This is a genomic window from Halomicrobium urmianum (assembly GCF_020217425.1).
Lineage (GTDB): Archaea > Halobacteriota > Halobacteria > Halobacteriales > Haloarculaceae > Halomicrobium > Halomicrobium urmianum.
On the sequence record NZ_CP084090.1, the window covers coordinates 1564559 to 1674568 of the forward strand.

The window sequence follows — 110010 nt, forward strand, 5'->3', positions numbered from 1 at the left end:
CCTCGAGCCAGTTGTGGACGTCCTCGATATCGACCGCCCGCTCGGGGTTGCCGGCGAGTTCGGGCATGTACTGGAGCAACTGGAGGCGCAGGCCCGGGCGCTCGGCGACGAAGTCGACCATGTCCGGGACCTGGTTGGCCGTCGCGCGCATGAGCACCATGTTGAGTTTCACGGGGTCGAGCCCCGCGTCGAGGGCGGCCTCAACGCCGTCCAGCACCGCGTCGAACGCACCGCTCTGGGTCACCTCGGTGAACTGCTCGGGGTCGAGCGCGTCCAGCGAGACGTTGACTCGCTCCAGCCCGGCGTCGACGAGGTCGGGGGCGCGACCCGGCAGGAAGGTCCCGTTGGTCGTCATCGAGACCTCTATCCCCTCCGGCGTCCGGCGGACGATCTCGGCGAGGTCCTCGCGGAGCATCGGCTCGCCCCCGGTGAACTTCACCGCGTCGACGTCGAACTCGCGGGCGACCTCGAGAAAGCGGACCACGTCGTCGGCGCTCATCTCGTGGTCTCGCGGCTCCATGGGACCGCGGGTGTCGCCCAGGCCCTCGTTGTGGCAGTAGACGCAGTCGAAGTTACACCGGTCGGTCAACGAGACGCGGACGCCGGTGACCTCGCGGCCGAAGTCGTCGACGAGCATCTCACCTGGCGAGCGCGGCGACGCCGGACGCTTCGTGGGGTGACGGTCGGTGCATTGCGATCAGTACCCGTTCACGTAGAACCAGTCTCGCCCGACCGAAAAGGGTTCCGTCGGGTGCGGACATCCGGGAGTCGGCGCCGGGTTTTTTGGTCGATCGGCGATCTCGCCCGAACGTATTCGGCGTGGAGAGAGCGCCGCGTCGCCGGGTCCGATAGGCTCTTTCCGCGCCGCCCGGAACCGGGACACATGAACCACGAGCAGTCGCGGTCGCTGTACGATCGGGCGCTGTCGGTGCTCGCGGGCGGCGTCAACTCGTCGGTGCGGGCCACGCAGCCGTACCCAGTCTTCGTCGAGCGCGGGGACGGCGGGCACGTCATCGACGCCGACGGCAATCGCTACGTCGACTACGTGATGGGCTACGGACCGCTCCTGCTGGGCCACGACGTGCCCGAGCGGGTCCAGGCGGCCGTCCAGCAGCGGACCGCCGAGGGGCCGATGTACGGCGCGCCCACCGAGGTCGAGGTCGAGCTGGCGGAGTTCGTCACGCGGCACGTCCCCAGCGTGGAGATGCTCCGGTTCGTCAACAGCGGCACCGAAGCGACCGTCTCGGCGGTCCGCCTGGCGCGGGCGACCACTGGCCGCGACAAGATCGTGGTCATGCAGGGCGGCTACCACGGCGCTCAGGAGTCGACGCTGGTCGAGGGCGAGGGCGACCACACCGCCCCCTCCAGCCCCGGCATCCCCGACTCCTTCGCCGAGCACACGCTGACGCTGCCGTTCAACGACGAGCAAGCGGCGCGGGAGCTGTTCGAGGAGCACGGCGACGAGATCGCCGCCGTCCTCACCGAGCCGATTCTGGGCAACTACGGCATCGTCCACCCCGTCGAGGGGTACCACGAGACGCTGCGGGAACTGTGCGACGACTACGGCTCGCTGCTGATCTTCGACGAGGTGATCACCGGCTTCCGCGTCGGCGGCCTCCAGTGCGCCCAGGGTAAGTTCGGCGTCGAACCGGACCTGACGACGTTCGCCAAGATCGTCGGCGGCGGCTTCCCCGTCGGCGCCGTCGGCGGCCGCTCGGAGCTGATCGAGCAGTTCACGCCCGCCGGCGACGTCTTCCAGTCGGGCACCTTCTCCGGCCACCCCGTGTCGATGGCCGCCGGCCTGGAGACGCTGCGCTTCGCCGCCGAGAACGACGTCTACGACCACGTCAACGAGCTGGGCGACGAGCTCCGCTCGGGCCTGAGCGACATCGTCGCCGACCAGGCCCCCGAGTACACCGTCGTCGGGACGGACTCGATGTTCAAGGTGATCTTCACCCGCGACTCCGGCGGCGCCCGCGGCGACGAGGACGACCACTGCGAGGCCGGCTGTCGCCAGCGCCCCGAGTGCCCGCGCTACGACGCTTGCCCGAAGAACGCGGCGGACGTCAAAAACGCCGAGACCCAGCGCTGGGTCCGGCTGTTCCGCCAGCAGATGAAAGACCAGGGCGTCCTCCTGCCGGCCAACCAGTTCGAGTCGCAGTTCGTCTCCTACGCCCACACCGAGGAGGACATCGAGGAGACGCTGGAGGCGTACAAGGAGGCGCTGTAGGCTATAGTGGAAATTGAACGCAATGACACACTCGAGGGGCACCCGGGTGCCACTCGATGTGTGAACAGTTTCAATTTCCACTACAGTCCTCCCCGTCCGGGTCGTCGGCCCCCGTCGGTCCGGCGGCCTCCCGGTCGGCGTCCGTCACGGGCGCGTCCCTGACCTGCGGGTTGCCGATGCTCGCGCCCGCTCCGTCGCGCGCCAGGAGTCGTTCCACGACCGCCCTGATCCGCCGCCAGCCCAGCACGAGGCCGATCCCGAACGCACCCAGCGGCAGCAGGGCCAGCCCGATGGGGATGGCGTAGCCGAAGAAGACGATGACGTACTTGGCCGCCGTCAGGCCGCCGTAGAACGCCTTCAGGAAGGCGTCCTCGAAGCCGAAGGCCGACCGGTAGTTCTCGGGCGGCCGCTCGCTCACCGGCTCGCGCATGTCGAGACTGATCGTCGACAGCGCCTCCCGGCGCTCCAGCGACTGCTGGTCGCTCCGGAGGCTTCGGATCTGCTCGCGGATCTCGGCCAGATCCCCACGGATCTGCCGGGCCTCGCTGACGTTGCTCGTCTCGTTCAGGAGGCGCTGGAGCTCTCGCTCCTCCCGTTCGAGCTGTTCGATGCGGGACTCGCGGTCCCGGTGCTGCTGCGTGAAGTCCCGGACGCTGACGTCTTCGTTCTCGACGTGGCCCAGCGCGGTCAGGTCGTCCCGCGCGGCCGAGAAGTTCTCCGCGGGCACCCGGACCGTCAGTGACCCCGCCTGCCAGTCGCCGCGAGCGTTCATCGATCGCTCGCCGACGTAGCCGCCGTGGCTGAGGGCGACGGCGCGGGCCCGCCGGAACGTGCGGGTGAAGTTGTCCACGCGCAGTCGCAGGTCCGCCTCGCGGATCAGCACGCGCTGGCCGTCCTCGGCGTAGAAGCTTCCGAGGGCGGCCCCGCCGCCGCTGCCGCCGCCGGGCCGAGCGCCGTCCGCACCGCCGGCGTCGCCTCCGGGCGGCGCCCCGACGTCGTTCGACGCGCCCGAACACCCGGCCAGCGCCACGAGTGCGATCAGTGCCACGGTCCCGAGCAACCGGATTCGTCGCCCGTCCATGCCACTACCACCCACGATATAGACTATCAAGACTGCGAACAGTCAAATCGGCGTTTGACCGACGAAGCGAACGCGTACGCCGCCAGACTCCCGACGGTCGACTCCCGAGCCCGGCCTGGGTCGGCTCGGCCGGATGGCGGTAGCCTTTCGAGGCGGCCCGCCGAAGGCCCGCGCATGCCGAGCGACGAGGACATCGCGCTGTCGGAGAAGCGGATGTACGGTGACCGCCGCGAAGAGACCCGCGCCTACGTCGCCGGGCGGATGGGCGTGACCTACGTCGCCGTCTCGGACGACCAGATCGGCCGCTTCGGCCTGGAGGAGCAGTGCACGGCCCGCGACGTAGCGGGCGCGGACGGCCGCCTCGTCGTCGCGACCGACGAGGACATCCTAGTCGGCGGCGAGGAGGGCCTCGAACCCACGGGCTTCGGCCCCGCCGTCGCCGTCGGCGCCGACCCGCTACTGGCCGCCGACGAGGACGGTCGCGTCGCCCGCTCGACCGACGGCGAGTGGGAGACCGCGGGGACCGTCGACGAGGTACGCTCGATCGACGGCGGTCTCGTGGCCGCGGCCGACGGCGTCTACCGCGTCGATCCGGACGGCCTGACTCCGCTCGGACGGCGGGACGCCCGTGACGTCGCGGCCGAAGGCCCCTTCGCCGCGACCGGTGCGGGCCTGTTCCGGGGGACAGAAGACGGCTGGGACCTGGAAGAGGGCGGCGACGCGACGGTCGTCGCCGCGGAGACCGGTGGGGGACGCGCCCACGCCGTCGTCGGCGGCGACCTGCTGGAACGGCCCGACGGCGGTGAGCGATCCGACGGATCGCGGTCCTCGTCAGAGCAGCGCTCGGACGGCGGTGAGTGGTGGCTCGCCGACGCGCCTCGCGAGGGCGTCGTCGACGTCGCCTACGACGAGGCCACGTTCGCAGTCACGGGCGACGGAGCGGTCCTCGTCGACCCCGTCACTGCCAAGGACGGCGAGCCCGAGTGGCGGACCCGCTCGCTCGGCCTGACCGACGTGGTCGGAATCGCCGTTCCCTGAAGCGCTGCTCAGACTGCAAAGGCAACCACTGGGTTTCTGCCGGTGTGTCAGCCGAAATCCTGGCGGACTGAAAGGGCGAGTCCGCGTGGCGGCGAAGCCGCCACGGCATGCGGAGGTCGGCTACGCCGACCTCCCGTTCCGGGGACCCGGACGAAGTAAGCGCCGCAGCGAAGCGAGGAGCACAGCGAGTGTCACGCGAGCGGAGCGAGCGTGACCTCGGAAGACGAGCGAAGCGAGTCTTCCGGTGCCCGGGACCGGAACTGACCGAGGGCTTTCGAGGTGCTGTCGGTTCCAGAGCAGCGAGTTCGTGTGATTACGATGGTCCCTAGCCCCGCGAATCGAAAAGCCCGTAACCACAGACGGCGAGCGGGCGAACATGATCCTCCCGGGCTCGGCATCGCAGTCGTTCGCGGCGGCGCTGGCGGCGGCGACCGGCCACGAACTCGGACGCGTCGAGTACGAGCGGTTCCCCGACGGCGAGCAGATGGCGCGCGTGCCCGCCGACCTCGACCGGGCCGTCGTCGTCGCGTCGACCGTCTCCGACGCGGCCCACGTCGAACTGCTCCAGCTACAGGACGCGGCCCGGGAGGCCGGGGCCGACGAGGTCGTCACCGTGATTCCCTACATGGGCTACGCCCGCCAGGACCGGGCCTTCAAGGATGGACAGCCGGTCTCCTCCCGGGCGGTGGCCCGGGCGATCTCGACGGGCACCGACCGCGTGCTGACGGTCACGCCCCACGAGGAGGCCGTCTGCGACTTCTTCGACGTGCCCGCGGAGCCCGTCGAGGCCGCCGCGCGCCTGGCCGAGCCTCTGCCCGCCGACCTCGCGGACCCCCTGTTCCTCTCGCCCGACGACGGGGCCATCGACATCGCCGAGTCGGTCCGGGACGCCTACGGCGACGGCGAGACCGACTACTTCGAGAAGGACCGGGACTACGACACGGGCGAGGTGTCCGTCACGCCCAGCGACGCCGCGGTCGATGGCCGGGACGTGGTCGTCACCGACGACATCATCGCCACGGGCTCGACCATGAGCGAGGCCGTCGGCGTGCTGAACGACCGCGACGCCGCGCGCGTGTACGTCTCCTGCGTCCACCCGATGCTGGCCGAGAACGCGCTGACGAAGCTCAACGCCGCCGGCGTCGAGCGGGTCTACGGCACCGACACCATCGAGCGGGCCGTCAGCGACGTCAGCGCCGCGCCCGCGGTGGCCGAACGGCTCTGACCTGATTGTCGGCCGGCGTGACCCCCGCCCACTCGCGGTCGACCCACGCCGGCGGCGAGACGGTCGTGGTCCCCACGTTCGTGTAGCGAAAGCGGTAGCTGACGCGCTGGCGGTCGTCGCCGTCGGCGGTGGTGTACGCAGCGTGCAGCGTCTGGACGAACCCGTCGGACGAGACGACCGCGCGGACGGTGTAGTTCTCGACCGTTCCGAGCGTCGGGATCGAATCCGCGCGTCCGACCACCCGATAGCGTCTCTCGCCGCCGGCGCGCACGGCCGTCACGGTCGCGTTCTCGACCGCGAGGTATCGCCGGATCGACGCCGCGGCACCCCCGCCGAACCGGTCAGTCGCGTTCGTGACTGACCCCCGCTGGTACCGGACGCCGCCGGCCCCTCTCGCGCGACTGTACCGGTATCGCCCGTCGGCGTACTCGGCGGCGTCGACCCGCGACCACTGCGAACGCGTCTCGTATCGATAGCGCCGTTCACTCTCGACCAGCAGGTGGCTCAGATCGACGAGTGAGCGGTTCTGTGCGGGCCAGGCGACGATCCGCCGCTGGGTCCACGTGTACGACCGGTTCTCGACGGCGTCGAGGTGCGTCTGCGCCAGCCGATCGGCGTCGGCGACCGACTGACCGGACAGTCCGGGCGCGACGGCGCTCTCCGGGTGGCGAGCCTCCGGTTCGGGCACGGGCGCCGGCGTCACCGTCTCGGTGGTCCGGGATTCGGCCGGCCCGAAGACCGCGCCACAGCCGGCCAGGAGCACGGCCAGCGCGACGAGTGTGGCACGCCATCTCATACCAGTGGTTCGGGGTGGACGGGGAAAAGGAAGCGCCCGTCCGACTCGACAGCGGGGAGATAGTCCGCGGCCGGACTCTCCCTCAGTCGCTCGCTTCGGCGGCCGCGACGGGAGCGATCGCGATCTCCACCTCCCGCCCTCGACGTCCCGACACCACCTTTTTCGCGCCGGGGTTTCCTCGCGCACTCCGTGCGCTGCGGGAACCGCGACGCCAAAAACGTGGGCGAAAAAGCGGGCCCGAGCGAAGCGAGGGCCCGTGATCGTCGTGAGCGTCAGCGAACGACTGCTCGTCAGAGCGAAGTTCTGACGGCGACCTGCGGCTTCGCCGCCGGATGCCAATTCAGTCCGACGCTTCCGCTGCCGCCATGGGTTCGATCGCGATGGTCATCTCGACGCCCTCGACATCCCACGTCTTCTCGTGGCCGTCAGAGACATCTGCAAGTTCGCTCGCCCTCACCTCTTCGCTGATCAATTCTTCATGCTCCCTGACGAGACCAGCGACTCGATCGTCATTGACCTCTAGATCCAGCCGGATCCGCTCCTCGATGTCCAGTTCGAGGTCCTTCCGCATCTCCTGGACGCGGCGGATCACCTCGCGGGCGTAGCCCTCGGCCTCGATGGCCTCGGTGAGGTCGGTATCGACGTAGACGACGCCGCCGCCGTCGAGCGCCTCGAACTCGGTGCTGGCGACGCCCTCGGGCGTCTCGCGGCGGAAGGTGACCATCTCGTCGGTCAGGTCGACTGCTCGCGGGCTCTGCCCGCTCGCTTCGTCCGCGGAGCGTTGCTCCGCGCTGTCCTCGCCGAGGTCGTCCGCGACGGCGTCGGCCAGCGCGTCGAGCGACGGCTCGTCGACGCGGGCGTCGTTGAGCGCCTGCATGACGCGGCCGGCGTCGTCGCCGAACTCGGGGCCGAGGACGGACATGTCGGCCTCGGCGGAGTAGGCGAGTTCGCCCCAGGCCTCGTCGGGGCCGACGACCTCGACCGTCCGGGAGTTGAGTCGGTCGGCGACGAGGTCCTCGTAGGCCTCGACGGCCTCGGCGACGTCGGCGCTGTCCGCGTCGACGACGACCCGCTGGACGGGCCAGCGGAGCTTGCGCTCGGCCTGCTGGCGGGCGTTGGAGCCGGCCTCCTCGACGGCGCGGACGACGCCGATGCCGTCCTCCAGTTCCGGGACCCGGAGGTCCTCGTCGGCGGTCGGCCAGTCGCACATGTGGACGGTGTCGTGCTCGGCGTCGCCGGTGAGGTGCTGGTAGATCTGCTCGGTGACGAAGGGGGTAAAGGGCGCCAGCAGCGCGACGACCTCCCGCAGCACGCGGTAGAGCGTGGCGTAGGCGGCCCGCTTGGACTCGCTGTCCTCCTCCTCCCACATGCGCTCGCGGACGAGCTGGACGTAGTAGCGGGAGACGTCCTCGACGACGAACTCCAGGACCGCGTCGACGGCGCGGTCCTGGCGGAACTCCTCCATGGCCTCGGTGGCCGCGGCCTCCACCGTTTGCAGCCGCGAGAGGACCCAGCGGTCCTCCAGTTCGAGGTCGACGTCGCCGACCGTCGTCGCCCCGGGATCGAAGCCGTCCATCCGCATGTACGGCAGCGGGAAGCGGAAGACGTTCCAGAGGATGTTGAGGCGGCGCTGCATCTCCTCGGTCTCGTCGTAGGAGAACTGCATGTCCTCGCCGCGCGCCGTCAGGGAGAGCAGGAACGCGCGCATCGGGTCGGCGCCGTAGTCGTCGATGACCTCGCCGGGGTCGACGCGGATGTCCTTCGACTTGGACATGGCGCGGCCGTCGGGCATCAGCGCGTGGCCGTGCATGAGGACGCGCTTGTATGGCGACTCGCCGACGGCGGCGGTGCCCATGCCCAGCTGCGACCAGAACCACCCGCGGGTCTGGTCGTGGGCCTCCATGATGAGGTCGGCGGGCCACAGCTCCTCGAAGTCCGCCTCGTTCTCGGGGTAGTCGAGGGTGCCCCACGTCGCCACCGAGGAGTCCAGCCAGACGTCGAAGACGTCCGGGACGCGCTCGTAGGTGATCCCGTCCTCGGTGATGGTGACGTCGTCGACGGTGTCCTTGTGGAGGTCCACAGTACTGGAGTCGAGGTCCTGATCGGCCCGCTCGGCGAGCTCCTCTCGGTCGCCGATCACGACGGCGTCGTCCATGTCGCCGGACCACTCGACCGGGTTCCCGTCCGCGTCCTCGCTGGGGAGCCAGATGGGGACGGGCGTCCCCCAGTATCGCTGGCGGGAGACGTTCCAGTCGGGGGCGTCCTCGACGAAGTTCCGGAAGCGGTTCTCCCGGGCGTCGTGGGGGTACCACTCCGCGTCGTCGATGTTGTCGAGCAGGTCCTCTTTGACGTCGGTGATCGTGATGAACCACTGGTCGGTGACGATCTGGACGATGCCGGTGTCACAGCGCCAGCAGTGGCCGTAGCTGTGGGTAGTCGTTCCCGCGGAGAGCATCAGGCCCTTCTCCTCCAGGTCGGCGACGACCTGGTCGTCGGCGTCCTTGACGTACTGGCCCGCGTACTCCCCGGCGCGCTCGTCGTAGACGCCGTCGCCCCCGACGGGACAGAAGATGTCCAGCCCGAGTTCGCGGCCGCGCTCGAAGTCCTCTTCACCGTGGCCCGGCGCGGAGTGGACCAGGCCCGTGCGGTCCGCCTCGACGTAGTCGGCGGTGTAGACCTGCAGCGCGCCCTCGAAATCCGGCGCGTCGGGCACCTCCTCGCGGAGCGGGTGCTCGTACTCCCAGCCGACCAGGTCCTCGCCGGAGAACTCCTCGACGACCTCGTAGTCGTCGTAGCGGCCCTTCTTGAGGACGTCCTCGACGACCGCTTCGGCGACGTAGAGGCGCTCGGTCTCGCCGTCTTTCTCCGCGTCCACCCCGACGTAGTCGAGGTCTTCGTCGACGGCGACGAAGGTGTTGGCGGGGATGGTCCAGGGCGTCGTGGTCCAGATGACGAGGTTGCCCTCGCGGCCCTCCAGGGGGAACTTGACGTAGATAGAGGGGTCCTCGACGTCCTCGTACTCGACCTCGTTGTTGGCGATGGCGGTCTCGCAGCGGGGACACTGAGTGATCGAGCGCATGCCCTGCTCGACGAGGTCGCGCTCGTGGGCCTGCGCGAACCCCCACCAGGCCGCCTCCATGTACTCGGGAGTGACCGTCTTGTAGGGGTCGTCCCAGTCCATCCAGACGCCGAAGTCGATGAAGTCGTTCTGGAGGCTCTGGAGGCTGTCCTCCGCGAACTCGCGGCAGGCGTCGATGAAGTTCTCGACGCCGAACTCCTCGATGTCCTTCTTGTTCCGGAAGTCCTTCTCCTCCTCGACCTTCGTCTCGATCGGCAGGCCGTGCATGTCGTAGCCCGGCCGGTCGGTGACGTCGTACCCCTGCATCCGCTTGTAACGGATGTAGACGTCCTTCAGGCTCTTGTTCCAGGCGTGGCCCATGTGGGCCGATCCGGACGTGTACGGCGGCCCGTCGACGAAGAAGTAGGGCTCCGCGTCGGCCCGGTGCTCCTTGGCCTTCTCGTAGGCGTCGACCTCGTCCCAGTACTCGAAGACCCGCTCCTCGACGGCCTCCGGGTCGTACTGGTCGTCGACCTCGGCGAATCGATCCATATGAGTTCGAATCCGCGCGGGGCCTAAAGGAGAATCGATTGTGTGCGTATCAGCACCGGTGTGGACGACGAGCGCGACCGCACCTGACGGCGGCGGCCGCTACACCTCGCGCTGCAACAGGAGACTGGCCGTTTCCCCGGTCTTGTCGGTGATGGGGGCCGCGACGTTCCAGCCCTCTGCACCCAGTTCGTTTAACTGTTCGATCGGTGGACTGACGTCGCCGCCGAGTCCGGCCACCATGACCTGACTGTCGACCTCGACCGTCCGATATTCGTAGGAGGGCATACGCGCTGAACGGCGGCGACCAGCGGCAAACGTCTTATGGTGACGCCGCCACCGCTACCGATTTGGCGCTCACGACCCTTCGCCGCGGTGTGCCCGAGTTCCCGAACGCCGACGACCGAAATGCCCTCGCCGCGGACTGCCGGCGCTGCCCGGAACTCTGTGACGCCCGCGAGGCGATCTCGTGGGGCAACGGTCCCCTCGACGCCGACCTCGTCGTGGTCGGCGAGGCCCCGGCGGCGGGCGACCCCGGCGCCGATCAGTGGCAGGGCGGGAACCTGACCGGCATGGCCTACACCTCGCGCCGCTCCGGCCGGAAGATCCGCGACCTGCTGGCCGACGCCGGGTTCGGCCGCGACGACTGCTACTTCACCAACGCCGTCAAGTGCCACCCGCCGGAGAACCGCGACCCCACCGCGGCGGAACTGGACAGCTGCCGGGCGTACCTGCTGGCGGAGATCGAGACCGTCGATCCCCTGGCCGTCGTCACGACGGGGAAGCACGCTACGAGGAGCGTTCTCTCACACGAGGGCATCGAACTGGACGGCTTTCTCGACGGCGTTCTCGACCCGAAACGATGCCCTTCCCTGGGGACGACGGTCGTGCCGCTGTTGCACCCCTCCTATCAGGAGGTGTGGATCTCGCGGCTGGGCTACGACCGCGACGAGTACGTCGCGGAGATCGAAGCGACCGTGACGGGCCTCTGAGAGCTACGTCTCGATTTCGTCGAGCCACTCCTCGACTGCCCCCTGGAGCGCTCCCGTCGTGCTGCCCATGTTGATCATCTGGTAGCCCGCGTCGGCCTTCGCGCTGACGTCGTCGGGTCCGAAGCCCAGGCCCCCGACGGGGACGCCGGCGTCCAGCGCCTGCTCCCTGATCTTCTCGATCGCCTCCTGCACTTCAGGGTGGTCCACCTCGCCGGGGTGGCCCAGCGACACCGACAGGTCGAGCGGCCCGAGGAAGACGAATCCCAGTTCCGGCACCGCCAAGATCTCGTCGATCGAGTCCAGCGCCGACTCGTTCTCGATGGTGACGCCGATCATGACCTCCTCGTCCTCGGTCTCGGGGTAGTCCTCGGCCATGCCCCAACGACGGGCGCGCGGGGCCGCCATGCCGCGCCGCCCCGGCTCGTCCTCAGCGTAGGTGAACTGGCTGGCCTCGATCGCCTCCCGGACGTCCTCCGGACCCTGGACCTGCGAGATGAACGCCGTCCGCACGCCCGCGTCCAGCGCCTTCCGGACGAGGCCCTGATCCGGCTCGGGCAGGCGGACGAGCAGTTCGGTCCCGGTCACCTCCGCCGCCCGCAGGAGGTTCTCCATCGCCGGCGCGTCCCAGGGGCTCGGCCCGCCGTGTTCCAGATCGATCCACACGAAGTCCGCCCCGAGGTCGCCGTACATCTCGACCAGGGACGGGCTGTAGGTGTTGTCCAGTACGCCCAGCGCCACGTCGCCGGCTTCGAGCGTCTCGCGGAGGTCGTTGGTTCGCTGGCTGTCTGCCATACCCGACGGTTGGGGCGACCGACGCAAAAGGATGTTCCAGTGACACGACGTGGACGGCCCCGGAGGCCGAGGCGACCGGCGGTCAGTCTGCCTCCCGCTCAGAACTCGTTGAAGACACCGTGATGGGCCCGCAGCGATCCGTCCGGCTCGACGAAGGCCATGTACCCGGCGTCGAACATCGGGCCGCACTCGGCGCGGTGGCCGTCCGCCACGGGCGTGTGATGCAGGAGGTGGGCGGTGAACCCCACGTCGCGCTCGGCCAGCGCCTCGAGTTCGACACGGAGGGTCTCGGCGCGCTTCTCGTCGTCCTGCGCGCCCCATCCGGTCTCGGTCCCCAGGAGGGGCTTGCCGACGTTGTTCGCGTACGCGACGGCGTCGTCGAGGAACGCCCGGACCTCGTCGGGCGTCCTGCCGCGAGTCCAGGTGTAGTAGGGGTGGGTCGACAGCACGTCGGCGACGGGTTCGAACAGTTCCAGCGCGGCCAGACTGTGGATCGTTCCGACGGTCGTGGGCGCCACCGGATCGTAGCCCTGGATCTGGTCGTAGACCCGCTCCAGGAACTCGTAGATCACCAGCGATCGGTCGGCCTCGAGGTCGGAGACAGCCGCCTGGGCCTGGAGGCTCAGCGTCGGCTCGTTGCAGAGGTCCCACAGCAGGACGCTGTCGTGGTCCGCGAACTCGCCGACGACGTCCTCGAGGTAGGGCTCGAACGCCTCCTCGTAGAGCTCCCCGTCGCGCCACTCCCGGAGCGACTGGGGGTGGAGGCCGCCGAGGTCGGGATAGCTGTGCCAGCCGTTGAACAGCGTGACGACGAAGTCCACGTCGTAGACGTCGCCCAGGTCGAGGACCTGCTCCAGTCGCTCCGGGACCCGGTCCGGATATCGGAGGTAGGCGTCGTGGGACAGCCAGAGCCGGATCGTGTTCATCCCCGGGAAGTGTTGCTTCCCGATCCACAGCTCCTTGCGCATCAGGTTCAGGTTGAAGTCGGTCCCCCAGATCTCGACCCCGTGACCCGCGTGACCGGGCTGGTAGTTGAAGCCGCGGACGTCGGCGTAGCGCGTGTCGTCGAGCGTGGTAACCATACGCAACCATCGATTCCAGGAAGGGTGATAAGCGCTGAACATCCGGCAATCGCGGGTGCCGTGGCGGGGCGCGGCACGGGCCCGAGACGCGGGCCGCCTGCCGGGTGACAGGAACTTTCATAGCGTCGCCGGACGCACCGCCGGGCATGAGCGAGGACTGCATCTTCTGTCAGATCGTCGCGGGAGAGATCCCCGGTCGCACCGTCTACGAAGACGACGACGTGCTGGCGTTCCTGGACGCGAACCCGCTCGCGGAGGGGCACACGCTGGTCGTCCCCAAGGAGCACCACGAGCGGCTCAACGACGTGCCCGCCGACGAGGCCGAGTCGCTGTATTCGACGCTGCACGAAATCGTCCCCGCCGTCGAGGCGGCCGTCGACGCGCCGGCGACGACGGTCGCGTTCAACAACGGCGAGGAGGCCGGCCAGGAGGTCCCGCACGTCCACGGCCACGTCGTCCCGCGGTTCGAGGGCGACGGTGGCGGCCCGATCCACGGCATCTTCGGCTCGCGGCCCGAGCTCTCCGACGACGAACTGGACGAGATCGAGGCGGCCATCGACGAGCGGGTCTGACATGGCGTCGGAAACGTGTGCGGTCTGCGGCGACAGCGTGCCCTTCGCCGCGGCCGCGCACGTCCTGCTGAACCCGCCCGACGACCCCGTCGTCGACGGCTACCTCTGTCCCTCGTGCTACGAGTCCCACTTCGAGGGCGTCCTCCAGCACGTCGCAGCGCCGGAGACGGGCGATGCCGACGGCGAGGCCGATTCCGACGGTGAGGGCGAGGCCGACGAGGAGACAGTCGAAGCTGGCGACGAGGCCGTTTCCGACGGGGAACCCGAAGCGGACGCCGGCGAAGGCGGAGACGACAGCGGCGACGGCAGCGACGAACCGGCGGACCCGGTCGACGCGGACCGCTAACGGACGACGAAGCTTTTTATCCGGTCGCGCAACAGTCGAACCAATATGACGGAGACGCTCGCGTTCGTCGGCGTCGCGGGTGGCGCGGGGACGACGAGGACGGCAGTCGAGGTGGCGGCGACGCTGGCCCGGGACGGCCGGTCGGTCGCCGTGGTCGACGGGGCACCAGAAACGCAGGGCCTGGCGCGATACGTCGACGGCCGGATCGACCCGGACGCGACGGCCGCCCTCGTGGACGAGGCGGGCTTCGAGGACGCTCTCGTCGAGGCGTGGGCTGATCTCGACGGCCGCGCGGCGCTGTGGCCGACCCACGCTCCCTTCGAACGGCTGGCCCGCGCCCAGACGCCCGACGCCGCCAGGTGCCTCGATCGGTGCGTCCGCCGGGCCGAGGAACAGTTCGACCACGTGCTGCTTGATGTGCCGCCGCTGGCGTCGAACGTGGCCGTCGCCGCGGCGACGACCGCCGATCGCCGGGCGCTCGTGGCGCCGGCGGCCCGCCGCGGGAACGACCACCTCCCGCGGATGCGCGGCCGCCTGGTCGACGTCGGCGCCGGCGCCGACGACGTGGTGGCCACTCGCGTCGACGGCTCCCACCCGCTGAGCGAGGCCGACCACGAGATTCCCGCGGGCGACCCCGACGCGGTCGTCCCGACCTGCGTCGAACCCGACACCGATCTGGCGCCGGCCGTGGCGGACGCGACGGAGGCGCTGCTGGAGACGTCGCTGGACCTGGAGTTCCCGTCGGAAGGGCTACTGGGATAGCGGCGAGACGTTCTCAGAGCAGGTCGTCCGGCGCTTCCAGCGCCTCGCCCAGCGACGCCTCCCTGTCGGCAGTTGCGTCGGTGTAGACGAGCACGCCCTCGGCGGCCTCGCGCGCTTCCGGAAGCGGGTCGTGGGTCTCGACGTAGGCGACCAGCGCGAACTCGCGGGGACCGACGCCGGCCAGCGTCGCCGCCTCGTCCCGGGAGAGCCGCCCCTCGATCCAGTCGCGGACGAGCTCGCGGCCGCACGGGCCGACGGGGCAGACCTGCTCGCCCAGCAGGTGGAGCGTCTTGGCCGCCGTCACCGGCGGGACCTCGGCGGCGTGGCCCGCGTCGCCGACCGAGCTCCCCTCCGCGTAGGTCTCCACGACCGTCGCGGCCGCCTCGGGTTCGTAGGGGAGGTCGGCGTCCAGTTTGGCGAACCGGTCTGCGAGGTCGGCGGCCGTCCGGTCGACGGTCGCGACGCCGCGGTCCCGCTGCTCGGTGGTGGCCTCGAGTCCCGCAGCGATGTCCGACAGCGCCATTGGTATCTCGTTCCTGATCCCGTAATTTAAGGCTGGCGGAGGGAGCGGACCGGCGTCGGACAGCGAGAGGGAAGCGAGACCGTCACCCGCCGGAGTATCTACCGGTAACCGGTCGGTAGATCGTGCCGAAGTCGTTCGTTTCGCCGCCGGATCGCTCGTTTTAAAAGTCCGATCGGGCCGCAGTTCCACACGTGATGAGCGCTACGACGCGGACCTGCCCCGAGTGCGAGGGGCGACTGGAAGCTGAGGGCTGCGAGACAGTCTGTGCCTCCTGCGGCCTCGTGGTGGCCGAGGACGCGATCGACCGCGGGCCGGAGTGGCGATCCTTCGAGGACGACGACACCGACCGCGCCAGGACCGGCGCGCCCCTGACCCGCTCCCGGCACGATCGCGGGCTCTCGACGGAGATCGGCCGGTCGACGCGGCTCAAGGGCCGCAAGCGCCGGCGGATGGCCCGGATGCGCCGCGAGCACAGCCGCGCGCAGACCGGTTCGAAGCGCGACCGCAACCGGATGGTCGGGTTCATCGAGGTGCGCCGGCTGGTCAGCGCGCTGGAGCTGTCGGAGACGATCCGGGACCGGGCGTGCGTCCTCTTCGAGTCGGCCCAGGAGGAGGACCTGCTGGTCGGCCGTTCCATCGAAGTGTTCGCTGCCGCGGGCGTGTACGCCACCTGCCGGACGGCGGGGCTGGCGCGTACCATCGACGAGATCGTCGACGCCGCCCAGGCCGACGGCGACGAACTGCGGGCCGCCTACGACGCGCTGAACCGCGATCTGGGGCTCCCGACCGGGCCGATCGATCCCCGCGAGTACCTGCCCCGCTTCGCCAGCGAGCTAGACGTGCCGCAGCGAGTCGAGCGGCGCGCGACGGAACTGATGGACCGCGCCGAGGAAGAGAACCTGATCGCCGGCAAGAACCCCGGCGGCGTCGCCGCGGCCTGCCTGTACACCGCCGCCCGCGAGGCGGGGCACGACCTCACCCAGCAGACCGCCGCCGACGTGGCCGACGTGAGCCCGGTGACGCTCCGGTCGACCTACCAGGAACTGACCGAGTGATATCGATTGTCGTACGCCAGGAGAGAATGCTCGGCGGGAGCTTGCCGAGTATCTCTCATCGGGTACGACAATCGCTATGAACGGCAGCAGCGAGCTTCCCGAATCTATCGCGAACGCGGCTCGACGGCGCCGTCGCGGCCAGCGGCCGTCCCGCGGCCTGCGCGCTGGCGACGACGTCGCTCTCCGGGACGGCGACGACCAGCGCTCCGAGGCGGTCGGCGACGGACTCCCGTGGCGGATCGGGGCCGGCGCGGTTCAGGACGACCCGCGCGAGGCCGGCGTCCAGCCGGCAGGCCAGCGCGCGGATCCGGACCGCGTCCGCAAGCGCCGCCCGGTCGGGCGTGGTGACGAGCACGCAGGCGTCGGCGACGTACAGCGGCAGCCCCGCGTCGGCGCGCATCCCCGCCAGCGAGTCGACGACGACGGTCCCGTACTCGCGCTCCATGCGGGCGACCGCGTCGGCCAGCCTCGCCGGGTCGGCCGCACGGGCGCCCGACAGCGAGCGGCCGCAGGGGAGGACGTCGACGGGCCCGTCCTCGCGGACCGCCTCGACCGGGTCCGCTCGCCCCGCGAGGACGTCGTGGAGGTCCGGACCGCGCGCCGACGGCAGGTCCGCCATCGCGAGGTCGGCGTCGACGGCGACGGCGCCGAGTTCGGCGGCGAGGTTGTACGCGACCGTCGACTTCCCGACGCCGCCCTTGCCGCCGGTGACGGCGAGGATCACGAGATCCGCTCCAGCGTCTCGACCGGCACCGCCGCGCCGGCCGCGCGGTCGGCCAGCCGTTCGGCCCGCTCCGCGACCGCCCGGAGCGCCGCTGCGTCCCGCTCGGTCGCCTCCGAAACGCGGGTCGCGCCGTCGAGGCCGCCAACGGACCGGAGCGCCCGCGTCGCCCCAGGGAGCGAGTCGGCCGCAGCCAGGGACTCGGCGCGGTCGATCCGGACCTCGACGTCGTCGAGCCACGCCGCGACCGGCTCCGGCGGGGCGGCGTCAGGAGCGGGAGCGCCTCCCTGTGCCCGTGTTTCGGCGAGAGCGGCGTCCGCAGCGTCCGCGTCGGATTCGGCGGTTCCGTCGCCATCGCCCGGCTCGTCGCGGTCGTCGGCTCCCCCGTCCGATCCGTCGCCGGCGGGCAGCGGCACGGCGTCGCGCGGCGGCGACGGATCGCCCAGGTCGCGAACGACGATGCCCGGGGAATCGGGCGCGTCGGGCGTGAGCTCGGGCACCTCGTCCGGTTCACTCGCGTCGTCGTCGGGCACCGACTCGACCAACTCCAGCGGCGGATCGGCGGGCGACGCCGGGGACGCGTACCCGACGGCGCGCCGGCCCGTCGCGGGCACGACGACGGAGACGCCGTGGTCGTCCCATCCGTCCTCGGGGACGCCCTGGCACCGCGGCGGCCAGATCGGCCCGTCGAGGCGGTTCGCCAGCCGGACCCGCCGGCGCTCTCCCCCGCCACGCACGACGGCGGTGACGAGCGTCACGTCGGCGCGGACGGTCGTCGAACACGAAAGCGAGACCATGGGGCGGGTGGCCCCGTCATCCGGCTTAAACTACCGCAACGGGGGCGCCGATCCAGTCGGCGGCCGCGGCCGGTTCGAGGCGATCGCTGGCGAGGACGACGGGCGCGCGGACGCGAGCGACCCGCAGGACCGCCAGCGCCTTCGTGACGGAATCGACCTCGTCCGGCGCGCTCGCGGGTGCCAGCGCGGCGAGCGCGACGCGGTACTGCTCGCGGACGGCGTCGGCCAGGTGGGCGCGGGCCGCCCGGTCGAGGTTCGCCAGGCGGTCCTCGAGGCGCATGCGCTCCTCGCGACGGTCGCGCCGCTCCCGGGCGAGCTCGCGGGCCTCGGTCGCCGCGGCGCGCTCGGTCTCGAGCTCCGAGAGCCGCGTCGCCGCCTCGCGGAGGCGCTGGCGGGCGTCGCCGGGGTCCTCGTCGCGGTCCTCGGCAGCCTGCACCCGGCCGCGGAGCTCCGCGACCCGTTCGCGCAGGCGAGTCACGTCCCCTTCGGACGGCGACTGTCGCAGTGCGTCGGCCGGCGATCCGAACGACGCCAGCCGCTCGCGGAGGCGGGCGCGCTCGTCGTCCTGGGGCGCCGCGAGGCCACGGGAGCGGGCCGCGACCGCCAGCGCCGCCCGCTCGGCCAGCGACGTTCCGGACCGGACGACGCCGACGCGGTCGTGGACCGGCCCCGGAGCCGGGCACTTGACCGAATACGGCAAGGAATCGCCGCGGATCGCTGCCGCGAGCGCGTCGGGGTCGACCGACCGCTCGCGGAGGTCGGCGACGGCGCCGCAGTGCGTCCGCCCGTCGATCCGGACGATCACACGTCCCGCCGGCGTAGCTCCTCGGGACCGGGGAGGTCCGTGCCGGCCGCGAACTGCCGGTACGGCGTCGCCGCGCTGTCCCGGTCCTCGTACTCCCGGGCCGCCCGGCAGACCGGGTCCGGGAGGTCGCTCTCCGCGAACGGCGTCACCCGCTCGATCTGGACGTCGAGTCCGTGCTTCTCCCGGAGCCGCAGCGCCTGGAACGCACCGAAGCCCGTCGCCTCGAACAGCGCTGCCCGCCCGAAGCGACGGACGACGTCGTCCTCGTGGGCGCGGCTGACGTTCCTGAGCGTCCGCCGGGCCGCCCGGGAGTAGGTGATCACGAGGAACACGGCGGACGTTACGGGATTAAGATGTTAAAATTAACTGTCTGAGACAGCGTCCGTCGACGGTCGAGCCCGGACCGCCGGCTCCGCATCGGATTCGACGAGCGCGTCGCACAGCGACGCGACAACGCCGGTGGTCTCCACGTGGTGGTCCGGCGCGAGGTGGAAGTGCGCGCGGGCGCCGGCCTCGCGGATCTGCGCCGTCAGCGTGTGCAGGAACCGACAGACGCCGTCCCGGTCGGCGTGCTCCAGCAGCGCGGTGATCGACTCGAAGCAGACTGTCAGGTCGCCGTCGTGCTCGGAGAGTTCGCGACTCAGCTTCAGCCCCAGCGCTGGCAGGTCGCCGGGCTTCGAGACAGTCTCGACGTGGACGTCGCCGACTGCGTCGGCCTCGCCGGGCAGGCCGCCCACCGACAGGACCCCCGCCGTGTCGGCCTCGTCGATCGCTCCGGCCACCGCGCAGGCCGACCGCTCGTGACACACCCATAGCACCTCGCGACCGGCGCTGACGTCCGCTTCGACCAGCTCCCGGCAGACCGACGACTCGTCGGGCGAGTGGATCACCAGGACTGTCGGCGCGTCCGCGACGCGCTCCGCGACTGTCATCGAGCTATGATGGTAGCTCGACCGACAAGTCAGTTGCCCTCCACCGGCTCGACCTCGAACCGGCCCGGGTCGTCGACCAGGGCCGCGACGCGCTCTCGGGCCTCGGGCCGCGACGCGGCGACCACGACGACGCCGTCCGCGCCGGCACTCCCGGTCTCTCCCGCCGCGCGGTAGGCCCGCAGGTCCCCCTCGAACTCCGTCGCGTAGGTCCGCAGGACGCCCCTGACCTCCCGCTCCAGTTCCGCGAGCGACAGTTCCCCCTCCTCGAAGTTGGCCAGCGCGTCCTCGACGTTGCGGAGGGCGGAGATGCGGTCCATCAGGTCGTCCGGAGGTGATCGGTGCGGGGCTCGTACACCTCGCCTTTCTGTTTGAGCTTCTCGATCTCGCTCTCGGCCTTGGGTTCGTCGATGCCGACCTCCTCGGCGCGCTCGATCACGACGTCGATGGGCGCGCCCTCGTCGTACTCGTCCTCGATGTCGGCGATGATCCCGCGGATGTTCTGGATGCGGTCCCGCTGGCTCTTGGAGGTGCCCGTCTCGACGACGTCGGCGTCGAACTCGCCGGTCTCGGGGTCGACGCCGATCTGCTCCATGCAGTACCGGGTGATCGAGGTCGCGCGCTCGGCGTCGTCCTCCTCGACGGTATCGGAGAGGCGCATCCGGGCGGACGCCTCCGCCAGGCGCACCATCGCCTCCAGCTTGCGGGCCGTGACGGGCACGGCGGCGTCCTCGTCGGTGCCCTGCAGGCGCAGGTCCACGTAGAAGTCCTCGATGACCTGCTTGGCCTCCTCCGTCATCGTCGGGAAGCAGTTGCGCTTGGCGTAGGCCACGTACTTGCGCAGCAGCTCCGGCTTGATGGTCGGCGCGACCTCGTCGGTGACGTTGTCGACCTCCTCCTGGGTGTAGTCCGAGGTCGCCGTCTCCTGACGGTGAGTGTGCAGCTCCCCGGCGTAGTTCGTCTGGATGATGTGCTCGGCCAGGTTGGCGTCCTCCTCCTCGTCGGGCTGGTCGGTGACCGTGAAGATCAGGTCGAACCGGGAGATCAGCGCGGGTTCGAGGTCGATCTGCTCGCCGATGGGCTCGAACTGGTCGAACCGGCCGTACTTGGGGTTCGCGGCGCCCAACAGCGAGCAGCGGGACTTCAGCGTCGCGTTGATCCCGGCCTTGGAGACACTGATCTTCTGCTGCTCCAGCGCCTCGTGCATGGCACTGCGATCGTCCGCGGCCATCTTGTCCAGCTCGTCCACCGCGGCGATGCCCTGGTCGGCGAGGACGAGCGCGCCGGCTTCGAGCGTCCACTGCTGGCCGTCGCCGAAGTCGTCCCTCACAGCAGCTGCGGTGAGCCCGGCGCTGCTGGACCCCTTCCCGGAGGTGTAGACGGAACGGGGAGCGATGTTTTGAATATATGACAGCATCTGAGATTTTCCTGTTCCAGGGTCCCCTATCAGGAGCATATGGAGGTCTCCACGTATACGAGATCCGTCGGGAAGGTCCTTGGTAACCCCGGAGAACAGCTGCATGATCATCGCGAGCTTCTCCTTCTCGTAGCCGTAGATGGAGGGCGCGATGGCGCCGACCATCTTGTCGTAGATGTCGGGCTCGTTGGACAGCTCGACGATCTCCTTCTTGTCCTCGTCGGTGATGTCCATGTCCTCGAACTGCTCGTCCTCGATGGTGACGTCGACGCCGTCCATGTAGACGTCGAACATCGGGGACTGGTCCTGCTCGGAGCCCTGCTGGTCGAGTTTGAGGACGCCGGTGACGGTGACGTGGTCGCCGGCGGTGACCTCGCCGGTGATGTCGTCCTCGATGTTGATGTCGATAGACTGGGGCGTCTCGCCGCCGCGCAGTCCCTCGGGAGACTCCTGGACGCGGATCTTCTGGGCGTCGACGAACTCCGACTGGTCCATGTTCAACCGGAAGGGACCCTGGCGTTCACAGCCCTGGCACTCGTGGGGTTCCTGGAAGTCGCCGGAGACCTGGGGGATGCGCGTGAGGGTGCCACAGCGCTGGCACTCGAAGGCGGCGGTGGTCACCTTCGGTCGGACGTTGGTGGCCTTGCGGACGATGCCGGTGACGGCGATGAGGCGGCCGTGGTGTTCGTGGCGGATCGCCCGGATGTCCGTGCTCTCGGGCAGGTTGTGAAAGCGGACGTGGGCCTGGCCGAGCTTGACGTCGATGGGGAGGTCGAACAGGCGCAGCGCCTCCTCGGCGTAGTCCTGCATCTGCTCGGGCTTGGTCCGCACGTCGTCGGCCAGGTCCGGATCGAAGCGATAGAGGTCCTGCCAGTCCACCCACAGGGACTTCTGGTCGCTGGGATACTTCTGGGCGAGCTCACCGATCTCGTTTCGGTAGTAGTTGCGATAGAACTCGTCGAAGGCGTCGGTGAGCTCCGTGTTCTCGACGCTGGCCATCTGGGCTTCCCCTACTGCCTCCTTTGCCAAGAACCTTCGCAAAGCCGGGCGGAAGTGGTCCGCGACGGTCAGTGAGCGGCCGGTGTGAGCGGTGCTGGCGGTCGCTCCCGACAGCTACACGTGGGATCTACTCGGTCGCGATCACGGTACCAACCGAAAGCACTTATTCCCGGTGTCGAGAGGGGCCACTGATGCCCTCCACTCGATCGATAGCGAGCGTCGGAGGCTCGCTCGCCCTGGGCCTCGCAGTCACGGGCGTCGCCGCGGCGCAGGCCCCCGGAACCGGCACCGGACTCGACCTTCACGTCGAACTGGCCGCCCGGTTCGTCGGTGCGTTCATCGGGAACCTGATCGTCGGCGGTCTGCTCGTCGCGCTGGGTCCCGGGTACGCGGCGGACAAGGTCGACGAGATAGCGGACGATCCGGTAGCGGCCTTCGTCTGGGGACTCCTCGTCGGCATCGGCGTGCCGATCGTCCTCGCCCTGTTCGCCATCACGATCCTCGGACTCGTCGTCACGATCCCCGGACTGATCGTCGTGGCCATCGTCGGCCTGGTCGGGCAGGCGGTCTCGGTGGTCTGGGTCGGCGACGCGATCGCCGGGAGCGGCAGCCGGGTCGGCGGCAAAGCGGCCCTCGTCGGGGCCGTCGCGCTGGCCGTCCCCGCGGCGATCCCGATACTCGGAAACCTGCTCACGACGCTCATCGGGTTCTTCGGAATCGGCGTCGTCGGGCGCGGACTCTACGAGTCCTGGCGCGACTGACCGCGCACCCGCGCCCTACTGCTCGTCGAGGATTTCGTCAGTCCACTGCTCGGGGACGACCAGCAGCATGGCGTCGTCGGCGAAGGCGTCGGACGTGGCGAACACGATGTCGGTCCCGCTCACGACGGCCACGCCCCCGTCAGTGAGGCTGTCCCAGTGGTCCAGAATCGCGTCGGGTACCCGCAGCGTCCGCTCGTCGTCGACCTCGCTGCTGGCGACGTACCGGAACGCCGGGCGCTCGTCGATGTGGTCGTACTCCCGCGAGACGGCGACGGCGCCGTCGGCGTCGCGGACGCCCCAGAACGCCTCGGCGTTCAGCGAGAGCTCCCCCTGGTTGAACGCGCGCTGGGGTGCGGGCACCTCGCTGGAGTGCTCGTCGAAGGCGGCCGCGCCGAGGCGCTCGTAGGTCTCGTCGTCGGGGATAGTCGGCTCGTCGTATTCCGGTTCGGTCGGGTCGGCTTCCGAGTCGGTAGCCTCAGCGCCGGCGGCCTCGGTGCCGGCGGGTGCGCCCCGGTCCTCGCTGGCCGCGGCGTCCATCGGTCGATCGGCGGACTCCCTCGCCGAGCGCCCCAGCCCGACGGCGAGCGCGGCGAGGAGAGCGCCCGCGGCGAGGGAGGCGATGCCGCGCCGACGTCGGCCGTCCCGAAACGCCCGGACGCCCCGGAGGACGGCGAACCCGACGCCGACGGCCGGGACGGCGCCCGACCGGAGGCCGCGCCGCGCGACTGACTTGACTCGACCTGCCGTGCTTCGGCCGCCGCCGGCCGCGCGATCCGTCTGACTCCCGGTGTCGCCGGACGCCTGCGGTGCTCGTTGCTGACTCATGTCGCTAGAACGTAAGGTTTCGGCGCATAAATCGGTGCGGGCACGCCGGCCGCGAGCGGTCGAAATTCGCCGCACCCGTGACGGCGACAGGTCTCAGTCCTCGGCGTCGTCGGCCGCTCCGGCGTCGTCGGTCGCTTCGGGCTCCTCGGTCGCGACGGTCTCGAGGAGGGTCTGCCGCTCGTCGAAGTAGGCGGGCGCGTTCTGGTCGGCTTCGAACTCGACGATCCGCTGGAGGGCGTCCTGCCCGTTGTCGACAGTCGATTCGATCTCGGCGCCGAGGTCGGCGTAGCCGGCGGCCAGCGCCTGGAAGGCCTCGATGCGGGTCTGCTTGGCCTCCACGAGGGCCTGCTTCGTCTCCAGGTTCGACTGGACGTCCTCGATGTCGTCGAGCTCGGCGTCCGCGGGGGTCTGCGTCGACGGCGGCGACTGCGGCCCCGTCACGCCCTCTGCGTGCTCGTCGAGGCGCTGCTGGATCTCGGTCATCTCGTCATCGATCTCGTCGAGCAGCGCCGCCGCCTCGTCGCTCATCGTCTCGACTCTCCCCGAGAGCAGCCCCGCCTGGGTCCGGCAGTACTCCACGAACTCGTCGACGGACAGATCCGGACCGTCGTCGCTCATGCCACCGGGTACTCACCCCCCGCCGAAGTCTCTTGGGGACGGGCGGGAACCGCGACTGACGCGGTGTTCGCGGGACCTGGATAGCTTCGTGGTATTAAATGTCTCTTTATGACTTCAAATGGCAATAAATTCCAGTAGATATCATCTCGAACCGGAGTCTGGCATCCGCGGTTTCGGGGGCGAGTTCCGGTCGGCACTCACGCTCCCGACGCGGCCAGCCCTGTCACGCGGCGGCCGCCGAGCAGGAGCACGAGGCAGGCGGCCAGGCCGAGCAGGACGAGCATGGCCTCGCCGATGGAGTAGACGTCGGCGAGGACGCCGACGGCGGCGGGGACGATCAGGAAGCCGAGCTGGCTGGAGACCATGGCGACGGCGTTGACGGGGCCGGTGTAGTCGGGGGCGACCTCGACCCCCCAGGTCAGCAGCAGGGGGAAGAACCCGGAGACGAAGAAGCCGATGCCGAAGGTGACGGCGAAGAACGGGAGGCGACCGAGGTCGCCGACGCCGAAGAGGACGGCGAGCAGGGCGACGAGGGCAGCCGCGGAGACGAGGACGACGTCGGGCGGCGAGGCGCGGTCGGCGAGGAAGCTGAAGCCCAGGCGGCCCGGGACGTAGGCGGCCAGGTAGACCGACAGCGCGAGGTTGGCCGCCGAGCGGGGGAGGAACTGGATCACGTAGTAGGGGTACCAGCTGAAGACGGTGCTCTCGATGCCGCCGACGAGGATCAGGGCCAGGCCCATGCCGAGGATGGTGGGCCGGGAGAGCAGCGGCCGGAAGTCCTCGCGGGAGAACGACCGCTCGCTGGTGACGTGGTCGGGGAAGCCGGACCGCCACGCGAGGACCGCGATGACGAGGTAGGGGAGCCCTAGGAGGTAGTAAGTCAGGCGCCACTCGCCGACAGTGAGGACCCAGGTGACCAGGAACGGGCCGAGCGTCGCGCCGACGGCCCAGGCCATCGTCTCGAGGCTGAACATCCGGCCGCGGTTCTCGGGGTGGAGGTGGCTGAGGATCGGTCGATCGAGGGCGCGGACGATGCCCAGCGCCGCGCTCTGGACGGCCACGAAGGCCAGCAGGGCGGCGAACGTCGGCGCGAGGCCGATGAGGACGAGGCCCGCGCTGGTCAGGACCAGACCGATCACGAGCGTCCGCTTGATGTCGAGGCGGCCGGCGAGCACGCCGATGATCACGACCGGGCCGACGAATCCGATCGTTCCGAGGGGCGTGATCAGCCCCAGTTGACTCTCGGAGACCTCGAAGGCGGTCTGGAAGCTCGGGACCAGTGCGCCGCGGGCCTGCAGCGCCGCGCCACCGGCGGCCACCGCCAGGAACACCACGGCCGTCCACACGCGTCGAGTACGGGTGTCAGTCGCTGCCACGGAAATAGCTGCCTGCAGGAGCGAAAAAGCCTACCGATCCTGTCCGACCGTATCGACCGCCTAACTGTTCTCGGCCGAACGCGGTGGCCGGGTTCGGGCAAAACCCGTCATAGGATTAACTGTTCCCGGGCAGGGTGACCTGCCCGATGGAACCGCCGGCAACGTGGGACTTTCCCGTGTCCCGGCCCTGTCGTCGGACGTGTTCGCTGGTCGACGCCGAGGCGGTGAGAGAGCGTGGTAGCGCGGCGCTACGCCAACGCCGTCCTGTTCGTCCTGCTGGCTGGCCTGTTCGGGATCTCGTTCGTCGCGATCAAGGCCGGCCTCGAGGCCATCCCGCCGCTGTTGTTCGCAGCGGTCCGGTTCGACGTGGCGGCGCCGTTCGTCCTCGCGTACGCGGCCTGGCGCTACGACGCCTGGCTCCCGCGGGACCGGTCGGACTCCCTCAGCGTCGCGGTCGGCGCCGTCGCGATGATCGCGGCGAACAACGGGCTGCTGTTCCTCGGCCAGCAGACGACGACGCCGGCGACGGCGTCCGTGATGTACGGGCTCAACCCGATCCTGGCACCGGCGTTCGCCTACCTGCTCCTCGACCAGCGGATCGATCGCCTGGGCTTCGCGGGCATCCTGCTGGGCCTGGCCGGCGTGGTGATCATCGTCCAGCCGTCGCCGGAGACGCTGACCGACGCGTCCGCGCTCGGGCAGCTCTACGTCCTCGGCGCGGCCGTCGTCGTCGCGCTCGGGAGCGTCCTCCTGCGGCGCTTCGAGTCGACCATCGGCAGCGTGCCGATGACGGCGTGGGCCATGGCGCTGGGCGCCGGGCTGCTCCACCTCGTGAGCGTCGCCGTCGGCGAGTCGCTCGCGCCGGGCACGTGGTCACCGACGGTCCTGCTGGCCGTCCTGTCGCTGGGCGTCCTCTCGACGGCGATGGCCTATCCGATCTACTTCGCGCTCATCCGCCGCGTCGGCCCGGTCCGGACGAACCTGGTCGCGTACGTCGTCCCTGTGGTCGCCGCGTTCACGGGCTGGATCCTGCTGGACGAGGCCGTCACGCTCGCGACGGTCGCGGGCTTCGTCGTCGTGGTCGCCGGCGTCGTCCTGCTGGAACGGCAGGTCGTCCGCGAGGAGGTCGCGCGGGCGTACGGCGCGATCGCCGGGGGCCGGCCCGCGTCCTCAGCCGACGACTGACCGGTGCCGCTTCCCCCGTCTCGAAACCGGCTCCCGGTCACCGGACGGCTTGCTCCGCCCGCTCGGACGCCGGACGGCTCGTTCCGCCCGCCGTCCGAGCCCGCGCTCACTGTGTTCGCGCGGACGCCGGCAGACTCCCACTGGTCGACTCCCGAGCCCGTGCTCACTGTGTTCGCGCGGACGCCGGTACCGATCGGAAGCGACTCGACCCAGTACCGTGGTCGAAGCGGGCCGGTCGCCGCTGATCACCCCCAGCAGCGGTGATCTCCTGTCTTCGACCGCCCGTCCCATTCACACCCCGACCGCATCGCCGATCATAGCCGTGTGCGACCGCGTTCCCGGTGCGGTCGGACTGTTGTCACTCCCGTAGTGAACGAACGCTTTTGACCCGGTCGAACGTGCGCCGATGCGATGGGTGATCAGGACGAAGACACGCGGCTCGTCGCCGTCTGTGCGGACTGCGGGGCCGCGTACGCGGCGAGAGTGCTGAAGGACGGTGGGATCAAACCGATCGGAACCAAGGGCGGCTGCAGCGAGTGCGGCGGCACGGAGTTCGAGCCCCGGTCCGAGGCGGACCACCCGGGCGACGACGGATCGAACGACCCGGATGCTGCCGAGGACTGACCGTCGACGTCCGACCCGAAGAAAGCCGGCGCGGTCCAGAACGCTCAATCCGACGGATCGGCGGCCGTCGCAAAACCGATCGAGAAGCGGTGTCGTCCGCAGTTTCGCCTGACTGGCGTCGATCGAATCACGCCGTCGACGGAGCGCACGTGTCGGCGGACGACAGTCTTAACACTGGCAGACTCATCAAGAGCTTAATGAGTGTTCTAGACATATTCGGCCACGTCCTCCTCGTGGAAGACAACCCGGGAGACGTCCGGCTGACGCGGGAGATGCTCCAGAACGGGGAACTGGAGCCGGCGATTCACGCCGTCTCCGACGGGCCCGAGGCGCTGGCGTTCCTCCAGCAGCGCGGCGAGTACGCCGACGCGCCCCGGCCGGATCTGATCCTCCTCGACCTGCACCTCTCGCGGATGGACGGCGACGAGGTGCTGGAGATGATGGCGGACGACGTGCGCGACATCCCGGTCGTCGCCGTCTCCGGGTCACAGGAGGGCGCAGCGCTCAAACTAGACGACATCGAGGACGACGTCGAAGCCTGTCTGGTGAAACCGATCGAGCCCGACGACCTGAAGGACGTCGCGAAGGCACTGTAGCCGCGTCGCTCGGTTCCGTCTCGCTGCTCCCGGACGTCGCCTTCTGCTTCCTTTCTCGCTACCGCTTCTCTCGCCGCCGCTTCCCTCGGGCGCTCCCTACCGCTTGACTGGCGGCAGTCGCGCCTGTCGCAGCCAGAACCGCTCGACCGCCCTGACCACGTCCTGGAAGTCGTCCATGCCCGTGGGCTTCGTCAGGTACGCGTTGGCGTCCGCCGCGTAGCACCGCTTGACGTCCTCCTCGGCCGTCGAACTCGTGAGGATCAGGACCGGCAGCGACTGGAGCCGCTCGTCCTCCCGGATCGCCTCGAGGACGTCGTAGCCGTCCTTCCGCGGGAGATTCAGGTCCAGCAGGACGATGTCCGGGAGCGACACCCCCTCGTAGTCGCCCCGTCCCTTCAGGAAGTCCTCGGCGTCCTCGCCGGTGTTGACGACCTGGAACGCCGTCTCGATCCGCGTTACCTCGAACGCTTCCCGGAGCAGTCGGACGTCGCCGGGATTGTCCTCAACGAGGAGTATCTCGACCGGTTCGTCGGATTGCTGCTGATGGGCTGTGGCAGACATAGTGAAGCGACGACGGACCCCATGATGCGCCCGAGTTCGCACCCGGCTCGTCTAATCACTCGGTCTCATCGCGGGCGACGAGACGCACAGTGCGAGAGCCCTCTCGTTGCCCTATCTAGTAAGTCAGGCAATATAAAGAGGCGGTTTTGCGCAGTGCGTCGAGAACCGGGTCGGCCGAGATCTGGTCCGACTGTGGCGCGCGAGCGCGCCGCGGTGCGGATAGCTGGATGAATGGAAAAGAAGTTGGGACGAATACTGGACTGTATCGCATGGATACTGAACGTTTCCTCAGCCGAATCGGAGTTATCTCGTACTAATCTGTATCTATCTCGCTAGTAACTCGTCCCCAACTCGACGGTATCGTTACGGGCGGTAATCGGAATCGTCCCACTGGAGGATGGAGCAACTTCGATCTGTACTCGGACGAATCGTCGGATCGATACGGGACGAGGAGCAGTCCGAGACGGGCGTCTCTATCGACCGCATCTACCGGTGTACCTACTGCCACTGTACGTACGCGAACCAGCTCGAGAAGTGCCCGGAGTGCCGCATCGGGCAGCTTGTACGAAGCGGGCCCGACGCCGAGGCGACGTCCGGCCTCAGGTGCCGGGACTGCCACGCGACTGTCGACCCCAGGTACGAACGCTGTCCGGACTGCGGCTGCCCGCGGCTCGAGGACGTCAGTTAACCCGACCCGCCTTCTCACCGCTTACCGCTGCTCCGCTTCGACAGCGTCGCCTCCCCACTTCGCTCTCGCTCGGCGTCTCCCGCTCAGGCGTCCTCCCGCTCGGCCCGGAGCACTGGGAGGTCGTCGTACTCGTCGACGACCGTCTCGGCCACGCGGTACTCGTCGGGCAGCGCGTCGCGGACGTCCGCCACCGGCGCGCCGAACGCCGGGTGGCACTCGACGACGAGCGAGCGCGGGCGCGGGCCGAGCGACTCCAGGATGCCGACCTCAGCCCCCTCGCAGTCCAGTTCGAGGACGTCGCAGTCCGGCAGGTCGGCGGCCGCGACGCGGCGCGCCTCGGCGGCGTCCCCCCACAGGTCCACGGCGTCGCCGACGACCGCGTGCTCGACGGCCACGCTGTCGCCGACGCCGTTGCGCGCGGCGGTATCGCGGGCCAGGTCGACGTACTCCCGCGCGGCCTCGAAGATCCGGACGCCGTCGGCGCCGCTTTGCACGGCGTAGACGGCGGTCACGCCGCGGCCGCCGCCGACGATGACGACGTCGTCCCCCGCCTCGACCGCGTCGCTCAGTTGCCGGACCGACTCCGCCTCGAAGTCGGGGTAGGCGGGCGTCTGATCGAGGAGCGCGCGGTCCTTGACGGCGACGCCGTTGTACTCCCGGACCGTTCTGGGGAGGTGCGGCCGGACGTACCGGTTGTAGATGGGCTGCAGCCGATAGAGGACGCCGTCTGTGGACTCGCTCTCGCCGTTCATCACCCACAGTGTTGGGTCTCTGCGACGTTAACGTACTCCGTGTTTTCTTGCGGACTGGTCTGCAAGCAGGGAGGTCTGGTAGTCAGTTGCCTTCTGGAAGATGGTTCTATATATACTAGATGGAACCAGTCTGCCAGCGTAGAATCGGAGATCCGTAAAGTGGTCAATACAGCGGGTAGACGTATCGGTATGTATGGGACTTATGCGTGTCTGATATCAAACAGCAGTATCCGATGAACCGTCGTCAGGTACTCAGACGCTTGGCAGTAGCTGGGAGTACCTCTGTTGCCGGTTGCTCGTCTGTTCGCGGCTCTGAAACGACCGTTCTTGGGAGAATCGAAGTTGTCAATTTTTCACCCGTGGCAAATCGAATCCGATTACTCGTGACCCGGGAAGATGACGATGAGAATCTTCTCGACCGGACGATGACGTTGCCAGCAGTTAACGCCGAAAACGGTACACCGGGGGTAGTTATCGAGCCCACCTGGTCAGAAACACAGGGTGAGTATACTGTCATCGCGGTCCATTACGGCGAGGATGGCGATAGGGAAACCGAGGATTGGGAGTACACGTTCACACGAGAGGACTACAACACGTACTATGACGATCAAGAGGACCCAGGCTGTATCGGTGCTATCGTCAAGATCGGGACTGTCACTGATACGGAGAACGGCACAATTGGGATCGGCCCGACCGACATGGAGAATCCCTGTGGGACGTAGGATTCTCGATTAGGGTCGGTACGTTCGCACATCAACTGACCAGCCGTTGTACGGAAACGCTCGCGTCAAAGTCAACGTGTATCGGCGGCCGCTGCCCACACGCGCCGCTCGTGAGTGAGCGGCGCGAAAAGTCAGTGGGACCGCCCGGATTTGAACCAGGGTCAACGGCACCCAAGGCCGCAAGGATACCAAGCTACCCCACGGTCCCGCACCACAACGTGTGCCCGTCGCGGAGTAAAGGGTTTCGTTGCCCTGAGCCTCCGCCACGCACCCACACGGTCAGGGCGTCAGGCCCCAGAAGAATGCGATGCCGAGCGTCGTCACCACGGCGAAGATGGCCTGCAGCGGCGCGCCGACGCGCAGGTAGTCCGTGAAGCGGTAGCCGCCGGGGCCGTAGACGAACAGGTTGGTCTGGTAGCCGACGGGAGTCATGAAGGCCGTCGAGGCGGCGAAGGTCACGGCGAGCACGAAGGCGAAGGGGTTGGCTCCGAGCTGGACCGCTGCCTCGGCCGCCACCGGGATCATCAGCACGACGCTGGCGTTGTTGGAGATGATGTTCGTCAGCAGCGCCGTGACGACGTACATCATGCCCAGCACGAGCAGCGGCGGGAGCGCGGGCGCGACGGCGACGATGCCGTCGGCGATCAGCGCGGCGCCACCGGTCGCCTCCAGCGCGACGCCCAGCGGGATGACGCCGGCCAGCAGGAAGATGACGTCCCACTGGACGGCCTCGTAGATCTCCGGCGGGCGGAGGCAGCCGGTGAGGATCATCCCCAGGGCGCCAGCGAGCGCGGCGACTGCGATGTGGATCGGCGTCAGCGCGGCGGCGGCGACCACGAGGCCCACGATGCCGACGGCGACGGGGATTCTCGACTCCCGGAAGTTCGGGCGGTGGACCTCCTGGGCGACGATGAAGTCGGGGTTGTCGTTCAGGCGATTGACGCTGGCGTTGGTGGCCTGGACGAGCAGCGTATCGCCGACGCGCAGGCGGACGTGGTCCATGCGCTGGCGCATCACCTCGTCGCCGCGGCGCAGGGCCAGCACGGTCGCGTCGTAGCGCTGGCGGAACGTGGCGGTGGCGAGCGACTCGCCGACGAGGCTCGATCCCGGCGAGACGACCACCTCGACGAGGTTCTGGCTGCCCTCGCCGGCGACCTCGAGTTCGCTCTCGTCGACCTGGACGTCGGGCAGCAGGTCCAGCCCCTCGGTGTCCATGAGGTTCACCAGCGTGTCCCGGTCGGTCCGGACGGCGAAGACGTCGCCCTGGCGGATGGTCTTCGGCCCGAGCGGTTCGAGGAACGTCTCGTCGCCGCGGATCAGCTGCACCAGGTCGACGTCGACGTCGGTCTCCTCGATGGCCTCGCGAACGGTCTGGCCGGTCAGCGGCGAGTCCTCGCGGACGACCACCTCGGTCAGGTACTCGGCCATACCGAACTCCTCGGTGAGGTCCGTCTCGGGCTCGATCCGCTCGGGCGTGAGCCACCGGCCGACGGTCATGAGGTAGACCGAGCCGATCACGAGGACGACGACGCCGAGCTGGGTGAACTCGAACATGGAGAACTCCCCGAGAGCGCCGTAGCGCGCCGGGTCCTCGACGGCCAGCCGGCCCGACAGCTCGCTGGCGAGGATGTTGGTCGACGTGCCGATCAGCGTCAGCGTGCCGCCGAACATCGAGGCGTACGACAGCGGCAGGAGGAGCTTCGACGGGGAGACGCCGTTCTCCCGCGCGAGGTCGGTGATCATCGGCAGCAGGATGGCGACGGCGGCGGTGTTGTTGATGAACCCGGAGATGGGGCCGACGATGCCCACGGTCGCGCCGAGCTGGCGGAACTCGCTGTCGCCGGTCAGTCCGGCGATTTTCGATCCAAGGATCTGGACGACGCCGGTGCGCTGGACGCCCGCCGAGAGGACGAACATCGCGAGTACGGTGATCGTCGCCGTCGAGGAGAAGCCGGACAGCCCGACGGAGACGGGCGAGACCCCGTCGCCGGCCCGGTGGAGAACGTATATCGGCGATCCCAGCAGCCCGGCGTCGGCCGCGACCTCGGTGACGGGCTCGACGAGCAACAGCGTCACCATCACGCCGATGGCCGTCACGTCCACGGGGAGCCGCTCCGTGGCAAACAGGACCAGCGCGGCGAACACGAGCGCGAAGACGACGGCCATCCCCGGCGTGACGGCGCTCAGTTGCACGGTCCGATGGCGGGGCGCGCCGGCGAAAAAAGCCGCGGATCCGGGCGACCGGGCGGTCGGGCGGTCAGTGTCCTCGCCGCGCTGCTGGGCCGGGCCTCAGTGCTCTTCCTCTCGCAGCTCCATCTCCGCGACGATGTCGTAGGGATGCTGCTCCTTGCGCACCCCGTCGAGGATGGCGAAGGCCTGACCGGGGTCGAGGAAGAAGCGGGTGACGGCCCGGCCCAGCGGCGTGGGCTCCAGCCCGTCGATGAACTCGTACTCCAGCAGCTTCCCGATGGCGTGCTTGGTGGGCACCTCGCCGATCATCCGGTCGTTGAGCGCCTTGGCGCGCTTGCCTGCGACGGTGACGTTAGCCAGCGTCTCCTCGACGGCGGCGGACTCGTCGTAGCGGGTGATCACGGGCTCCATCTCGCCCTTGAGGAGCTTGAAGGCCACCTCGTCCTCCGTCATGTCCATGCTGTTGTGATACGAGCAGTCCGGCTCGACGAGCATGTACACGGTGCCCTTGTCGTGGTAGTCCGGGCGGCCAGCGCGACCGAGCATCTGGCTGAACTCCTGGACGGTGAGCCACTCGATGCCCATCGCCAGCGAGTCGAAGACGACCTGCGAGGCCGGGAAGTCGACGCCGGCCGCCAGCGCCGCCGTGGTGACGACGGCGGCGAGGTCCTGGTCGGCGAACTGCCGCTCGACGCGGTTGCGCCGCTTGTTGTCCAGTCCGGCGTGGTACGGCGCCGAGGAGTACTCCAGCTTCCGGGAGATCTCGTGACAGCGCCGCCGGGAGTTGGTGAAGATGATCGTCTGGCCGCGGTAGCCCTTGCTCGACTTCGCGTCGAACGCGCGCCTGACCAGCTTGTTCTCGATGCGGACCTTCTCCTGGCCGTCGGCGAAGGTGACGTGCCGTTCGATGGGCACCGGTCGCTCCTCGAACTCGATGAGCTGCGCCTCCAGCTTCTCGGCGAGGTCGCTCGGGTTCCCAACCGTCGCCGAGAGGTAGATCCACTGGGTATCGCTGGCGCTCTGGTGGGTTTCACAGTAGTACTTGAGCCGCGAGATCAGGCCGTCGAGGCGGTGGCCACGCTCGCCCTCGCCGAGCGTGTGGACCTCGTCGATGACGACCGTCCCGACGTTCCCGAGGTCCTTGCCCGTCCGGAGGGCGTGGTCGATGCCCTCGTAGGTCCCGACGATGACGTCGGCGTCGGGGTCGAAACGACCGCCCTCGCCGTTGATGCGGCTAGAGCCGACCCGCAGTGAGACGTCGACCATGTCGCCGTAGCGCTCCTGGAACTTCTCGTACTTCTGGTTGGCCAGGGCGACCAGCGGCACGAGGAACAGCATCTTCCCCTTGTTGTTGAGCACGCGGTCGAGTCCGGCCATCTCGCCGACGAGGGTCTTCCCGGTCGCCGTCGCCGAGACGACGAGCTGGTCGCGGCCCTCGGTGACGCCGTTCTCGACGGCAAGGCTCTGGACGGGCAGGAGCGTGTCGAACCGCCCCTCCATGTGGTCCTGAATCCCGGGGTGGAGATCCAGCGAGTCGACCCGAACGGGGTCGACGTCGTCGACCGTGGCGGAGATCTCGTCGAACTTCGTCAGGTCGGGGTCGAGTTCGCCCTTCAGGAGGTTCTCGATGCGGTCGAGGTCCTGGACCTCCAGCAGCAGCTCTTCCAGGCGTGCCCGGGCGTCGCCGGTGATGCCGCCGTTGAGCGCCAGCTCCCGGTCCAGCTCCTCGCGGGCGCAGTCCGAACAGATGTACTCGTCGTCGGCCTTGATGGCCGTGTCCTCGGTGATCGGCGAGTAGCGGCCGTCCGAGGCGCAGTACCGACAGGTCCGGACGACCTTCGCCTCCAGCTGGTAGCCGTCCAGCATCTCCTGCACCTCCTCGCGGCCGGGGCCGGAGGTCTGCTGGGAGATGCGGATCCGCGAGGCCCGGCGGGCCAGCTCCACGAACTGGTCCGGGCTGCGGGGCTCCTCGTCGGTCCCGCGCTTGATCCTCAGCCGGCGGGGCCGCGGACCGGCGTCGGTCTGCTTCACTTCGAGCACGCCGTGGAACACCCGCTCCCCGTCGCGGTGGACGGCCACCCGGTAGTCGTCCCCGCGCTCGTGGAGGAACAGCGTGTCGACGCGTGCGACCTGCTGAGACACGGGCGTACATCGACGTGCGAGGTATTTCAGCCGTTCGGACCGCGGTCGGCCCGGGCCGATCGACGAACGTCGACCGCCCGGTTCCAGTGGAAACGGAGGGGGTCCGCCACGGCGGAAATGTAGACGCCACCGCAAACCACTACCCGGTGCCGGTCCGTGTTACCGACGAACGCAGCACCGCGACGGGCGACTGTCCCGCGGCGACCGAACTATGACACGAGACGCAGACCGCTCTCGCCGGCTGACGGCAGACGGAGGCGATCGATGACCCGCCTTGGCGTCGACGTCGGCGGGACGTTCACGGACGTCGTCGCCGTCGACGAGGACGGACACCTCCGCGACGTCAAGGTACCCAGTACGCCCGACAGGCCCGACGACGGCGTGATCGACGGCGTCCGGCGGGCCGCAGAGGCGGGCGTCGACCTCCCGGACGTCGCCTTCCTCGGCCACGGGACGACCGTCGCTACCAACGCCGTCCTCGAGGGGGACCTCGCGCCGACGGCGCTCGTGACGACCGAGGGCTTTCGCGACGTGCTCGAGATCGGCCGGCAGGACCGCGCGGACCTCTACGACCTGAACTTCGAGCGTGCAGCGCCGCTGGTCCCGCGGGAGCGCCGTCTGACCGTCTCCGAGCGGATCGGCCCGGACGGAGCGGTGATCGAGCCCCTGACCGACGACGACGTCGCCGCGCTGGTCGAGGAGCTGCCCGACGACGCGGACGCGGTCGCGGTCTCGACGCTGTTCTCGTTCCGGGACGACGCCCACGAGCGGGCGATCCGCGAGGGGATCCGAGAAGCGGGCCGCGACGGCCTCGCCGTCTCGCTCTCTTCCGAGGTACTGCCCGAGTTCCGGGAGTACGAGCGGACCTCGACGACGGCGCTGAACGCCGCGCTCGGGCCGCGGATGGAGACCTACCTCGGACGGCTGGCCCGCCGGACCCGGGGGACCGGCGTCGACGCGGCCCCGGTCGTGATGCAGTCCCACGGCGGGCTCACGAGCGCCGACGCCGCCGCCGAGCGGCCCGTCGGGACGGTGCTGTCGGGCCCGGCGGCCGGCGTCCGGGGCGCACAGTACCTCGCCGAGGCGGCGGGCCACGAGGACGTGATCACGATGGACATGGGCGGGACGAGCACGGACGTCAGCCTGATCGAGGGCGGGGACCCGTCGCTGACCACGGACTGGGAGATCGCGGGCCACCCGCTCGGCGTCCCCGCCGTCGACGTCCACACCATCGGCGCCGGCGGGGGATCGATCGCCCGGATCGACGCCGGCGGCGCCCTGCGCGTGGGTCCGGAATCGGCTGGCGCGGAGCCGGGACCGGCCGCCTACGGCCGCGGCGGCGAGCGCGCGACGGTGACCGACGCCCACGTCGCCCTCGGGCGGATCCACCCCGACCACCCGCTCGGCGGCGAGCTATCGGTGGACGTCGAGGCGGCCGAGGCGATCGTCGAGCGGGCCGTCGCCGACCCGCTCGGCCAGTCTGTGACCGAGGCCGCCCACGGCGTCCTCGAAGTGGCGCTGGCGAACACGGAGCGGGCGCTCCGGGTCGTCAGCGTCGAGCGCGGCCACGACCCCCGTTCGTTCGCGCTCGTCGCCTTCGGCGGCGCCGGCCCGCTCCACGGCCCCCGCCTCGCCGAGCGCCTGTCGATCCCCACCGTCCTCGTGCCGCGGCTGGCGGGCGTGCTCTCCGGCCTCGGCCTGCTGACCTCCGATCTGGAACACACGTACGTCACCTCCGTGGTCGCTCCCCTCGAAACGGTGGGCGTCGGCGACCTCGACGGCGAGTTCGACGCCCTCGTCGCCGAGGGCCGCGAGACGCTGGCCGCGGAAGGCGTCGACGCGGACGCGATGCGCTTCGAGCGCTCGCTGGACCTCCGCTACGAGGGCCAGTCCTACTCGCTGAACGTCCCCGTCGAGGGCGAGCCGTCGCGGGAAGCCATAGATCGGGCCGCCGACCGCTTCCACGAGCGCCACGAGGCCCAGTACGGCCACGCCGAGCCCGCCGAGCCGGTCGAACTCGTCAACGCCCGCGTGCGGGCGGTCGGCGAGATCCCGGCCGTCGACGTCAGTAGCGAGGTGACGGGGACGGTCGCCGACGCCGCGCTCGGCGACCGCGAGGTCGTCTTCGACGGCAACTGGCGCGAAGTACCGGTGTACGACCACGCGATACTCCCGCCCGGCGGCACGTTCGACGGCCCCGCCGTCGTTCAGGCCGACGCGGCCACGACGGTCGTCCGGCCCGGCCAGTCAGTGCGCGTCGACGACCGCGGGACCCTCGTCGTCTCCACCAGCCACGCATGACCGACGACAGCCAGGACGCGAGCGACGAATCGCAGGGGGAACCAGTCGACCCGGTGACGCTGGAGGTCCTCCGCAACGCCTTCGAGAGCGTCGCCGAGGAGATGAGCGCCAACCTGATCCGGACCAGCTACTCCCCGAACATCACGGAGCGGGCGGACTGCTCGTCGGCCGTCTTCGACGCCGACGGACGCATGCTCGCCCAGGCCGAGAACGTCCCGGTCCACCTCGGGGCGATGCCTCACTCCGTCCGGACGGTGATCGACGCACTGGAGCTGGGCCCGGGCGACACCGCGATCCACAACTCGCCGTTCAGCGGCGGCGCACACCTGCCCGATATCACCTTCGTCAGCCCCGTCTTCGTCGACGGGGAGCGCGTCGCCTACGTCGCCAACCGCGCCCACCACGCCGACGTCGGCGGGGCCCGCGCCGGCAGCGTCGCCGCGGACGCCACCGGCATCTACGGCGAGGGGCTTCAGATCCCGCCCGTCAGGCTGTACGAGGGCGGCGAACCGGTCGACGGCGTCTTCGACCTCCTCCTCGAGAACGTCCGCACGCCCGAGGAGCGCGCCGGCGACCTCCGGGCCCAGCAGGCCGCCACCGAGACCGGCCGCCGCCGGTTCACCGAACTCGTCGCGGAGCACGGCCGCGAGACCGTCGCGGCCGTGACCGACCGCGTGCTCGACTACGGCGAGCGGCGGATGCGCGACGCCGTGGCTGACCTCGCGGACGGCACCTACGGGTTCGTCGACGCCCTCGACGGCGACGGTGCGGGCGCCACGGACGTGGAGATTCGAGCCACGGTCACCGTCGACGGCTCAGCCATCGACGTCGACTTCGCGGGCTCCGCCGAGCAGGTCGCCGGGCCGATCAACGCCCCCATCGCCGTGACGACCAGCGCCACCTACTACGCGCTCCGTGCGATCACGGACCCGGACGTCCCGCCGAACCACGGTGCCTACCGGCCGTTCTCCGTCTCCGCTCCGGAGGGGACAGTTGTCAACGCCCGCTCGCCCGCCGCCGTCGTCGGCGGGAACCTGGAGACATCCCAGCGGGTCGTCGACGTGGTCCTCGGCGCGATGGCCGAGGCAGGCGTCCACGCGAACGACGTGAGTGTGGGCTCGAAAGACGAGCGGAGCGAGTCTTTCGGCGTCAGCCCGATCGCCGCCGCAGCGAACGGCTCGATGAACAACGTCACCGTCGGGAGCACGGGGGACGCCGCGGAGCCGTACACCTTCTACGAGACCATCGGCGGCGGCTACGGCGCCCGGCCCGAGCGCGACGGCGTCGACGGCGTCCACGCGCACATGACGAACACGAAGAACACGCCCGTCGAGGCGCTGGAACTGTCCTACCCGCTCCGGGTCGAGCGGTACGAACTCCGTCCCGACACCGGCGGTGCCGGCCACCGGCGCGGCGGACTGGGCATCCGGCGGGACGTCCGCGTCCTCGACCACGACGCCTCGTTCTCGCTACTGGCCGACCGCCGTCGCAACCGCCCCTACGGCCTCGACGGCGGCGAACCCGGCGCCCCCGGCGACGACAGAGTCGTCGAGAGCGGCGAGGAGCGGTCCATCGAGGGGATGACCGCGCTGGAGCTCTCGGCCGACGACCTCGTCAGCATCCGGACGCCCGGCGGCGGCGGGTTCGGTCCGCCCGGGGAGCGGTCCGTCGAGGCCATCGAGCAGGACCTGAAACAGGACCGGGTGACCCCCGAGCACGTCGCCGAGCACTACCCGCAGTACGGGAGCGGAAACAAGGGCGGGGACGAACAGGGCGAGGACGGGTGAGAAGCGCTACTCGTCGTCGACCAGTTCGATCGAGTCGTCGCCGGTCGGGACCGCACAGAGGAAGGCCGCTCGCTCGTCGCCGTCGTTCTCGTACCAGTGGGTCGCGCCCGCGGGCACGTGGATCGAGTCGCCGGCCTCGACCTCGTACTCCTCGCCCTCGATGCCGACCGTGTACTCGCCAGCGAGGACGTGCTGCTCGTGCTCGATCTCGTTGGTGTGGCGCGGGACCTCACCGCCCGCCGCCAGCGTGAACCGCCGGATCGCGACGTTCGGCGCGCCGTGGTCCTCGTTCAGGAGCACGCCCTTCTCCAGTCCCTCCGCCGCGTCGACCGTCTCGTACTCGATCTCCGAGGCGCTGCGTACCAGTGGCTCGCTCATGCCCGCCGGAACGGACGGATCGGTGATATGTATGTCGGGTTTCCGAAACCAGCAGCGGGCCCGCCGGTGTGAACAGCCGGAAAGCCCCGACCAGTTCGACTCGGGCGGTCGCTGCGCGCGCTCGCTCCGCTCGCGTGCTTTCGTCGCCCGTCTTCCCGGAGCGTCCGGGGGCTTTCTGGCTGTTCTTGCCCGTAGTGGTAGCACTCACGGCTGTGTCCCGGACTGCTCTTCCTAGGCCCAGCGCTCTTAAGGCCGAGCCCACGGTAGCCCCACGCATGCGACGGTTCCGCATCGGCAGCGCGTTCGGGATCCCGATCCAGCTGGATCTGACCTTCCTGCTGGTGTTGCCGCTGTTCGCCTGGATCATCGGGACCCAGATCGAGCAGACGGCGGCGATCCTCAACCGGGTCGGCGCGGGGCTCGACGCGGAGGTGCTGACGGAGGGGCTCCTCCCGTGGGTGCTGGGCGTCGCCGCCGCGGTGGGCCTGTTCGCCGGCGTCGTCCTGCACGAACTGGGGCACTCGCTGGTGGCGACGCGGTACGGCTACCCGATCGACTCGATCACGCTGTGGCTGTTCGGCGGCATCGCGCAACTAGACGAACTCCCCGAGGACTGGCGGGAGGAACTACTCATCGCCGTCGCTGGCCCGATCGTCAGCGTCGGCGTGGGACTGGCGGCGGGCCTTGGCTTTCTCCTGGTCCCGGGCGACGGCGTCGCGGCCAGCGGGGCGCGGTTCGTCCTCGGGTACCTGGCCGTCCTCAACGTCGCGCTCGCGGGGTTCAACATGCTCCCCGGGTTCCCGATGGACGGCGGCCGCGTCCTGCGGGCGCTGCTGGCCCGCTCGCGCCCCTACGCCCGCGCGACCGAGATCGCCGCCGAGGTGGGGAAGATGTTCGCCGTCCTGCTGGGCATCTACGGCCTGTTCGTCTTCAACCTCTTCCTGGTGGGCCTGGCCTTCTTCGTCTACATCGGCGCCGAGGGCGAGTCCCGTCAGACCGTCATGCGCGCCGCCTTCGAGGGCGTCACCGTCCGCGACGTGATGACGCCCGCCGACCGAGTCACCGCCGTCGACCCCGACGACTCCGTTCGCGAACTGATCGAGACGATGTTCGAGGAGCGCCACACCGGGTACCCCGTCGAACGGAACGGCGCCGTGGTCGGCCTCGTCACCCTCGACGACGCCCGCGCCGTCCGCGACGTCGAGCGGGACGCCTACACCGTCGGCGACATCATGACGACCGAACTCATCGCCGTCGCCCCCGACGACGACGTGATGAGCGCGCTGAACCAGCTCGAGGGGAACGAGGTCGGCCGACTGATCGTCCTCGAGGACGAGGAGTTCGTCGGCCTGCTCACCCGCACCGACGTCATGACCGCGCTGTCGATCATCCGCTCCAGCCCCGACTACGCCGCGACCGACGAGAGCGACGCCACCGTGTTTCGGCCGCAGTCGTAGGGGATGTAGTCGGTGGCGGTCCAGTTCTAGACGGTGGCCGGCGCGGGCGTCCCTGGAGCCGTCGTCGCGATGCCCGCCCGCCAGTGGAGTTCCGCCCGCGAGATCCCGCCGAACTCCGCCCGGCGGTGACAGGACGGACACAGCGACACGACGTTGTCAAGCGTGTGGGCGTCCCGCTCCGCGAACACCGGCGTCTCGACGAAGACCCTGACCGGGACGACGTGGTGGACGTCCGGATTCCGGCCCAGTTCGTCGTCGTCGGTGCCACAGACCACGCAGGCGTGCCCGTCGCGCTCCAGCGCCCGCTCGCGGACCTCGTTCCACCCCTTGCCGTACGGCCCCACACCGCCGCCCTCCCAGTTCGGGTGCCCCTCGCCGGTGAAGGCGTCGGAGAGCCACTCGTACTGGCACTCCGGACCGCAGAGGGTCGCGTCGCCGGTGACCTGATTCGGGTACCGTTCGACCGTCGCGTCGCAGACGTCGCAGGAGAGGGTCAGTTTGCCGCCGTTCCAGCGGGGTTCTTGTCGCCTGAGATGTCCCGCCTCGGGCGCCACGACTTGATCTCGACACACTCTGGACAGAATCGTCCGGGTTTCTCCGACGGGTAGTACTCGAAGGAAGTCCCACAGATCTCGCAGTCCGTCTCCTCTTTCGCGTTCCGATAGTTCGGATTATCCTCGCCTGCATAGGACACTGCGCTGTCGTGGCAAGCGTCAGAACAGTACTTCTTGTCGTAGCTGCTGTAGAACTCGTCTCCACACTCAGCGCAAGTGCGGTTCGGGAGTCGCTCGTCGTGTACGGAACTGTGGTGACTCCGAAACCGCGTCGCGTACCGAACGATTCCCCTGCACGTCGGGCATTCGTGATCCGCAATATATTACGGTATCTATGACGTGATTATAAACCCAATCCGACCGGGGTGGAAGTAGAACTGTCGAAGGCAAACAAACGTCGAACTAATCGGCGGAAGGTGTTAGAAGCTAAACCAGTCCGGGCGCGGGAATCGAACCCACTTCACAGCCACCACAAGGCTGTAGGATACCATTACCCCAGCCCGGACACGCTCTCCACTCACATCTATCCCGCTGGGACAAATATACGTTACGACATCGGCCGCGCTCCGTGCGCCTTTTACCCGAGAACGACCTACGAGCTGTCAAGCGTGGCCATCACGGACAAGATCTACGTCAAGAACCACCGGCAGCTCGCCTCGCAGCTGGAGACGTCCTTCCCGAAGGGGGCGTTCAAGGGGGCGACGCTGGACGTCCTCTTCCAGGGGGAGGGGCTGGCGAAGCTAGACGAGGCCAGCCGGGAGCGGGTACTGGAGTTCGCGGAGGACTTCATGGACTGCGACTGCCAGGCCAGCCCGCACTGCGGCTGTCCGGAGCGGAAGTTCACCCGGTACCTGCTGGAGTTACGCGAGCAGGGGCTGGGACCGGACGCCATCGTCGACGTGATGGGCGACGACTACATGCTGTACGCGTACCCCGGCGACGTCCTCTCCTTCCTGGACGACTCCGTGCGGACGCTGGAGGCGGTCGAGGCGCTGGCGGACGTCGACGGTCGGGACGAGGTGGCTGAGCAAGCCAGACAGAAGCGAGACGAACTGGTCTGAAGCGGGCGAGGGCGGGCAACGGACGGGGCGGCGTCGGACCGAGTCGCCCCGGGCTATACCTCGTCGAAGCTGCCGATCCGGTAGGAGGCGTCCTCGTCGTCGTCGCCGTCGAGGTCCTCCAGCTGGACGACGTCCTCCTCGTCGTGCTCGTCGAGTTGCTGGCGCAGTGTGGTGACGTAGCGCTTGTGTTCCTCCAGCTGCTCGCGGAGGTGCTCGGCCTCGAGTTCGAGGCGCTCGTGCTCGCGGACGAAGCTCTTGGGGACTTCGACCTTCGGCGGGAAGCTCTCGGTGTCCTCGCTCTCGGACGTCTCCGAGAGCTCGTGCTCGGGGACGACCTCGACCTGGCCGTCGTGGGCGACGAGCATGTCGACGTAGTCGCGGAAGACGGCGGACAGGGAGATGTCGCGCTCCTCGGCGATGTCCCGGAGCGTCTCGAACTTCTCCTGGCTGACCCGGAAGGAGATGGTCTTGTTCTTGTTGCCCATCAGTGGCTTCCAGTAGGTAGTTCATCCCACTTAATCGTTTGTCAGACAGTCTCAGGACTGGGCGAACGTGAAAAACCGGCGGCGGCGGTGGCGATTCGCGGCACTGAGTGAGGGCCGCGGAATCAGCCGCCTGAAACGGTCGCTGGCTTACTCCGCGACGCTCGCTTCGCCCGTCTCTCGCTGCTCTTCCTCCAGCGATTCCAGCGCGCCGACGACGGTCCGGCGGTAGTTCTCCACGGGGAGGTCGTACTCCTCGCGGGCCATCTCGGCGTACTCGTTGGTCTCCTCGTCGAACGCCTGGATGCGCTCGATGGTCCGCTCGGCGGTCTCCACGACCCAGCGGTCGCGGGTGGCCTCGTCGACCAGCGAGATAGACTCCGGACGGATGGAGACGTTCACGTCGCCCTCGTCGGTCTCGTAGGTGCGGGGCTTGCCGACCACGGAGACGTAGGCGGGCGGCTCCAGCTCACGGAGCATCGAGGCGGCGTCGGGCTGGTACTGGCCGGCGTACATGAAGAACGTGTCGCCGTTGGGGTCGACGAGGCGACCCTGCCAGTACTCGCTGTCCTCGCCGACGTCTTCGGTCTCGGTGAGGGTGCCGACGACGAAGATGCGGTTGGCCTTCGCGCCGGTGGGCAGCAGCAGGTAGACCGGGGCGCGGTCGTCGTCACTTTCCTTGAACGTGTAGCTCGCGTCGTTGAACTCGTCTGCGAAGACGCGGCGGGCGACTTCGCGGGTGGGCGTGGATGCCATCTCAGATCGACCTCGCTTTGATGAGGGCGGCTTCCGGATCGACCGGATCGTCCAGCAGCTCCTGTTCGTCGGCCAGCACGTAGCGGCCGAAGGTCGGACCGGTGACGCGGTAGTAGCGCCCCAGGACCTTCTCGCGCATCTCGTCGGCCACGACGGTGGTGTCCAGGGCGTCCATCGCCATCTCCTGGGCCTCTTCGAGGGTGATGCCGGTCAGCGCCTCGGTGGCCGCCTCGTCGAAGATGACCTCGGTCACGTCGTCGCCGTCGTCCAGCACGCCCTTGATACGGAGGTCGAACTCGCCCTCGACCTCGCCGTGCTCGGAACAGCGGCCGTTCTGGAGGACGCGCGTGCAGTCCTCCTCGGGGCAGCGCTTGATCAGGCCGGAGCCGGACTGGATGTCGACGAGGGCCCCCTCGACCTCGACGCTCTCGTCGCCGACTTCGATGTCCTCGTCCAGTTCCTCGATGGTGGTCGTCCGGTTGAGCTTCACCGAGAACCGACCCTGGTACTCGTCGGTGACGACGTTCCGGAGGTCGTAGACTTTGCCCTCCTCCAGCTCGGGGAGGTCGGACTTCGACCACTTGGTGAACTTGATCGTGCCCGTCTCGTCACCGAGGAGGCCGACCTGGGCGACGGCGTCCGCGGTCGCGTCCCAGAGGTCGACGACCTTGGCCGTGATGTCGACCCACTCCTCGGGGGCGTCGACGTCGGTGACCTGCACCCGGTCGTTCTCGCCGCCGGAGAGCTGGTCGCGGTCCATGCCCGCCTCGTCGAGGTACGTGCTGACGACGCTGCGGCGCGCCTCGCTGACGGGCACCTTGTACTCGTCGACCAGCGTCTCGAGGCGCTCCTCGATCTCGTCGACGCTCAGGTCTAACTGGTCGGAGAACTGCTCGTGTATCTCGTCCGCGTGTGTACGCAAATCCGTCATTGCTATCTCTGTCTCCGCGTGGTTTCGGTGGGAGACAACTGACTCTTGGTCGCCTTCCCGTATAAACCCTCGTCGACCGCAGTGAAAGTGAACGGCGGCGACTGAGACGTCTCAGACGCGCATCTGCGCGAGAAGATTCTTGAATCCGGAACCGGAACTGGGGGTATGGACGACGACACCGAGCGCGTCCAGCGGTTCATCCGCTCGACGCTCCGCTCGGTTGGCCGCCAGCTCGAAGAGGCGAAGGTGGCCTACACGGACGCCAAGCGCTCGGCCCTGGCCGAACTCCCCCAGAACGACGACGGCAAGGCCCGCATCGTCTGCCGCCGCCACGCCGAGCGCCGCGCCGTCCGCCTCGACGACGAGGCCCGCCCCGCCTGCTTCGACCCCGACCACCCCGACTGCCAGGGCTGCGCCGAGGACGTCCGGGACGGCACGGTCGAGACCTGGTAAACGACGTTTTTACTGTCGTTCGAGAGAGCGGAGCTCTCTCGTGATGACGAAAGACGCCGGAGGCGTCTTTCGAACCACGGGGGGTTCCTCGCGAGCCTTCGGGTCGCTGCACTCGCGGTGTGCTCTGAGAGCTCGTGACACTCGTTCACCGGACCCACGCTCACTCCGTCCGCGCGGGCTCCGACGGCCATCCTCCGGGGAACCTGCGACTCCCCGCTGTGTGACCCGGTCGCTGCACTGGAAACGGTGGCCGCCGAGGAGGTGTTCGACGCCCTCGACCCCTTCAGCGTGGACGATGCGGTCCGCGAGCGCGACGACGACGTCGTCGTCGGACCCGCTGGCTTCGAGTGGGACGAGCGCTCGGCTCGCGTGTCACACCAATTCGGACGGCGACCGAACGCTCGTCGTCCCGAAGTCGGAGGCCCAGCGCGTCCGCGAAGTCGCCGCGGAACTACGGGAACGGATCGGTTCTGACCGGTCCGCGAGCGCGTCAGTCCCGGCCGAGCGCGTCCCGGTAACGGCCGATCATCGTCTCGGCCAGTCGCCGCTCCACGGGCGTGAACCCCAGACGGCGGAGGACGAGGGCGTACGCCGTCAGGCCGAGCAGCGTCCCGACCGCCGGCGCGGCGGGCGCCGGAAGCGTCGCGTGCGCCCCGAGCGTGACGACTGCGAGCGGGACGGCCGCGGCGACGGGCCGGAGGTGCAGGCGCGTGAACGGCTGTAGCCCCTCCAGGTAGTACAGCACGACGACTTCGAGCCCGTTGTTCACCGCGTACATGAGGAAGTAGCTCAGGACGAGTCCGGGCAGTCCGTACCGGATCGTGAGGGGTACCGCGATCGCCGCCAGGACGGCGGTGATCGCCACGTTGACGATCAGGTAGGCCCGCTGGTTGTCGGTCATCATCAACAGGAGGCCGACGCTCCCGGCCGCACACGCGACGTACTGGGCGAGGAGAAAGCCCGGGAGCAGCGCCGCGTACTCGACGAACGTGGGGCCGAACAGCCCGAGCGCGGCCTCTCGGTACACGAGCAGCGGGATGGTGATCCCCGTGACCCCGACGAGGACGAGCCGGCTCGTGACCTGATACAGCCGGCGGAGCGCGTCCCGGTGGCCGGCCTCGTGGAGGGCGGCCATCACGGGCGGGATGAACTGGTTGACGCCCAGAAGCGGGAGGCGAACGAGCAGGCCGAGGAGGACGGCGACGGCGAAGACGCCGCCAGCGACGCCCGAGAGGAACAGGGCGATCAGCGGGTAGAAGCCGAACCGCTGCGTGACAGTGGCGAACCCGCCCGCGAACAGCGGCAGCGAGTAATCGACGTACCGACGCCAGATCCGCCCGCCGTCGGCGCCCGGTGCTCGCGGCCGAAGGCCCCTGTTCCGGGCCAGCCAGCCGGTCGCGGTCAGTCCGACTGCGCCCATCGCGAGGACCACGCCGCCGGCGACGAACACCAGGTCGCCGACGAGGACGCCGACGGCGCCCACGGCGAGCTGTGCGACCGGAAAGCCGACGCGGAGGGTGAGCGTGAGCGGGACGACTTCCTCGAGGCCGCGCAGGACCTCCGTGACGGTGAACAGCCAGACGCTCGCCGGCAGCCCCACGGCGAAGACCCGGAGCAGCGTCTGGAACTGCGGGCCCTCGCCGGCGGCGCGCGTCACGTGCGGCACCGCGACGTAGAGCGCGGTCCCGAAGACCGTCGCGACGCCGACCAGCAGGAGGCTCGCCACGGTGACGAGCGCGTCGCGCTCGGCCGTCGACTCCGCCGCCGGGAGGAACCTGCTGAGGCCGCGCCGGAACCCGAGCGCGACGTGGAGGAGGAACCGCTGGAGCCGCCTCGCGACCGCGAACGTCCCGTATGCTCCGGCAGTGAATCCGTTAGTCAGGACGGCGGTGAACGCCAGCGCCAGCCCCCGCCGGACGAGGATGCCCGGGACCGAGACGGTCGCGCCGTGGGCGACCCGTTCGAGCGCGTCGTCGAGGCGCTGCTCGACGGGGTCGGGCGCGGACGCCGAACGCTCGTGGCGGTCGCCGTCGGCCCGGTCCGCGTCGGCTCCTGCCGTCGTCTCCAGCCGATCGTCGGCCACGGACGTAGCTATCGGGTCGGCAGCAAAAGCTCGCCGATACGGCGTCGAACGCGGTGAAAAAACGGCGTGTCCACTCGCGGGCCGCGGGGCGGGCTCAGCCCCAGAAGTTGTCGCGGCTGCCGAGGCGCTGGCGCTCGGGTTCGCCGTCCGCTCCGGCGGACGCGTCGCCCTCCTCGTCGGCGTCGGCGTCTGCCTCGTCGGCGTCGGCGCCCTCGCCCTCGTCCTCGTCGAGTTCCAGGCGCTCCAGCTCCTCAGCGCGGGCGTGGTTGGACCGCACCTTCGTCACCTTCACGCGGGCCTTCGCCGGCGGGAGGACGCCGTCCACCATGATGATGAACCCGTCGCCCGTCCGACCGACGCCGGCGCCGCTCTCGTGGATGTCCTCGACCTCGACGACGACCTCCTCGCCGGGCTTGACCGGCTGGCTCTTGAGGTCCTCGATGGGCTGGTTGTAGTGCTTGCACCACTCCTTGCCACCCCGGTCGCCGTAGTGGGTGCAGCCCATGCCCTCGATCCGCTCGGTGAATTCGGGGCACTCGTCCGCGAGTGGACAGTCAGCCATGAATCTCGCTAACGGACCCGGCGCTAAAACAGTTGCGTCACCGTCCGACGGCGCGTTCGCGCGTCGCTGCCCTCGACGTCAGCCGGGAGGGCGATCACACCGGCCGGCCGTACGTCCCGCCCCGCTCGTCCGGGTCGACGACGATGGCCACGGTGGGTTCGTCGACGTCGGTCGGGCACTCCCCGGCCCGCTCGACGGCGTAAGTCACGGGCGCGGTCTGGTTCCGGTCGCGGTCGAGGTGGAGCGTGAGGTGCATCGGGACCGTTCCGCCGCCGCCGATGCTCTGGGGATAGCCGTACCGCTCGCCCGGCGTGCTGAGTGAGACGCCCGCGTGGCGCTGGACGACGCCGTCGCCGTCGACGACACAGGCCACCACCTGGGGCGGATCGAGCGCGCGGCGGAAGACGAACTCGTTGGTCGCCGTGAGCGTCCCGACCCGCTTCTCGACGCCCGGGACGTGGTTGTCCGGGTACTCCCCGGTCGGCGGCTCGACCGTGACCGACTCGTTGGTCTCCAGGTCGTAGGTCACGCCGCCGCCGACGGCGTCGGCGCCGACGAGGGCGACGCCCACGACGGCTAGGACGGCGACGACCGACGCCGCGGTCCGGACCGGCAGGGCGAACCCGCGCTCGCGCAGGAGGTAGCCGAGCCCGACGAACAGCGCCGCGGAGACCGCCAGCAACAGGAACGTGCCCGTGTCCTCGATCGGGTAGTTGCTGACGACGTACCCGAGGCCGACGAGGTAGGCCCCGCCGGAGAGGGCGAAGGCGACGGCGTCGAGGACGTCCCGCTCGGTCGCCACGCCGACGGCGAAGAAGGCGACGAACGCGAGAAAGAGCAGGGCGGCCTTGACGGTGATCGACAGCCCGAACACCAGGTCGCGCATGAAGTAGACGAGCGAGGCAATGGCCAGCGCTACGCCGATCGCGTAGAGGAGTTTGCCGCTGTCGAACTCGAAGTCCATGTGTCGTCCACCACAGACCCAGTTGTAATCACTGTTCTCGTGGGTTCGACGGCGATTTGAGCGACCGCTGCGGCAGACGTGCGGGAAGCGAGAGAAGCGTTAGTCCCCGGCCGCCGACTGCCCGGACCCGGCACCCGGACTGGCCGACAGCGGCGTCACGCGTACCTTTTTCCCCGTCGGGTTTCCTCGCTCGCTCCGCTCGCTGCGGGAACCCTCGGGCAAAAATCTACGCTAAAAAGTCCGCGACTCGCTTCGCTCGTCGCGGCGAACCGCGCTCACTCCGTTCGCGCGGACGCTCAGTCCCCGGCCGCCGACTGCCCGGACCCGGCACCCGGACCGGCCGACAGCGGCGTGCGCTCGACGACCGTCCCGTCGTAGGTCGGGTACTGCTCGACGATTTCGCCTTTCTCGACGTCGCCCTCCTCGACCATCTCCTCTAAGAGCCACCAGGCGAGTTCGACGTGGTCGGACTTGACGGCGTAGAACTCCTCGGGGACGCCCAGTTCCCGCAGGCGAGCCTCGGAGACCCATGCCTTGCCGTAGACGAGCGTACCGTCGTCGGTGACCTCGTCGAACTCCCGGCGGATCGTCCGGGCCATCCGCTTCAGGCGCGAGCGGTGCTGGGCGGCGTCCTTGAAGACGGAGGTGCAGAAGTAGACCTTCTCGTGGTCGCCCATCGTCTCCAGGATCTCGTGGCTGCCCTCGACGGCGCTCATGTGGTCGTCCTTGAGCTCGAAGCCCTCCTCCTGCATCCGGCGGTAGTTGCCGTCGGACATCTCGAACTCGTTGATGTTGCAGAAGTCGGCGGCGCCCTCGTCGAGGAAGTCGAGAAACTCCTCCTCTGCGCGGATGCCGGGGATCTCGAAAGCCGGCGTCAGGCCCTCCTCGCGGGCGATATAGAGGATCTCCTCCCACTCGGTACCGTGGAGGGCGCCCCACTGCTCCACGGGCGGGTGGAAGCGAATCTCGTCGAGGCCGGCCTCGCTGAGGCGGCGCATGTTCTCCCGACCGCCGGTGATACCCGTGTAGAGGTGCGTGTGGTGGTCCTCGCCGAACTCGTCCTTGAGGAGTTCGAGGTAGTGACAGGTCCGGTCGAGGGCCTCCTGGGGTTCGCCGCCGGTGATGGAAGTCCCCAGCGCGTCCATCAGCTCGGCCTCGGCGACGACGTCCTCGTCGGACTCGACGGGGCGCTCGTTGGCGTACACCTGGTCGACGTTCTTGCGGTTCTCCCCGAGGGGGCAGTAGAAGCAGTCCCGCTGGTCGCAGTACCCGTAGACGAAGAGCACCATCTTGCCGCCTTTCGCGCACTGCTCGCAGCCCTCGGAGATCATTCGGTACCCGGGATTCCCGCCCCAGCGGCAAAAGTCGTGCGTTCCCGAGTCGGTTGTTACAGTTCGTTCGTCAACTAAATTACCGTAAATATTTGTTCGTGTACGGACGTGTCACCCGTATGGATACCGCCATCGGGACGGCGCAGGCCGCGGCCGACGACGGATCGCAGGCCGGCGAGCGGGCCGCGTCGGAGGCCGTGGCCGAACTCCCGGGAGATTGCGTCGACTTCTGCCAGGTGTTCTGCTCTGTCGACTACGACTACGAGCGGGTCGTCGAGGCCGTCAGGGACGTCGTCGGAGCGGACGCGGACCTGATCGGCTGTTCGGCCGCCGAGACGTTCACGGAGGACAGCGTCGAGGAGGGCGCCGTCGCCGTCGCCGCCGTCGCCAGCGACACGCTGACCGTGTACACCGGCTCCGGCGTCGGCCTGAGCGACAACGTCCGGCGAGCGGTCCGTGAGGCCGTCGCCGACCTCCCCGCCGACGTCGAGGGCTACCCCTATCGCTCGGCGATCACGCTCCACGACGGGCTGTCCAGCGTCGGCGAGGAGCTGGCCATCGTCTGCCAGCAGAAGCTCGGCCCCGAGGTGACCGTCGCGGGCGGGGCCGCCGCCGACGACCACCTCATGCAGTCGACTCACGTGTTCCACGGGGACCGTGTCCTCGAGGACGCCGTCGTCGTCGCCCTGATCGCCGGCGAGGAGCGGCCCGTCGTCTCCGTCGCCCACGGCCACGAACCGCTCTCCGAGCCGGTGGAGGTCACCAGCGCCGACGAGCGCCGGGTCCACGAACTCGACGGCCGGCCGGCGTTCCAGGTGTGGAAAGACGCCGTCAGGGAGTCCGTCCGCGAGGAGTTCGGCGTCGACGTCGACGGCCTGGACGCCGACGACAAGTTGCTCCAGCGGATCCTCTGCGAGTACGAGTTCGGCATCGACCAGGGCGAACGGTACAAGATGCGCTGGCCGTGGATCGAGGCAGAGACCGGCGACACGCTCCACTTCGCCGTCGACGTCCCCGAGGGGACTGTCCTCCGGGTGATGCACGGCACCGCAGACGAGCAGATCGAGTCCGCGCGGGCGACCGCCCGACGGGCGCTCCGGGCCGCCGGCGACACCGAGATGGCCGGCGGGTTCATCTACGACTGCGCCTGCCGGGGCATCGTCCTCGGCGACGAGTTCCCGCGGGCCGTGGCCGCCCTCGACGACAAGCTCGACCTGCCGTTCTCCGGGTTCGAGACCTACGGCGAGACGTGTATGGGACCGGGCGAGTTCAGCGGCTTCCACAACAACACGACCGTCGCACTACTGCTTCCGAAGTGATGGACCACGACGACCTCGTCGCCGCGTTCAGCCAGACCGTCGGCGTCGAGAAGGCCGACCGGCTGATCACCGAGGCGGCCGACGACCTCGGCATCGATCCCGGCGGCACCTACACCGACGGCGAGATCGACGACGTCTGCGACACCATCCAGCACTCTGGGGACGGCTACGTCCGCCTCGTGGCCAACGAGGTGCGCGTCCGCCTGCAGGCCCGACGCCGCTTCGACGCCCTGCTCGACGAGATCACCGATCCCGTGGTGACGGTCGCCTTCGAGTCCGCCGAGCCCATCGTCACCGCCGTCAACCCCGCCTTCGAGGAAACGTTCGGCTACGGCCCGGAGGCCGTCGGCGAGCCCCTGACCGAACTGATCGTCCCCGAGGACCGCCGCCGGGACGCCGTCGATCAGTGGCTCCGCTCGGATCCCGACGGCGGCGTCGAGGTGGAGCGCCTCACCGCCGACGGGGACCGCCGGACCCTCCTGTTTCGGCCGGTGGTCGTCACCCGCGGGGACGGCCGGATCGAGGGGCACGGCATCTACACCGACATCACCGAGCGCAAGCGCCGCGAGCGCCGCCTGCGCCACCAGAACGAGCAGCTCGAGCGGTTCGCCAGCGTCGTCTCTCACGACCTCCGCAACCCCCTTCAGGTGGCCCGGGGACGGGTGGAGGCAGCCCTCGCCGACACCGACGACGAGCGCATCCGCAAGCACCTCGAGGCCGTCCAGGGCGCCAACGACCGCATGGAGCGGCTCATCGACGACCTCCTCACCCTCGCCCGGGAGGGGCAGGTCGTCGAGCGCCAGACGCCCGTGCGGCTCGGCACCGTCGTCGACGACGCCTGGGCCGCGGTCGACGCCCCCGAGGCCGCGATCGAGGTGGACTGCGAGCATACCGTCGCCGCGGACCGGTCGCGGCTCCAGCAGCTACTGGAGAACCTCCTGCGGAACGCTGTCGAACACGGTTCGACAAGCCCTCGCTCGACTTCGTCTCGCGAGGACGCGGTCGAGTACGGCCCGAAGGACGAGGATCCAGTGACCGTCCGCGTCGAGGGCCTCGACGACGGGTTCTACGTCGAGGACGACGGCCCGGGCATCCCCCCAGAGGAACGTGAACGGGTGTTCGAGCACGGCTACACCTCCCGGACGGACGGCACCGGACTCGGCCTCGCCATCGTGGAGGCCATCGCCGACGCACACGAGTGGGACGTGGCGGTCCGCGAGGGCGTCGACGGCGGTGCCCGCTTCGTGGTCACCGGCGTTGCTGTTCTGTGAGTGGCTCGGTAGTTCGCTGTCGAGCGATGGGAACGGCCAGGAAGCCCTCCGCTGCGCATCCCCCGGAGCGTGGCGGAAGGCATTATACGGGCCCGTCGTGAAACGTCGAACGATGCTGCTGGTGCTGTGTGTCGACCTCGACGACGACCTCGGCCGCAAGACCGGCTTCGACACGCCGGTGATCGGTCGCGAGGCCGTCGAGGAGGCCGCCGTCGCGCTCGCCACCGCGGACCCGGAGGACTCCGACGTCAACGTCCTCTTCGAGGGGATCCACATCCACGACTCCATCACCGACGAGGCCGTGGAAGTCGCCGCCGTGACCGGGACCGAGGCCGGCGACGTCGCGGCCAACCGGGCGGTCGGGGAGGAGGTCGACACCGTCCTGGCGTCGCTGGCCACCGGCGAGGACGTCCGCGCGCTGCTGGTCACCGACGGCGCGCAAGACGAGTCCGTCGTGCCCGTCATTCGCTCGCGGATCCACATCGACGGCGTCCGCCGCGTCGTCGTCCGCCAGGCTCAGGACCTGGAGTCGATGTACTACACCTTCAAGCAGGTGCTCGACGACCCCGAGACCCGCGGGACGATCCTCGTTCCCCTCGGGATCCTCCTGCTGATCTACCCGCTGGCCATCCTCGCGGACGCACTCGAGCTACCGGGGTCGTCGCTGGGACTCATCTCCGGCCTGCTGGGCCTGTACGTCCTCGCGCGCGGGCTGGGGGCCGAGGAGGCGCTGGACGGCACCGTCGAGCGGCTCCGCTCCGGGCTGTACGCCGGCCGCGTGACGATCATCACCTACGTCGTCGCCGCCGCGCTGCTGGTCATCGGCGGCGTCAGCGGCGCGCAGACGCTGACCCAGTTCCCGACCGCCTCCGCGCTGGAGGTGCTCGCCGCGCTGGTCTACGGCTCGATCCAGTGGTTCGCCGCCGCCGGCGTCACCTCCAGCTTCGGCCGCGTCACCGACGAATACCTCGCCGACAGCTTCCGGTGGCGCTACCTCAACGCCCCCTTCTACGTGCTCGCCATCGCCGTCGTCCTCCGGGCCGTCAGCGGCTACTTCCTCGGCGAGGTCGGCATCTCCTACCTCGCGCTGGCGCTGACCGGCGGCACGCTGCTCGGCCTGGGCAGCACGCTCGCCTTCGCCATCGCCGAGACCCGCTTCCAGACCGATCCGGCACCGTCAAGCGGCCGGGGCTCCTGACCTCGCTCGATGTACGTCTCCAGGGCCGTCCAGAGCGTCCGCGAGGACCCCGTCCCCGGCGAGACCGTCGTGCTCGTGCTGGAAACCGACGACGACGCCGATCCGGACGCCGTCGCCGCCGCGGCCGAGGATGCCGGCGCTGCGGTCGAACGCCGCCTCCAGTTCGGCGACTTGGAGGTCAGCGTCAAGCAGGAGGCTGTAGGGGCAGTCTGCGAGATCGACGGCCTCGCCGCCGTCCAGACCGCCGACGCCATCGGCATCCACCCCGACGAGGCCGAGGAGGACGTCGACCCGGACGCCTGATTCCGGGCAGTTTTTGAGAGACCCGGCGCAAGCGAGTCGTGAGGGCACGTAGCTCAGTCCGGATAGAGCGTCGGACTTCTATCCCCGGGACGCTCGTGTCGGGGGAAGACATCCGACGGTCGTGGGTTCGAATCCCACCGTGCCCGTCACAGAACTGTCGTCTCTGACCTTCTACCTGCACTTTTCGATCTAAGCCGGAGTAGAGCGTCTACTGCCGACTCTGAGATTTCAGCTCAATCTCAGAATCCTGATCCCGTTCACCTGCTAAACGGCCCCCGGCGCCGTCCCTCGAATTTCATTGTTCTCGGGGGTGGTCGCCGTGTCTAAGCGAGCGTCCCCCGAGGACTGGCCGTTTCCCCGAAACGAGTTCGTCCGCGCTTCCCAGCTCGTCGATCACCTGAACGGGGGTGACCTGTCGTGAGACAGTCGTCCCCCAACTGGTCTCAGTATCGCGAGTACACCTGCCGCTACTGCGGGTACAACTGCATCAACAAGATCGACTCCGACGCCTCGGAGGCAGATGTCTGCTGGGACTGCTACCCTCACCTCGCCGTACGCTTAGATGAACCTCACACCACGAGCGAGGTCGAGGAGGGATGCCCCCCTCACATGGGGGGCGACCGACGACGACCGAGCGCACGGGGCCGAGCGGAGCGAAGGCCCCCCTCTTCAGCGCGACAGCCCGCGCAGCGGAGCGAGCAGGACCGTGCGGGCGGTAGCGGTCGACAGCACGAGGACGCGGACTTTTTTGATTTCTAACCTTGTCGACCGACGAACCCACCTCCGGCGGCTCTCGGCACACCAACCTGAACAACTCTGTAAACTGCTCAGAACCTGGTAACCAAGCGAATCAGGATCGCGAGTTACCCACTCCATCCGAACGGATTGCAGAGTTCTACGAGACCTATCCCGATCGGGCCAACCTCCAACTGACGAGTGATCACGGTGCTTCCCTCCGTCGCGACTATTGCCACGAACGCTATGAATCGTGGCAGACCGAACGGATCAACGAGTGGGAAGACGCTCCGTCTGGCCAGGAACTTGTCGAACGCCGCCCGATGACGTGGGGCGAAGCCCTGGAGCAGCTTCTCGAAGATCACGAAGATACGCGGCGAACGACAGTCAATCTCGAATGCGGGAAGCAGTCTGATCCCGAATACGAAGAATGGTCGATAGAGGCTAAGACACGCTGGTTTGCTTCGTACCAACGCCGCTACTTTGCCCAAATGAAAGCGTGGCTCCGGGAACTCGTCGGTGGTGACCGTCCGTCCGGTGGCACTACGAAACCGTCCTACGAGAATCCGAAGATCGCCCTGATCACCCTCTCCGCCAGTTCGGTGCCGGATAATACCCGCGTCGGTCCGGTGAAACACGCCTCTGTCCGTCGCGAGAGTTGGGATAGCTGCTACGACACCCTCCGAAACACGTTACGCTCACTCGGTTACACCGACGGATGGCGTCCTCGTTCTGCCACTCCCACATCTCCGTCGGCAGGTACTCCCGACAGAACTGCTCGAAAGCGACCTCTCCGAGGTTGCCGACGCGCTTGCTGTCGACGTCGTCCGCTCCCTGCTGTTTCGCCTGGTAATCCGCTCTGGTCCGGTCTATGTCGCTCGGCGTGTACTGATACATTGGCTCTCCGCCCGGTAATTTCCAGGGCAAATTCCGTCAGACAGACGGCGTTCTTAATCCCTCTCGTGGTTACAGCCGTCGATATCCAGAGATGGTATTAAATGGTATCTAATGGTATTTAATGCCACATGCGCCCAAAATATCGGAGATGGCGGAAACTGACCGCAGCTGTCGACTGGCCGCGAGTGCGTCGCTAACTCTCGCCCGGCAACTCCCGCAGACACCCCTGGCAGTACTTCGCTTCCGCGAGGTTGTCGGTCCCGCAGGTCTCGCAGACGACGGTGTCAGTTCCCGGGTCAGTCGGGAGTAGATCGGCGGTCACGTCGGTGGGGCTGGGCGAGGACTCCAGATAGCCCTGCTCACGGGCCATCTCGACGAGTTCGTCGTCGCGCAGGGCGTCGAGGCCGCGCCAGAGGCCCAGGAAGAGCAGCGTGGGCGCGACGATGACGAACACGGCAGCCCCGACGCGCAGCGCGAGTTCGGCCTGCCCGACCATAGCGTGACCACGGGCTCCGGGAGTGTGTAGTTGACGCCTGAGAAATACACCCACACCGAGAATCGGCCACAAGAACGACGGTAACGGCCGATTACCGAATCCAGCGCCAGTTGCGAAAGCCGCTAATCCGCCGTTATCTACTCTTCGAAGCCGTCCTCGAACCGGAACGTCCCGTCCCGCTGGACGACCTCGCCGTCGACCTCGATGTAGGAGTCCTCGCTCATGTCGACGATCATGTCCACGTGGACGGCGGACTGGTTCTGCTCGTTGTCCTCGCCGACGGTGGCCTCGTAGGCGCGGCCGACGGCCATGTGGACGGTGTCGCCCATCTTCTCGTCGAACAGCATGTTGTAGGTGAACCGGTCGATGTCGCGGTTCATGCCGATGCCCAGCTCGCCCAGCCGGCGGGCGCCGTCGTCGGTGTTCAGGACCTCCGTGAGGACGTCCTCGTTCTTCTCGGCGGCGTGGTCGACGACCTCGCCGTCCTCGAACGCCAGGTAGACGTCGAGTACCTCGCGGCCCTGGTGGTAGAGCGGCTTGTCGAACAGGACCTCGCCCTCGACGCTGTCGGGGACGGGCGCGGTGAACACCTCGCCGCCGGGCATGTTGTGCTCGCCGTAGTCGTTCAGCGTCGGATTGCCGGCGACGCTCATGGTGACGTCGGTGGTGTCGCCGGAGACGATGCGGACCTCGTCGGCGGGGTCCATGATCTCGACCATCTGGGCCTGGTGCTGCCGGACGGCGTCCCAGTCCTTGTTGACGGCCTCGTAGACGAACTCCTCGTAGGCCTCCGTGGAGAGTTCGGCCAGCTGGGCGTTGGCCGGCGCGGGGTGCTGGGTGAGACACCAGCGCTTGGAGAGCCGCTCGTCGAGGATGGGCTGGTGGGCCTGCGAGCGGGCGGCGTTGGTCTCGGGAGCGACGTCGCTGGTCTCCGTGACGTTGTCGTTCGCCCGGATCGCGATGAACGCGTCGGACTCCTCGATCAGGGCCAGTTCGTGGTCGGGCGTCTCGAAGTCGCCGTCGTGCGCGCGCAGGTACGCCCTGCCCGCACGGTCGCTGGCCATGACCGCGTGCGGGTTCGCCCCGACGTCGCCGATCAGTTCGTGCAGCGCGACGACGAGGTCCTCGGCGACGGGGGGAGCACGGACGACGACGTCGTCGCCGGGCTGGAGGTCGACGGAGTGGTCGACGACGATCTCTGCGTGCTCGCGGATGCGCGGGTCCATACCGGATACTCGGACGGGGCGCGCAAAAACGGTTGGTCCTGCGGCGAAGCCGGAAGCGTATCCGATCGCGACCGGCGCTAGCTGCTATTTCCGCCGGCTGTCCTCGACGCCCTGCTTGAACCCCTTGACCGTGCGCCGGACCATCAGGTAGAGGAAGAATACCAGCGCGAGGAGGGCGGCGAGGATGCCGTAGGTGATGAGGTCGGGCATGGGCAGCGCTTCGTCGGCGCCCGGGAAAGTCGTTTCGAGCGTGGACCGCGCTCGCTGCCGCGAGCGTCGCCAGCGCGCGCAGCGGAGTGTGGGTGAAATCACTCTTTGAGCAACACTAAAGGGTCATACGGTCGTAGTACATACGAAACGATCATGTCACTGCTGCCCTCCCGGGACCCGGCGTCCCCCGACGCGGATCCGCGGGTGATCCCCGTCGACAGCGACGACGCCGACGAGGTGCTGTCGGCGCTGTCGGCGGAGACGGCCCGGAAGCTGCTCGCCGAACTCCACGAGGAGCCGGCGCCGCCGGGCGAGCTAGCCGACCGGGTCGACACGTCGCTACAGAACGCGCAGTACCACCTGGACAAACTCGAGGCCGCCGGGGCCGTGGCAGTGGTCGACACCGCCTACTCCGAGAAGGGGAGGGAGATGGACGTCTACGCGCCGGCCGACCAGCCGCTGGTCATCTGCGCGGGCGACGAGCAGGACACCTCCGGCGTGCGCAGCGCGCTGACGAGCCTCCTCGGCGGCGTCGGCGTGCTCGCCGTCCTGAGCGTCGTCGTCCAGCAGGCGCTCGGCGAGGGGATCGCGTCGCTGCTCGGCCCGGACGTCCGGAGCGGCAGCGCCGGCGGAAGCGGCCCCAGCACCAGCTACGCGGCGGATCCGAGCAGCCCGTACTCGCAGTCGACCGACGTCGCTACGGCGGCCGTCGCCGACGGCGGGAGCACCGCCCAGAGCGCGGGCGAAGCGGCCGTCGCCGGCGGCCTGCCGCCGGGACTGCTCTTCTTCGCTGGCGGCGCGGTCGTCCTGGCAGCCCTGTTCGCGCTGTGGTACGCCGACCAGTGACGCGGCAGCGCGTGTGAACCGGCATCAGTGAAATGGCGGTTTCAGGGACGGGACTCGCGTTCACGGGAGTGTAAAACAGTCGTTTGAGTTATCGGCGGGTATTTTTATCGGAGGGTCGTAGGGGGAAACGCGGCGGCCCGGTGCACCGGTGACCGCACGCGACCAGACTGGCACTCCCCCACCGCCTCCGATGCGGGCCTACCGGCACACCTCCGACACCGTCGCCCCGTCGGGCCGACGCAGCGTGACGCGCATCTCTTCCCCCCTGTCGTCCATTTTCACTTCTGCATGCGCCGGCGAGTACTGGCGCGGATCTGCGTGACTGCCGGGATTGATCAGCAGTCCGTCGCCGAACTCCGTCACCGCCGGTCGATGGGAGTGACCGACCACGACCACGTCGGCGTCCTCCTGTCTCGCGAGCATCGACAGCGCCGTCTCCGTGTGCTCGTGGCCGTGCGCGACGACGAACCGGTGGCCCCGCCAGTCGAACGCGGCGACGTCGGGGAGTCGGTCGACCAGTTCGGGCCGGTCGTTGTTGCCGTGGACGGCCGTGAGCCGCGCGGCGCGGTCGTCGAACGCGTCGTACACCGCGGGCGTGGTGAAGTCGCCGGCGTGGACGACGCGCTCGGCGCCGTCGACGGCCTCCAGCGTGCGCCCCTCGAGGCGCGGGTCGTCGGTCCCGTGCGTGTCGGAGACGATCGCGAGCATACCCCCCGATTGTCGGCGCGGATATAAGTCAGAAACCCTTAGGACCGCCCGGGAGAGCTATGGACGATGGCTGAAAGCAAGGCGGTCGTCATGGCGGCGCTGATCGCGAACGGCGCCATCGCGATACTGAAGTTTATCGGCTTCCTCCTGACCGGGAGCGCCGCGATGCTGTCGGAGACGTATCACAGCATCTCCGACACCGGGAACCAGGTGTTCCTCCTGATCGGCCTCCGCTTCAGCGGCCGCGAGCGCGACCGGCGCCACCCCTTCGGGTACGGCAAGGCGGAGTTCTTCTACAGCTTCCTCGTGTCCGTGTTCCTGTTCGGCATCGCGGGCTGGGAGAGCCTCAAGCACGGCTGGACCCAGCTCACCAGCGGCGGCCACGGGGGCGGCGGTCACGCCGGCGAGGCCGTCGAGTTCCTGTGGATCACCTACACGCCCCCGGCGTGGCTGGACCCGGTGACGGTCAACTACGTCGTGCTGCTCGGCGCGTTCGGCTTCGAGACGTGGGCGCTGTATAAGGCCCGCGCGGGAATGGTCGCCCAGATCGGGGAGAACGACTGGTCCGGGTACCGGGAGGCGTTCCGGAAGACCAGCGACGTGACGACGCTGACGGCGCTGACCGAGGACACCATCGCGCTGGCGGGCATCGTCATCGCGCTGGTCGGGATCACCCTCGAACAGCTGACCGGTAGCCCCTTCTTCGACCGGCTGTCGGCGGTCCTGATCGGGCTCATGCTGATGGGCTTCGCCCTGGCGCTGGCCTGGGAGAACAAGCGCCTGATCCTCGGCGAGAGCCTGCCGAAGGACGTCGAGGGGGAGCTTCGCGGTTCGATACTGTCGTTCGACGGCGTCGTCGACATCGTCGGCTTCCGGACGGTGTACTTCGGCCCGGGCGAGGTCCTCGTCACGGCCGATGTCGCCTTCGATCCCGACATGGAGACCGCCGAGATCGACGACCTGATCACGTCGATGGAGGCGACGCTGAAGGAAGCCGGGCAGGGCGTCGTCAAGGTGTACATCGAACCGGAGGACGAGCCGGCGACCGGCTCCCGTGGGTAGCGTCGTAGCCGCTACGTGCGAACCCTTTTGAGCCAGAACGGACAAAGAGTCCCTCGTGGCGACGACCGACGACTACATGCGGTTTTTCCCCTACGAGGAGCCCTACGACCACCAGCACGAGGCGATGGGGACGATTCGCGAGGCGCTGGCCGAGGAGCGCGACGTGCTCTTCGAGGGGGCCTGCGGGACGGGCAAGACGCTGGCCGCGCTGGTGCCGGCCCTGGAGTACGCCCGCGAGACGGACAAGACGGTCGTCATCACGACGAACGTCCACCAGCAGATGCGCCAGTTCGTCGAGGACGCCCGCGCGATCACCGAGCAGGAACGCATCCGGGCCGTCGTCTTCCGGGGCAAGGGCTCGATGTGCCACATCGACGTCGACTACGAGGAGTGCCAGGCGCTGCGGGACACCACCCGCGACCTCGTCGACAAGGAGCAGGACGTGGCCGACCTCGAGCGCCAGCAGGGCGACCTCCTCGACCAGGCCCAGGACGGCGACGCGGACGCCGTCGAGGCCCGCAACGCCGTGATGGACGAGCTCCGCGACCTGGAGGACGACGTCGCCGAGATCCGCGAGGAGCAGTCGGTCTGCGACCACTACTACCGCAACCTCACGACCGACACGACGGAGTTCTACTCGTGGCTGTTCGACGACGTCCGCCGCCCGGACGACATCTACGAGTACGCTCACGAGCGCGAGCTCTGCGGCTACGAGCTCCTCAAGGAGGGCATCGAGGGCGTCGACCTCGTCGTCTGCAACTACCACCACCTGCTCGATCCGACCATCCGCGAGCAGTTCTTCCGCTGGCTCGGCCGGGACCCGGAGGACGTCGTCGCCGTCTTCGACGAGGCCCACAACGTCGAGTCGGCCGCCCGCGACCACGCCCGGCGGACGCTGACCGAGACCACGCTCGAGAGCGCCGTCGACGAGCTGGCCGAGACCGACGACGCCCGCGCCGACGCCGCGCACAACGTGATCGCGACCTTCCTCTCGGCGCTGCGGACCGCCTACGACGAGGCGTTCGCATTTGGAGAACGGGAACAGGTCGGCGAGCACTGGGAGGACCTCGCCATCGCCAACGAGGACGGCCGCGACGACCTGACGCTCGCCTTCCTCCGGGAGTACACGGGCCCGGGCTTCCACGAGGAACTCGACCACGCGCTGAAACTGGGGCGGGAACTCGACGAGCAGTACGAGGAGGCGTTCAAGAACGGCGAGACGGACACCCGACAGGAGTGCCAGACGCTGCAGGCCGCCCAGTTCGTCTCGGACTGGCTGGCGGAGAGCGACGACCTGGGACAGTATCCCGTCGTCAGCGTCCGCCGCGCAGACGAGGGGGACGGCGACGTGTACGGCCGCGCCGAGCTGTACACCTGCATCCCGTCGAACGTGACCAGCGACCTGTTCGAGGACCTCCACGCGGCCGTGCTGATGAGCGCCACCCTGCGCCCCTTCGACGTGACCGAGGACGTCCTCGGCCTGGCGGACGCGGAGACGATGGCCTACGGGCCGCAGTTCCCCGACGAGCGCCGTCGCACCTACGCCGTCGACGGCCCCGCGCTGTTCGCCAGCGAGCGCGACGATCCCCAGACGCAGGACGTCGTCGCCGGCGTGCTCGAGGACGCCGCCCGGATGACGCCCGGGAACACGCTCGCCTTCTTCCCCAGCTACGCCGAGGCCGAGCGCTACCACGAGCGGGTCTCGACGGACGCCACGACCTACCTCGACGAGCCCGGGACCCAGGCCCGCGACCTCCGCCGGGAGTTCGTCGCCGACGACGACGCCGTCCTCTTCACCTCGCTGTGGGGCACCCTCGCGGAGGGCGTCAGCTACGACGGCGACGACGCCCGGACCGTGGTGGTCGCCGGCGTCCCCTACCCTCACCTCGACGACCGCATGGAGGCGGTTCAGGAGGCCTACGCGACCGCCTTCGGCGGCGACGAGGAGGCCGGCTGGCGCTACGCCGTCGAGATTCCCACGGTGCGCAAGACCCGACAGGCGCTCGGTCGGGTCGTCCGCTCGCCCGAGGACTTCGGCGCCCGGATCCTGCTGGACAAGCGCTACACCGAGGCCGCCGAGATGGAGATGCGCGACTACGCCGTCCGTGGGACGTTCCCGCCGGAGGAACGGCGCGAGATGATCGACGTCGACCCCGAGAAGCTCAAGTTCGCGATGCTGAACTTCTATCAGGACGTGGGCGGCTACGACGGCGAGCCGCCGCGGCCCTGAGCCGGCCGCGTCAGGACGGCCAAATGTGACCTGTACGCGACCTCGAGTGATGAGAAGGCGGTGACGATCTCGGGTCGATCCGGCTCGACGTGGTGACTAGGTTCTTGCGGGCGCTGGCGCAAGGATCGAACCCATGGCAGTCCTCGTGGATCTCATCACTCCGGCCGACGAGTTCGTCCTCGCGGAGGCGCTGACGGCCGAGTCGAGCGTCCGCGTCGAAATCAAGCGCGTCGTCGCGGGGACCGCCGACGTGACGCCGTACTTCTGGGCGTTCGGCGACCGACTCGGCGACTTCGAGTCCGCGCTGTCGGCCGACTCGGAGACCCGCGAAGTCGACCCGCTGGAGACCACCGACGAGGGCGAGCGGTTCTACCGCGTGACCTGGAACCAGGCGGCGCCCAGCCTCCTGACCGCCGTCGCCGACGCCGAGGCCACCATCCTCGAGGCCGTCAACGACGACGGCGGCGAGTGGGAGCTGAAGGTCCTCTTCCCGGACCAGGCGGCGCTCTCGGCGTTCCACGACTACTGCCTGGAACACGCTTCGACATCCGGCTGGAGCGGGTCTACCACCCGGAGAACCCACAGGAGCGGGGTCAGTACGGCGTCACCGACGACCAGCAGGAGGCGCTGGTGACCGCCTACCACGCCGGATACTTCGAGGTCCCGCGGGCGACGACGCTGGCCGACGTCGCCGACGACCTGGACATCTCTCGGAACGCCGCGTCCGCGCGCCTCCGGCGCGGCCACCGGAACCTCCTCGCGAGCACCCTCGTCCACGACGAGGGGTCGGGATCGTGAGCCACAGAGGGGCCGGGAGGCCGTCGGCCCGCTGTTCGACGGCACCGTCGGTGATGCGCGGGGACTGAAAAGGCCGGTAGCATTCCCACACGCCGACCAAGACGCTCGCGGACCTAGACCCGCAGGCGAACATGACAGACGGGAGCCGGACCATCGCTGCCGAGGCACTGCTATCAGGCGACGCGACGCTCGAATACCGGCAGGGGGACGACGAACCGCTGGTCGACGCTGTCCTTGCCGCCGTCTGCGACGCCACCGGGAGGGACGCGACCGACCTCCCGCCGCTGTACTCCGCCGTCGACCCGGACGCGCTCGAATCCCTGATCGAGTCCGGCGGCGAGGCGGCCGTCGCCTTCGAGTACGGGGCCCACCACGTTCTGGTCGACGGGGGGCGGACCGTTACAGTCTACTGAGCACGAGATTCCGACCGAAGGGCGGAATCTCAGACCGAGCGAGCGGAAGCCGAACGGAGTGAGGCGACACGCGAACGGAAACCGGGGAGTTTGAAACCCCGCGCGCGAAAGAGGTCGGCAATGCTAGTCGCGTTCGACTTCGACGGGACGCTCTCAGACTCGGAGATGACGGTCCTGCTGGGGGAGCGCAACGGAACGGCCGACGACATGGCCGAGATCACCGAGCGGGCGATGAACGACGAGATCGCCTACGCGGAGAGCCTGCGCCAGCGCTGCGCGCTGCTGGAGGGGCTGCCGGACGAGGAGGCGGCGGCGGCCTTCGATCAGGTCGCGCTGCGACCGGGCGCGGCCGACGTCATCGAGTCGCTGCGCGAGGCGGGCGTGTACGTCTGCATTCTCACGGGCGGGTTCGAGCGGGGCGTCGCCCGCGCACTCGAAACGGAGGGGGTCGAGGTGGACGCCATCGTGGCGAATCGGCTACCCGTCGACGGTGACGAGCTCACCGGCAGGGTCGAGGGGCCGCTCATCGAGGGGACCAAGGACGACGCGCTGGAGGTCGTGACGGCGGTCGTCGGCGAGGACCGGGACGACACCGTGGCCGTCGGCGACGGCGCCAACGACCTGCCGATGCTGGAGATCGCCGGCCTGGCCGTCGGGTTCGACCCGAAGCCGGCCGTGGCGCCGTCCTGCGACACCATCGTCGAGTCGATGGAGGCGCTGGGCGAACTCTTCGAGGAAGAGGACGTCCTGTAAAGCGCTCGGACGGGAATCCGTCAGCTGAACCGCCGGGAGGCGGCTGCGAGGTAGGCGACGGCGACGGCCAGCGCCGCGGCCGGGAGGTACGCCTCGCGGAGGACCCCGACGATCGCCAGCAACGCGTACAGCGCCATCGCCGTGGTCCGGGCCCACGACTCCATCGCCCACAGACCGAGCAGGACGACCAGGTGGCCCATCGAGAGTGCGATGGCTCCGAGGGCCAGGAGCGGTACCGGCCCGAGCGACACGAGGCCCCACCCGAAGGTGCCGATCGACGCCGCGAGCCCGAGGCCGACCAGCGCCTTCACCCCGCGGGGCTGGCGGACGCCGTCGAGCAGCCCGATCCCGCTGTTCCGTGACACGGGTAGAGCACGGTCGGATGCAAGCAAAAAGCTCGCGGTCCGGCCCGGGATCGGCAGACGGCGACCGGCCGGGACGTACGCGCCGGCCCGATCCGCCACTGGAGCGTCGTCTCGCCTCTCCGAGCTATCCGAAATCCCCGGCGTCGGTGGTCGTGGTACCGTGACCCTCGGAACCCTTATCACCCTATCGCGTCTCTGATAATTTGCAATGGCAAACGGTAAGGTTGATTTCTTCAACGACACTGGCGGTTACGGTTTCATCTCGACTGAGGACGCGGACGACGACGTGTTCTTCCACATGGAAGACGTGGGCGGCCCGGACCTCGAAGAGGGAGAGAGCATCGAATTCGACATCGAACAGGCCCCGAAGGGTCCGCGCGCGACGAACGTCGTCCGCGCCTAAGTCGGCTTCTACCCGGCTGTTTTCACGTTTTTCCGCGTTCGAGCGGCTGCGTCGCCGGTCGCACTACGAGTCTTCGGGAACCAGTACCAGCGACCGTACAGCGGTGCGTCAGACACGGCAGACGACTGACTGGTCCCGGCGCCGTCGGCCGGAAATCATATGGGGACTCGGGAGAGTCCACGTCTATGATCGAGATCGACGCACGGCATCGGCGGGCGGCGGCGGTCGTCGTCGCGGGTGCGTTCCTCCTCGCGTCGGTCGTGCTGCTGGCCAACCGGGCGCACGGTCCCGGTATCCTGACTGCGCTGGTCTCCGTTGGCGCGTTCGGGCTGCTCGACGGGACCGGCGACGAGTGAGCGCGGCCCGGATCAGGTCGCCTCGTCGATGGCCTGATCCAGGTCGGCGATGACGTCGTCGGCCGACTCCAGCCCGACCGACAGGCGGACCAGGTCGTCGGTGACGCCGGCGGCCTGCTTCTCCTCGTCGGTGAGCTGCTGGTGGGTCGTCGACGCGGGGTGGATGATCAGCGTCTTCGCGTCGCCGACGTTGGCCAGCAGCGACGCGATTTCGGTCGACTCCACGGTCGTCCGGGCGGCGTCGTAGCCGGCCTCGAGGCCGAAGGTGATCATGCCGCCGTAGCCGCCGTCGAGGTACTCGCTGGCCTCCTCGTGGGTCTCGTGGTCTTCCAGTCCGGGGTAGGTGACCCAGGAGACCTCGGGGTGATCCTGCAGGTGCTCGGCGACGGCCATGGCGTTCTCGCAGTGGCGCTCCATCCGTACCGGGAGCGTCTCCAGACCCTGGAGCGTCGTCCAGGCGTCGAAGGGTGCCTGCTGGTTGCCCATGTCCCGCAGGCCGCGCGCGATGGCGGCGTAGGTGAGGGCGGCGTCGCCGAACGTCTCGGCGAAGTTGACGCCGTGATAGGCCGGGTTCTCCCGGGCGATTTCGGGGAACGCCTCGGCGTGCTCGCTCCACGGGAAACTACCCCCGTCGACGAGGACGCCGCCGACGGTGGTGCCGTGGCCGTGGATCCACTTGGTCGTGGAGTTCCACACGACGTCGGCCCTGTGCTCCAGCGGGTTGCAGAGGTACGGCGTCGCGAAGGTGTTGTCCACGAACAGCGGGACGCCGTTGTCGTGGGCGATGTCGGCCAGGCGTTCGATGTCCGGCGTCACCAGCGCGGGGTTGCCGATGGTCTCGAAGTGGACGTAGGCGGTGTCGTCGTCGATGGCCTCCTCGTAGGCCTCGTAGTCGAGGGTATCGACGAAGCGGGCCTCGACGCCGTTGCGCGGGGCCGTGTGCGTGAAGTAGGTGTAGGTCCCGCCGTACAGCGACGACGCCGTGACCACGTTGTCGCCCGCGTCGGCCAGCAGGAACGTCGCGAGGTTCAGCGCCGCCATCCCCGACGACGTCGCGACGGCGCCGACGCCGCCCTCCAGCGCGGCGATGCGCTCCTGGAGCATCTCGTTGGTGGGATTCATCAGCCGCGAGTAGATGTGCCCGGGCTTCTCCAGGGCGAACTGCGCGGCGGCGTCCTCGGCGTCGTCGAAGACGTACGACGTCGTCTGATAGATGGGCGGTGCACGGGCGTTCGCGTGTGACTCGGGTTCCTCCTGGCCCACGTGCAGGGCGTCTGTCTCGAAGCCGCGGTCCTCGCTCATTGTACGGGCCCACACATGAAGTCCTGAACCTTAAACACGGGCGACGCGGCCGTCCGTGCCCGATGTCACGGATAGCGGCGAGTATTCCGCCGCCGTCCGAACGAGTTCGGCGCGGAGACAGACCAAAGCGCGCGGAGGCGAAACCGGCCCGGATCAGGAGAACTTCCGGACCGTCATGTCCAGCGTGTCGAGGTCGAGGATCGGCGCGTACCCCGAGTCGGGGTCGATGTTGACGCTCTCCTGGAAGGCGGTCTGGGCCTGCCAGCACCCGGAGTTGATCGCGAGGACGTTGTGGTACTTCCCCCAGCCCAGCTTGTGGACGTGGCCGGTGTGGAACACGTCTGGGACCTCCTCCATGACGAGGTAGTCCCGGTCCTCCGGCGCCAGCCGGGTGTGGCCCCCGTACTGGGGCGCGACGTGTCGCTTCTTCAGGAGCTGGTACATCGCCTTGTGGGGCTCGTCGTAGCTGGCCTTCTCGTCGGGCAGCTCCGCGATGACCTCGTCCAGCGAGACGCCGTGGTACATCAGGACGGAGACGCCCTCGACCGTGACGAGGGAGGGGTTCGAGTGGACCTCGGCGTCGTGGGCCGTCATGATCGACCGCAGCTCCTCGTCGAACCCGGGCTGGGGCTCCGCGAGGCGGACGGCGTCGTGGTTGCCGGGGATCATCCGGATCTCCATGTCGCCGGGGACCTCCTTGAGGTACTCCGAGAAGCGCTCGTACTGCTCGTATATGTCGACGACGTCGAGCTCCTCGTCCTGGTCCGGGTAGACGCCGACGCCCTCGACCATGTCGCCGGCGATCAGGAGGTACTCGACGGACTCGGCTTCCTCGGTGTGGAGCCAGTCGGCGAAGCGATGCCAGGCCTCGGCCATGAACTCCTGGCTGCCGACGTGGACGTCCGAGATGAGCGCGGCCTGGACGTGGCGGTCCGCGGTCGAGGGGCTGTGGGTCCGCGGGACGTCGGGGAAGTAGATCGAGTCGGCGAAGAGGATGCCCGAGTCGTCGGCCAGCGTCCCCTCGACGGCGATGACCTCGTCGTACAGTAGCTCCTGGACGAGGTCCGCGAACGGCCGGTCTTTCATCACCAGCGCGGGGAAGGTCCCGTTGGTGTCCTCCAGTTCGATCAGCCAGTGGCCGCTGGCCGTCGTGCGGATGTCCGAGACCATCCCGACGACGGCGGCCTCCTCCCCGCCGGCCATCGACTCCAGCGAGGAGGTGGGTCGGTGGTTCACCCGGCCCCGGAGCTGCTTCGAGAGCTTCTCGTAGCGGTCCCGGAACACGGCGACGAAGTCGCGATACTCCCCGGTGCCCGTCGACCGGCCGGTCATGTCGTTGTCGACCGTCACGGACCGCTTCTCGAGGTTCACGTCGCGGTCGCTCCCGGTCGAAGACCCCCCTGTTTCAACTGGAGCAGCCCCGCCGCCGTCGGCCGACGACGGTGCCCGGGTTCCACCTGAAGCGGGGGGGTCTTCGTCGGGCGTCGACGCGGTCGGTCCCGCTCCCGACTCCGCGGGCTCCGAACGCGACCGTTCCCCGTCGTGTTTGGGTTCTAATACGTCTCTGACGTGGTCCGCCGACAGCTTCAGCGCGTCGTCGGGCGCCGTTTCGAGTGCGCGCTCCAGGGCCGCGTCGGGGTCCGGCGCGTCCGCAAGCAGCGTCACCGCCTCGCGCTCGGCGTTGTACCCCCTGCTCGCGAGTTCGCTGACGATCCGCGCCGGCGTCTCCAGTGGCACAGAGTTGGAGTTGGGAAGCGACGACAAAAGGCTAGCGAACGGCGGAAAAGCGAGTGTCAATGTGAGCTACACCCACGGGCGTGCGTAACGGACGAGGGTGACGAAGCCCAGCGCCGCGTCCCCGTCGTGAGACAGAAAGTTCATACGAGCTACCGCCCGACGTGCCATCGATGAGCGACGACCCGCGCCGGGGGGAGTCCGATCGGACCGATGGCGCCCGGGACCCGTCTCGACGGCCGGACGACGAGGGACCGCCTCGCGGCGACGGCGACCGGGAGATTGCCGGCGGCGAACCGCGGCGGGCCGAACCAGCGGAGCGAGCCGACGACGTCGACTGGCAGGTGTACGCCTACGACCTGGTCAGCAGCGTCGCGGCCGTGGCGCTGGTCGGCGCGTTCCTGTTCGCGGTCAGCGGCGTCTGGCCCCCGCTGGTCGCCATCGAGAGCCCGAGCATGACGCCCCACATCCAGAAGGGCGATCTGGTGTTCGTCATGGAGGAAGAGCGCTTCTCCGGCGACGGCGCCGTCGGCGAGACCGGCGTGGTCCCCGCCCAGAGCGGTGCCGAGAGCGACTATCGCACGTTCCAGGGGTACGGCGACGTCATCGTCTACCAGCCGGACGGCAACGCCCGCGAGACCCCGATCATCCACCGCGCCATGTTCTGGGTCGAGGAGGGCGAGAACTGGTACGACCGGGCCGACGAGGAGTACGTCGGGACGGCGGACAACTGCGAGGAGCTGTCGAACTGCCCCGCCGACCAGGCCGGGTTCGTCACGAAGGGCGACTACAACCACCAGTACGATCAGGTCGGCAGCCGTCCGCTCAGCGACCCGGTCCGGCCGGAGTGGGTGATCGGGACTGCGGAGGCTCGCGTGCCCCTGCTGGGCGAGATCCGACTCCGATCCGGCGGCGTCGGGGCGGCTCCGGCGGCGGCCACGCCCTCGCCGAACGAGGGCGGAGTCCGGAAGGCGAGCACGAACGCGTCTGCCGCCTGCGCGATTTCCGCGTCGCCGTCGGCCGGTGCGAGCACGGCCGGCGCGAACGCGACCGGTGCGAGCGCGGCCGCAGCTAACGCGAGCGCAGCGGCTGCGCCCTGAGACCGGAGTCTCGCTGCGGAGCCGTCGCGTGCGGAGTCTTGAAGCGGATTCTCGAGGTGAGTCCGCGAAAAGCGTCGCCAGGTGGATCCGCAGCTAGTTGTCGAACCGCGCCTGGACGAACGGCTGGAGGTCCTCGATGTCGCCGAGTCGCGAGTCGGACATGAGGACGGCCTCCGTCTCTTCGAGTGGAACGGAGAGGCTGATCTCCTTGGTCCGGCCGTACCGGCCCTTCGAGACGACGACGGCGTTGACGATGCCCAGCATGTCCAGTTCGGAGATGAGGTCGGTGACGCGGCGCTGGGTGAGCACGTCGGCGTCGATCTCCTCGCAGACGCGCTTGTAGATGTTGTACACCTCGCCGGTGTTGATGTTGTGGACGCCGTTTTTCTCCAGCAGGATGATCGCGAACAGGACGATCTTGCTCTGGGTCGGGAGGGTGCGTACTACCTCGACCACCCGGTCGAGTTCGATCTTCTCCTGGGCCTGCCTGACGTGCTTCTCCTCGACGACGTCTGTCTGGTCGCGCTCGGCCAGTTCCCCGGCCGTCCGGAGCAGGTCCAGCGCGCGCCGGGCGTCGCCGTGCTCCTGGGCGGCGAAGGCCGCACACAGGGGGATGACGTCGTCGCTCAGGGCGTCCGACTTGAACGCCACCTCCGAACGGTGCTGGAGGATGTCCCGGAGCTGGTTGGCGTCGTACGGCGGGAAGACGATCTCCTCCTCGCCGAGGCTGGACTTGACGCGGGGGTCGAGGAAGTCGGTGAACTTCAGGTCGTTCGAGATGCCGATGATCGAGACGCGGGAGTGCTGAAGCTCGTTGTTCATCCGCGAGAGGTTGTACAGCGTGTCGTCGCCGGACTTCTCGACGAGCTTGTCGATCTCGTCGAGCATGATGACGACCACGCGCTCGTGGTAGTCGACCGCGTCGAAGAAGGAGCTGTACACGCGGTCGGTCGGCCATCCCGTCATCGGAACCTCCTCGAAGGACTCGCGGTCCTCGGTCAGCGACTCGATCTCCTCGTCGATCGCCTCGACGTCGTCGAACTCCGAGTCCGCAAGGGCGTCGGGCGCCTCGTCCGCGCGCTCGCGGAGGCCCTCTAACTCCTCGATCCGGCCGTCGATGTAGGACTCGTTCTCCTCGATGAACTTGTTGGCCAGCTGGGCGAGCACGCGGTACTGGGTGTCCGTGACCTCGCAGTTGATGTACTCGACGGTGCAGGGGACCTCGTACTTCTGGGAAGTGCTCTCCAGTTCCTCGCTGACGAACTTCGCGCTGGCGGTCTTGCCAGTCCCCGTCTTCCCGTAGATCAGGATGTTCGAGGGCGTGTCCCCCCGGAGGGCGGCGACGAGAATCGTCGCCATGTTGTTGATCTGCTCCTCGCGGTGGGGGAGTTTGTGAGGGGTGTACGAGGGGCGGAGGACCTCCTTGTTCTCGAAGATCGGTTCCCCGCTCAACAGGTCGTCGAACAGGCCCCGCGAGGCCTCCTCGGAGTCCTCGTCGTCGTCGAGGCCGTCGAGGACGACGTCGTCGAGATCGGTGTCCAGGGACGGAGTGCCGTCTTCTCCCTCCGTCGAGGTGATGTCAGCGTCCAGATCGTCGTAGCCGTCCGTCGCGTCGTCGCTCGCGGCGTCGGTGGTACGGTCGGACTCGTCTCCCGCGTCTGTCATGTGGATTCGAACCCCTTTATTTCAAGTGGAAACACTTGCCCGCACCGGCCTAGCGGCGCTGAGGGCGGCGATATATTCCGAAACGGTGGCGCGAGGACCGGCGAGCGAGTGCAGTTGAACCACAAGAACCCGTGGCTGATAGAGTATTAAAAATTTCGGTACGCCAGTCCTCCACGTCGGGAAACAGGCCCGTTTCGACTCGAACGTTGCGGGAGGAGATCGGTCGCTTTCTGGCGATTACGCGCTCCGGGGTCGGCGCCGATGAATCAGAAGTGTAGTGGGCGTTTCGAAAGAGAGCGATCCATCGACGACCGTCGAGGCGATCCCATCGGCGTCCGGATTTTCCAGCGGGAGCCGGGAGGGGACCGCTTCGACTCCGGACCGGTCCCGGCGGGACTTCGGCGATTCGGCCGTCGTATCCACAAGAAAGCACAGGGTTCGATAGAGGGCCGCCAGCCGGATCGCCCGAGCCGGTTCGGAGGCGTCAGGGAGGCGAGGATCGAGCAGCATAGTTCGATCGCACCGGCCGACCCCCCCACCCCTTCGTTTCGGGTGGAGAGCGGGAAAGAGGGAGGTGGGGGGTCGCCGAGCGGATTGTTGCTCTCTAGCTACGGAAAGGCTTATGCTACCACAGCAAAAACTAAACCCGCACTAGAGAGAAAGCATTATTTCGTGTGCTAGTAGTGTCCTAGATTAGTCCGAACACTCCGAGAACGACATCTAGAACACCTCTAGCTAGGTTCGTCCGAAGGATCGTCACCTCGTCCACACCGTCGTCCGGTTCCCCGCACCCAGGGGTTGTTCCGTTTCCAGTTGAAACGAAGGGGTGGGGGGCTCCGGATGTCTTCCGTGGGTACCGCAGGTCCCGCGAGCCTCTCCACGCACGGTCGCTCGCTCACCGTTTGCACCCATCTATTCACGCTGTCGTTCAAATCTGGTCACGCTGTCGTTCAGCCTCGTCCCTGGGCTATCGTCGCCATCGTACCCGCTGTCACCCCTTGTGTCCGTTGCTGTCACCGTCATCCCTATCGTGTCCGTTGCTGTCACTGTCACGTCTGCTGCCATTCCCGTGAGAGAGCCGCGTCGAAACCGCGTCTCGGCCGCGGAATCGAACAGTACGCGGTATCTCTACCGCCGGAATCCGTCTAGGAAGTCTGACTCGTGTCTGACGTAGGCTTAAGTGAATCGGCGGGTCTTCTACGGGCAAGCCCCCGAACCATCGGGTTCGGGCGGGAGGATACGAGGATGGGACTGCTCACAAATCTCAGAGATAGCATATCACGCGCGGCATCGACGCTGTTCTCGGAAGAGGACCCCAAGCGAATCGGCATCTACGGCCCGCCGAACGCGGGGAAGACGACGCTGGCGAACCGGATCGCCCGCGACTGGACCGGCGACGCCGTCGGTCCTGAGAGTCACATTCCACACGAGACGCGGCGCGCGCGCCGCAAAGAGGACGTGGAGATCGAACGCAACGGCAAGACCGTCAACATCGACATCGTCGACACGCCCGGCGTCACGACGAAGGTCGACTACACGGAGTTCCTCGACCACGACATGGAGGAGGACGACGCCGTTCGTCGCTCCCGCGAGGCGACGGAGGGCGTCGCCGAGGCGATGCACTGGCTCCGCGAGGACGTCGACGGCGTCATCTACGTGCTCGACTCGACGGAGGATCCGTTCACGCAGGTCAACACGATGCTGATCGGCATCATCGAGAGCCAGGACCTGCCGGTGCTGATCCTCGCGAACAAGATCGACCTCGAGGAGTCGTCGGTCCAGCGGATCAAGAACGCGTTCCCGCAGCACGAGACGATTCCGCTGTCGGCGCTGGAGGGCGACAACATGGACGAAGTGTACGACAAGATCGCGGAGTACTTCGGGTGATACAGATGGCAGAAGCAAAACCTCAGGACGGGGTCCAGATAGACCTCATCAGCGGCGAGCGGATGGACGGCATGACGTCCATGGAGAAGATCCGGATGATCCTCGACGGCGTCCGCGACGGCAACATCGTCGTCCTCGAGGAGGGGCTCTCCCCCGACGAGGAGTCGCGCCTAATCGAGGTCACGATGACGGAGATCAGCCCCGACGAGTTCAACGGCATCGAGATCGAGACCTACCCCAAGTCGGAGGCGTCCGATTCGAGCCTCCTCGACCGGCTGATGGGCAGCCAGTCGACCAAGAAACTGACTGTGATCGGTCCGGCGAACCAGATCGAGACGCTCCACAAGGACGAGACCCTCATCAGCGCGCTGGTCTCCCGGAAGTAACCCACCCAACCCATGCCCCACCAGTGTACGAACTGCGGCCGGACCTTCGACGACGGCTCCAAGCAGATGCTGTCGGGGTGTCCGGACTGCGGGGGGAACAAGTTCCAGTTCAAGCCCGACGGCGGGCCCACGCCGGACGCGGAGCCGCCGGAACCCCCCGAACCCGCGGGCTCGTCGGTGGCCAGGACCGTCGGCAAGACGGCCGCCACCGTCAAGGACTTCGTGAGCTCGTCGGACGACGAGTCCGCGAGCGTCGGCGCACCCGAACCCGCGGACGCGTCGTCGGAAGCCGGTACCGCGGACGCCGCCGCGACGGAGGCCGGTGCTGGGGACGCGACTTCGCCGGAGGTCGGCACCGCCGGAGCGGAAGTGAACGGCGCCGGGACGACGCCCGCGGAGGACCGCTCTGCGAGCGCCTCGGCCCGGAGTCCACCCGAAACGGAGGGGTCTCACCCGGCCGGAGAGGATTCGGCCCAGGCAAGCGCACGCAGTGAAGTCATCGCGCCCGACGAGATCCCGTCCGAGCCCGCCACCGACGAGGAGCACCACTTCGATCCGGTCTCCACGGAGGAGTCGGCCGACAGTTCCACTGGAAGCGAGGGGGCAGAGCCGGTCGATCGACCCGACCTCGACGAACTGCGCGAGGAACTCAACAACCAGTTCGAGAGCATCAAGGTGCTCGACCCCGGGAAGTACGAGCTCAACCTGATGGAGCTGTACGACCGCGAGGAGTACATCATCGCGCTGCGCGAGGACGGCCGCTATAGTATCCAGGTTCCGGAGAATTTCCGGGAGTAACCGGCCGTCAGCGACTCGCTTGCTTTGTATAGAACTGTACGTCTCGCTCCGCGAGGGACGATCTCGCCGGCCTCACGGTCGTTGTACTGATCTCCTTCACGCCCGATAGCTTGCTCTGGCCTCTCGAGAAGGGGTGGCTGCCGGGTCCGTCACCGCTGAACGCTGCCGTTAGAAATTTAAATGGGAGAGATAATGAAAGTAATTAATCTCGGTGCTTCCCGGATTCACGCATGACAGAGACGGTGTCGTCGAAATACGCCCCCACGTACGTGCTGAAAGCGAAGAGTTGGACCATCAGTCTGGCGCTCCTGCTCGGGGCGATCGTCGTCGCTTCAGTCGTCGGCGGACCGATCGTCTACTACTTCGACGGGGATCTGGCCATCGTCCTGCGGACTGTGGCTTCGAGCCTCGGGATGGTCGTCGTCATCGGCCTCTACCTGTACCAGACCGACCTATCGCTCGCGTACGTCGACTTCCCAGGTCTGTCAGCGAGGGCACTCGGTACCGGCGTCCTCTTCGGTCTCGGACTAACCGCACTGCAGGCAGCGCTGACCGCTCTCTTCCTGTCACAGGGGATCGGTTCGCCCGTCGGTCCCGTCGGTCAGCTCGTCAGCCGCCGCGGAGTCGGATTCCTCGCCACGATGATGGCCGTGAACGTACTGGTCGTCGCCCCCGCAGAGGAGCTGTTCCACCGGAACGGCATCCAGAAAATCCTCGCCCGGAGCCACACGGAACTGACAGCCGTCGTGGGGGCGGCCCTACTGTTCTCGGCCCCTCACATGATATCCTACGTGCAGGTCCCCGTCGACGTGGCCGCGACAAGCTTCGTTCAGGTCCTGATCAACGGGCTGCTGTACGGGTTCGCGTACGCCCGCTGGGAACGCGTAGATGTCCCCGCCGTCGCCCACGCTGTCTACAACTGCGGTGTCTTCCTATTCGCGTACTTCCACGTCCTGGGTTGAGACGACTGCCGATACCACGTCGAGCGCCGCTGCCCGACTGCTCGCTTCACGTTCCGTTATACATCGGAATAAGTTTAACCCGAAATAGAAAAGAATTCACTATGGGCGGGGACGTCGCCATCGAGACGCGGTCCCTCGGCAAGGAGTATGGGGGTGAGACGGCCGTGCGGGATCTTGACCTCACTGTACCAGAGGGAGAGATATACGGATTCCTCGGTCCGAACGGTGCCGGGAAGACGACGACGATTCGAATGTTGACGACGCTCTAGGCCCCGACCGACGGCACCGCTCGCGTGGCTGGTGAATCGATTCGGGATCGGCAGCGGGTGACTCCACGCGTCGGCTACCTGCCGGAGCGGCCGCCCGTCTTCTCCGAACTGACCGGGCGGGAGAACCTGCGGTACGTCGCAGGTCTCCGGGGCCTGGAAGTCCCGGAGCGCATCGAGCGCTTGCTCGAGCGGTTCGACCTCGCCGACGCGGTGGACAGGTCCGTGAGCGGCTACTCAAAGGGGATGAAACAGAAGCTCGGGCTCGTCGGTGCTCTGGTCCACGAGCCCGAGGTGCTGTTTCTCGACGAACCGACCTCCGGTCTCGATCCGCGCGCCGCGCGTACGGTCAGGGACACCGTCGACCAGACGGCGGCGGACGGCGTCACAGTCTTCCTGTCGACGCACGTCCTGCCGATCGCCGAGGAACTCGCCGATCGCGTCGGCGTCCTCGACGACGGCCGACTCGTGGCGGAGGGACCGCCAGAGGACCTCGTGCGCCGCGCCGAGGCCGGGGACGACGGCAGCCTCGAGGATGCGTTCATGGACGTGACCCGCGCCCGCCGCGACCGGACTGCAGCGGAGGAGCGATGACCCGATCGGGAACGGAGCCCGCGGCCATCACGCTCGTCGCAGTCACCGAGGTTTGCCGCACTTGGCGGCGCATCCGCCGTATGCGTTCTCGCGACGCCGCCAGCGGGGTGTTACTCGTCGTCGCATACGTCGCCGTCGCCTGGGTCGGTGCGCTCCTGTTCACGGATGCCGTCCTCCTCGGCGGGGAACCGGCCCTGTCGCTCACTCGCAGCGTCGTTCTGGCCGCGATGGTTACCGGAACCGCCGGCGCGGTCTACAGGACAGTGACGGAGACGGGATCGCTGGACGCGTCCGAGAGCCTGCTGCTCGCGACCACCCCGATAGCTGTCGCGATCGGCGTGCTGGGTGCCGAGTACGCTCGCGCACTGCTGTACCACGGCCCCGCGCTCGGAGCGGTCGTCGTCGGCTTCTGGCTGGCCACCGGCGATCCCATCGCCGCGGCGACGCTAGCACTCGTCGCGCTGCTCGCGGTTGTCCTCGTCGTCGCCGTGGGGTTCGCCGTCGGGTTCCTGCTCAAGTACGCCGCGTCAGCCTCGCGGGGCCTGTCGAGCACGCGGGTCGGAATCGCGCTGGTGGTGGCCTGCTCTGCGGCCGCCGTCCTCGGCGTCGCAGCCGAACCGGGTGGACTCGTGCGCCGGATCGGTCGGTTCCCGCCAGCGTGGATCACCGACCTCGCGCTGATCGGCCTCCCAGGCGTCTCGCCGCCATCGGATCGCGTGGGGGCTGCCATCGCCGCGCTGCTCGTCGGACCGATCCTGTTCGGTGCGGTCGGGGTCCACCTCGCGACGCGCGTGTGGCTCGGCGATGCCGTCAGTCGGGTCGATGGTCCCGGGCCGGAGCGCCGTCGTACGCCGGCGCTCGACCGGTTGCTCGGGGACCGCGTCTCGACGACCGCTCGCCGCGTCGCAGTCACGGCGTGGCTTCGGGGACGCCGGTCGCCCGTGACGGTGATCGACGGGCTGTCCGCCTACCTCGTCCCGATCACGTTCGCCCTCTTCTCCGTCGTCCTCGAAGGCCGAGTCCCCTGGTGGACCACGTACGGGATCGCCGGAGCCGGCGTCGTCGCCACCGGATCCGTATTCACGCTCAACCCCCTCGGCGGCCAGGAGGCGGTTCTTCCGATCACGCTGACGTCGGGCGTCGAGCCGCGCGCGTTCCTCTGGGGACTCGCTCTGGTCAGCTGGATCGTCGGGCTCCCGCTCACCGTGGCGGGGACCGTCCTCGCCGGCGTCGCCACTGGAACCGGCCTTCTGACGGTTGCGGTCGCGTCCGGTGCGATCGCCGTGGGGGCTCCGGGAATCGGGATGGCCGCGGGTGTCGCTTTCCCCTCGTTCGAGCGAAACTCGTTACCCGGCGGCCAGTCAGTCACCTCTCCGAGCCTCTTGGCCGCCGTCGTGCTGGTGGTCGCCGTGACGGTGGGGGTGTCACCGCTCGTCAATGCCATCCTCGGGCCGAGTCCTGATCCGCTCGCGATCGTTCGGGCGGGGCTGCTCAGTGCCGTCTTCGTCAGTCTCACGGGATGGATGGGGGCCCGATACGCCGCCGATCGGTTCGGTAAGTACGTGCTCGACTGCGATCGCACCTGATTGCGTCGGCCGGGGCGATCTCTCGACGAATCGACGGTCGTAACCACTTTCTTCTAGGTAATAACAATCGAAAGATAATGATAGAGGCCGAGAGCTTGACGAAGCGTTACGGGGACGTCACTGCCGTCGACGGAATCGACCTCTCAGTGTCGGAGGGAACGGTTTACGGGTTTCTCGGGCCCAACGGGGCTGGCAAGACCACGACGATAGAGCTGTTGACCACGCTTACGCCGCCGACATCGGGCAGCGCCGCGGTTGCCGGGCGGCCGGTCTCCGACAGGGAGGCGATCAAGTCGCGGATCGGCTACCTTCCGGCAGCGCCGCCGCTGTACGACGCTTACACCGGTCGCGAACAGCTGGCGTACGTAGCGACGCTTCGGGGACTGGACGAAGGCCGCGCGGAGCGTCGCATCGCGGCGCTGCTCGAGCGGATCGGGCTCGGGGACTCGGCCGACCGGCGTATCGCCACCTACTCGACGGGGATGAAACAGAAGATCGGCCTGCTCCAGACGGTCGTCCACGACCCCGAGGTGGTGTTTTTCGACGAGCCGATAAGCGGGCTCGATCCAAGAGCGGCGCGCGAGGTCGTCGACCTGATCTCGGAACTGACTGACGACGGGACGACGGTGTTCCTCTCGACGCATATCCTCCCGCTCGTCGAGGAGATGGCCGACGCGGTCGGTGTCCTCCACGACGGCTCGATCGTCTTCGAAGGTCCGCCCGACGCCCTCAAGCGGACCGCGTCCGACGGCGACCGCGGCACGCTCGAAGCGGCGTTCCTCGAAGTGACCGACGACTCGTCCGTGATCGCCCCGCGGGGACCGGACGACGGCGAGGGTGACCGGCCGTGACGGAGCGGTCGACTGAGCGAGGCGAATCGACTGACGCGACGTCACGGTCCCGGCGCACTACGCTCGATAGTCGTCGGAGGACGATCGCGGCTGTCCGCTCGATCGCCACGGCCGAACTGCGTCGCAACGGCCACCGCGTCGCGACGTCGCGACGGAAGATCGGACTCGTCGCGGTCGGTCTCGTGGTCTCTCTCCCGGTGCTGGCCGGGCTGGTGCAGGTCGCGGTCGGCGCGGGGCGTCGTGTAGGCCGGGGAGAGATGCCCGCGCTGCTCGACATCGCGGTCTGGTATCTGCCCGCGGCGATCGGACTGTACGTCCTGCTCGGCGCAATCGATTCGAACTCGCGACTGCTCTTGTTTGGCGCCCGCGAACTGCACCTGACGACTGTTCCCGCCCAGACGCTGGCGACCGGGCTGCTCCTCGCGGAGTCGATTCGGTGGCTCCTGCCGATCGGGCCGTCCGTGATCGTGGTGGCCGCGTTCGCCGCCGGGACCCGGTCGCTCCGGACGATCGCGGTCGCCGTCTGTGGGACGTTTCTGGTGGTCTACGCTTCGCTCCTCTGGGGAACCGTGCTCGGCCTGGCTGGACGTGTCGCGTGGCGACGCGTGCTCCGTCTGGCGCTCCCGGACGCCGCGCTGTACGCGATCCGGACGCTCGCGATGGTCCTGATCTTCGGCCCCGCCGGCGTCTTCGTGGGGACGCGAGCGGCGAAACTCACTGACGGCGCTGGGCTGGCCGCCGTCGCACCGGACGGTCCACCGCCGGTCCCGCTGGGCCGCTACGCCGAGTTCTTCTTCTTCGGGACGCCACTCGTCGACGGGCCGAGCGTCGCGGCAATCGTGAGCGCCGCCGCTGTCGTGATCTCGATCCCCCTCGGGGCCGCGGCGACGGCGCGGGTCGCGCCCCATCTCTGGTACCTCGATCCGCCGCGCCGGTCCGCGGAACGCGACGGCGCCGGGGCCCGGGCCGCGACGACTGACTTTCCGGCCAAGCGCGAGACGGGGCGGCGGCCGGGGTGTCGCATCTCGGCAGGATACGTGCCGGAGAGCATTGTCCGACGGACAGTCCGCGAGCCCGGCCGCTCGGTCCACCTTCTCTATCACGTCGTTGCAGCTGGAATGCTCGCCGCAGGGGGCGCGTTCGACCTCGCCCTGCTCCCGACGCTCCTCGGTCAGGCGGCGGTTTTCCTCGGGATCTGGTTTGCAGGAGCGGCGTTCGGACTGAACCCGATCGGAGAAGAAGACGGCATGTTGAGTGAGATCGTCCTCTCCGAGTTCCCGCCGCACACGTTCGTCCGGGCCCGGATCCTCGCGGGGACTCTCGTCGGGGTCCCGCTCGTCGCGCTCGGGGCGACCCTCCTCTCGATCGGCGACTTCGCGGCTGGGGCCGTGGTCGCGGCCGAGTTCGTCTGGATCGCACTGACGCCGGCCAGCGCGGCCGTCGGCGTCGGCGTCGGTTCGCTTCTGCCACAGTCGGAAGCCGGTAGCGTCGACGTGCCGACGCCGGACACGTTGGCGATTCTCGCTCACGGGACGGTGACGGCGGTGCTCGCCGTCGCTGCCGGTGGCTTCGCCGCGGGCGCGTACGGGCTCCCAGTGAGCGCGTTCGGTCTCGTCGGAGTAGCGTTGCTGACCGCCCTGCTCGTCGACCTGTGTTACCGGTACGCCGTCGGAGTGATCCCCACGTACGGCCGGTCCGGGCAGTCGAAGGCGGTCTACGCGGTGGAGTTGTGTCTCACACTTTCCCTGTTCGGACTCGCGGCGTCGACGACGCTCCCGGTCGGCGTCGAGATTCTCGTGGGTTCCGGTCCGGCGGTGGCCGTCGCGGGCGGACTTGGGTGGGCAGTCGCGGCTGTCGTTTATCTGCTCGCGAGCGGTTGGCCCCGCTCGTCACTCCGCCTGGCCCTCCCGTCGCGGACCGACGCCGCCGTGCTCGGGGTCGCCGGCCTGGTCTCGGTCGCTGCTGCCGCCGCCGTCCGCTTCGATGTCCTGTCGGTCGGCCTCGCCCCGTTCCCGGCGATGTCGACGGCGAACGTCCTCCCCGCGTCGGCGGGCCTGTCGCTCGTAGCGGCCGTCGTTACGTCCGAGGCAGCCGCGACGACCGTCTTCTTTCGAGGGGTCGTTCAGCAGCGGCTCCGCGAGGCGGTCGATCCAGTAACTGCGGTGATCGTCACGGCCGTGCTCGTGACCGTCGGAGCCCTGCTGACGGTCCTCGAACTGTCCCTCGTCGCGAGCGCACGTACCTTGGGGATCTGGTTCTGTCTGGCGACGCTCTAGGGCTGGGTCTGCGATCGGACGGGGTCCACGATAGCGCCACTGCTGTGTCACGCAGCGTTCAGTCTGCTGTTGACATTGGGCTGGTAGACCCGTCGACAGTTTCGGCGTGCCGGCGCTCGGGCGGCGGCTGATCGACGGCCTCGACAGCGGTCGGCGTCGGACGCCTCGCGGCTGCGCGGGTCGCGATCGAACCGACGCTGGCAGAAACGAGCGAGCGAACCCAGCGGGGTCCGGCGCTGGCCGGATCCACTGGGCGCCTCACCGACGGCGCTCAGCCGTCGTAGGTGTCGAAGTCGGAGCCTTCGACCTCGTTCTCGATCGTCACGCCCACTCCGATGCCACCGATGACGAGTCCGACACCGACGACGGGAGCGATGTTCGCTTGCATAGGCGCTCGATTACGTGTGCTCGGCGATCGTGTCTGCAGCCGACTCGACTTCGCCGGCACAGTGGTCGTCGTCAGCGATACCGCAGTAACCAACGGCGACTGCGCCGCCACCAATGGCGACAGCAGCAGGCCATCCGTTCACGATCATGGTCTGTGTTGATATCGATTAGCGACTCGTTCGTCCGACTTTGCAGTCCCACTTCGGGGGACCGACGAGACGACGGCGTGTCGATGCGGTCGCGGTGTCCAGCAATGGCCGCCATCCGCCGGCCGATTCACCCTTCACACCCTATCAGTAGTGGGACATCTACTGGAATGAGTATAGACAAATTAAAATTTACTATATAAAAATATTAAATAAAACTGCAGGAATAGTATACGGTAGATCGATCCGATCGCCCTCGCACCGTCTGCCGCGTGCACGGCGAATACGAGGATCGGCTGACTGTCGAGGCGTCGGAGTGAGGTCAGTAGTGACCCATCACGCCCCGCTTGCGCGCGACGAACGAACATACCATGAATACGAGGGTTCCGCCGCCGATGTAGACGACCGCCGCACCGACGAGAATCGCGAGGTCGTGGGCGCGGAACTCCCAGAGTCGGGTCCCCTCGCGCATGGCCTTCTGGAGCATCGCGGACCCCTGAACGAGCGGGAGGAACCGGAGCGCGAAGACGTCGGCCGCCGGCGCTGCGACGAGGCCCAGCAGGGCCAGCTGCATCAGCCGAGAGACACTGCTGAGCTTCTTGTATATCAGTGTCAGGCCACCGAACGTGAACCCCAGGCCCAGCACGGACATCAGCGTCAGGACGATCAGCGGGAGGATCGTGAACGCGTCAAGCGTCAGCGTTCGATCGGTCGTCACGACCATCAAAAGCAGCATGAGAAAGCCCATCAGAAGACTCAGCGTGAGGTTAATGATGAGCTTCGCCCCCATGATTCGCTCGAAGCCGTGGGGCGAGACGTACAGCTGTTCGAGCGTGCCCCAGCGGGACTCCGCGGTGATGACCCCCGAGAGGCTCGAATAGGCGTTCTGCGCCATGGAGTAGACGAACCAGCCGACGATGATCGCGTCTAGCGAGGAGCCGAGCGCGCTGACAGAGCCGACGCCGGCGCTCCGGACGGCCTCCTGCCCGCCGAAGAAGACGATCGCGAAGAAGGCGTACATGCCGACGAGCTGGATGGCGAAGTTGAGTCGATACCGCACCATGATGAGCACACTCATTCGCAACATCGACCAGACGAGCACTGCGAACCCGCAGGGGTCGTTCCCCTGCTCGACGCCGCTCGTGTCTGCGGCGGTCGTACCGTTCACGAGTCGGTCACCTCCCCGGCCTCGTTGGTCACTCGGAGGAAGATGTCTTGGAGGTCCCCGTCGGTCCGATCGATGGATTCGACGGCCAGACCGGCCTCGCGGAGACGGTCGACGAGCGGGTAGAACTTGCCGTCGGGCACGTCCACCTCGAAACGGGTCCCGGAGTTGGTTGCCAGGAACTCAGTGGCGCCGTATCGCGTCCGGAGGCTCCGGCGGACCGCTTCGTCTACGTCGCCAGTCACAGTCACCTCGTACCGTCGCATGTTGAACACGTCCAGCAGAGCGTCGATGTCGTCGTCAACGAGGACCCCGCCGTCGTTCAGGATGATGACGCGGTCGCAGACGTTCTGTACGACGTCCATATTGTGACTCAAGAGAACGACCGTGGTCGCCTCGTCTTCGACCAGGGTTCGAAGCTCCTGCTGGAGATTGAGCGAACTCTCGACGTCGAGTCCGAGCGTCGGTTCGTCGAGGAAGACCACGTCGGTGCCCCGGGCCATCGTGCACGAGAGGGTGACCTTCTGTTTCTGCCCCCGCGATAGTTCCCGAACGACCGTGTCCTCCTTGTCCGCGAGCCCGAACTTCTCGAGCAGTTCGTCGATTCGGTCGGTCCTGTTCCGGTAGTCGTTGCCGCCGATGACGCTGAATATCTCGAGATTCTCCCGTACGGTGAGACGCCAGTACACGTTCCGCGCGCCCTCGAACACCGCTCCGGTGCGCTCGAACGTGTACTTCGGGTTTTTGAAGGTGTTCTTCCCGGCGACACTGACGGCCCCGTCCGTCGGGACGATCAGCGAGAGGACGCACTTTATGAGCGTGGTCTTTCCGGCCCCGTTCGGCCCGAGGATGCCGACCGCGGTCCCGGGTTCGATATCGAAACTCACCCCGTCGACGGCGCGGACCGCCTCGTCACCGTTGCCGTACTCCTTGACCAGATTCCTGACTGAAACGGTTGGAGTGGCCGTCTGATCCGATTCGTCCGATGCGCGTTCCGAGTCTCCCGTCGACTCGTCGGATCGTGTCCTGCCTCTCTGTCCCATTCTACTCGACAGGTACGCCCTTCGTCTGGTAGCACTTGTCATTACAATCGATAAAACAATATCGAAATAGATTTATTTACTTATACATTAAATGAGATAATAGAGATAACATCGATTCTCACGAACCCAGACCAGTTCTTCGAGAGCGAGAGCCGGGACCCCGACCTCCTGTTTCCCGCGGTCATCGTCGTCGCCGCGGGACTGCTCGGCGCGCTGTCGTCGCTGCCAATGCTGCAGTACATCGATCAGAGCCTCACGGGCCCCGCCGCAGGGCTCAGTTCCATCATCTACATCACGACGCTCGCCGGCGGAGTCCTCGGCCCAGTCGTCATTTGGCTGATCGTCACGGCGTTCTTCTACGGGGTCGCGACGCCGGCGTTCGACGGCGAGGGGTCGTTCACGGACACACTCGCGCTCGCGGGGTGGAGGTACGTTCCGGCCGTTCTGAACGGTCTGCTCAGTACCTTCGGCTACTACTGGGTGTTCAGTAATAGATCGCCGCAGTCCGTCTCTGATCCGCAGATGGCACAGTCGTTTATACAGAGTCTCCAGGGCATCACGGGGATCCAGTTACTGACGGCAGTCGGTATCGTCTTCACGATATGGCAGGGGATCATCTGGACGTACGCGATCAAACAGGGGTTGGCCGTCTCACTCCGTGACGGTGCGATCACCGCAGCCGTTCCGGTCGTCGCAATGGTCCTCTTCGCGCTCAACAGCCTGCTCTGAACGCCTGTGTGACGCATTCCGTCGTGACCTGACTCCTTCCGCCCGCCCAGCCGAGCGGCGGGCGGCTTGCCTCCCCGACTCTACTCGCGGTCGCAGGCACAATGATTATAATCGCGCCCCGAGTTGACATCCGGTGAGAACTATGGCTCGCCGCGAGCGATCACACCTCGACGAGTGGGCCGCCCTCCTCGGTGACGACCTCGCCGACGACCTCGTCGACGAGGAGGCGGTCGACTGGCGGATCACCGAGGACGAGATCAACTGAGGGGCCGTCAGCTGATCTTCTCGTACTGCTCGGAGAGCTTGTCGGCGGCCTCGTCCATCAACTCCCGCTCGTAGTCGTCCAGGTCCCACTCGACGACCGCCTCGACGCCGTTCGAGCCGAGCTTGACGGGCACGCCGAAGGCGGTGTCCCCGTGGCCGAACTCGCCGTCGAGGTAGACGGAGCCGGGCAGCACTTCGCCGGTGTCACGCAGGACGGCCTCGACCATGTGGGCGACGCCGGTGGCGGGTCCCCACTCGGTGGCTCCCTTGCGCTCGATGACGTCCATGGCGCTCTCCTGGAGTTCCTCGAGGATCTCCTCGCGCTCGTCGTCGGAGAACTCGGGGTCCTCGCCGTCAACCCGGACCTTCGAGAAGACGGGCACCTGGGCGTCGCCGTGCTCGCCGAGGATGGTCGCCTCGACGTTTTGCACGGGCGTGTCGAAGCGTTCCGAGAGGACGTATCGGAACCGCGCGGAGTCCAGGCGACCGCCGAAGCCGATCACTTTCTCGCGGGCGCGGTCGCCTGTCTCGTAGAGGTGGCGGTTCAGCAGGTCGACGGGGTTCGACGTCGTGATGGTGACGAAGTCGTCGTTGTGTTCGGCGACGGAGGAGCCGATGTCGTCGATGATCGGCGCGTTGTCGCCGGCGAGGTCGATCCGGGTCTGGCCGGGCTCGCGTGGGATGCCGGCGGTGATGACCACCACGTCGGAGCCGGCGGTGTCCTCGTAGGAGCCCTGGCGGACGGTGGTGTTGGCGTCGTAGGCCACGCCGTGGTTGGTGTCGGCGGCCTGTCCGACTGTGACGTCCTCCTGCTCGGGGATGTCGACGTACACTAGCTCGTCGGCGATGTCCCGGAGGGCGATGTTGTACCCGGCGGCGGCGCCGACGGTGCCGGCGGCACCGATCACGCTTACCTTTGACATGACACGTGAAAACGCATCCCGAGTAACGAAAAGTGTTGTGAACGTCGGGGTTCTGGACCGCTCGCCCGGAGACCGCCCGCGTCGGCGCTCGACGGCCCCAGGCCGCAGGACTTTCGGTGGCTCGCCGCCTCCACCCACCCATGAGCGACTTCGACAAGGAAGCGGAGCGAGAGAAGCTCCGCGAGAAGTACGAGAAGGAGGAGGAGAAGCGCGAGACGACGGAGCAGATGAGCGAGCTGCTCCTGAAGGGTGCGACCATGACCAACGCCCACTGCAGCGACTGCGGCGACCCGATCTTCCGCTACGAGGACCAGGAGTTCTGCCCGAGCTGCCAGAAGCCCGTCGACAGGGACGCTGGCGAGGAGGGCGAGGCCGGAGAGGGGGCGGACTCGGAGGTCCAGGAGCTCCGCGAGGAGGCCGACATCGAGGTCACGTCCCCGAGCGAAGACGCCCGCGTGGCCTTCGGCGGTCAGGACGCGGCCGACGAGGCCGACGCGCAGCAGAGCGACGCCGGGCCTGCCGACGCACAGCAGAGCACCGTTCAGTCCGCCGGCGCACAGCAGGGCGGATCCGAGCCCGCTGCCGCGGAGGGGGCCGAGTCCGACTCCGCAGTCGGAGCGCAGGCCGACGCCGCGCGTGGCACCGCGCTAGGCGACGCCGCGGCCGCCAACCGGCGGGACCCCCCGTCGCAGACGCGGTCGCCGTCCGAGGCCCGCTCCGCGGACGAGACGGCGGCAGGTGGCGACCGATCGGCCACGCCGAACCGCACCGCAGCGCAGCCTCCGGCCAGCCAGCGGACCGCGACGACCGGCGGGAGCAGCGCGGGCGAGACGGCGACGGCCAGCGAGCACCTCGGCGCCGCCAGAGTCGAACTCGCGGCCGCGGCCGAGCGGTTCGCCCGCCGCGCCCGCGACGCGGACAGTCCGCGCGAGGCCCGCGAACACCTTCAGGCGGCGCGCGAGGCGGCCGAGGCGCTCGCGGCGACCGAGTACTGAAAACGCAAGTCCGGGTTTCCGGGGACCGAGTGCTGGAAACGACGGGTCACCGGGGGACGGGAATCGAGCGCACCGGAAACGAAGGGGGAGAGCGGTCCCGGAGTGCGGTCAGCTATCGTACTCGCTGCCGACGACCTCACGGATCCGCTCGGCGGTGACATCGCCGATGCCCTCGACCTCGAGCAGGTCCTCCTCGCCGGCGGTCATGACCGCCTCGACGCTGCCGAAGTGCTCCAGCAGCGTCCGCGCGGTGACGGGACCGACCTCGGCGACGCTGGCGACGACGTACTCCTGTTGCTCGGTCAGCGTCTTGGACTGCTTCTCGCCGTGGACGCTCACCTCGCGGTCCGACTCCTCCTGCTCGCGCGTGGCGACGGTCTCCAGGAGGTCGGCGGTCTCGTCCTCGCCGTTCGTCCGGAGGACGCTCGCGCCGAAGTCGACGGTCAGCGACGCGAGCGCGCCCTGGATGGCCTTGTGGTGGACGTTGCGCGCGCCGTAGAGGTCCTCGCCCTCGATCACCACGACCGGCCGGGCGTAATGGCGGGCGGCGTCGCCGACCTGCTCGAACATCGACCGGTCGCCGCCGGTGAGCGTGTCGAGGAAGTCCTCGACGGTCTTGCGCTCGACAGCCACGCGGTCCGAGAGGACGTAGTCGCCGACGGCCAGCGTTTCGAGTCGAGTCTCGGTGCCCTCGCGCGTCGAGAGGTCCCGCGCGATGGTCGAGTCCAGTTCCCGCTGGTCGGCGACGATCTCGACGGCCTCGCCCTCGGCGTGGGGTTCCGGGGTGACGCCGTCGTCGGCGCTGCTGTCTCCATCACCGTCTCCTTCACCCCCTTCGTTTCCGGTCGAACCGGCCGACGAATCGTCCGCGTCGTCGCCGGCGAAGGCGTCCAGGCCGGCCTGGCCGTCGCTGGATCCCCCGCCGCTGGATCCCCCGTCTGCGGTGGCACCCGCGGTCTGAGCGCTCGTCGCCGTCTCGGCATCGCTCGTGCTCTCGCCGTCGTCGTCGCTCTCGCCGCCGTCGTTTCCGCCCTCACCGCGGTCGGTTCCGCCCGGCGGATCGGCGGGCTGGATCGGCTCGCCGGCGTAGTCCTCGAGATCGGCCTGCTGGAGCCGGGCCTCGATGTCGCCGGCCATGGACTTCAGCGAACGCAACTCGTCCTCCATGCGCTTCTCGTCCTGTCGGGACTTCCAGAAGTAGGCCTCGTCGCGGGTGTCCTCGGCCAACAGGACGACCACGCGGCCCTCGGTCTGGCGGCCGGTCCGCCCCTTCCGCTGGATGGACCGGATCGCAGTGGGAACGGGCTCGTAGAAGAGGACGAGGTCCACCTCGGGGACGTCCAGTCCCTCTTCGGCGACGGAGGTCGAGACGAGCACCTCGAACTCGCCGGCCCGGAAGCGGTCCAGCGTCTCCTGTTGCTCTTTCTGGGTCATCCCCTCGCTGCCATCGGTGTCGCTCTGGCCGACGAACTTCCGGGTCTCGAAGTGCTCTGCGAGGAAGTCAGTCAGCGTCTCGGCGGTGTCCCGGGACTCGGTGAAGACGATGACGCGCTCGCCGTTCTCGATGCCGAGCGTCTCGGCCAGCAGCATGCGCGTCCGGCGGAACTTCGGGTGGAGGTCGTCGTACTCCTCGGCCCGGCGCATCGCCTCCTTGACCGAGGGATCGGAGACCAGCCGCTGATCGGCCTTCGAGGCCCCGGACGACCGGGCGGCCTCCTGCTGTCGCTCGAAGTACCGTCGCAGCGCCTCGACGCTCTGGGTCTCGGCGTAGGTGACGGCGGTCCGGAGCTTCCGAACCTCGGCCAGCAGGCTCATCCCCTTGTACCCCTCCGACTGGTCGTTGTCCATCAGCTCCCGCAGTCGGCCCTGGATGCGCTGGATCTCCTTCTCGGAGACGTCGGGCGTGGTCGAGGACGTCACGCCCAGTTGCTTGAGCTTCGTCAGGCGCTCCGTGACGACGTCGTTGAGGGCGTCGCGGATCTCCTCGACCGTCTCGGGCAGTTCGACGCGCTCCCACTGGACGTCGGTGTCGTGGGTGAACTCCGCGACGTCGGCGTCGTCCTCGGTCATCACCGCGACCTCGCGGAGCCCGAGGTTGGCACAGACCTCCAGGATGCCCTCCTCGTCGCCGCCCGGCGAGGCCGACATCCCCGTCACCAGCGGGTCGTCGGCCTCGGCGTGATAGCGCTCGGCGATGTAGTTGTAGGCGTAGTCGCCGGTGGCGCGGTGGCACTCGTCGAAGGTGCAGTGGGTCACGTTCGAGAGGTCGATCCGGTTGCCGACGAGGTCGTTCTCGACGACCTGCGGCGTGGCGATGACGACGCGGGCGTCCTCCCATAGCTCCGCCCGGTCGTCGGGCCGGACCTCGCCGGTGAACACGACGATCTCGTCGTCGGGCACCTGCAGGGCCTCGCGGTAGAACTCGGCGTGCTGGTTGACGAGCGGCTTGGTCGGCGCCAGCAGGAGGGACTTCCAGGCCGCATCTTGAATCCGCTCGGCGGTCACCAGCAGCGAGACGGTGGTCTTCCCCAGTCCGGTCGGCAGGCAGACGAGCGTGTGGTCGCGCAGGGCCGTGTCCGCCAGTTGCCGCTGGTAACTGCGCTCCTCCAGCAGCCCCGGCGTCACGAGCGGCTGATCGACGTACGCGCCGTCCTCCTCGCCCTCGGCGTCGGACTGGGCCATCTGCCGAGCGGTTCGCCCTCGGCGAGGTTAAGGGTTCGCGTAGCGCGGTGAAAGTGGTGCGGAACGACCAGCGCGTTGCTCCACCGACGCGCCTCGGAAAGCCGCCGGGGCTTAAGGGCCAGCGACCGTAGGAACGCGCCATGACCATCTACGAGACGGAGGTCCCGGGCGTGGGCCACAAGTTCGAGATGGACCTCGACGGCGACGAGCGCCTCGTCGTCATCATCCACCACGACGGGAAGCGGGACGTCTACCGACGGCCGGACCCCGACGCCGACAGCGAGCAGTTGTTCTCCCTGACGGGCAAGCAGGCCCGCCAGCTGGGGTCGATCCTGGAGGGCGCGTACTTCCAGCCCGTCGAACTCGACGAGGTGGAGGTGCCGCTGGGCGACGCCATCATCGAGTGGTACGAGGTCGGCGACTCGGAGCTCGCCGGGCAGACCCTGAAGCAGGCGGATCTGCGGGACCGGATCGGCGTCTCGGTGATCGCCATCCAGCGCGGCGATGAGACTATCCCTAACCCCCGACCAGGGACGCGGATCGAGGTCCAAGACACCGTCGTGGCCATCGGCACCCGCGAAGAGCAGCAGGCGCTCTCCGACTTCCTGGGCGAGTAATGGCCGCTGGCCTGCTGGAGGTGGGCGTCGCGATCGCCGTCCTCGCGCTCGCGGGGATGGTCGCACTCCGCGTCGGGCTGTCGGTGATCCCCGCCTATATCGTCGCCGGGATCCTCGTCGGGCCGAACCCGCCGACCTCAGTGGCCGGCGTCTCCCTGCAGATCGTCCCGACGGGCGAGTTCGTCGCCATCGCCGCCGAGATCGGGATCGTCCTGCTCCTGTTCTTCCTCGGGCTGGAGTTCAGCGTCGGCCAGCTGCTCACGGACTGGCGGCGGATCACCGCCACCGGGACCGTCGACTTCCTGATCAACTTCGGGCTCGGCGTCGCGCTGGGGATCGCCTTCGGCCGGACGCCGCTGGAAACCGTGTTCATTGCGGGCGTCGTCTACATCTCCTCCAGCGCCATCGTCACGAAGTCCCTGATCGAGCAGGGGTGGGTCGCCAACCCGGAGGCAGACTCCATCCTCGGGACGCTGGTGTACGAGGACGTCCTGATCGCGGTGTACCTCGCGGTCCTGACCGCCGTCGTCGGCGGCGCGGGCGAGCCTTCCGCGGTCGCCGTCGACGTGGCCCGCGCGTTCGCGGTCCTCGGCGCCATCGCCGCCGTCGCCTGGTACGCCACCGAATACGTCGAGCGGGCCTTCGACCTGCCGACCGACGAGCTGTTCCTGCTGAGCGTGGTCGGGACGACGACGCTGATCGCGGGCGCGGCGCTGGCGACCGGCGTCAGCGAGGCCGTCGCCGCCTTCTTCGTCGGGACGGCGTTCAGCCAGACCGGCCACGTCGAGAAGATCGAGGACCTCGTCGCGCCGGTCCGGGACTTCTTCGCCGCCGTCTTCTTCCTCTCGATCGGCCTGGAGACGGACGTGACGCTGCTCTCGGACGTGGCGCTGCTTCTGGGCGTCGCCGTGGTCGCGACGACCCTCTCGAAGCTGGTCAGCGGGACGATCGGCGGCCGGATCTACGGCCTGAGTCCGACGCGGTCGCTGCGGACCGGGATCGGACTGGTGCCCCGCGGGGAGTTCTCGCTGGTCATCGCCGCGCTGGCGACCAGCGCCGGCGGCACGCTCGCCGAGGTCGTGCCGGCCTTCGCCGTCGGCTACGTCCTCGCGATGAGCGTCGTCGGGACGGTGCTCATCCAGGAGGCCGACAGCGTCACCGGCACGCTGGTGCCGCTGTTCGAGCGGTCCTGAGACGCGGAACCCGCGCCCGCGTCACCCAGCCGACGCCAGTCAGTCCACGAACTGCAACTCGCCGTCGTCGGCCTCCTCGACGTGGGTGGCGTCGAGCGTGTACGGCCACCAGTCGAGGTCGAAGTGGACCTCCTCGTCGCCGGACTGCCAGCGCTCGTAGTCCACCCGCTCCCAGTCGTCCTCGTAGTCGAGGTCGGCGTTCCAGCCCAGCGCTTCCCAGGTGTTCTCGTCGACCTCCGGCGACGGTTCCAGCACGAACTCCCCCGCCTCCCGGTCGACGTCGACGACGGTTCCCAGGGGCTTCCCGCCGGAGCGGACGGTCTCGTCCACGTACCTGTCCAGATCGGACGCTTCGACCATACTCGTGGTACTCCCGCCGGGCGATTGAACGGCGGGCTTGCCAGGGCAAGTCGGTCCCTCGCCGCCTCTTAGAGCAGACTGGCCGGTAGATACGTCAGGGCGGCGTACATGACGACGGCGGCGCTGATGGGGATGGTGAGGTTGTCGTCGATGACGTAGCCGCGGATCACGGGCTTGACGCCGTCGGCGACGGTGGCTGCGGCCCCGCCGAGCACGGCCGCCACCGGCGGGACAAAGGGCGCGGCAAGCAGCGTCGCGACGCCGAACGTCGCCAGCAGGACGTACCCCTCCTTGGCGGTCTTGAGCTGGCCGGAGCTCAGCAGGCCGGACACGGGGTCGGCGATCGTCAGCATGAGCATGGCGGGCACGGCGACCTGCGGCGGCGGCGGGAAGGCGAAGACGACGACGGCCATCCCGACGGCGCCCAGGAAGTAGCCAGCGAGGTTGTCCTCCTCGTACTCGCGGGTGAGCCGATCGAAGATGCGCCAGTCGAGGCCGACGAGCAGGCGGATCGCCTCCAGCGCGAGGCCGGCGATCAGGGCCGCGGCCAGCAGCGCCTGCAGGACCGGCCAGGTGATCTCCTCGACGAGCAGGTACGACAGCGGCACCGCCGTCGTGCTCGCGTGGACCAGCCGCCGGGCGACTTCGTCTCGCATGCCGATGTCTCGCCTCAGACGTCCTCGAAGGACAGCTCGCCGTCCCGGAGCGCGACCAGCGTCTCGGCCAGGTCCTCGACGGGGACCCGCGCCTGGGCGGTGGTGTCCCGCTCGCGGACGGTCACGGTGCCGGGCTCGCCCTCCTCGTCGTCTCGGGCCTCGCCGATGGTGGTGTAGTCGACGGTGACGCAGAACGGCGTGCCGACCTCGTCCTGGCGGCGGTAGCGCCGGCCGATGGCACCCGAGTCGTCGTAGCTGACCGACAGGCCGGCTTCACGGAGGTCAGCGGCCACCGCCTGCGCCTGCTCGCCCAGCCCGTCGCGGTCCATCAGCGGGAAGACGCCGACGGTCGTGGGGGCCACCTCGGCGGGCAGGTCGAGGTAGGTCCGCTCCTCGCCGTCGACCTCGTCCGTCCGATAGGAGTGATCGAGGACGGTGTACAGCGCCCGGTCGATGCCCAGCGAGGGCTCGACGACGTGGGGGAGGACGTGCTCGCCGGACTCGGTGACCTCCTCGACGGCGAAGTTCGCCGCGTCGACGGGCACGTCGTAGGACTCGCCGTCGACCTCGACGGTGACCGTCCCGTTCTCGCCGGCATTGCGGAAGGCGTCCGGGTTGCGCTCGGCGAGGGCCTCCAGCGCGTCGGCCACGTCGGCCGCGTCGCCGCCGAACTCCGGCCCCAGCACCGACATGTCGGGATCGACGGTGGGCCGCTCGACGGTGACGGGCTCGTCGTACTGCTTGAAGATGGTGAACTCCTCGTCGGAGTGGTCGTGGTGCTTCGAGAGGTCGTAGTCCGAGCGGTAGGCGAACCCGCCCAGTTCGATCCAGTCCCCGTCGACTTCGGCCTCGGCGTCCCAGCAGTCCGCGGCGTAGTGGGCCAGTTCGCCGCCGAGGTGCTGACGGAAGCGAAAGCGGTCCATGTCGACGCCGATGGACTCGTACCACTGCTTGGCGACGCCGAGGTAGTAGGCGACCCAGGGCTTGCCGACGACGCCCTCCTCGACGACCTCGCCGATCGTCGCCTCGAAGGGCTCGCCGTCCTCGGCCTCCTGCTCGGTGGCGGGGTAGAACGGCGCGGTCACGTCCGCCACGGACTCCATGTCAGGTTCGTCTTCCTCGGGATCGATGAACAGCTCGAGCTCGGCCTGAGTGAACTCCCGGACGCGCAGCAGCGACTTGCGCGGGGAGATCTCGTTGCGGTAGGCCCGGCCGATCTGGGTGACGCCGAAGGGGAGCTGGTTGCGCGCGTACTCGGCCAGTTGCGGGAACTCGACGAAGATGCCCTGGGCGGTCTCCGGCCGGAGGTAGCCCGGCTGGGAGGTGCCGGGACCGATGTTCGTCTCGAACATGAGGTTGAAGTCCTCGATCGCCTGGCCGGCGAGGCCGGCGCCGCAGGTCGGACAGACGAGTTCGTACTCGGCGATGACCTCCTCGACGTCGGCGATGGGCATCGACTCGGCCTCCTCGATGTCGGTGTTGTCCTCGACGATGTGATCCGCCCGGTGGCTCTCGCCGCACTCGGGGCACTCCACGAGCATGTCATCGAAGCCGTCGAGGTGACCGGAGGCCTCGAAGACGGGCTCTGGCATCACGGTGGGGGAGTCGACCTCCATGTTGCCCTCGCGGATGGTGAAGCGGTCCCGCCACGAGTCCTCGAGGTTCTGCTTGAGGGCGGCACCCTGCGGGCCGAAGGTGTAGAAGCCCGACACGCCGCCGTAGGCGCCCGCAGCCTGCAGGAAGAAGCCGCGGCGCTTGGCCAGTTCGACGACGTCCTCCGCGCTCATAGCCCCTCCAGCAGGTCGACGTCGCGCACGATGCCGACGAGCTGATCGCCCGACAGCAGCGGCACCTGTTCGATGTCCTCCTCGATCATGACCCGGGCGACCTCCTGCGCCGTCTGGCTCTCGCTGGCGGTGACCAGATCGGCCGTCATGAACTCCCGAACGGGGCCGCTCGGGAGCTCGACGTTCCGCGTGGGCATGTACCGGCTGCCGACGCCCTTGATCGACTCCCACTTCCAGTCGTCGTCGTCGCCGGCCATCGAGTCGCCGGTCTCGGCCTCGCCCTCTACGACGCGGGCCACGTCGATGACGTCGACCTCGGTGAGCATCCCGTCGACGTCGCCCTCCTCGTCGAGGACGACGGCGTAGGGCACCTTCGCGTGGTGGAGCTCTTGCTCGGCGACCGGCAGGGGCGCCTCGGCGTAGACGCAGTTGACGTCGCGCCGGGCCAGCCCGTCGACCGTCTGGTCGCCGTCGACCTCGCCGGTCGCGATGGCCCGGACGACGTCGGTCACGGTGACGATGCCCTCCAGCTGGCCGTCGACGACCGGGACCCGGCGGGCGCCCTCCTCGATCATCATGGCGGCCAGCTCCCCGATATCGGTGTCGCCCGTCGTCGTCGGGACTTCCTCGGCCAGCATGGCCAGCTGGTCCTCGTCCGGTCGATCGATGAGCGACTCCCGCGTGACGAGCCCGCGGAACTCCTCGCCGTCCTCGCCGTTCTTGATGACGGGGACGGAAGAGAACCGCCGCTCCTGGAGGTACTCCAGCACGTCGTCGCGCGTGCCCGGAACCTCGACGGTAACGACCTCCGAGCGCGGCGTCATAGCGTCTGCGACGTTCATACACCGCGTTCCGCCCCCCACGTACTAAGGCCTAACCTTCCCACACCGCGCGGTTCAAGCGGCGGCGTTCTCCGGGACCGCGACTGGTCCGTCCTGACGCCGTCGACTGCGCGGGCGCGCGTTCAAGACCTGCTCGCGCCCGTACGTGCGAACCACTTATTTTCGATCCCTGTCCCGTTGTGCGGCGCGTACGCAGTGGTAGAATGTTAACTATGCTGACGACCACCGTCGAAGATACGTTAGATGACCTATACGTATTCCCGTGTTGTCCGCCGGTTCCGGCATGTTTATATGTTATTGATACATGTTGTCACACATGGCGCCCGACACGGTCGCTCACGCGGAGGTGGCAGCGGACGCAGAAGTCATGGCATCCGTCGAGAACGGCGAGACGGACACCTACGTACTCGCCGACGTAACCACCGACGACGCCTATATCACGCTGCCGCTCGCGGAGGCCGCCTCCCTGCCGGCGTGGCGATAGCCGCGGGCCCCTTCTTCCGGTTCCGACGCTCGTGAGTCGCTGCGAACGCGGCCGCGAGCACCGATAGTCCCAGCGTGCCGGCGATCGCCTCTCGGCGCGCTGCCCGTCACTCCCGTAGTTACGACTTTCACGATACGAGCGATTTGATCGAAATTCGTTCACGATCAGAAGCGAACTGTCGTCGAACTGCACGCGCAGTCGTGCTCGGAGCAGATCGGTTGCCGTCGATCGAATCCGCGGGGAACGACGCCGCTGCGCGGGCGGTTCGCCCCTGTCACGGCACCGAAAAAACAAGCGTTATGCCGACCGGCCGAAATCGGACGCATATGAAGGTACTCGTGACGGACCCGATCGCGGACGCGGGTCTGGAACGGCTGCGCGAGGCGGGCCACGAGGTCGAGACCGCCTACGACGTCGAGGGCGACGAACTGCTGGACGCAGTGTCCGACGCCAACGCCATGATCGTCCGCTCGGGGACGGAGGTCACCGAGGCGGTGTTCGAGGCCGCGCCCGAGCTGATCATCGTCGGGCGCGCCGGCATCGGCGTTGACAACATCGACATCGAGGCCGCGACCGACCACGGCGTTATCGTGGCCAACGCGCCGGAGGGCAACGTCCGCGCCGCGGCGGAGCACTCCGTCGCGATGGCGTTCGCCACGGCCCGCTCCATCCCGCAGGCCCACCAGCGCCTGCGCGACGGCGAGTGGGCCAAGGGCGACTTCCTCGGCACCGAGGTCAACAACAAGACCCTGGGCGTCGTCGGCTTCGGCCGCGTTGGCCAGGAGGTCGCCAAGCGGCTCGACCCACTGGGGATGGACCTGGTCACGTTCGACCCCTACATCAGCGAGGAGCGCGCCGAGCGGCTCGGCGCCGAACTCGTCGACGAGCTCGACGAGCTCCTGAAGCGCTCCGACTTCATCACCGTCCACACGCCGCTGACCGACGAGACGGAGAACATGATCGGCGAGGAGGAGCTGGCCCAGCTCGAGGGCGGCTACGTGATCAACTGCGCCCGCGGCGGCATCGTCGACGAGCCCGCCCTCGCGGCGGCCGTCGAGGACGGGATCCTCAAGGGCGCCGCGGTCGACGTCTTCGCCGACGAGCCCGTCGATCCCGACAACCCGCTGCTTTCCGTCGACGACGTCGTCGTCACGCCCCACCTCGGCGCTTCGACGGAGGCCGCTCAGGAGAACGTCGCCACCTCCACGGCCGACCAGGTCGTCGCGGCGTTCAACGACGAGCCCGTCGTCAACGCGCTGAACGCCCCGTCGATGGACGAGGCCGCGTTCCCCGTCATCCAGCCGTACCTCGAACTGGCCGACACCGCCGGCGAGATCGCGGTCCAGCTTTTCGACGGCCGCGTCGAGTCCGTCGAGGTCACCTACGCCGGCGACATCGCCGACGAGGACGTCGACATCGTCACCGCCACGGCGCTGAAGGGCGTCTTCGAGCCCCTGGAGAGCTCGATCAACGCCGTCAACGCCGAGCGCATCGCCGAGGAGCGCGGTATCGACGTCACCGAGTCCAAGACGAGCACCTCCGAGGACTTCCAGAGCCTGATCACCGTCACCGTCTCCGACGGCGAGGACTCGATCAGCGTCTCCGGCACGCAGTTCGCCGGCGACGACCCGCGCATCGTCCGCATCGACGGCTACCGCGTCGACGCCATCCCCCACGGCCACATGCTCGTCGCGCGCAACGAGGACGCCCCCGGCGTCATCGGCTTCATCGGGACCGTCCTCGGCGAGCACGACGTCAACATCGCCGGGATGTTCAACGCCCGCGAGACCATCGGCGGCGAGGCCCTGACCGTCTACAACCTCGACGACCCCGTCACCGACGACGTGCTCGACGAGCTCCACGAGGACGCGCGCATCATCGAGACGAAGTACATCTCGCTGGACAACGGCGAGTAGCGACCGTCCCGACACGGGACCCGAACTCACCGGGTCCTTCGGCGTAGCGACCAGAGGATCGGCTTCTCGACGTCGCGACCGCGTCCGACGAAAAGCGGCTGCTCAGTCAGTGCTGAGCGGCCAAAAACGGCATCGATTTCGGTACGGATCAGCGAAACGGAACGGCGGCGTCGGCGATTACGCCCGCCGCGTCGCAGCCAGCCCGAGCAGGCCGGCCGCGACCAGCGCGGCGACGGCGCCGAAGCCGGGACCGTCGCCGGCGGTCGGCGACGGCTCGGGCGTCGACTCGTCGGCGGTCGTTTCAGCGTCGTCGCCCTCCGTGGACTCCTCGCTGTCGTCGGCCGTCGCCGTCTCCGTGCCGTTCTCCGTCGTCTCCGACTCGTTCGTCATCGTGATCTGCCGCTCGGAGAAGTGGTTCACGGCCACGAGCACGTCGGCCCGGGCGTCGGCGCTGGCGCCCTGGCGGACGAGGTACCGCGACTGGTTGCCCTCGTCGAGGCCGCCCCGCAGTTCGCTGGTCGAGGAGGCCTGGGCGGTGGCCTCGCCGTCGACGCGGACCGAGAGGTTCTCCGAGGCGTCGAGAGCCTGCTCGGAGACCGTCGTGATGATCACGCGCCCCTCGTGTTGGGTGCGCTCGACCGTCATGTTCACCGCGCCCTCGCCGTAGCCGGTCACGTCGACGCGCGTGTCGTTGCCGTACTCGACGGCGTCGGCCGCGAGCGCGGACCCGTCCTCGCCGGACTGGGTCACGTAGGCCTCGGCGGTTGCAGTGCCGTTGGCGATCATCCGCTCCTGCTGTTCGTCGTCCTCGGCGCGCTCGCCCTCGTAGGAGCGGAAGACGAGTTTGGCGTCCTCGCCGAGGCTCGCGCTGACGTTGCCGCCGTCGTCGACGGCGACCGAGCCGTTCCCGACGACGAGGAAGGCGCCGTCGCGGCCGTCCTCGTGGGTGACGACGACGCGCTCGTCGCTCTCGGCGCTGGTCTCGGCACCGCTGGAGACGTTGGCCGTGACGTACTGGGACTCGTTGCCCGCCGAGACCACGAGGATCCCGCGCGGGTTGTCGTGGGCCGTGAGTTCGGCACCGCTGTCGGCGGTCACGGTCGCGCTGGTCTCGGTCCGGGCGCTGAGCGACAGCGCCGCGCCCGCGATGTCGCTCATCGCGGAGAGGCCGGCGTCGAGCCCGACGCCGGCGTCGCTCTCGACGGCGCTCTGGGAATCGACCGCGACCGACTCCAGCACCGTCTCGCCTCCGACGCCGTAGTCGACGACGGCGTTGCTCGACGTCTCGAAGGAGACGTGCCCGCCCGCGTGCCCCTCCGACTGCTGTGCCCCCATCGCGGCGCCGGTGGCCGGCAGCGCGCCTGCCAGCACGAGCGCCGCAGCTATCGCGATACTCGCCAGTGTTCTGGTCATCGCACCCGGAACTGTCTCGCACTGGGAGATAGGCTATGGGGCAAAATGATTAGGTCCAATCACCATCGACCGCGATGACGTCTGGTAGTTACGACGGAACATATCCGATAGAACTAGTAATCCCGTGGCGACTACCGGCCCGTCGCTCGTCCGGTCGTAGCGCTCCGATTCCCCGCCTCAGGTTCCGAAGAGTCCGGACAGGAGGCCGTCGCCGTCGTCCGCCGCCTCGCGCTCGCGCAACAGCCGCTCGTACTGCTCGACGACGTCTTCGTGTCGCTCGCGTTCCCGCCGTAGCTCCCGTTCCAGCTCCACGATTCGCTCGCAGAGGAGCCGACGCTCGACGGCCATGTACGACAGCTCCGGCCGCACACGCCGTCGGGTGGTGACGTCGGGAACGTCCGCCTCGCGACGAGTGGTGTCCGGGGACATGATCAAACGTATGTCACGAAGTCACAAAAAGCCGCGTCGGACGGACGCAAGACGGACGCACGACGGGCTCAGACGGTCGAAATCACCGGTGTAGCCGATCCCTTCGATCCGTAAAGACGGCCGTTACGCAGCGGGACGTGACCCCCGTCCGGATCAGCCCTCCAGGTGGTCCAGCACGGCGTCGGCGTCGTCGGGAACGGGCTCGGGGTCGGAGCCGGCGGCGGCGGCCGCGTCGGGGTCCTTCAGCAGGTGGCCCGTCGTCAGGCAGACGACCTGCTCGTCCGGATCGACCCCGCCGCGCTCGCGGAGCTTCCGCAGGCCGGCGACGCTGGCGGCGGAGGCGGGCTCGACGCCGACGCCCTCGCCAGCCAGGTCGCGCTGGGCCTCCGTGATCGCCTCGTCGCTGACGGGGACGGCGGTGCCTCCCGTCTCGCGGATGCCGGGCAGCGCCTTCGGCGCGTTGACGGGGTTGCCGATGCGGATGGCCGTCGCGATGGTCTCGACGTCCTCCCAGCGGCGGACCTCGTCGTTGCCCTCCTCGATGGCCTCGACCATCGGCGCGGCGCCCTCGGCCTGGACGCCGGTGAGCTTCGGCACCTCCTCGGCGTCGAGCGCGCCCGCCTTCACGAGTTCGCGGAAGCACTTGTACAGCGCCGCGGTGTTGCCCGCGTTGCCGACCGGCAGGACGATGCGGTCGGGGACCTCGCCGTAGTCGTCGCGGAACTGCTCCAGCATCTCCAGGCCGATGGTCTTCTGGCCCTCCAGGCGGAAGGGGTTCAGCGAGTTCAGCAGGTACGCCTCGCCGCGGCCCGCGAGCTCCTGGACGATGTCGAGGCAGCGGTCGAAGTTGCCGTCGACCTCGAGGATGCGCGCGCCGTGCAGCGCCGCCTGGGCGACCTTGCCAGCGGCGACCTTCCCCGCCGGGAGCAGGACGAGCGTCTCCAGGCCCGCGCGGGCGCCGTAGGCCGCCAGCGCCGCGGAGGTGTTCCCGGTCGACGCGCAGGCCAGCCGGTCGACCCCTACTTCCTGGGCCACGCGCACGCCCACGGTCATGCCGCGGTCCTTGAACGAGCCGGTCGGGTTCATCCCCTCGTGCTTGATCCGCAGGGCGTCGACGCCCACCGACTCCTCCAGTCGCGGGACGCGGTGCAGTGGCGTGCCGCCCTCGGGGAGGGAGACTCCCTGATCAAACGGCAGCGCGTCGCTGTAGCGCCAGACGCTGCGCTCCCCCTCGAAGTCGTCCCACGTCGGGAGGTCGGCGTACCGGACCTCCAGCAGGCCGTCGCAGTCGTCGCAGGTGTATCGGACCGCCTCGAAGGGCGCGAACGTCTCCCCGCACTCGACGCAGGCCAGCCAGACGCCGTCGTCGGCGGCGGCGGGCACGTCGTCCCGGAGCTGTAGGTCTGCCATTACCGGCCGGAGGGACCCGGCGCTCAAAAGTCCACCCACTTTGCAGCTTCGGCGGTCCGGAAACGGACCGTCTCGCGCCCCCCTACAGCGCCGCCACGAGCGCCTCCCCGTCGCGCTCGAACGCCGCGTCGTACCCCGCCGACCGCTCGCGCATCGTCCGCCGGCACCACTCGGCCGCGGCCCCCGTTGCGCGATGGACCGCGCAGTCGCCGATCTCGACGGGCACCAGCCGTAGTTCGCGCAACTCCCCGTCCTCGCCCACCGTCACCTCGAACAGGAAGCTCCGGTCGTTGCGGAGGTCCGGGTCCACCCGGTAGTCGTCGACGAAGTCCCCGCAGTCGTAGAGGATCGCCCCCTCGGGGCGCGGCTCGACGGCCTTGAACACGTGCGCGCTGTGGCCGTGGACGAGGTCGACGCCCCGCCTGAGCAGCCACTGGCCGAATCGCTCGTGCTCGTCGAAGGGCTCGTCCACCATGTTCGGTCCCCAGTGCAGCGAGGCTACGAGCAGGTCGGGGTCGACGTCGCGGGCACGGGCCAGCGACCGCTCGACCGCCTCGCGGCTCTCACGGCCGCTCTCGGCCCGCGCGACGCCGGGGCTGTCCGGCCCCGCCGCGAACTCCGGTGTGTTGTCCGTCAGCGAGACGAACGCCACGGTGAGGTCGCCCACCGCGACGATCGCCGGGGCCAGCGCCTCGCGCTCGTCGCGGCCGGCGCCGGAGCGGGCGATGCCGGCCCCGTCCAGCGCGTCCAGCGTGTCGACCAGCGCCACCTCCTCGAAGTCCAGCAGGTGGTTGTTCGCCAGGTTCGCCCAGTCGACGCCGGCCCGCTCCAGCGCCGGCACGGCCCACTCCGGGTCCGCCCGGAAGTGGAAGGGCCGGTGGGTCCGCCGCCACTGCCGGCCCCGCTGTGAGAGGCAACACTCCAGGTTGACGAACAGGGCGTCCAGTCCGCGGAGCCGCTCCAGCAGGTCGCCCCACACCGCGTCCACCGACCGGCGGCGCTGGCGCTCGTCGACCGTCCGGCCGAGCATCACGTCGCCCGTGAAGCCGACCGTCTGTGGCATACGGTATCGTACGTCGCGACAGTGGAAAAGGGCGCGGTCGATGGAGAGTCGTCGATCGGTCCGGACCGCCCGTGGTGGTCGGCCCCACGCTTACGGTTCCGGCGCGCCTCTGCAGGGTATGGCCGCGCTCACCGACCCCGTCGAGATCGGCGGCGTCGCGGTTCCCAATCGACTCTACCGCGCGCCGGTGCTGGAGTGCGCCGGGACGGGCGAGGGCGCCGTCGACGCGCTGATCGACGAGCTGGCGCCCACGGCCGCCTCCGGCGTTGGCCTGGTCTTCCAGGGGGCCAGCGTCGTCACGGCCGAGAGCGGCTGCGCCGCGCCGAACATGACGCGCGTCCACGACCCCGAGTTCGTCGCCGAACTGGAGCGACTGACCAGGGCGGTCCACGACCGCGGCGGACGGATCTTCGTCCAGCTCGCTCAGGGCGGGCTCCGGAGTCTGGAGGTCTGGCACGCGGGCCACCGCGAGCGCAACCCGGGGGTCGAGCAGCTGGCCGTCTCGCGCCCGCCGTGGCAGCTGCGCCTCCTCGATCGCGCCGGGCTGATCGACCTCTCGCCGCACGTCCTCTCCACGGGCGAGGTGTACGACCTCGCCGAGCGGTTCGGGCGGGCGGCCGGGCACGCGGTCGACGCGGGGTACGACGGCATCCACCTCTCCGGCGCGAACATGGGCATCGTCCAGCAGTTCTGCTCGCCGCTGTACAACCGCCGGGACGACGAGTTCGGGACGGGCCCCGACGAGCCGCCGGGCAGCGGCGGTCTGCGCTTTCTCGAAGCCGTCCACGACGCCGTCCGCGAGCACACGGGGGACGTCCCGCTACTCACGAAGGTGCCCGCGGAGACGGCCGCCCCGAGTTTCGTTCGAAGGCACCTTTCGTTCGACGACGGCGTCCGGCTCGCGACGCGGGCGGCCGAGGTCGGCTACGACGCCGTCGTTCCGGTCGAGGTCTCGACGTTCTGGGACATGAGCGTGATCCGGGGGAAGTTCCCGGAGCGGGCCTGGTCGGCCGCGGAGCTGCAGTCCGGCTACGCGGCGGCGTTCGGCGGGCCGCTGCGTGCGCGAGCCGTCCGGCTGCTCAACTGGCTCCAGGCACTGCGGTTCGACCGCGATCCGGCCTGGAACGCCGACGTCTGCCGGGCGGTCCGGCGGCGCGTCGACGTCCCGGTCCTCTGCGAGGGCGGGGTCCGCGAGCGGGCGACCTGCGAGCGGCTGCTGGGCGACGACGCCTCGCCGGCCGCGGCGGACCTCGTGGGGATGGCGCGACCGTTCTACGCCGAGCCGCGGCTGGGCACGCGCCTGCTCGCGGGCGAGGACGCCCTCTGTGCGAGCTGTAACAACTGCACGGTTCCGCAGGCGGCGGGCGAGCCCGGGCGGTGCCGGACCCCATCGGTCGTCCGCGAGCGGGCGAAGCTGGAGCGAGCGGGGGCCTACGACCACGGGCCGTCCGGTGCCGAATCGCTGGACGGCCCCGGGGACGGAGCTGACGGGGGGCGATAGCGAAGACTCATCCGGGCCCGGCCCCGAAACTCGTCCAATGAGTGACAGCCGGTCCGAGCAAACGCTTCCGATGAACGGCGTCCGATCCGAGCGGGTCGAGCTGTCGGTCGACGGCGACGACGTCGGCGTGCGGTACCTCGCCGGCGGTGACGGGCCGCCGCTGGTCTTCTGTCACGGCATCGGCCTCGACGCGGCGTCCGTCTCCTGGCGCCACGCGCTGCCGTCGCTGGCCGACGACTACGCCGTGTACGCGCCGGACCTCCCCGGCCACGGCGAGAGCGACAAGCCCCGCCGGACGTATACGACAGATTACTACGTGGACGTACTGCGGGCATTCCTCTCGGAACTCGGCGTCGAGGGCGCGGGACTGGTCGGCACCTCGATGGGCGGCGCGGTGACGCTGGGCCACGTGCTGGACGGGGGCGACCCCGCGCGGCTGGTGCTGGTCGACAGCTACGGGCTGGGAGCGGACGCCCACTGGCGGGGCGCGATGAGCGCCGCGCTGCGGGTTCCCTTCGCGGACGACCTGATGCTGGGGACGATGGGGACGCGCGCGGCCGTGCGGACGCATCTCAGCGGGCTGGTCGACGGGACGCCGGCGGACGACCTAGTCGCGGACGTCGCCGAGACGGTGTCGTCGTCGACGATGCGGACGCTGCGGAGCTGGCAGCGCCACGAGTTCCGGCCGGACGGGTTGCGGACGAACTTCCTCGGCCGGCTGGGCGAGGTGGACGTCCCGACGACGCTGCTCCACGGGCGGGCTGACCCGCTCTTTCCCGTCTCGTGGTCGGAGCGGGCCCGCGAGCGGCTCCCGGACAGCGAGCTAGAGGTGGTCGAGAACTGCGGCCACTGGCTGCCGCGCGAGCGGTCGGACGCGGTCGAGCGAGCGCTCCGCTAGGCTCGGTCAGTCGTTCGGGGCCCGGTCAGTCGTCCTCGGGGAGGTCGTCGATCAGGACGACGGCCTCGCCGTCGATCACGACGTCGTCCTCGTCGACGACGCGGGTCGTCAGCCGGTACTGGTCGTCGCCCAGGTCCTCGACGATCTCGACCTCGGCGGTGACCCGGTCGCCGATGCGAACGGGGTTGTGGAACTCGAGGTCCTGAGAGAGGTAGATAGTCAGCCCCGGCAGTCGCGCGAGCGCGGCGCTGATCAGGCCGCCGACGAGCGTCCCGTGGGCGATGCGGCCTCGGAAGCGGGTCTTCTCGGCGAACTCGTCGTCGAGGTGCAGCGGGTTGGTGTCGCCGCTGGCGGCGGCGAACTGCTTGACGTCATCGTCGGAGATCCGCTTGGTGAACTCGACGCGGTCGCCGACGCCCAGCCGGTCCGGGTGGTCCTCGCTGATCTCGACTGTCCACTCCGCCAACTCCTCGTCGGGCTCGATGCGCTCCGCTGGTGCGGGTTCGGACCCGTTCGCGTCGGCGGGGTCGACACCGAGTGCGGCGAAGGCTGCCCGGTTGGCCGCAACGACACTGTTGAACATGTGGGTAGATGTCTCCGTCCAGGCGTCCAACAGCGTGTTCCGGTTCGATTGCGAACTCATCGACGCTTGTGTTAGGGGCTTCCCCTATTAAAAAATGGTGGTGGAAGGGGAGGACCGGGAACTCGATTGTCACGTTCGCTATCTGCCGAATTTCCGGGTTTCGACGAAATCGAATAATTTCCCTCGAAGGACTGAAACGCGAAATTCGTGGTAACAGATGGTATCTAATGGTAGCAGATGGTATTCAGCGCAACTCTTATGTATCCGAGGGGTCTACGAGGAAGTACCCGATGACCGAGGAGAACGACGGCTCGACGTGGCCTCCGGCGATGTTCCGGGGCATGCAGGAAGCGAGCGAGCAAGCGATCGAACAGCAGCAGGAGATGATGAAGCAGCTGTTCGCCGGCGGCTCGATGCCCGGGCTGGACATGAACCAGCTGGGCGCGATGAGTCAGATGGCGACGTTCAAGACGCGAGTGCAGAGCGGCGGTCGGGTGTCGATCCCGGACGCCGAGCGGGAGGCCCTCGACATCGAAGAGGGCGACATCGTCCAGACCGTCGTCCTCCCGGTCAAGCGGAACCGAGACGAGTGATACCCATGTCATCCTACACTAACCCCGTCAGTACGGCGTTCGAGCTCCAGCGCGCATCGATCGAACAGTCCAGCAACGCCCTCCAGCAGGGCGTCCAGTTCCAGCAGACCGTCGGCGAGGCGTTCGTCGACAGCCTCGAGAGCCAGGAGTCCGTCCAGCGCCGCGGCGTCGAACTCCAGCAGACGGCCGTCCACAGCTATCTGGACGCCGTCGAGTCGACCGTCCCCGGCGTCGCGCCGACCGTCGAGGAGGTCCGCGCGGCCGTCGACGAGCAGTTCGAGTTCCTGCTCGAGAACCACGCCGAGGCCTTCGAGAACGTCGAGGCCGAGCTGGTCGAGGGCGTCGAGGCCTACGACGAGCTGACCGAGGACTACGCCGCGGCCGTCGAGGAGCAGCTCGAACTGCTCGTCGAGGCCCACGAGGAGCTGGAGGCCCAGTCCGTCGAGGCCGCCGAGCAGTGGGGCGACCAGCTCGAGGAGCTCCAGGACCAGGTCGCCGACCTGCAGGAGCAGGTCCGCGACGTCCAGGAGCAGGCCGCCGACGCCGTCGAGGCGTAACCCCCGGGAACCTTTTCCTTTTTCGCACGTGAGAGTACACTATGAGTGATACAACGCAGGTCCAGAACGAGTGGATCGAGATGGTCGAGCAGATGAACGAGGCGGTTTCGGACTCCGTCGAGCAGAACATGAAGGCCCAGGCGGCCTTCGTCGAGTCGTGGGCGGACGCCGTCGAGGACTCCATCCCCGAGGACGAGGAGCTGACCGAGGGAATCCAGGGGTATAACCGCGCATACGAGGAGTGGATGGACGCCGCCGAGCAGGTCCTCGAGCGCTCGACCGACGCCGCTCAGGGCGAGGAGGTCGACCCCACCGAGTTCCGCGACATCTGGCTCCAGTCCGCCAACGAGGCGTTCAAGCACGTGATGGGCACCTCCGCGTTCGCCGCGGCCAACGGCCAGCTCGTCGAGGCGATGATGGAGATGCGCCAGGAGGCCGACGACATCAGCCAGGAGACGGTCGCCCAGCTGGGCTTCCCCACCCGCGACGACGTCGTCGAGGTCGGCGAGCGCCTCGTCGAACTGGAGCGTCGCCAGCACGAAATCGAAGGGAAGCTCGACCGCATCCTCGACGAGCTCGAGGACTGACCATGGCGTCCGATCCCGTCAACCCGATCACGGCCGCGCTGGACCTCCAGCGCAAGACCCTCGAGTCGATGACCGAGGGCGTCGAGGCCGCCGCCGCCGCCCCCGAGCGGTTCGCACGCATGCAGGAGGTCGACGTCGGCCAGACGCCCAGCGAGGTCGTCTACGAGGAGAACAAGCTGGAGCTGCTGCACTACGACGCCGAGGCCGCCGGCATCGACGTGCCCGAGGAGGAACGGGAGGAGGTCCCGATCCTCATCGTGTACGCGCTGATCAACAAGCCGTACATCCTCGACCTCCAGCCCGACCGCTCCGTGGTCCGGCGGCTGCTGGAGGCCGGCCACGACGTGTACCTCATCGACTGGAACGAGCCCTCGCGGCTCGACCAGCACCTCGGGCTCGACGACTACGTCAACCGCTACATCGAGAACTGCGTCGACGAGATCCGCGAGCGCTCCGGACGGGACGCCATCAACCTGCTGGGCTACTGCATGGGCGGCACCATGTCGGTCATGTACGCGGCTCTCCACCCCGAGAAGGTCAACGCCCTCGGCCTGATGGCCGCCGGGCTGTGCTTCGACCAGACCGGCGGCGTCCTGGAGGACTGGGGCTCCAGCGAGTACTACGAGCCCGAGGACGTCACCGAGACGTTCGGCAACGTCCCCGCGGAGATGCTCGACGTCGGGTTCGCGCTGATGGATCCGATCGACAACTACGTCTCCAAGTACGTCCGCCTCGCCGAGAACCTGGAGAACGAGGACTTCGTCGAGAACTTCGGCCGCATGGAGCAGTGGCTCTCTGAGGGCGTCGACGTCGCCGGCGCCGCCTACGAGGAGTTCCTGCACAAGATCTACCAGGAGAACGAGCTCTACCGGAACGTCCTCCAGATCGGCGGCGAGCGCGTCGACCTCGACGACGTCGACATGCCGATCCTCCAGCTGATGGGCGAGTACGACCACCTCGTCCCGCCGGCGGCCAGCAAGCCGTTCAACGACGTCGTCGGCAGCGACGACGTCACCACCAGGGAGTTCTCCACGGGCCACATCGGTCTCTCGGTGTCCTCCTCGACCCACGAGAGCCTCTGGCCCGAGGTCGGCGAGTGGTACTCCGAGCGCAACCGCCGCGCTCTCGAGGACGACGCGGGCGACGAGACCGACGCCGCCGAGGTCGGTGTGGAGCCCACCGACGGCGGCACTGCCGACGCCGGGTCCGCGGTCGACGCCGACGACGGGAACTCGGGTGCCGGCGACCCGGACGCCGACGAGTCGATCGACCCGGACGCCGTCTCCATCGACGTCGAGGACCCCGAGCAGGCGGCCGCCGAGGCCGTCAACCGGGCCGTCGACGACGCGGCCAGCGCCGAGGACGACGTCGCCGTCGAGGTGGAGGCGGACGTCGAGACGGTCCAGGGCATCGGCCCGACCTACGCCGAGCGCCTCCGCGAGGCCGGCGTCGAGACCGTCGCCGACCTCGCCGACCGCCCGGCGAGCGACCTCGCCGAGATCGCGGGCACCAGCGAGGCCCGCGCCGAGGACTGGCTCGATCAGGTCCGGGACTGATCGACGGGCATCACCGGTTCCGATTTTCTGCACACGTGGGACGCGATAGCGGTGCGTCCGCGATTGACGGGGCACGCGGACGGCCGCCTTTAGGACCCCGCGCGCTCAGGCCCGGACATGCGCGTGTCAGTCATCGGCGGGAGTAGCGTCACCGACGAGCAGTACGCGGACGCCCGGGAAGTGGGGCGCTTGCTGGGCGAGCGCGGCCACGAGGTGGTCTGCGGCGGCCGGACGGGCGTGATGACGGCGGTCTGCGAGGGCGCGAAGGCGGCCGGCGGCCACACCATCGGCATCCTCCCGGACGAGAGCCGCGCGACGGCCAACGAACACGTCGACACGCCGATCGTGACGGGACTGGGCAACGCCCGGAACGTCCTCGTCGTCATGAACGGCGACGCCGTCGTCGCGGTGGACGGCGGCACGGGTACCCTCTCCGAACTGGGCCACGCGCTGGACATGGGCCGGCCCGTCGCCGGCCTGGACACGCACCGAATCGAGGGCGTCCCCGGCGTCGAGCACGTCGAGACGCCCGCGGAGGCGGTCGAGTACGTCGAGAAGGCGGCGTCAGTCAACTAGACCCCCTACGTCAACAGTAGATCGCGGCCCGGCCGCCGTCACCCCAACCAGTCCACGAAGCTCCCGTCGATCAACGTCTCGGACTGTCGCTGGACGTACCGGGACTGCATGCCCCAGATGGCCTCGGCGAGCGGGACGCCCTCGTCGACCTGGTCGCGGACGACGTTGTGCTTCCAGCGGGCGGGCGTCAGCCGGCGGTCGACGCGCTCGCGCAGCGGGCGGACGTAGTCGCGGGCGCGCTCCGTGGTGAGGCCGTGGGTCTCCAGGCCCTCGCGGGCGAGCTCGAAGAGTTCGCCGTAGATCTCGTCGGTCGCGCTCGTGTGGGTCCCGTCGACGGTGATCCACTCGAGGTCGGCCCGCAGGCCGTCTTCCGTGGCCGCGTAGAAGTTCTCCTTCGCCGTCTCCCACTCCAGCGAGCGGACGGGGTGCTCGACGGTGGGCATGGCCTCCAGCAGGCCGGCGAAGACGGCCTGGAAGGCGACGGCGTCGCCGACGGTGGGCTGGCCGGGCAGCGGGCGGAACTCGATGCGAGCGTTGGCGGCCGAGCGGGAGGCGCCGTCGAAGACGGGCCGGATCCACCGCCAGTAGGAGCCGTGCTTGTGGCGGTAGTGGGCGAAGTCGTCGTCGAAGCGGGTACCCGTCGGCACTTCCATCGGGACGATGGTGTGGTCGGCGACGACGTCGTCGATGGCCGCCTCGGCGGTCTCGAAGTCAGGCGGGAAGCGCACCTTCACGGCCGGGTCGTCGTCCGGCGCGACCTCGTTCGTCACGTCGCGGGCGTCCCGATCCGCGGGGTTCAGCACCGACTCGAAGACGCCGACGCGGTGCTCCATGTGGGCGTCGTCGACGATCTCGCGGTCGGGCGCGTCGTCGTAGAGGTCCGGCGGGAAGAAGGGGGAGTTGACCCCGAGCGCCAGCAGCGGTCCGGCGATCCGCAGCGCGTAGCGGAAGTACTCGGGCAGGTCCGGCGCGTGGGGGATCTGGTAGTGGGGCTGGATCGACGTGATGAGGCTCTCGGGCATCACCGTCTCGGCCTGCAGCGAGACGTGTGGGGCGTCCAGTCGGTTGCCCGCCGGGTAGTCCGTGTTGGCCATCGCGTGGTAGCGGACCGAGTCGGACATGTTGGTCGCGATGCGGACGCCGTCCTGCTCGACGCTGTCACAGAGGTACTCGCCGGCCGTCTCGCCGTTGGGCGGCACCGTCCACATGCCGTCCGAGACCAGCCGGATGTCCTCCCGCTGGATGGTCCGCTCGTTGGCCGGCGAGAGGTTGGCCTGTAGCTCCGAGAGCTGCGCCTGCAGCCCGTAGGCGTTCAGCGGTTGCGGGCTGGTCTGCATCTCCGCGTTGTGCAGGCCCAGTTCCTTCTCGAAGCCGATCAGGTCCAGCAGGCGCCGGGGCACCCGGCGCAGGGCGTCGGTCCTGTCGTCGACGGCGTACAGCTCGAACTCGAGACCGACGATGGCCTGCGTGTTGTCGAAGGTTCCCTCGCGGACCTCCTCCTTGAGTCGCTCGGCCTCCTCGGCGGCCTGCGACTGGAACTCCTCACGGTCGACGGTCAGCGCGTCAGCGACGCGACTGGCCAGTTCCGACGCCGACATGGTCGCGGATTCGCCGTCCGCACTCAAAAGCGTGGGGTCAGCGGCCCGGCACGGGAACGACTATCACCGGCCGATCCAGGTCGGAAAGCAGCGCCCGCGCGGTCGATCCGACGCCCTCGCTCTCCTCCGTCCCGCGGTTGGCACCGATCACC

General features: G+C 68.7%; 108 protein-coding genes, 3 tRNA genes and 2 pseudogenes (2 of these 113 only partly in view). 56 read left to right on the forward strand and 57 right to left on the reverse strand.

The window, feature by feature from the left end; all coding sequences use genetic code 11:
* On the reverse strand, positions 1-637 hold the 5' portion of the coding sequence (gene moaA / locus LCY71_RS07550) for a GTP 3',8-cyclase MoaA (RefSeq protein ID WP_225335752.1). Its footprint begins 410 nt before the window's first position; the window shows 637 of its 1047 coding nt (coding positions 1-637); it begins with the start codon at positions 635-637; its stop codon lies off the left edge, out of view.
* Positions 638-883: 246 nt separating this feature from the next.
* On the opposite strand from moaA, the gene hemL reads away from it, so the two are divergent.
* Positions 884-2230: a glutamate-1-semialdehyde 2,1-aminomutase gene (gene hemL, locus LCY71_RS07555; RefSeq protein WP_225335753.1), complete on the forward strand. Its 1347-nt coding sequence runs from the start codon at positions 884-886 to the stop codon at positions 2228-2230.
* A 70-nt stretch (positions 2231-2300) separates the two neighbouring features.
* Here hemL and LCY71_RS07560 read toward each other — a convergent pair whose 3' ends face one another.
* On the reverse strand, positions 2301-3311 hold the full coding sequence (locus tag LCY71_RS07560; RefSeq protein WP_225335754.1) for a DUF4349 domain-containing protein: 1011 nt from the start codon (positions 3309-3311) through the stop codon (positions 2301-2303).
* 174 nt (positions 3312-3485) lie between these two features.
* Between LCY71_RS07560 and LCY71_RS07565 the strand changes: the two genes are divergently transcribed.
* Both LCY71_RS07565 and prs read left to right on the forward strand, forming a co-directional pair.
* On the forward strand, positions 3486-4349 hold the full coding sequence (locus tag LCY71_RS07565) for an HVO_0234 family beta-propeller protein (protein ID WP_225335755.1): 864 nt from the start codon (positions 3486-3488) through the stop codon (positions 4347-4349).
* Positions 4350-4725: 376 nt separating this feature from the next.
* Complete coding sequence (gene prs / locus LCY71_RS07570) at positions 4726-5574, forward strand: ribose-phosphate diphosphokinase (protein ID WP_225335756.1); 849 nt, start codon at positions 4726-4728, stop codon at positions 5572-5574.
* Here the strand turns inward: prs and LCY71_RS07575 are convergent.
* From LCY71_RS07575 to LCY71_RS07585, 3 genes are all read right to left on the reverse strand, one after another.
* A complete protein-coding gene (locus tag LCY71_RS07575) occupies positions 5540-6370 on the reverse strand; it encodes a DUF7537 family lipoprotein (protein WP_225335757.1) in 831 nt (276 codons plus the stop codon). The two genes, prs and LCY71_RS07575, sit on opposite strands and share 35 nt — an antisense overlap.
* Before the next feature lie 340 nt (positions 6371-6710).
* Positions 6711-9980: an isoleucine--tRNA ligase gene (gene ileS, locus LCY71_RS07580; RefSeq protein WP_225335758.1), complete on the reverse strand. Its 3270-nt coding sequence runs from the start codon at positions 9978-9980 to the stop codon at positions 6711-6713.
* 99 nt (positions 9981-10079) lie between these two features.
* Positions 10080-10265, reverse strand: coding sequence for a DUF4177 domain-containing protein (locus LCY71_RS07585; RefSeq protein WP_225335759.1), 186 nt, complete (start codon positions 10263-10265; stop codon positions 10080-10082).
* An 89-nt stretch (positions 10266-10354) separates the two neighbouring features.
* Between LCY71_RS07585 and LCY71_RS07590 the strand changes: the two genes are divergently transcribed.
* A complete protein-coding gene (locus LCY71_RS07590; protein WP_225335760.1) occupies positions 10355-10969 on the forward strand; it encodes a uracil-DNA glycosylase in 615 nt (204 codons plus the stop codon).
* 3 nt (positions 10970-10972) lie between these two features.
* Here LCY71_RS07590 and LCY71_RS07595 read toward each other — a convergent pair whose 3' ends face one another.
* Together LCY71_RS07595 and LCY71_RS07600 are read right to left on the reverse strand one after the other, a co-directional pair.
* Positions 10973-11761: an HpcH/HpaI aldolase family protein gene (locus tag LCY71_RS07595; protein ID WP_225335761.1), complete on the reverse strand. Its 789-nt coding sequence runs from the start codon at positions 11759-11761 to the stop codon at positions 10973-10975.
* A gap of 98 nt (positions 11762-11859) precedes the next feature.
* Complete coding sequence (locus LCY71_RS07600) at positions 11860-12843, reverse strand: cellulase family glycosylhydrolase (RefSeq protein WP_225335762.1); 984 nt, start codon at positions 12841-12843, stop codon at positions 11860-11862.
* A gap of 146 nt (positions 12844-12989) precedes the next feature.
* Between LCY71_RS07600 and LCY71_RS07605 the strand changes: the two genes are divergently transcribed.
* From LCY71_RS07605 to LCY71_RS07615, 3 genes are read left to right on the forward strand one after another with little or no spacing between them, the layout of a single operon-like run.
* The gene (locus tag LCY71_RS07605) at positions 12990-13415 is read left to right on the forward strand and encodes an HIT family protein (RefSeq protein WP_225335763.1); all 426 of its coding nucleotides are present in this window, start codon (positions 12990-12992) and stop codon (positions 13413-13415) included.
* 1 nt (position 13416) lies between these two features.
* The gene (locus tag LCY71_RS07610) at positions 13417-13761 is read left to right on the forward strand and encodes a hypothetical protein (protein ID WP_225335764.1); all 345 of its coding nucleotides are present in this window, start codon (positions 13417-13419) and stop codon (positions 13759-13761) included.
* A gap of 45 nt (positions 13762-13806) precedes the next feature.
* Entirely contained in the window at positions 13807-14523 is a 717-nt protein-coding gene (locus LCY71_RS07615; protein WP_225335765.1) for a ParA family protein, read from the forward strand.
* A gap of 13 nt (positions 14524-14536) precedes the next feature.
* On the opposite strand, the gene LCY71_RS07620 is transcribed toward LCY71_RS07615, so the two are convergent.
* Positions 14537-15046, reverse strand: coding sequence for a DUF7858 family protein (locus LCY71_RS07620; protein WP_225335766.1), 510 nt, complete (start codon positions 15044-15046; stop codon positions 14537-14539).
* Between the two features lie 194 nt (positions 15047-15240).
* Here LCY71_RS07620 and LCY71_RS07625 point away from each other — a divergent pair, with 194 nt between their 5' ends.
* Positions 15241-16101 (forward strand): transcription initiation factor IIB, encoded by an 861-nt coding sequence (locus LCY71_RS07625; protein ID WP_225335767.1) that lies wholly within the window; start codon positions 15241-15243, stop codon positions 16099-16101.
* 55 nt (positions 16102-16156) lie between these two features.
* Here the strand turns inward: LCY71_RS07625 and LCY71_RS07630 are convergent, their stop codons facing one another.
* Genes LCY71_RS07630 through LCY71_RS07660 form a run of 7 tightly spaced genes read right to left on the reverse strand, consistent with a single transcriptional unit; the run spans position 16157 to position 21769 of the window.
* Positions 16157-16825 (reverse strand): MinD/ParA family ATP-binding protein, encoded by a 669-nt coding sequence (locus LCY71_RS07630; protein WP_225335768.1) that lies wholly within the window; start codon positions 16823-16825, stop codon positions 16157-16159.
* On the reverse strand, positions 16822-17619 hold the full coding sequence (locus LCY71_RS07635; protein WP_225335769.1) for a DUF7857 domain-containing protein: 798 nt from the start codon (positions 17617-17619) through the stop codon (positions 16822-16824). Before LCY71_RS07635 ends, LCY71_RS07630 begins: the two co-directional genes overlap by 4 nt.
* Positions 17620-17644: 25 nt before the next feature.
* On the reverse strand, positions 17645-18424 hold the full coding sequence (locus LCY71_RS07640; RefSeq protein WP_225335770.1) for a DUF7856 family protein: 780 nt from the start codon (positions 18422-18424) through the stop codon (positions 17645-17647).
* Positions 18421-18756: a DUF7855 family protein gene (locus tag LCY71_RS07645; RefSeq protein WP_225335771.1), complete on the reverse strand. Its 336-nt coding sequence runs from the start codon at positions 18754-18756 to the stop codon at positions 18421-18423. The genes LCY71_RS07640 and LCY71_RS07645 overlap by 4 nt, the downstream gene beginning before the upstream one ends.
* Before the next feature lie 30 nt (positions 18757-18786).
* Positions 18787-19356 (reverse strand): DUF7504 family protein, encoded by a 570-nt coding sequence (locus LCY71_RS07650; protein ID WP_225335772.1) that lies wholly within the window; start codon positions 19354-19356, stop codon positions 18787-18789.
* A gap of 29 nt (positions 19357-19385) precedes the next feature.
* A complete protein-coding gene (locus LCY71_RS07655) occupies positions 19386-19673 on the reverse strand; it encodes a DUF7854 family protein (protein WP_225335773.1) in 288 nt (95 codons plus the stop codon).
* Positions 19673-21769, reverse strand: a complete 2097-nt coding sequence (locus tag LCY71_RS07660) for a minichromosome maintenance protein MCM (RefSeq protein ID WP_225335774.1) — start codon at positions 21767-21769, stop codon at positions 19673-19675. The genes LCY71_RS07655 and LCY71_RS07660 overlap by 1 nt, the downstream gene beginning before the upstream one ends.
* A gap of 191 nt (positions 21770-21960) precedes the next feature.
* Between LCY71_RS07660 and LCY71_RS07665 the strand changes: the two genes are divergently transcribed.
* Complete coding sequence (locus LCY71_RS07665; RefSeq protein ID WP_225335775.1) at positions 21961-22530, forward strand: DUF8173 domain-containing protein; 570 nt, start codon at positions 21961-21963, stop codon at positions 22528-22530.
* Positions 22531-22545: 15 nt separating this feature from the next.
* Here the strand turns inward: LCY71_RS07665 and LCY71_RS07670 are convergent, their stop codons facing one another.
* The 3 genes from LCY71_RS07670 to LCY71_RS07680 form a co-directional block, all read right to left on the reverse strand.
* The gene (locus LCY71_RS07670) at positions 22546-23355 is read right to left on the reverse strand and encodes a hypothetical protein (protein WP_225335776.1); all 810 of its coding nucleotides are present in this window, start codon (positions 23353-23355) and stop codon (positions 22546-22548) included.
* A gap of 93 nt (positions 23356-23448) precedes the next feature.
* On the reverse strand, positions 23449-23973 hold the full coding sequence (locus tag LCY71_RS07675) for a hypothetical protein (RefSeq protein WP_225335777.1): 525 nt from the start codon (positions 23971-23973) through the stop codon (positions 23449-23451).
* 197 nt (positions 23974-24170) lie between these two features.
* A complete protein-coding gene (locus LCY71_RS07680) occupies positions 24171-25349 on the reverse strand; it encodes an MFS transporter (RefSeq protein ID WP_225335778.1) in 1179 nt (392 codons plus the stop codon).
* 234 nt (positions 25350-25583) lie between these two features.
* On the opposite strand from LCY71_RS07680, the gene LCY71_RS07685 reads away from it, so the two are divergent.
* The 3 genes from LCY71_RS07685 (at position 25584) to LCY71_RS07695 (ending at position 27754) form a co-directional block, all read left to right on the forward strand.
* The gene (locus tag LCY71_RS07685; protein ID WP_225335779.1) at positions 25584-26534 is read left to right on the forward strand and encodes a DMT family transporter; all 951 of its coding nucleotides are present in this window, start codon (positions 25584-25586) and stop codon (positions 26532-26534) included.
* Positions 26535-26945: 411 nt separating this feature from the next.
* Positions 26946-27158, forward strand: coding sequence for a hypothetical protein (locus tag LCY71_RS07690; protein WP_225335780.1), 213 nt, complete (start codon positions 26946-26948; stop codon positions 27156-27158).
* Between the two features lie 197 nt (positions 27159-27355).
* Complete coding sequence (locus tag LCY71_RS07695) at positions 27356-27754, forward strand: response regulator (RefSeq protein ID WP_225335781.1); 399 nt, start codon at positions 27356-27358, stop codon at positions 27752-27754.
* Between the two features lie 96 nt (positions 27755-27850).
* On the opposite strand, the gene LCY71_RS07700 is transcribed toward LCY71_RS07695, so the two are convergent.
* Positions 27851-28315: a response regulator gene (locus LCY71_RS07700; RefSeq protein WP_225335782.1), complete on the reverse strand. Its 465-nt coding sequence runs from the start codon at positions 28313-28315 to the stop codon at positions 27851-27853.
* Between the two features lie 397 nt (positions 28316-28712).
* Here LCY71_RS07700 and LCY71_RS07705 point away from each other — a divergent pair, with 397 nt between their 5' ends.
* Positions 28713-29003: a hypothetical protein gene (locus LCY71_RS07705; protein ID WP_225335783.1), complete on the forward strand. Its 291-nt coding sequence runs from the start codon at positions 28713-28715 to the stop codon at positions 29001-29003.
* 83 nt (positions 29004-29086) lie between these two features.
* On the opposite strand, the gene LCY71_RS07710 is transcribed toward LCY71_RS07705, so the two are convergent.
* Positions 29087-29755: a hypothetical protein gene (locus LCY71_RS07710; RefSeq protein ID WP_225335784.1), complete on the reverse strand. Its 669-nt coding sequence runs from the start codon at positions 29753-29755 to the stop codon at positions 29087-29089.
* Positions 29756-30114: 359 nt separating this feature from the next.
* On the opposite strand from LCY71_RS07710, the gene LCY71_RS07715 reads away from it, so the two are divergent.
* Positions 30115-30477: a hypothetical protein gene (locus LCY71_RS07715; RefSeq protein ID WP_225335785.1), complete on the forward strand. Its 363-nt coding sequence runs from the start codon at positions 30115-30117 to the stop codon at positions 30475-30477.
* Positions 30478-30612: 135 nt separating this feature from the next.
* Here the strand turns inward: LCY71_RS07715 and LCY71_RS07720 are convergent.
* From LCY71_RS07720 to LCY71_RS07730, 3 genes are all read right to left on the reverse strand, one after another.
* Positions 30613-30685 (reverse strand) — tRNA-Pro (locus LCY71_RS07720).
* Positions 30686-30756: 71 nt separating this feature from the next.
* Positions 30757-32643, reverse strand: coding sequence for an SLC13 family permease (locus LCY71_RS07725; protein WP_225335889.1), 1887 nt, complete (start codon positions 32641-32643; stop codon positions 30757-30759).
* Positions 32644-32766: 123 nt separating this feature from the next.
* Positions 32767-34809 carry a DEAD/DEAH box helicase gene (locus LCY71_RS07730; RefSeq protein WP_225335786.1) on the reverse strand — a complete coding sequence of 681 codons (2043 nt, stop codon included), beginning with the start codon at positions 34807-34809 and terminating at the stop codon, positions 32767-32769.
* Between the two features lie 264 nt (positions 34810-35073).
* On the opposite strand from LCY71_RS07730, the gene LCY71_RS07735 reads away from it, so the two are divergent.
* The gene (locus LCY71_RS07735; RefSeq protein WP_225335787.1) at positions 35074-37110 is read left to right on the forward strand and encodes a hydantoinase/oxoprolinase family protein; all 2037 of its coding nucleotides are present in this window, start codon (positions 35074-35076) and stop codon (positions 37108-37110) included.
* Positions 37107-38897 (forward strand): hydantoinase B/oxoprolinase family protein, encoded by a 1791-nt coding sequence (locus LCY71_RS07740; protein WP_225335788.1) that lies wholly within the window; start codon positions 37107-37109, stop codon positions 38895-38897. Before LCY71_RS07735 ends, LCY71_RS07740 begins: the two co-directional genes overlap by 4 nt.
* 6 nt (positions 38898-38903) lie before the next feature.
* Here LCY71_RS07740 and LCY71_RS07745 read toward each other — a convergent pair whose 3' ends face one another.
* A complete protein-coding gene (locus LCY71_RS07745) occupies positions 38904-39275 on the reverse strand; it encodes a cupin domain-containing protein (protein WP_225335789.1) in 372 nt (123 codons plus the stop codon).
* Positions 39276-39550: 275 nt separating this feature from the next.
* On the opposite strand from LCY71_RS07745, the gene LCY71_RS07750 reads away from it, so the two are divergent.
* Positions 39551-40732, forward strand: coding sequence for a site-2 protease family protein (locus tag LCY71_RS07750; protein ID WP_225335790.1), 1182 nt, complete (start codon positions 39551-39553; stop codon positions 40730-40732).
* Between the two features lie 26 nt (positions 40733-40758).
* On the opposite strand, the gene LCY71_RS07755 is transcribed toward LCY71_RS07750, so the two are convergent.
* Positions 40759-41286: an HNH endonuclease gene (locus LCY71_RS07755; RefSeq protein ID WP_225335791.1), complete on the reverse strand. Its 528-nt coding sequence runs from the start codon at positions 41284-41286 to the stop codon at positions 40759-40761.
* Positions 41287-41720: 434 nt separating this feature from the next.
* Positions 41721-41791: transfer RNA gene (locus tag LCY71_RS07760), tRNA-His, on the reverse strand.
* 103 nt (positions 41792-41894) lie between these two features.
* On the opposite strand from LCY71_RS07760, the gene LCY71_RS07765 reads away from it, so the two are divergent.
* Positions 41895-42347 (forward strand): DUF5814 domain-containing protein, encoded by a 453-nt coding sequence (locus LCY71_RS07765; protein ID WP_225335792.1) that lies wholly within the window; start codon positions 41895-41897, stop codon positions 42345-42347.
* 53 nt (positions 42348-42400) lie between these two features.
* Here LCY71_RS07765 and LCY71_RS07770 read toward each other — a convergent pair whose 3' ends face one another.
* The 3 genes from LCY71_RS07770 to LCY71_RS07780 form a co-directional block, all read right to left on the reverse strand.
* Positions 42401-42832: a DUF8146 domain-containing protein gene (locus LCY71_RS07770; RefSeq protein WP_225335793.1), complete on the reverse strand. Its 432-nt coding sequence runs from the start codon at positions 42830-42832 to the stop codon at positions 42401-42403.
* A gap of 147 nt (positions 42833-42979) precedes the next feature.
* Positions 42980-43585 carry an RPA family protein gene (locus LCY71_RS07775; RefSeq protein ID WP_225335794.1) on the reverse strand — a complete coding sequence of 202 codons (606 nt, stop codon included), beginning with the start codon at positions 43583-43585 and terminating at the stop codon, positions 42980-42982.
* Position 43586: 1 nt separating this feature from the next.
* Positions 43587-44516, reverse strand: a complete 930-nt coding sequence (locus LCY71_RS07780) for a replication factor A (protein ID WP_225335795.1) — start codon at positions 44514-44516, stop codon at positions 43587-43589.
* 165 nt (positions 44517-44681) lie between these two features.
* Here LCY71_RS07780 and LCY71_RS07785 point away from each other — a divergent pair, with 165 nt between their 5' ends.
* Complete coding sequence (locus LCY71_RS07785) at positions 44682-44969, forward strand: DUF7091 family protein (protein ID WP_225335796.1); 288 nt, start codon at positions 44682-44684, stop codon at positions 44967-44969.
* Positions 44970-45459: 490 nt separating this feature from the next.
* On the opposite strand, the gene LCY71_RS07790 is transcribed toward LCY71_RS07785, so the two are convergent.
* The 4 genes from LCY71_RS07790 to LCY71_RS07805 form a co-directional block, all read right to left on the reverse strand.
* A complete protein-coding gene (locus LCY71_RS07790) occupies positions 45460-47052 on the reverse strand; it encodes a lipopolysaccharide biosynthesis protein (protein ID WP_225335797.1) in 1593 nt (530 codons plus the stop codon).
* Positions 47053-47146: 94 nt separating this feature from the next.
* On the reverse strand, positions 47147-47614 hold the full coding sequence (locus LCY71_RS07795) for a TRAM domain-containing protein (protein ID WP_225335798.1): 468 nt from the start codon (positions 47612-47614) through the stop codon (positions 47147-47149).
* A gap of 94 nt (positions 47615-47708) precedes the next feature.
* Positions 47709-48578 carry an aluminum activated malate transporter family protein gene (locus LCY71_RS07800; protein WP_225335799.1) on the reverse strand — a complete coding sequence of 290 codons (870 nt, stop codon included), beginning with the start codon at positions 48576-48578 and terminating at the stop codon, positions 47709-47711.
* A 296-nt stretch (positions 48579-48874) separates the two neighbouring features.
* Complete coding sequence (locus LCY71_RS07805; RefSeq protein ID WP_225335800.1) at positions 48875-49909, reverse strand: radical SAM protein; 1035 nt, start codon at positions 49907-49909, stop codon at positions 48875-48877.
* A gap of 119 nt (positions 49910-50028) precedes the next feature.
* On the opposite strand from LCY71_RS07805, the gene LCY71_RS07810 reads away from it, so the two are divergent.
* The 5 genes from LCY71_RS07810 to LCY71_RS07830 all read left to right on the forward strand — a co-directional run bounded on the left by LCY71_RS07810 (position 50029) and on the right by LCY71_RS07830 (position 54146).
* On the forward strand, positions 50029-51228 hold the full coding sequence (locus LCY71_RS07810; RefSeq protein ID WP_225335801.1) for an FIST signal transduction protein: 1200 nt from the start codon (positions 50029-50031) through the stop codon (positions 51226-51228).
* Positions 51228-52499 (forward strand): PAS domain-containing sensor histidine kinase, encoded by a 1272-nt coding sequence (locus tag LCY71_RS07815; protein WP_225335802.1) that lies wholly within the window; start codon positions 51228-51230, stop codon positions 52497-52499. The genes LCY71_RS07810 and LCY71_RS07815 overlap by 1 nt, the downstream gene beginning before the upstream one ends.
* 112 nt (positions 52500-52611) lie before the next feature.
* Entirely contained in the window at positions 52612-53697 is a 1086-nt protein-coding gene (locus tag LCY71_RS07820; protein ID WP_225335803.1) for a DUF373 family protein, read from the forward strand.
* A gap of 9 nt (positions 53698-53706) precedes the next feature.
* Positions 53707-54000, forward strand: a complete 294-nt coding sequence (locus LCY71_RS07825; protein WP_225335804.1) for a hypothetical protein — start codon at positions 53707-53709, stop codon at positions 53998-54000.
* A 42-nt stretch (positions 54001-54042) separates the two neighbouring features.
* Positions 54043-54146: transfer RNA gene (locus tag LCY71_RS07830), tRNA-Arg, on the forward strand.
* 1285 nt (positions 54147-55431) lie between these two features.
* Here the strand turns inward: LCY71_RS07830 and LCY71_RS21680 are convergent.
* From LCY71_RS21680 to LCY71_RS21405, 4 genes and pseudogenes are all read right to left on the reverse strand, one after another.
* Positions 55432-55632 (reverse strand): annotated as a pseudogene (locus LCY71_RS21680) (DUF7961 domain-containing protein); the annotation flags it as partial.
* Positions 55633-55825: 193 nt separating this feature from the next.
* Positions 55826-56128 carry a DUF7577 domain-containing protein gene (locus LCY71_RS07840; RefSeq protein ID WP_225335806.1) on the reverse strand — a complete coding sequence of 101 codons (303 nt, stop codon included), beginning with the start codon at positions 56126-56128 and terminating at the stop codon, positions 55826-55828.
* A 137-nt stretch (positions 56129-56265) separates the two neighbouring features.
* The gene (locus LCY71_RS07845) at positions 56266-57354 is read right to left on the reverse strand and encodes an aminopeptidase (RefSeq protein WP_225335807.1); all 1089 of its coding nucleotides are present in this window, start codon (positions 57352-57354) and stop codon (positions 56266-56268) included.
* Between the two features lie 84 nt (positions 57355-57438).
* Positions 57439-57564 (reverse strand): DUF7859 family protein, encoded by a 126-nt coding sequence (locus tag LCY71_RS21405; RefSeq protein ID WP_263654244.1) that lies wholly within the window; start codon positions 57562-57564, stop codon positions 57439-57441.
* Positions 57565-57717: 153 nt separating this feature from the next.
* Between LCY71_RS21405 and LCY71_RS07850 the strand changes: the two genes are divergently transcribed.
* Positions 57718-58410 (forward strand): ArsR/SmtB family transcription factor, encoded by a 693-nt coding sequence (locus tag LCY71_RS07850; protein WP_225335808.1) that lies wholly within the window; start codon positions 57718-57720, stop codon positions 58408-58410.
* A 198-nt stretch (positions 58411-58608) separates the two neighbouring features.
* On the opposite strand, the gene LCY71_RS07855 is transcribed toward LCY71_RS07850, so the two are convergent.
* Positions 58609-59118, reverse strand: a complete 510-nt coding sequence (locus tag LCY71_RS07855) for a metallophosphoesterase (protein WP_225335809.1) — start codon at positions 59116-59118, stop codon at positions 58609-58611.
* A gap of 66 nt (positions 59119-59184) precedes the next feature.
* On the opposite strand from LCY71_RS07855, the gene LCY71_RS07860 reads away from it, so the two are divergent.
* From LCY71_RS07860 to serB, 6 genes are all read left to right on the forward strand, one after another.
* A complete protein-coding gene (locus LCY71_RS07860) occupies positions 59185-60180 on the forward strand; it encodes a cation diffusion facilitator family transporter (protein ID WP_225335810.1) in 996 nt (331 codons plus the stop codon).
* A 55-nt stretch (positions 60181-60235) separates the two neighbouring features.
* Positions 60236-62410: an ATP-dependent DNA helicase gene (locus tag LCY71_RS07865; protein WP_225335811.1), complete on the forward strand. Its 2175-nt coding sequence runs from the start codon at positions 60236-60238 to the stop codon at positions 62408-62410.
* A gap of 133 nt (positions 62411-62543) precedes the next feature.
* Positions 62544-63044, forward strand: a complete 501-nt coding sequence (locus tag LCY71_RS07870; RefSeq protein ID WP_225335812.1) for a bacterio-opsin activator domain-containing protein — start codon at positions 62544-62546, stop codon at positions 63042-63044.
* Positions 63041-63208, forward strand: coding sequence for a helix-turn-helix domain-containing protein (locus tag LCY71_RS07875; RefSeq protein ID WP_263654245.1), 168 nt, complete (start codon positions 63041-63043; stop codon positions 63206-63208). Before LCY71_RS07870 ends, LCY71_RS07875 begins: the two co-directional genes overlap by 4 nt.
* Positions 63209-63339: 131 nt before the next feature.
* Complete coding sequence (locus LCY71_RS07880; protein WP_225335813.1) at positions 63340-63621, forward strand: HalOD1 output domain-containing protein; 282 nt, start codon at positions 63340-63342, stop codon at positions 63619-63621.
* A 90-nt stretch (positions 63622-63711) separates the two neighbouring features.
* Positions 63712-64374: a phosphoserine phosphatase SerB gene (gene serB, locus LCY71_RS07885; protein ID WP_263654246.1), complete on the forward strand. Its 663-nt coding sequence runs from the start codon at positions 63712-63714 to the stop codon at positions 64372-64374.
* A 20-nt stretch (positions 64375-64394) separates the two neighbouring features.
* Here serB and LCY71_RS07890 read toward each other — a convergent pair whose 3' ends face one another.
* On the reverse strand, positions 64395-64739 hold the full coding sequence (locus tag LCY71_RS07890) for a hypothetical protein (RefSeq protein WP_225335815.1): 345 nt from the start codon (positions 64737-64739) through the stop codon (positions 64395-64397).
* 208 nt (positions 64740-64947) lie between these two features.
* Here LCY71_RS07890 and LCY71_RS07895 point away from each other — a divergent pair, with 208 nt between their 5' ends.
* Both LCY71_RS07895 and LCY71_RS07900 read left to right on the forward strand, forming a co-directional pair.
* Complete coding sequence (locus tag LCY71_RS07895; protein WP_225335816.1) at positions 64948-65142, forward strand: cold-shock protein; 195 nt, start codon at positions 64948-64950, stop codon at positions 65140-65142.
* Positions 65143-65327: 185 nt separating this feature from the next.
* Positions 65328-65498, forward strand: coding sequence for a hypothetical protein (locus tag LCY71_RS07900; RefSeq protein ID WP_225335817.1), 171 nt, complete (start codon positions 65328-65330; stop codon positions 65496-65498).
* Between the two features lie 12 nt (positions 65499-65510).
* Here LCY71_RS07900 and LCY71_RS07905 read toward each other — a convergent pair whose 3' ends face one another.
* Entirely contained in the window at positions 65511-66800 is a 1290-nt protein-coding gene (locus LCY71_RS07905) for an O-acetylhomoserine aminocarboxypropyltransferase/cysteine synthase family protein (RefSeq protein ID WP_225335818.1), read from the reverse strand.
* A 153-nt stretch (positions 66801-66953) separates the two neighbouring features.
* Positions 66954-68537, reverse strand: coding sequence for a DNA-directed DNA polymerase II small subunit (locus tag LCY71_RS07910; RefSeq protein WP_225335819.1), 1584 nt, complete (start codon positions 68535-68537; stop codon positions 66954-66956).
* 170 nt (positions 68538-68707) lie between these two features.
* Here LCY71_RS07910 and LCY71_RS07915 point away from each other — a divergent pair, with 170 nt between their 5' ends.
* The gene (locus LCY71_RS07915) at positions 68708-69634 is read left to right on the forward strand and encodes a S26 family signal peptidase (RefSeq protein ID WP_225335820.1); all 927 of its coding nucleotides are present in this window, start codon (positions 68708-68710) and stop codon (positions 69632-69634) included.
* Between the two features lie 93 nt (positions 69635-69727).
* Here LCY71_RS07915 and LCY71_RS07920 read toward each other — a convergent pair whose 3' ends face one another.
* The gene (locus LCY71_RS07920; protein ID WP_225335821.1) at positions 69728-71299 is read right to left on the reverse strand and encodes a Cdc6/Cdc18 family protein; all 1572 of its coding nucleotides are present in this window, start codon (positions 71297-71299) and stop codon (positions 69728-69730) included.
* Positions 71300-72544: 1245 nt separating this feature from the next.
* Here LCY71_RS07920 and dipA point away from each other — a divergent pair.
* The 8 genes and pseudogenes from dipA to LCY71_RS07960 all read left to right on the forward strand — a co-directional run bounded on the left by dipA (position 72545) and on the right by LCY71_RS07960 (position 80905).
* Positions 72545-73186, forward strand: coding sequence for a divisome-positioning GTPase DipA (dipA, locus tag LCY71_RS07925; RefSeq protein ID WP_225335822.1), 642 nt, complete (start codon positions 72545-72547; stop codon positions 73184-73186).
* A 5-nt stretch (positions 73187-73191) separates the two neighbouring features.
* A complete protein-coding gene (gene dipB / locus LCY71_RS07930) occupies positions 73192-73572 on the forward strand; it encodes a divisome-positioning protein B (RefSeq protein ID WP_225335823.1) in 381 nt (126 codons plus the stop codon).
* A 12-nt stretch (positions 73573-73584) separates the two neighbouring features.
* Positions 73585-74370, forward strand: coding sequence for an OapC/ArvC family zinc-ribbon domain-containing protein (locus tag LCY71_RS07935; RefSeq protein ID WP_225335824.1), 786 nt, complete (start codon positions 73585-73587; stop codon positions 74368-74370).
* Positions 74371-74600: 230 nt separating this feature from the next.
* Complete coding sequence (locus tag LCY71_RS07940) at positions 74601-75332, forward strand: CPBP family intramembrane glutamic endopeptidase (RefSeq protein ID WP_225335825.1); 732 nt, start codon at positions 74601-74603, stop codon at positions 75330-75332.
* 101 nt (positions 75333-75433) lie between these two features.
* Positions 75434-76192 (forward strand): annotated as a pseudogene (locus LCY71_RS07945) (ABC transporter ATP-binding protein).
* Positions 76193-76272: 80 nt separating this feature from the next.
* Entirely contained in the window at positions 76273-77778 is a 1506-nt protein-coding gene (locus tag LCY71_RS07950) for a hypothetical protein (protein ID WP_225335826.1), read from the forward strand.
* A 77-nt stretch (positions 77779-77855) separates the two neighbouring features.
* The gene (locus LCY71_RS07955; RefSeq protein WP_225335827.1) at positions 77856-78629 is read left to right on the forward strand and encodes an ABC transporter ATP-binding protein; all 774 of its coding nucleotides are present in this window, start codon (positions 77856-77858) and stop codon (positions 78627-78629) included.
* Between the two features lie 182 nt (positions 78630-78811).
* Positions 78812-80905, forward strand: a complete 2094-nt coding sequence (locus tag LCY71_RS07960; RefSeq protein ID WP_225335828.1) for a hypothetical protein — start codon at positions 78812-78814, stop codon at positions 80903-80905.
* Positions 80906-81760: 855 nt separating this feature from the next.
* On the opposite strand, the gene LCY71_RS07965 is transcribed toward LCY71_RS07960, so the two are convergent.
* Entirely contained in the window at positions 81761-82606 is an 846-nt protein-coding gene (locus LCY71_RS07965; protein WP_225335829.1) for an ABC transporter permease, read from the reverse strand.
* Positions 82603-83646 (reverse strand): ABC transporter ATP-binding protein, encoded by a 1044-nt coding sequence (locus LCY71_RS07970; RefSeq protein WP_225335830.1) that lies wholly within the window; start codon positions 83644-83646, stop codon positions 82603-82605. Before LCY71_RS07970 ends, LCY71_RS07965 begins: the two co-directional genes overlap by 4 nt.
* 114 nt (positions 83647-83760) lie before the next feature.
* On the opposite strand from LCY71_RS07970, the gene LCY71_RS07975 reads away from it, so the two are divergent.
* Positions 83761-84375, forward strand: a complete 615-nt coding sequence (locus LCY71_RS07975) for a Yip1 family protein (protein ID WP_225335891.1) — start codon at positions 83761-83763, stop codon at positions 84373-84375.
* A 142-nt stretch (positions 84376-84517) separates the two neighbouring features.
* Positions 84518-84640, forward strand: a complete 123-nt coding sequence (locus LCY71_RS21410; RefSeq protein WP_263654247.1) for a hypothetical protein — start codon at positions 84518-84520, stop codon at positions 84638-84640.
* Between the two features lie 7 nt (positions 84641-84647).
* Here the strand turns inward: LCY71_RS21410 and mdh are convergent, their stop codons facing one another.
* Positions 84648-85562, reverse strand: coding sequence for a malate dehydrogenase (mdh, locus tag LCY71_RS07980; protein ID WP_225335831.1), 915 nt, complete (start codon positions 85560-85562; stop codon positions 84648-84650).
* A 140-nt stretch (positions 85563-85702) separates the two neighbouring features.
* On the opposite strand from mdh, the gene LCY71_RS07985 reads away from it, so the two are divergent.
* Positions 85703-86557, forward strand: a complete 855-nt coding sequence (locus LCY71_RS07985) for an Sjogren's syndrome/scleroderma autoantigen 1 family protein (RefSeq protein WP_225335832.1) — start codon at positions 85703-85705, stop codon at positions 86555-86557.
* Between the two features lie 108 nt (positions 86558-86665).
* On the opposite strand, the gene LCY71_RS07990 is transcribed toward LCY71_RS07985, so the two are convergent.
* A complete protein-coding gene (locus LCY71_RS07990) occupies positions 86666-89239 on the reverse strand; it encodes a DEAD/DEAH box helicase (protein WP_225335833.1) in 2574 nt (857 codons plus the stop codon).
* Between the two features lie 140 nt (positions 89240-89379).
* On the opposite strand from LCY71_RS07990, the gene LCY71_RS07995 reads away from it, so the two are divergent.
* Positions 89380-89856 carry a cation:proton antiporter regulatory subunit gene (locus tag LCY71_RS07995; protein WP_225335834.1) on the forward strand — a complete coding sequence of 159 codons (477 nt, stop codon included), beginning with the start codon at positions 89380-89382 and terminating at the stop codon, positions 89854-89856.
* A complete protein-coding gene (locus LCY71_RS08000; RefSeq protein WP_225335835.1) occupies positions 89856-91049 on the forward strand; it encodes a cation:proton antiporter in 1194 nt (397 codons plus the stop codon). The genes LCY71_RS07995 and LCY71_RS08000 overlap by 1 nt, the downstream gene beginning before the upstream one ends.
* Positions 91050-91088: 39 nt before the next feature.
* Here the strand turns inward: LCY71_RS08000 and LCY71_RS08005 are convergent, their stop codons facing one another.
* From LCY71_RS08005 to LCY71_RS08020, 4 genes are all read right to left on the reverse strand, one after another.
* On the reverse strand, positions 91089-91409 hold the full coding sequence (locus LCY71_RS08005) for a hypothetical protein (RefSeq protein ID WP_225335836.1): 321 nt from the start codon (positions 91407-91409) through the stop codon (positions 91089-91091).
* A gap of 68 nt (positions 91410-91477) precedes the next feature.
* Positions 91478-92065 carry a dolichol kinase gene (locus LCY71_RS08010; protein ID WP_225335837.1) on the reverse strand — a complete coding sequence of 196 codons (588 nt, stop codon included), beginning with the start codon at positions 92063-92065 and terminating at the stop codon, positions 91478-91480.
* Positions 92066-92079: 14 nt separating this feature from the next.
* A complete protein-coding gene (gene glyS / locus LCY71_RS08015) occupies positions 92080-93852 on the reverse strand; it encodes a glycine--tRNA ligase (protein WP_225335838.1) in 1773 nt (590 codons plus the stop codon).
* Complete coding sequence (locus LCY71_RS08020) at positions 93849-94694, reverse strand: CBS domain-containing protein (protein ID WP_225335839.1); 846 nt, start codon at positions 94692-94694, stop codon at positions 93849-93851. Before LCY71_RS08020 ends, glyS begins: the two co-directional genes overlap by 4 nt.
* Before the next feature lie 316 nt (positions 94695-95010).
* On the opposite strand from LCY71_RS08020, the gene LCY71_RS08025 reads away from it, so the two are divergent.
* The gene (locus LCY71_RS08025; RefSeq protein ID WP_225335840.1) at positions 95011-95178 is read left to right on the forward strand and encodes a DUF7556 family protein; all 168 of its coding nucleotides are present in this window, start codon (positions 95011-95013) and stop codon (positions 95176-95178) included.
* A gap of 326 nt (positions 95179-95504) precedes the next feature.
* Positions 95505-97094 carry a phosphoglycerate dehydrogenase gene (gene serA, locus LCY71_RS08030; RefSeq protein ID WP_225335841.1) on the forward strand — a complete coding sequence of 530 codons (1590 nt, stop codon included), beginning with the start codon at positions 95505-95507 and terminating at the stop codon, positions 97092-97094.
* Between the two features lie 177 nt (positions 97095-97271).
* On the opposite strand, the gene LCY71_RS08035 is transcribed toward serA, so the two are convergent.
* The 4 genes from LCY71_RS08035 to LCY71_RS08050 all read right to left on the reverse strand — a co-directional run bounded on the left by LCY71_RS08035 (position 97272) and on the right by LCY71_RS08050 (position 101409).
* The gene (locus LCY71_RS08035; RefSeq protein ID WP_225335842.1) at positions 97272-98507 is read right to left on the reverse strand and encodes a hypothetical protein; all 1236 of its coding nucleotides are present in this window, start codon (positions 98505-98507) and stop codon (positions 97272-97274) included.
* A 177-nt stretch (positions 98508-98684) separates the two neighbouring features.
* Positions 98685-98936 (reverse strand): hypothetical protein, encoded by a 252-nt coding sequence (locus LCY71_RS08040; protein ID WP_225335843.1) that lies wholly within the window; start codon positions 98934-98936, stop codon positions 98685-98687.
* 153 nt (positions 98937-99089) lie between these two features.
* Entirely contained in the window at positions 99090-100346 is a 1257-nt protein-coding gene (gene thrC / locus LCY71_RS08045) for a threonine synthase (RefSeq protein WP_225335844.1), read from the reverse strand.
* Positions 100347-100428: 82 nt separating this feature from the next.
* Entirely contained in the window at positions 100429-101409 is a 981-nt protein-coding gene (locus LCY71_RS08050) for a CapA family protein (protein ID WP_225335845.1), read from the reverse strand.
* 118 nt (positions 101410-101527) lie between these two features.
* On the opposite strand from LCY71_RS08050, the gene LCY71_RS08055 reads away from it, so the two are divergent.
* Positions 101528-102910, forward strand: coding sequence for an oxidoreductase (locus tag LCY71_RS08055; RefSeq protein WP_225335846.1), 1383 nt, complete (start codon positions 101528-101530; stop codon positions 102908-102910).
* Positions 102911-102947: 37 nt separating this feature from the next.
* Entirely contained in the window at positions 102948-103808 is an 861-nt protein-coding gene (locus LCY71_RS08060; protein ID WP_225335847.1) for an alpha/beta fold hydrolase, read from the forward strand.
* A 25-nt stretch (positions 103809-103833) separates the two neighbouring features.
* On the opposite strand, the gene LCY71_RS08065 is transcribed toward LCY71_RS08060, so the two are convergent.
* Complete coding sequence (locus LCY71_RS08065; protein ID WP_225335892.1) at positions 103834-104391, reverse strand: MaoC family dehydratase; 558 nt, start codon at positions 104389-104391, stop codon at positions 103834-103836.
* A 290-nt stretch (positions 104392-104681) separates the two neighbouring features.
* On the opposite strand from LCY71_RS08065, the gene LCY71_RS08070 reads away from it, so the two are divergent.
* From LCY71_RS08070 to LCY71_RS08090, 5 genes are all read left to right on the forward strand, one after another.
* Positions 104682-104984: an AbrB/MazE/SpoVT family DNA-binding domain-containing protein gene (locus LCY71_RS08070; protein WP_225335848.1), complete on the forward strand. Its 303-nt coding sequence runs from the start codon at positions 104682-104684 to the stop codon at positions 104982-104984.
* A 5-nt stretch (positions 104985-104989) separates the two neighbouring features.
* Positions 104990-105541, forward strand: coding sequence for a hypothetical protein (locus LCY71_RS08075; protein WP_225335849.1), 552 nt, complete (start codon positions 104990-104992; stop codon positions 105539-105541).
* Positions 105542-105582: 41 nt separating this feature from the next.
* Complete coding sequence (locus LCY71_RS08080) at positions 105583-106128, forward strand: poly(R)-hydroxyalkanoic acid synthase subunit PhaE (RefSeq protein ID WP_225335850.1); 546 nt, start codon at positions 105583-105585, stop codon at positions 106126-106128.
* Positions 106129-106130: 2 nt separating this feature from the next.
* Positions 106131-107684 (forward strand): class III poly(R)-hydroxyalkanoic acid synthase subunit PhaC, encoded by a 1554-nt coding sequence (gene phaC / locus LCY71_RS08085; RefSeq protein WP_225335851.1) that lies wholly within the window; start codon positions 106131-106133, stop codon positions 107682-107684.
* Positions 107685-107801: 117 nt separating this feature from the next.
* Positions 107802-108260 carry a TIGR00725 family protein gene (locus LCY71_RS08090; RefSeq protein WP_225335852.1) on the forward strand — a complete coding sequence of 153 codons (459 nt, stop codon included), beginning with the start codon at positions 107802-107804 and terminating at the stop codon, positions 108258-108260.
* Between the two features lie 38 nt (positions 108261-108298).
* On the opposite strand, the gene LCY71_RS08095 is transcribed toward LCY71_RS08090, so the two are convergent.
* Together LCY71_RS08095 and LCY71_RS08100 are read right to left on the reverse strand one after the other, a co-directional pair.
* Entirely contained in the window at positions 108299-109858 is a 1560-nt protein-coding gene (locus LCY71_RS08095; RefSeq protein WP_225335853.1) for a glutamate-cysteine ligase family protein, read from the reverse strand.
* A gap of 37 nt (positions 109859-109895) precedes the next feature.
* Positions 109896-110010 carry the end of a universal stress protein gene (locus LCY71_RS08100; RefSeq protein WP_225335854.1) on the reverse strand. The gene runs 260 nt beyond the window's last position, so 115 of the gene's 375 nt are visible here — the last part of the coding sequence; the start codon falls outside the window, past its right edge; its stop codon occupies positions 109896-109898.

Excerpts from the sequence above, each read along its gene's own strand:
- LCY71_RS07995 (WP_225335834.1), top strand. The coding sequence starts at position 89,380 with ATGACCATCTACGAGACGGAGGTCCCGGGCGTGGGCCACAAGTTCGAG.
- LCY71_RS08000 (WP_225335835.1), top strand. The coding sequence starts at position 89,856 with ATGGCCGCTGGCCTGCTGGAGGTGGGCGTCGCGATCGCCGTCCTCGCG.
- phaC (WP_225335851.1), top strand. The coding sequence starts at position 106,131 with ATGGCGTCCGATCCCGTCAACCCGATCACGGCCGCGCTGGACCTCCAG.
- LCY71_RS08080 (WP_225335850.1), top strand. The coding sequence starts at position 105,583 with ATGAGTGATACAACGCAGGTCCAGAACGAGTGGATCGAGATGGTCGAG.
- LCY71_RS08005 (WP_225335836.1), bottom strand. The coding sequence starts at position 91,409 with ATGGTCGAAGCGTCCGATCTGGACAGGTACGTGGACGAGACCGTCCGC.
- LCY71_RS07610 (WP_225335764.1), top strand. The coding sequence starts at position 13,417 with ATGGCGTCGGAAACGTGTGCGGTCTGCGGCGACAGCGTGCCCTTCGCC.
- LCY71_RS07620 (WP_225335766.1), bottom strand. The coding sequence starts at position 15,046 with ATGGCGCTGTCGGACATCGCTGCGGGACTCGAGGCCACCACCGAGCAG.
- LCY71_RS07905 (WP_225335818.1), bottom strand. The coding sequence starts at position 66,800 with ATGAGCGAGGACCGCGGCTTCGAGACAGACGCCCTGCACGTGGGCCAG.
- LCY71_RS07850 (WP_225335808.1), top strand. The coding sequence starts at position 57,718 with ATGTCACTGCTGCCCTCCCGGGACCCGGCGTCCCCCGACGCGGATCCG.
- LCY71_RS07700 (WP_225335782.1), bottom strand. The coding sequence starts at position 28,315 with ATGTCTGCCACAGCCCATCAGCAGCAATCCGACGAACCGGTCGAGATA.
- thrC (WP_225335844.1), bottom strand. The coding sequence starts at position 100,346 with ATGGCAGACCTACAGCTCCGGGACGACGTGCCCGCCGCCGCCGACGAC.
- LCY71_RS07845 (WP_225335807.1), bottom strand. The coding sequence starts at position 57,354 with ATGGACCCGCGCATCCGCGAGCACGCAGAGATCGTCGTCGACCACTCC.
- LCY71_RS07725 (WP_225335889.1), bottom strand. The coding sequence starts at position 32,643 with ATGGCCGTCGTCTTCGCGCTCGTGTTCGCCGCGCTGGTCCTGTTTGCC.
- LCY71_RS07820 (WP_225335803.1), top strand. The coding sequence starts at position 52,612 with ATGCTGCTGGTGCTGTGTGTCGACCTCGACGACGACCTCGGCCGCAAG.
- LCY71_RS07710 (WP_225335784.1), bottom strand. The coding sequence starts at position 29,755 with ATGAACGGCGAGAGCGAGTCCACAGACGGCGTCCTCTATCGGCTGCAG.
- LCY71_RS07660 (WP_225335774.1), bottom strand. The coding sequence starts at position 21,769 with ATGGCCAGCGTCGAGAACACGGAGCTCACCGACGCCTTCGACGAGTTC.
- LCY71_RS07950 (WP_225335826.1), top strand. The coding sequence starts at position 76,273 with ATGCGTTCTCGCGACGCCGCCAGCGGGGTGTTACTCGTCGTCGCATAC.
- dipA (WP_225335822.1), top strand. The coding sequence starts at position 72,545 with ATGGGACTGCTCACAAATCTCAGAGATAGCATATCACGCGCGGCATCG.
- LCY71_RS07565 (WP_225335755.1), top strand. The coding sequence starts at position 3,486 with ATGCCGAGCGACGAGGACATCGCGCTGTCGGAGAAGCGGATGTACGGT.
- LCY71_RS08050 (WP_225335845.1), bottom strand. The coding sequence starts at position 101,409 with ATGCCACAGACGGTCGGCTTCACGGGCGACGTGATGCTCGGCCGGACG.
- LCY71_RS07735 (WP_225335787.1), top strand. The coding sequence starts at position 35,074 with ATGACCCGCCTTGGCGTCGACGTCGGCGGGACGTTCACGGACGTCGTC.
- serA (WP_225335841.1), top strand. The coding sequence starts at position 95,505 with ATGAAGGTACTCGTGACGGACCCGATCGCGGACGCGGGTCTGGAACGG.
- hemL (WP_225335753.1), top strand. The coding sequence starts at position 884 with ATGAACCACGAGCAGTCGCGGTCGCTGTACGATCGGGCGCTGTCGGTG.
- LCY71_RS08025 (WP_225335840.1), top strand. The coding sequence starts at position 95,011 with ATGGCGCCCGACACGGTCGCTCACGCGGAGGTGGCAGCGGACGCAGAA.
- mdh (WP_225335831.1), bottom strand. The coding sequence starts at position 85,562 with ATGTCAAAGGTAAGCGTGATCGGTGCCGCCGGCACCGTCGGCGCCGCC.
- LCY71_RS07585 (WP_225335759.1), bottom strand. The coding sequence starts at position 10,265 with ATGCCCTCCTACGAATATCGGACGGTCGAGGTCGACAGTCAGGTCATG.
- LCY71_RS08065 (WP_225335892.1), bottom strand. The coding sequence starts at position 104,391 with ATGTTCAACAGTGTCGTTGCGGCCAACCGGGCAGCCTTCGCCGCACTC.
- LCY71_RS07625 (WP_225335767.1), top strand. The coding sequence starts at position 15,241 with ATGAGCGCTACGACGCGGACCTGCCCCGAGTGCGAGGGGCGACTGGAA.
- LCY71_RS08055 (WP_225335846.1), top strand. The coding sequence starts at position 101,528 with ATGGCCGCGCTCACCGACCCCGTCGAGATCGGCGGCGTCGCGGTTCCC.
- LCY71_RS07650 (WP_225335772.1), bottom strand. The coding sequence starts at position 19,356 with ATGACAGTCGCGGAGCGCGTCGCGGACGCGCCGACAGTCCTGGTGATC.
- LCY71_RS08095 (WP_225335853.1), bottom strand. The coding sequence starts at position 109,858 with ATGTCGGCGTCGGAACTGGCCAGTCGCGTCGCTGACGCGCTGACCGTC.
- LCY71_RS07560 (WP_225335754.1), bottom strand. The coding sequence starts at position 3,311 with ATGGACGGGCGACGAATCCGGTTGCTCGGGACCGTGGCACTGATCGCA.
- LCY71_RS07740 (WP_225335788.1), top strand. The coding sequence starts at position 37,107 with ATGACCGACGACAGCCAGGACGCGAGCGACGAATCGCAGGGGGAACCA.
- LCY71_RS08010 (WP_225335837.1), bottom strand. The coding sequence starts at position 92,065 with ATGCGAGACGAAGTCGCCCGGCGGCTGGTCCACGCGAGCACGACGGCG.
- LCY71_RS07655 (WP_225335773.1), bottom strand. The coding sequence starts at position 19,673 with ATGGACCGCATCTCCGCCCTCCGCAACGTCGAGGACGCGCTGGCCAAC.
- LCY71_RS07900 (WP_225335817.1), top strand. The coding sequence starts at position 65,328 with ATGATCGAGATCGACGCACGGCATCGGCGGGCGGCGGCGGTCGTCGTC.
- LCY71_RS08035 (WP_225335842.1), bottom strand. The coding sequence starts at position 98,507 with ATGACCAGAACACTGGCGAGTATCGCGATAGCTGCGGCGCTCGTGCTG.
- LCY71_RS07970 (WP_225335830.1), bottom strand. The coding sequence starts at position 83,646 with ATGGGACAGAGAGGCAGGACACGATCCGACGAGTCGACGGGAGACTCG.
- LCY71_RS07595 (WP_225335761.1), bottom strand. The coding sequence starts at position 11,761 with ATGGCAGACAGCCAGCGAACCAACGACCTCCGCGAGACGCTCGAAGCC.
- LCY71_RS07810 (WP_225335801.1), top strand. The coding sequence starts at position 50,029 with ATGGATACCGCCATCGGGACGGCGCAGGCCGCGGCCGACGACGGATCG.
- LCY71_RS08070 (WP_225335848.1), top strand. The coding sequence starts at position 104,682 with ATGACCGAGGAGAACGACGGCTCGACGTGGCCTCCGGCGATGTTCCGG.
- LCY71_RS07785 (WP_225335796.1), top strand. The coding sequence starts at position 44,682 with ATGGACGACGACACCGAGCGCGTCCAGCGGTTCATCCGCTCGACGCTC.
- LCY71_RS08075 (WP_225335849.1), top strand. The coding sequence starts at position 104,990 with ATGTCATCCTACACTAACCCCGTCAGTACGGCGTTCGAGCTCCAGCGC.
- ileS (WP_225335758.1), bottom strand. The coding sequence starts at position 9,980 with ATGGATCGATTCGCCGAGGTCGACGACCAGTACGACCCGGAGGCCGTC.
- LCY71_RS07855 (WP_225335809.1), bottom strand. The coding sequence starts at position 59,118 with ATGCTCGCGATCGTCTCCGACACGCACGGGACCGACGACCCGCGCCTC.
- LCY71_RS07895 (WP_225335816.1), top strand. The coding sequence starts at position 64,948 with ATGGCAAACGGTAAGGTTGATTTCTTCAACGACACTGGCGGTTACGGT.
- LCY71_RS07695 (WP_225335781.1), top strand. The coding sequence starts at position 27,356 with ATGAGTGTTCTAGACATATTCGGCCACGTCCTCCTCGTGGAAGACAAC.
- LCY71_RS07915 (WP_225335820.1), top strand. The coding sequence starts at position 68,708 with ATGAGCGACGACCCGCGCCGGGGGGAGTCCGATCGGACCGATGGCGCC.
- LCY71_RS07880 (WP_225335813.1), top strand. The coding sequence starts at position 63,340 with ATGACAGACGGGAGCCGGACCATCGCTGCCGAGGCACTGCTATCAGGC.
- LCY71_RS07990 (WP_225335833.1), bottom strand. The coding sequence starts at position 89,239 with ATGGCCCAGTCCGACGCCGAGGGCGAGGAGGACGGCGCGTACGTCGAT.
- LCY71_RS07825 (WP_225335804.1), top strand. The coding sequence starts at position 53,707 with ATGTACGTCTCCAGGGCCGTCCAGAGCGTCCGCGAGGACCCCGTCCCC.
- LCY71_RS08060 (WP_225335847.1), top strand. The coding sequence starts at position 102,948 with ATGAGTGACAGCCGGTCCGAGCAAACGCTTCCGATGAACGGCGTCCGA.
- LCY71_RS07940 (WP_225335825.1), top strand. The coding sequence starts at position 74,601 with ATGACAGAGACGGTGTCGTCGAAATACGCCCCCACGTACGTGCTGAAA.
- LCY71_RS07840 (WP_225335806.1), bottom strand. The coding sequence starts at position 56,128 with ATGGTCGGGCAGGCCGAACTCGCGCTGCGCGTCGGGGCTGCCGTGTTC.
- LCY71_RS07635 (WP_225335769.1), bottom strand. The coding sequence starts at position 17,619 with ATGGTCTCGCTTTCGTGTTCGACGACCGTCCGCGCCGACGTGACGCTC.
- LCY71_RS08040 (WP_225335843.1), bottom strand. The coding sequence starts at position 98,936 with ATGTCCCCGGACACCACTCGTCGCGAGGCGGACGTTCCCGACGTCACC.
- LCY71_RS07805 (WP_225335800.1), bottom strand. The coding sequence starts at position 49,909 with ATGATCTCCGAGGGCTGCGAGCAGTGCGCGAAAGGCGGCAAGATGGTG.
- LCY71_RS08090 (WP_225335852.1), top strand. The coding sequence starts at position 107,802 with ATGCGCGTGTCAGTCATCGGCGGGAGTAGCGTCACCGACGAGCAGTAC.
- LCY71_RS07745 (WP_225335789.1), bottom strand. The coding sequence starts at position 39,275 with ATGAGCGAGCCACTGGTACGCAGCGCCTCGGAGATCGAGTACGAGACG.
- LCY71_RS07800 (WP_225335799.1), bottom strand. The coding sequence starts at position 48,578 with ATGGACTTCGAGTTCGACAGCGGCAAACTCCTCTACGCGATCGGCGTA.
- LCY71_RS07600 (WP_225335762.1), bottom strand. The coding sequence starts at position 12,843 with ATGGTTACCACGCTCGACGACACGCGCTACGCCGACGTCCGCGGCTTC.
- glyS (WP_225335838.1), bottom strand. The coding sequence starts at position 93,852 with ATGAGCGCGGAGGACGTCGTCGAACTGGCCAAGCGCCGCGGCTTCTTC.
- LCY71_RS08020 (WP_225335839.1), bottom strand. The coding sequence starts at position 94,694 with ATGAACGTCGCAGACGCTATGACGCCGCGCTCGGAGGTCGTTACCGTC.
- LCY71_RS07575 (WP_225335757.1), bottom strand. The coding sequence starts at position 6,370 with ATGAGATGGCGTGCCACACTCGTCGCGCTGGCCGTGCTCCTGGCCGGC.
- LCY71_RS07690 (WP_225335780.1), top strand. The coding sequence starts at position 26,946 with ATGGGTGATCAGGACGAAGACACGCGGCTCGTCGCCGTCTGTGCGGAC.
- LCY71_RS07860 (WP_225335810.1), top strand. The coding sequence starts at position 59,185 with ATGGCTGAAAGCAAGGCGGTCGTCATGGCGGCGCTGATCGCGAACGGC.
- LCY71_RS07670 (WP_225335776.1), bottom strand. The coding sequence starts at position 23,355 with ATGAGTCAGCAACGAGCACCGCAGGCGTCCGGCGACACCGGGAGTCAG.
- prs (WP_225335756.1), top strand. The coding sequence starts at position 4,726 with ATGATCCTCCCGGGCTCGGCATCGCAGTCGTTCGCGGCGGCGCTGGCG.
- LCY71_RS21405 (WP_263654244.1), bottom strand. The coding sequence starts at position 57,564 with ATGCCCGACCTCATCACCTACGGCATCCTCGCCGCCCTCCTCGCGCTG.
- LCY71_RS07795 (WP_225335798.1), bottom strand. The coding sequence starts at position 47,614 with ATGGCTGACTGTCCACTCGCGGACGAGTGCCCCGAATTCACCGAGCGG.
- LCY71_RS21410 (WP_263654247.1), top strand. The coding sequence starts at position 84,518 with ATGGCTCGCCGCGAGCGATCACACCTCGACGAGTGGGCCGCCCTCCTC.
- LCY71_RS07705 (WP_225335783.1), top strand. The coding sequence starts at position 28,713 with ATGGAGCAACTTCGATCTGTACTCGGACGAATCGTCGGATCGATACGG.
- LCY71_RS07935 (WP_225335824.1), top strand. The coding sequence starts at position 73,585 with ATGCCCCACCAGTGTACGAACTGCGGCCGGACCTTCGACGACGGCTCC.
- LCY71_RS07775 (WP_225335794.1), bottom strand. The coding sequence starts at position 43,585 with ATGGCATCCACGCCCACCCGCGAAGTCGCCCGCCGCGTCTTCGCAGAC.
- LCY71_RS07605 (WP_225335763.1), top strand. The coding sequence starts at position 12,990 with ATGAGCGAGGACTGCATCTTCTGTCAGATCGTCGCGGGAGAGATCCCC.
- LCY71_RS07870 (WP_225335812.1), top strand. The coding sequence starts at position 62,544 with ATGGCAGTCCTCGTGGATCTCATCACTCCGGCCGACGAGTTCGTCCTC.
- LCY71_RS07780 (WP_225335795.1), bottom strand. The coding sequence starts at position 44,516 with ATGACGGATTTGCGTACACACGCGGACGAGATACACGAGCAGTTCTCC.
- LCY71_RS07770 (WP_225335793.1), bottom strand. The coding sequence starts at position 42,832 with ATGGGCAACAAGAACAAGACCATCTCCTTCCGGGTCAGCCAGGAGAAG.
- dipB (WP_225335823.1), top strand. The coding sequence starts at position 73,192 with ATGGCAGAAGCAAAACCTCAGGACGGGGTCCAGATAGACCTCATCAGC.
- LCY71_RS07665 (WP_225335775.1), top strand. The coding sequence starts at position 21,961 with ATGCCCTCCACTCGATCGATAGCGAGCGTCGGAGGCTCGCTCGCCCTG.
- LCY71_RS07750 (WP_225335790.1), top strand. The coding sequence starts at position 39,551 with ATGCGACGGTTCCGCATCGGCAGCGCGTTCGGGATCCCGATCCAGCTG.
- LCY71_RS07615 (WP_225335765.1), top strand. The coding sequence starts at position 13,807 with ATGACGGAGACGCTCGCGTTCGTCGGCGTCGCGGGTGGCGCGGGGACG.
- LCY71_RS07985 (WP_225335832.1), top strand. The coding sequence starts at position 85,703 with ATGAGCGACTTCGACAAGGAAGCGGAGCGAGAGAAGCTCCGCGAGAAG.
- LCY71_RS07920 (WP_225335821.1), bottom strand. The coding sequence starts at position 71,299 with ATGACAGACGCGGGAGACGAGTCCGACCGTACCACCGACGCCGCGAGC.
- LCY71_RS07955 (WP_225335827.1), top strand. The coding sequence starts at position 77,856 with ATGATAGAGGCCGAGAGCTTGACGAAGCGTTACGGGGACGTCACTGCC.
- LCY71_RS07815 (WP_225335802.1), top strand. The coding sequence starts at position 51,228 with ATGGACCACGACGACCTCGTCGCCGCGTTCAGCCAGACCGTCGGCGTC.
- LCY71_RS07675 (WP_225335777.1), bottom strand. The coding sequence starts at position 23,973 with ATGAGCGACGACGGTCCGGATCTGTCCGTCGACGAGTTCGTGGAGTAC.